The organism is Polymorphospora sp. NPDC050346 (assembly GCF_040655695.1).
GTDB classification, from domain to species: Bacteria; Actinomycetota; Actinomycetes; order Mycobacteriales; family Micromonosporaceae; genus Polymorphospora; species Polymorphospora lycopeni.
In genome coordinates this window covers 200,558-304,963 of record NZ_JBFAKM010000003.1, presented here as the reverse complement: position 1 = coordinate 304,963, position 104,406 = coordinate 200,558, and the positions used below count along the sequence as shown (strand labels likewise).

The 104,406-nt window shown below is 69.5% G+C and carries 85 protein-coding genes and 4 pseudogenes (1 of these 89 running past the window's edge); 42 read left to right on the top strand and 47 right to left on the bottom strand.

Annotated features, from left to right (window positions below; translation table 11 throughout):
- From AB0I42_RS05690 to AB0I42_RS05655, 8 genes and pseudogenes are all read left to right on the top strand, one after another.
- A pseudogene (locus AB0I42_RS05690) lies at positions 1-603 on the top strand (acyltransferase domain-containing protein); the annotation flags it as partial.
- A 117-nt stretch (positions 604-720) separates the two neighbouring features.
- Entirely contained in the window at positions 721-3,726 is a 3,006-nt protein-coding gene (locus AB0I42_RS05685; RefSeq protein ID WP_357534515.1) for an SDR family NAD(P)-dependent oxidoreductase, read from the top strand.
- Between the two features lie 236 nt (positions 3,727-3,962).
- Positions 3,963-4,139, top strand: coding sequence for a hypothetical protein (locus tag AB0I42_RS05680; RefSeq protein WP_357534506.1), 177 nt, complete (start codon positions 3,963-3,965; stop codon positions 4,137-4,139).
- A 108-nt stretch (positions 4,140-4,247) separates the two neighbouring features.
- Positions 4,248-4,475, top strand: a complete 228-nt coding sequence (locus tag AB0I42_RS05675) for a DUF5988 family protein (RefSeq protein ID WP_357534505.1) — start codon at positions 4,248-4,250, stop codon at positions 4,473-4,475.
- Complete coding sequence (locus AB0I42_RS05670; protein ID WP_357534504.1) at positions 4,475-5,632, top strand: hypothetical protein; 1,158 nt, start codon at positions 4,475-4,477, stop codon at positions 5,630-5,632. Before AB0I42_RS05675 ends, AB0I42_RS05670 begins: the two co-directional genes overlap by 1 nt.
- Positions 5,632-5,918: pseudogene (locus AB0I42_RS05665) on the top strand (2-oxoglutarate ferredoxin oxidoreductase subunit alpha); the annotation flags it as partial. The gene AB0I42_RS05670 and the pseudogene AB0I42_RS05665, both read left to right, overlap by 1 nt.
- An 11-nt stretch (positions 5,919-5,929) precedes the next feature.
- Positions 5,930-6,265, top strand: a complete 336-nt coding sequence (locus AB0I42_RS05660; RefSeq protein WP_357534502.1) for a hypothetical protein — start codon at positions 5,930-5,932, stop codon at positions 6,263-6,265.
- A 72-nt stretch (positions 6,266-6,337) separates the two neighbouring features.
- Complete coding sequence (locus AB0I42_RS05655) at positions 6,338-7,651, top strand: cation:proton antiporter (protein ID WP_357534501.1); 1,314 nt, start codon at positions 6,338-6,340, stop codon at positions 7,649-7,651.
- 297 nt (positions 7,652-7,948) lie between these two features.
- Here AB0I42_RS05655 and AB0I42_RS05650 read toward each other — a convergent pair whose 3' ends face one another.
- Genes AB0I42_RS05650 through AB0I42_RS05635 form a run of 4 tightly spaced genes read right to left on the bottom strand, consistent with a single transcriptional unit; the run spans position 7,949 to position 12,108 of the window.
- A complete protein-coding gene (locus AB0I42_RS05650) occupies positions 7,949-8,956 on the bottom strand; it encodes an LLM class flavin-dependent oxidoreductase (RefSeq protein WP_357534500.1) in 1,008 nt (335 codons plus the stop codon).
- On the bottom strand, positions 8,953-9,990 hold the full coding sequence (locus AB0I42_RS05645) for an NAD(P)H-quinone oxidoreductase (RefSeq protein ID WP_357534498.1): 1,038 nt from the start codon (positions 9,988-9,990) through the stop codon (positions 8,953-8,955). The genes AB0I42_RS05650 and AB0I42_RS05645 overlap by 4 nt, the downstream gene beginning before the upstream one ends.
- On the bottom strand, positions 9,987-11,204 hold the full coding sequence (locus AB0I42_RS05640) for an amidohydrolase family protein (protein WP_357534497.1): 1,218 nt from the start codon (positions 11,202-11,204) through the stop codon (positions 9,987-9,989). The genes AB0I42_RS05645 and AB0I42_RS05640 overlap by 4 nt, the downstream gene beginning before the upstream one ends.
- Before the next feature lies 1 nt (position 11,205).
- Positions 11,206-12,108, bottom strand: coding sequence for an ABC transporter substrate-binding protein (locus AB0I42_RS05635; RefSeq protein ID WP_357534496.1), 903 nt, complete (start codon positions 12,106-12,108; stop codon positions 11,206-11,208).
- Positions 12,109-12,316: 208 nt separating this feature from the next.
- On the opposite strand from AB0I42_RS05635, the gene AB0I42_RS05630 reads away from it, so the two are divergent.
- The 7 genes from AB0I42_RS05630 (at position 12,317) to rocD (ending at position 20,262) form a co-directional block, all read left to right on the top strand.
- Positions 12,317-13,930 carry a PucR family transcriptional regulator ligand-binding domain-containing protein gene (locus tag AB0I42_RS05630; protein WP_357534495.1) on the top strand — a complete coding sequence of 538 codons (1,614 nt, stop codon included), beginning with the start codon at positions 12,317-12,319 and terminating at the stop codon, positions 13,928-13,930.
- 89 nt (positions 13,931-14,019) lie between these two features.
- Positions 14,020-14,943 (top strand): amino acid ABC transporter permease, encoded by a 924-nt coding sequence (locus AB0I42_RS05625; RefSeq protein WP_357534494.1) that lies wholly within the window; start codon positions 14,020-14,022, stop codon positions 14,941-14,943.
- Positions 14,940-15,731 (top strand): amino acid ABC transporter ATP-binding protein, encoded by a 792-nt coding sequence (locus AB0I42_RS05620; RefSeq protein WP_357534493.1) that lies wholly within the window; start codon positions 14,940-14,942, stop codon positions 15,729-15,731. The genes AB0I42_RS05625 and AB0I42_RS05620 overlap by 4 nt, the downstream gene beginning before the upstream one ends.
- A 34-nt stretch (positions 15,732-15,765) precedes the next feature.
- The gene (locus AB0I42_RS05615; protein WP_357534491.1) at positions 15,766-16,668 is read left to right on the top strand and encodes an arginase family protein; all 903 of its coding nucleotides are present in this window, start codon (positions 15,766-15,768) and stop codon (positions 16,666-16,668) included.
- On the top strand, positions 16,665-18,191 hold the full coding sequence (gene argH, locus AB0I42_RS05610; protein WP_357534489.1) for an argininosuccinate lyase: 1,527 nt from the start codon (positions 16,665-16,667) through the stop codon (positions 18,189-18,191). The genes AB0I42_RS05615 and argH overlap by 4 nt, the downstream gene beginning before the upstream one ends.
- Positions 18,188-19,051: a dimethylargininase gene (ddaH, locus tag AB0I42_RS05605; RefSeq protein ID WP_357534487.1), complete on the top strand. Its 864-nt coding sequence runs from the start codon at positions 18,188-18,190 to the stop codon at positions 19,049-19,051. The genes argH and ddaH overlap by 4 nt, the downstream gene beginning before the upstream one ends.
- Positions 19,048-20,262 carry an ornithine--oxo-acid transaminase gene (rocD, locus tag AB0I42_RS05600; protein WP_357534485.1) on the top strand — a complete coding sequence of 405 codons (1,215 nt, stop codon included), beginning with the start codon at positions 19,048-19,050 and terminating at the stop codon, positions 20,260-20,262. Before ddaH ends, rocD begins: the two co-directional genes overlap by 4 nt.
- A 174-nt stretch (positions 20,263-20,436) precedes the next feature.
- Here the strand turns inward: rocD and AB0I42_RS05595 are convergent, their stop codons facing one another.
- Together AB0I42_RS05595 and AB0I42_RS05590 are read right to left on the bottom strand one after the other, a co-directional pair.
- Positions 20,437-22,851, bottom strand: coding sequence for a carbohydrate-binding module family 20 domain-containing protein (locus AB0I42_RS05595; protein ID WP_357534483.1), 2,415 nt, complete (start codon positions 22,849-22,851; stop codon positions 20,437-20,439).
- Positions 22,852-23,449: 598 nt separating this feature from the next.
- Positions 23,450-24,436, bottom strand: coding sequence for a LacI family DNA-binding transcriptional regulator (locus tag AB0I42_RS05590; RefSeq protein WP_357534481.1), 987 nt, complete (start codon positions 24,434-24,436; stop codon positions 23,450-23,452).
- 496 nt (positions 24,437-24,932) lie between these two features.
- On the opposite strand from AB0I42_RS05590, the gene AB0I42_RS05585 reads away from it, so the two are divergent.
- Positions 24,933-27,032 (top strand): cellulase family glycosylhydrolase, encoded by a 2,100-nt coding sequence (locus AB0I42_RS05585; RefSeq protein WP_357534479.1) that lies wholly within the window; start codon positions 24,933-24,935, stop codon positions 27,030-27,032.
- Between the two features lie 318 nt (positions 27,033-27,350).
- On the opposite strand, the gene AB0I42_RS05580 is transcribed toward AB0I42_RS05585, so the two are convergent.
- Complete coding sequence (locus AB0I42_RS05580) at positions 27,351-27,863, bottom strand: IS30 family transposase (RefSeq protein ID WP_357534478.1); 513 nt, start codon at positions 27,861-27,863, stop codon at positions 27,351-27,353.
- An 800-nt stretch (positions 27,864-28,663) separates the two neighbouring features.
- On the opposite strand from AB0I42_RS05580, the gene AB0I42_RS05575 reads away from it, so the two are divergent.
- Positions 28,664-29,008, top strand: a complete 345-nt coding sequence (locus tag AB0I42_RS05575) for a hypothetical protein (RefSeq protein ID WP_357534477.1) — start codon at positions 28,664-28,666, stop codon at positions 29,006-29,008.
- Between the two features lie 1,204 nt (positions 29,009-30,212).
- Here AB0I42_RS05575 and AB0I42_RS05570 read toward each other — a convergent pair.
- The 3 genes from AB0I42_RS05570 to AB0I42_RS05560 all read right to left on the bottom strand — a co-directional run bounded on the left by AB0I42_RS05570 (position 30,213) and on the right by AB0I42_RS05560 (position 33,037).
- A complete protein-coding gene (locus tag AB0I42_RS05570; protein WP_357534476.1) occupies positions 30,213-30,725 on the bottom strand; it encodes a hypothetical protein in 513 nt (170 codons plus the stop codon).
- 915 nt (positions 30,726-31,640) lie between these two features.
- On the bottom strand, positions 31,641-32,288 hold the full coding sequence (locus AB0I42_RS05565; protein WP_357534475.1) for a LysE family translocator: 648 nt from the start codon (positions 32,286-32,288) through the stop codon (positions 31,641-31,643).
- Between the two features lie 2 nt (positions 32,289-32,290).
- Positions 32,291-33,037, bottom strand: a complete 747-nt coding sequence (locus tag AB0I42_RS05560; RefSeq protein ID WP_357534474.1) for a metallophosphoesterase — start codon at positions 33,035-33,037, stop codon at positions 32,291-32,293.
- A 91-nt stretch (positions 33,038-33,128) separates the two neighbouring features.
- Here AB0I42_RS05560 and AB0I42_RS05555 point away from each other — a divergent pair, with 91 nt between their 5' ends.
- From AB0I42_RS05555 to AB0I42_RS05540, 4 genes are all read left to right on the top strand, one after another.
- Positions 33,129-33,764: an ABATE domain-containing protein gene (locus tag AB0I42_RS05555; protein WP_357534473.1), complete on the top strand. Its 636-nt coding sequence runs from the start codon at positions 33,129-33,131 to the stop codon at positions 33,762-33,764.
- Positions 33,765-34,126: 362 nt separating this feature from the next.
- Positions 34,127-34,279, top strand: a complete 153-nt coding sequence (locus AB0I42_RS05550) for a hypothetical protein (protein ID WP_357534472.1) — start codon at positions 34,127-34,129, stop codon at positions 34,277-34,279.
- A complete protein-coding gene (locus tag AB0I42_RS05545) occupies positions 34,276-35,151 on the top strand; it encodes an alpha/beta hydrolase (protein WP_357534470.1) in 876 nt (291 codons plus the stop codon). The genes AB0I42_RS05550 and AB0I42_RS05545 overlap by 4 nt, the downstream gene beginning before the upstream one ends.
- 347 nt (positions 35,152-35,498) lie before the next feature.
- Positions 35,499-35,840, top strand: a complete 342-nt coding sequence (locus AB0I42_RS05540) for a hypothetical protein (protein ID WP_357534468.1) — start codon at positions 35,499-35,501, stop codon at positions 35,838-35,840.
- A gap of 98 nt (positions 35,841-35,938) precedes the next feature.
- Here AB0I42_RS05540 and AB0I42_RS05535 read toward each other — a convergent pair whose 3' ends face one another.
- Together AB0I42_RS05535 and AB0I42_RS05530 are read right to left on the bottom strand one after the other, a co-directional pair.
- Positions 35,939-36,493, bottom strand: a complete 555-nt coding sequence (locus AB0I42_RS05535) for an ABATE domain-containing protein (protein ID WP_357534467.1) — start codon at positions 36,491-36,493, stop codon at positions 35,939-35,941.
- Positions 36,494-36,702: 209 nt separating this feature from the next.
- A complete protein-coding gene (locus AB0I42_RS05530; protein ID WP_357534465.1) occupies positions 36,703-37,560 on the bottom strand; it encodes an alpha/beta hydrolase in 858 nt (285 codons plus the stop codon).
- Positions 37,561-38,193: 633 nt separating this feature from the next.
- Here AB0I42_RS05530 and AB0I42_RS05525 point away from each other — a divergent pair.
- The 3 genes from AB0I42_RS05525 to AB0I42_RS05515 all read left to right on the top strand — a co-directional run bounded on the left by AB0I42_RS05525 (position 38,194) and on the right by AB0I42_RS05515 (position 42,483).
- Positions 38,194-38,526, top strand: coding sequence for a YciI family protein (locus tag AB0I42_RS05525; protein ID WP_357534463.1), 333 nt, complete (start codon positions 38,194-38,196; stop codon positions 38,524-38,526).
- Positions 38,527-39,371: 845 nt separating this feature from the next.
- The gene (locus AB0I42_RS05520; RefSeq protein ID WP_357534461.1) at positions 39,372-40,085 is read left to right on the top strand and encodes a response regulator transcription factor; all 714 of its coding nucleotides are present in this window, start codon (positions 39,372-39,374) and stop codon (positions 40,083-40,085) included.
- Between the two features lie 511 nt (positions 40,086-40,596).
- Positions 40,597-42,483 carry a CocE/NonD family hydrolase gene (locus tag AB0I42_RS05515; protein ID WP_357534459.1) on the top strand — a complete coding sequence of 629 codons (1,887 nt, stop codon included), beginning with the start codon at positions 40,597-40,599 and terminating at the stop codon, positions 42,481-42,483.
- Between the two features lie 304 nt (positions 42,484-42,787).
- On the opposite strand, the gene AB0I42_RS05510 is transcribed toward AB0I42_RS05515, so the two are convergent.
- Genes AB0I42_RS05510 through AB0I42_RS05460 form a run of 11 tightly spaced genes read right to left on the bottom strand, consistent with a single transcriptional unit; the run spans position 42,788 to position 66,431 of the window.
- Complete coding sequence (locus AB0I42_RS05510) at positions 42,788-45,118, bottom strand: lantibiotic dehydratase (protein WP_357534457.1); 2,331 nt, start codon at positions 45,116-45,118, stop codon at positions 42,788-42,790.
- Positions 45,106-46,725, bottom strand: a complete 1,620-nt coding sequence (locus AB0I42_RS05505) for a hypothetical protein (protein ID WP_357534455.1) — start codon at positions 46,723-46,725, stop codon at positions 45,106-45,108. The genes AB0I42_RS05510 and AB0I42_RS05505 overlap by 13 nt, the downstream gene beginning before the upstream one ends.
- On the bottom strand, positions 46,722-47,669 hold the full coding sequence (locus tag AB0I42_RS05500) for a thiamine pyrophosphate-dependent dehydrogenase E1 component subunit alpha (RefSeq protein ID WP_357534452.1): 948 nt from the start codon (positions 47,667-47,669) through the stop codon (positions 46,722-46,724). The genes AB0I42_RS05505 and AB0I42_RS05500 overlap by 4 nt, the downstream gene beginning before the upstream one ends.
- 49 nt (positions 47,670-47,718) lie before the next feature.
- Positions 47,719-47,952 carry an acyl carrier protein gene (locus tag AB0I42_RS05495; protein WP_357534450.1) on the bottom strand — a complete coding sequence of 78 codons (234 nt, stop codon included), beginning with the start codon at positions 47,950-47,952 and terminating at the stop codon, positions 47,719-47,721.
- A 7-nt stretch (positions 47,953-47,959) separates the two neighbouring features.
- A complete protein-coding gene (locus AB0I42_RS05490) occupies positions 47,960-54,367 on the bottom strand; it encodes a condensation domain-containing protein (protein ID WP_357534449.1) in 6,408 nt (2,135 codons plus the stop codon).
- 32 nt (positions 54,368-54,399) lie between these two features.
- Entirely contained in the window at positions 54,400-55,533 is a 1,134-nt protein-coding gene (locus tag AB0I42_RS05485) for a 2-oxo acid dehydrogenase subunit E2 (protein WP_357534447.1), read from the bottom strand.
- Positions 55,526-56,554, bottom strand: a complete 1,029-nt coding sequence (locus AB0I42_RS05480; RefSeq protein WP_357534445.1) for a transketolase C-terminal domain-containing protein — start codon at positions 56,552-56,554, stop codon at positions 55,526-55,528. The genes AB0I42_RS05485 and AB0I42_RS05480 overlap by 8 nt, the downstream gene beginning before the upstream one ends.
- Complete coding sequence (locus AB0I42_RS05475; RefSeq protein WP_357534444.1) at positions 56,551-57,966, bottom strand: MFS transporter; 1,416 nt, start codon at positions 57,964-57,966, stop codon at positions 56,551-56,553. The genes AB0I42_RS05480 and AB0I42_RS05475 overlap by 4 nt, the downstream gene beginning before the upstream one ends.
- Before the next feature lie 5 nt (positions 57,967-57,971).
- The gene (locus AB0I42_RS05470; protein WP_357534442.1) at positions 57,972-61,061 is read right to left on the bottom strand and encodes a beta-ketoacyl synthase N-terminal-like domain-containing protein; all 3,090 of its coding nucleotides are present in this window, start codon (positions 61,059-61,061) and stop codon (positions 57,972-57,974) included.
- Complete coding sequence (locus tag AB0I42_RS05465) at positions 61,051-61,281, bottom strand: MbtH family protein (RefSeq protein WP_357534440.1); 231 nt, start codon at positions 61,279-61,281, stop codon at positions 61,051-61,053. The genes AB0I42_RS05470 and AB0I42_RS05465 overlap by 11 nt, the downstream gene beginning before the upstream one ends.
- Positions 61,282-61,319: 38 nt before the next feature.
- On the bottom strand, positions 61,320-66,431 hold the full coding sequence (locus AB0I42_RS05460) for an amino acid adenylation domain-containing protein (RefSeq protein WP_357534438.1): 5,112 nt from the start codon (positions 66,429-66,431) through the stop codon (positions 61,320-61,322).
- A 669-nt stretch (positions 66,432-67,100) separates the two neighbouring features.
- Here AB0I42_RS05460 and AB0I42_RS05455 point away from each other — a divergent pair.
- A complete protein-coding gene (locus AB0I42_RS05455; RefSeq protein ID WP_357534436.1) occupies positions 67,101-68,918 on the top strand; it encodes a BTAD domain-containing putative transcriptional regulator in 1,818 nt (605 codons plus the stop codon).
- 267 nt (positions 68,919-69,185) lie between these two features.
- Here the strand turns inward: AB0I42_RS05455 and AB0I42_RS05450 are convergent, their stop codons facing one another.
- The 5 genes from AB0I42_RS05450 to AB0I42_RS05430 all read right to left on the bottom strand — a co-directional run bounded on the left by AB0I42_RS05450 (position 69,186) and on the right by AB0I42_RS05430 (position 72,970).
- Positions 69,186-69,527 carry a hypothetical protein gene (locus AB0I42_RS05450; protein ID WP_357534434.1) on the bottom strand — a complete coding sequence of 114 codons (342 nt, stop codon included), beginning with the start codon at positions 69,525-69,527 and terminating at the stop codon, positions 69,186-69,188.
- The gene (locus tag AB0I42_RS05445; RefSeq protein WP_357534432.1) at positions 69,512-69,700 is read right to left on the bottom strand and encodes a hypothetical protein; all 189 of its coding nucleotides are present in this window, start codon (positions 69,698-69,700) and stop codon (positions 69,512-69,514) included. Before AB0I42_RS05445 ends, AB0I42_RS05450 begins: the two co-directional genes overlap by 16 nt.
- A 25-nt stretch (positions 69,701-69,725) precedes the next feature.
- On the bottom strand, positions 69,726-70,022 hold the full coding sequence (locus tag AB0I42_RS05440; RefSeq protein WP_357534430.1) for a hypothetical protein: 297 nt from the start codon (positions 70,020-70,022) through the stop codon (positions 69,726-69,728).
- Between the two features lie 210 nt (positions 70,023-70,232).
- Positions 70,233-71,564 carry a helix-turn-helix transcriptional regulator gene (locus AB0I42_RS05435; RefSeq protein ID WP_357534428.1) on the bottom strand — a complete coding sequence of 444 codons (1,332 nt, stop codon included), beginning with the start codon at positions 71,562-71,564 and terminating at the stop codon, positions 70,233-70,235.
- Positions 71,561-72,970 (bottom strand): helix-turn-helix transcriptional regulator, encoded by a 1,410-nt coding sequence (locus AB0I42_RS05430; protein ID WP_357534426.1) that lies wholly within the window; start codon positions 72,968-72,970, stop codon positions 71,561-71,563. Before AB0I42_RS05430 ends, AB0I42_RS05435 begins: the two co-directional genes overlap by 4 nt.
- A gap of 237 nt (positions 72,971-73,207) precedes the next feature.
- Between AB0I42_RS05430 and AB0I42_RS05425 the strand changes: the two genes are divergently transcribed.
- From AB0I42_RS05425 to AB0I42_RS05415, 3 genes are all read left to right on the top strand, one after another.
- Positions 73,208-74,551 carry a carbohydrate-binding protein gene (locus tag AB0I42_RS05425; RefSeq protein WP_357534424.1) on the top strand — a complete coding sequence of 448 codons (1,344 nt, stop codon included), beginning with the start codon at positions 73,208-73,210 and terminating at the stop codon, positions 74,549-74,551.
- A gap of 131 nt (positions 74,552-74,682) precedes the next feature.
- Positions 74,683-75,264, top strand: coding sequence for a carboxymuconolactone decarboxylase family protein (locus tag AB0I42_RS05420; RefSeq protein WP_357534422.1), 582 nt, complete (start codon positions 74,683-74,685; stop codon positions 75,262-75,264).
- On the top strand, positions 75,261-76,133 hold the full coding sequence (locus tag AB0I42_RS05415; RefSeq protein ID WP_357534420.1) for an RNA polymerase sigma-70 factor: 873 nt from the start codon (positions 75,261-75,263) through the stop codon (positions 76,131-76,133). Before AB0I42_RS05420 ends, AB0I42_RS05415 begins: the two co-directional genes overlap by 4 nt.
- 118 nt (positions 76,134-76,251) lie before the next feature.
- On the opposite strand, the gene AB0I42_RS05410 is transcribed toward AB0I42_RS05415, so the two are convergent.
- A complete protein-coding gene (locus AB0I42_RS05410; RefSeq protein WP_357534419.1) occupies positions 76,252-77,553 on the bottom strand; it encodes a peptidoglycan DD-metalloendopeptidase family protein in 1,302 nt (433 codons plus the stop codon).
- A gap of 494 nt (positions 77,554-78,047) precedes the next feature.
- Between AB0I42_RS05410 and AB0I42_RS05405 the strand changes: the two genes are divergently transcribed.
- Positions 78,048-79,244: a peptidoglycan DD-metalloendopeptidase family protein gene (locus AB0I42_RS05405; protein ID WP_357534418.1), complete on the top strand. Its 1,197-nt coding sequence runs from the start codon at positions 78,048-78,050 to the stop codon at positions 79,242-79,244.
- An 11-nt stretch (positions 79,245-79,255) separates the two neighbouring features.
- Here the strand turns inward: AB0I42_RS05405 and AB0I42_RS05400 are convergent, their stop codons facing one another.
- Positions 79,256-79,726, bottom strand: coding sequence for an SRPBCC domain-containing protein (locus AB0I42_RS05400; protein ID WP_357534416.1), 471 nt, complete (start codon positions 79,724-79,726; stop codon positions 79,256-79,258).
- Positions 79,727-79,902: 176 nt separating this feature from the next.
- On the opposite strand from AB0I42_RS05400, the gene AB0I42_RS05395 reads away from it, so the two are divergent.
- Positions 79,903-80,154: a hypothetical protein gene (locus AB0I42_RS05395; protein WP_357534415.1), complete on the top strand. Its 252-nt coding sequence runs from the start codon at positions 79,903-79,905 to the stop codon at positions 80,152-80,154.
- On the opposite strand, the gene AB0I42_RS05390 is transcribed toward AB0I42_RS05395, so the two are convergent.
- Both AB0I42_RS05390 and AB0I42_RS05385 read right to left on the bottom strand, forming a co-directional pair.
- Positions 80,123-81,643 carry a HAMP domain-containing sensor histidine kinase gene (locus AB0I42_RS05390; protein ID WP_357534413.1) on the bottom strand — a complete coding sequence of 507 codons (1,521 nt, stop codon included), beginning with the start codon at positions 81,641-81,643 and terminating at the stop codon, positions 80,123-80,125. The genes AB0I42_RS05395 and AB0I42_RS05390 overlap by 32 nt on opposite strands.
- Positions 81,644-81,995: 352 nt before the next feature.
- A complete protein-coding gene (locus AB0I42_RS05385; RefSeq protein ID WP_357534412.1) occupies positions 81,996-82,250 on the bottom strand; it encodes a hypothetical protein in 255 nt (84 codons plus the stop codon).
- Positions 82,251-82,547: 297 nt separating this feature from the next.
- Here AB0I42_RS05385 and AB0I42_RS05380 point away from each other — a divergent pair, with 297 nt between their 5' ends.
- Complete coding sequence (locus tag AB0I42_RS05380) at positions 82,548-83,204, top strand: DUF6244 family protein (protein ID WP_357534410.1); 657 nt, start codon at positions 82,548-82,550, stop codon at positions 83,202-83,204.
- Entirely contained in the window at positions 83,201-83,614 is a 414-nt protein-coding gene (locus tag AB0I42_RS05375; protein WP_357534408.1) for an Imm1 family immunity protein, read from the top strand. The genes AB0I42_RS05380 and AB0I42_RS05375 overlap by 4 nt, the downstream gene beginning before the upstream one ends.
- Positions 83,615-83,954: 340 nt before the next feature.
- Here the strand turns inward: AB0I42_RS05375 and AB0I42_RS05370 are convergent, their stop codons facing one another.
- The 5 genes from AB0I42_RS05370 to AB0I42_RS05350 form a co-directional block, all read right to left on the bottom strand.
- Positions 83,955-84,446: an SRPBCC family protein gene (locus tag AB0I42_RS05370; RefSeq protein WP_357534406.1), complete on the bottom strand. Its 492-nt coding sequence runs from the start codon at positions 84,444-84,446 to the stop codon at positions 83,955-83,957.
- Between the two features lie 149 nt (positions 84,447-84,595).
- Positions 84,596-85,240: an SRPBCC domain-containing protein gene (locus tag AB0I42_RS05365; RefSeq protein WP_357534404.1), complete on the bottom strand. Its 645-nt coding sequence runs from the start codon at positions 85,238-85,240 to the stop codon at positions 84,596-84,598.
- Position 85,241: 1 nt separating this feature from the next.
- Positions 85,242-85,649 carry a metalloregulator ArsR/SmtB family transcription factor gene (locus tag AB0I42_RS05360; RefSeq protein ID WP_357534403.1) on the bottom strand — a complete coding sequence of 136 codons (408 nt, stop codon included), beginning with the start codon at positions 85,647-85,649 and terminating at the stop codon, positions 85,242-85,244.
- Between the two features lie 192 nt (positions 85,650-85,841).
- Complete coding sequence (locus AB0I42_RS05355; RefSeq protein ID WP_357534401.1) at positions 85,842-86,414, bottom strand: hypothetical protein; 573 nt, start codon at positions 86,412-86,414, stop codon at positions 85,842-85,844.
- A 259-nt stretch (positions 86,415-86,673) separates the two neighbouring features.
- Entirely contained in the window at positions 86,674-87,333 is a 660-nt protein-coding gene (locus tag AB0I42_RS05350) for a class I SAM-dependent methyltransferase (protein ID WP_357534399.1), read from the bottom strand.
- 220 nt (positions 87,334-87,553) lie between these two features.
- Between AB0I42_RS05350 and AB0I42_RS05345 the strand changes: the two genes are divergently transcribed.
- Both AB0I42_RS05345 and AB0I42_RS05340 read left to right on the top strand, forming a co-directional pair.
- The gene (locus tag AB0I42_RS05345) at positions 87,554-87,910 is read left to right on the top strand and encodes a VOC family protein (RefSeq protein WP_357534397.1); all 357 of its coding nucleotides are present in this window, start codon (positions 87,554-87,556) and stop codon (positions 87,908-87,910) included.
- A gap of 65 nt (positions 87,911-87,975) precedes the next feature.
- A pseudogene (locus tag AB0I42_RS05340) lies at positions 87,976-88,134 on the top strand (IS630 family transposase); the annotation flags it as partial.
- A gap of 9 nt (positions 88,135-88,143) precedes the next feature.
- Here AB0I42_RS05340 and AB0I42_RS05335 read toward each other — a convergent pair.
- Both AB0I42_RS05335 and AB0I42_RS05330 read right to left on the bottom strand, forming a co-directional pair.
- Complete coding sequence (locus AB0I42_RS05335; protein WP_357534396.1) at positions 88,144-89,094, bottom strand: 5,10-methylenetetrahydrofolate reductase; 951 nt, start codon at positions 89,092-89,094, stop codon at positions 88,144-88,146.
- 402 nt (positions 89,095-89,496) lie between these two features.
- Positions 89,497-90,231, bottom strand: a complete 735-nt coding sequence (locus tag AB0I42_RS05330; RefSeq protein WP_357534394.1) for a uridine kinase — start codon at positions 90,229-90,231, stop codon at positions 89,497-89,499.
- Between the two features lie 130 nt (positions 90,232-90,361).
- Between AB0I42_RS05330 and AB0I42_RS05325 the strand changes: the two genes are divergently transcribed.
- The 3 genes from AB0I42_RS05325 (at position 90,362) to AB0I42_RS05315 (ending at position 92,240) form a co-directional block, all read left to right on the top strand.
- Positions 90,362-90,685: a hypothetical protein gene (locus AB0I42_RS05325; protein ID WP_357534393.1), complete on the top strand. Its 324-nt coding sequence runs from the start codon at positions 90,362-90,364 to the stop codon at positions 90,683-90,685.
- Positions 90,686-90,873: 188 nt separating this feature from the next.
- On the top strand, positions 90,874-91,479 hold the full coding sequence (locus AB0I42_RS05320; RefSeq protein WP_357534391.1) for a class I SAM-dependent methyltransferase: 606 nt from the start codon (positions 90,874-90,876) through the stop codon (positions 91,477-91,479).
- 326 nt (positions 91,480-91,805) lie between these two features.
- Positions 91,806-92,240, top strand: a complete 435-nt coding sequence (locus AB0I42_RS05315) for a hypothetical protein (RefSeq protein ID WP_357534390.1) — start codon at positions 91,806-91,808, stop codon at positions 92,238-92,240.
- 318 nt (positions 92,241-92,558) lie between these two features.
- Here AB0I42_RS05315 and AB0I42_RS05310 read toward each other — a convergent pair whose 3' ends face one another.
- A complete protein-coding gene (locus AB0I42_RS05310; RefSeq protein WP_357534388.1) occupies positions 92,559-93,350 on the bottom strand; it encodes an AAC(3) family N-acetyltransferase in 792 nt (263 codons plus the stop codon).
- Between the two features lie 37 nt (positions 93,351-93,387).
- A complete protein-coding gene (locus AB0I42_RS05305; protein ID WP_357534386.1) occupies positions 93,388-93,528 on the bottom strand; it encodes a hypothetical protein in 141 nt (46 codons plus the stop codon).
- Between the two features lie 506 nt (positions 93,529-94,034).
- On the opposite strand from AB0I42_RS05305, the gene AB0I42_RS05300 reads away from it, so the two are divergent.
- Positions 94,035-94,865 carry a M23 family metallopeptidase gene (locus tag AB0I42_RS05300; RefSeq protein ID WP_357534384.1) on the top strand — a complete coding sequence of 277 codons (831 nt, stop codon included), beginning with the start codon at positions 94,035-94,037 and terminating at the stop codon, positions 94,863-94,865.
- Positions 94,862-95,173, top strand: a complete 312-nt coding sequence (locus AB0I42_RS05295) for a hypothetical protein (RefSeq protein ID WP_357534383.1) — start codon at positions 94,862-94,864, stop codon at positions 95,171-95,173. The genes AB0I42_RS05300 and AB0I42_RS05295 overlap by 4 nt, the downstream gene beginning before the upstream one ends.
- A gap of 46 nt (positions 95,174-95,219) precedes the next feature.
- On the opposite strand, the gene AB0I42_RS05290 is transcribed toward AB0I42_RS05295, so the two are convergent.
- Positions 95,220-95,804, bottom strand: a complete 585-nt coding sequence (locus AB0I42_RS05290; protein WP_357534382.1) for a TetR/AcrR family transcriptional regulator — start codon at positions 95,802-95,804, stop codon at positions 95,220-95,222.
- A 64-nt stretch (positions 95,805-95,868) separates the two neighbouring features.
- On the opposite strand from AB0I42_RS05290, the gene AB0I42_RS05285 reads away from it, so the two are divergent.
- Positions 95,869-96,810 (top strand): oxidoreductase, encoded by a 942-nt coding sequence (locus AB0I42_RS05285; protein WP_357534381.1) that lies wholly within the window; start codon positions 95,869-95,871, stop codon positions 96,808-96,810.
- A 51-nt stretch (positions 96,811-96,861) separates the two neighbouring features.
- Here the strand turns inward: AB0I42_RS05285 and AB0I42_RS05280 are convergent, their stop codons facing one another.
- Positions 96,862-97,335, bottom strand: coding sequence for a VOC family protein (locus tag AB0I42_RS05280; RefSeq protein ID WP_357534380.1), 474 nt, complete (start codon positions 97,333-97,335; stop codon positions 96,862-96,864).
- Between the two features lie 103 nt (positions 97,336-97,438).
- Between AB0I42_RS05280 and AB0I42_RS05275 the strand changes: the two genes are divergently transcribed.
- Positions 97,439-98,503, top strand: coding sequence for a WYL domain-containing protein (locus AB0I42_RS05275; protein ID WP_357534378.1), 1,065 nt, complete (start codon positions 97,439-97,441; stop codon positions 98,501-98,503).
- Between the two features lie 29 nt (positions 98,504-98,532).
- On the opposite strand, the pseudogene AB0I42_RS05270 reads toward AB0I42_RS05275, so the two are convergent.
- From AB0I42_RS05270 to AB0I42_RS05255, 4 genes and pseudogenes are all read right to left on the bottom strand, one after another.
- Positions 98,533-98,637: pseudogene (locus AB0I42_RS05270) on the bottom strand (DoxX family protein); the annotation flags it as partial.
- Between the two features lie 28 nt (positions 98,638-98,665).
- The gene (locus AB0I42_RS05265; protein WP_357534376.1) at positions 98,666-101,740 is read right to left on the bottom strand and encodes a CHAT domain-containing protein; all 3,075 of its coding nucleotides are present in this window, start codon (positions 101,738-101,740) and stop codon (positions 98,666-98,668) included.
- On the bottom strand, positions 101,737-103,125 hold the full coding sequence (locus tag AB0I42_RS05260) for a CATRA conflict system CASPASE/TPR repeat-associated protein (protein WP_357534374.1): 1,389 nt from the start codon (positions 103,123-103,125) through the stop codon (positions 101,737-101,739). The genes AB0I42_RS05265 and AB0I42_RS05260 overlap by 4 nt, the downstream gene beginning before the upstream one ends.
- Entirely contained in the window at positions 103,112-103,507 is a 396-nt protein-coding gene (locus AB0I42_RS05255) for a CATRA system-associated protein (protein ID WP_357534372.1), read from the bottom strand. Before AB0I42_RS05255 ends, AB0I42_RS05260 begins: the two co-directional genes overlap by 14 nt.
- A gap of 235 nt (positions 103,508-103,742) precedes the next feature.
- Between AB0I42_RS05255 and AB0I42_RS05250 the strand changes: the two genes are divergently transcribed.
- Positions 103,743-104,406 carry the 5' portion of a macro domain-containing protein gene (locus tag AB0I42_RS05250; protein ID WP_357534370.1) on the top strand. Its footprint extends 653 nt past the window's final position, so only the first 664 of its 1,317 coding nucleotides appear in the window; it begins with the start codon at positions 103,743-103,745; its stop codon lies beyond the right edge, outside the window.

Here is a 104,406-nt window from a genome sequence, read left to right as displayed (position 1 = left end):
CTGGAGGAGGGTGCCCGGGTGGTGGCGGTGCGGGCTGGGGTGATCGCGGAGTTGTTGTCGGGTCGGGGTGGGATGTTGTCGGTGGCGTTGCCCGCTGATGTGGTTCGGGCCCGGGTGGCTGAGATTCCGGGTGTTGGTGTGGCGGCGGTCAATGGTCCGGGTTTGTGTGTGGTGTCGGGGGACCGGGCGGTGTTGGAGTCGGTGGACTGGGGTCGGGCGCGTACCCGGTGGGTGGATGTGGATTATGCGTCGCATTCCGGCCAGGTCGAAGCCGTTGAGGCGGTTCTGAAGGAGCGGCTGGGCGTGGTGGAGTTCCGGGCTGCCGAGGTTCCCTGGTATTCGACGGTGACCGGAGAAGCGATCGATCCGGTCGGGCTGGATGCCGGCTATTGGTATACGAATCTGCGGGCTGAGGTGTGTTTCGAGGCTGCGGTGCGTTCGGCGGCGGGTGATGGGTTGCGTCGGTTTGTTGAGGTGTCGGCGCATCCGGTGTTGTTGCCGGGGATTGTGGAGACGGTTGATGACTGCGTGGTGACCGGCACGCTGAAGCGGGACGGCGGCGGGTTGTCTGATGTGCTTCGTGCTGCGGCGGTGTTGCATACGGCTGGGGTTTCGGTGGATTGGGCGCCGGTTGTGCCGGCTGTGGCTCCTGCTGATCTGCCGACGTATGCGTTTCAGCGGCAGCGGTTCTGGCTTGATCCCGCTGGTGACGGGCGTTCGGTGTTGCGGCTGGCGGACGGTGGTGTGGTGGTCACCGCGAAACTGTCCTCGGCGCTGGAGCCGTGGCTGGCTGATCACGCAGTCCATGAGACGGTGCTGGTGCCGGGGACGCAGTTCGTGGACTGGGCGATCCACGCCGGTGACCTGATCGGCGCGCCGGTACTGCGGGAGTTGACGGTGCAGGCTCCGCTGGTGTTGGACGGGGCCGTCGAGGTGCAGACCACGGTGAACGCCGAGCGGCAGGTCGCGGTCTACTCACGTACCGGCGAGGACGAGCCGTGGACCTGCCACGCCACCGGCGTCCTGGAGCAGGAGAGCCCGGTAGCGCCCGCCATCGAATGGCTGCCCGCCGACGCGGTCGCCCTCCCTACGGATGATCTTTACGACCGGCTCGCCGAGCGGGGCTACGAGTACGGCCCGATGTTCCAGGGCCTGCGGGCGGCGTGGGAGGCCGGCGACGAGCTCTACGCCGAGGTCGAGCTCCCGGCGGTGGGGCACGACAACGTCGCCGCCTTCACGATCCACCCGGCGTTGCTGGATGCCGCCCTGCACACCGCCGCCCTGCGTGACTTCTCCGACGAGGGCGCGCCGGTGTTGCTGCCGTTCGCCTGGCAGGACGTGTCCGTGCACGCGACCGGCGCGACCAGGGTACGGGTGAGGTTGCGTGCCGACGGCGACAACCTGTCACTGACCCTGACGGACATGTCCGGCGCACCGGTCGCCACGGTCGGCTCGCTGGTCCTGCGGGCACTGCCCGAGCGGCTTTCGACGAGACCGGTGCGGGATCTCTACACCGTCGACTGGGTCGAAGCCGGCGAGGTCGGCCGAGCCGAAGCCGATATGCCGGTGTGGGACTGCACCGGCGTTGGATTGTCCGACACCCTGGTCGGGGCGCAGCAGCGGTTGGCCGCCGACGAGCAGCGCTGGCTGGTCCTGATCCCCGGCAGCCAGACAGACCCGGACGCGGCCGCCGTGTGGGGTTTGCTGGCGTCGGCACAGAGCGAGCACCCGGACCGGCTCGTGCTGGTCGACGCGGCCGACCCGGCGCTGGCGCGGGCGGCGGCGGTGGTCTGTGACGAGCCGCAGCTACGAGTGGACGACGACGGCCGCATTCAGGTGCCCCGGCTCGTCCGTGCCGCCGCGGCCGAGGGCAGGACACGGATGGGCTTCAGCGCCGGCCCAGTGCTGATCACCGGTGGCACCGGTACCCTCGGCGGCCTGCTCGCCCGGCACCTGGCGCACGAGTACGGAGTGACCGACGTGGTGCTGGTCTCCCGCCGGGGCCCGCACGCGCCGGGCGCCGGCCAGCTGGGCCGGGACCTGCCGCAGGCGCAGATCGTCGCCTGCGACATCGGGGACCGCGACTGCCTGCGAGCGCTGCTCGACGAGTTCGCCCCACGAGTGATCATCCACGCGGCGGGGGTGCTCGACGACGCCACGGTCGCCACCCTCACCTCGGAGCGGCTGGAAACGGTCTTCGCCGCCAAGGCCCGGACCGCGCACCTTCTGCACGAGTTGACCCGGGACCGGGAGCTCGACGCATTCGTCATGTTCTCCTCGGCCTCCGGTGTGTTCGGATCGCCCGGTCAGGCCAACTACGCGGCCGCGAACGCCTACCTTGACGCCCTGGCCCGGCAGCGGCGGGCACAGGGCCTGCCCGCCCAGTCGCTGGCCTGGGGACTGTGGGAGACCAGGAGCACCATGACAGCGGCGGTCAGCACGGCGCGGTCGGGTGTCCTTCCGCTCACCGACCGGCACGCGCTCGCCCTGTTCGACACTGCCCTGGAAGCCGGCGATCCAGTCCTCATGCCAGTCCGCCTGCGACTCGCCGGCGCCCCGGCGACGCCGCTGCTGGACAGGCTGAACCCGGTACGCCGCAGTACGGCCGATTCCCGCCCGGCGCCGCGCACCGAGGACGACTATCTCGCCCTGGTCCGCGCCGAGGCGGCCACCGTCCTCGGCCACCGCTCGGGTGCCGACATCGACCCGGACGGCCAGTTCACCGAGCTGGGTTTCGACTCACTGGCGGCCATTCGGCTGCGGAACCAACTCGGCGCGGCGACCGGCGTACGGCTGACCGCGACCGCGGTGTTCGATCACCCGACGGCCCGGGCACTGGGACGTCACCTGTACGCGGCCACCGGTGGCACCGCGTCGCCGGCCGACCGGGAGGACACGCTGGGCGCGCTGTTCCGGGACGCCGTCGCGGCGGGCCGCCGGGACGACGGCTTCGCGTTGCTGTCCGCGGTCGCGCGGCTGCGTCCAGGGTTCCGCTCGCCAGCGGAACTGACCGACATCGCCGCGCCGTTACGGCTGGCCGAGGGACCCGCGCGGCCTCGCCTGATCTGTGTCCCGTCGCCGATGGGCCTGGGCGGAGCGCATCAGTACGCGCGGCTCGCGACGGCGTTGCGCGGCATCCGCGAGATGCACGCCCTTCCGATCCCCGGGTTCCGGCAGTCCGAGGCCCTGCCGGATTCGCCCGGCGCGGTCGTCGAGTGGCTGGCCGCCAGCCTGCTCCAGATCGCTGGCGACGAGCCGTACGCGCTGGTCGGATACTCGTCCGGCGGCCTGTTCGCACAGGGCCTGGCGGGGCTGCTCGAGGAGCGGGGCCGTCCCGCGGCCGGGCTGGCCCTGCTGGACACGTACCTGCCGGACAGCGTCGCGATGGAGCACTTCGCGACACCGATGCTCGAGGGCCTGTTCGCCCGGGAGGAGTCCTTCGGGCCCTTCACCAGTGCCCGGCTCTCCGCGATGGGCCGCTACGTGCGACTGATCGCGGAGTGCGAGGTGCCGGCGGTCACGACACCCACCCTCTTCGTCCGCCCGACCGAACTGTTCCGGGCCGACGGCGCCCGCCCCGACGCGGAACCGGAGTCGTCCTGGCGCGCGACGTGGCCCTCGGCCACCACCACGGCCGAGGTTCCCGGCAACCACTTCACGATGCTGGAGTCGGGGGCGGCCGGCACCGCTCGCGTGATCGACGACTGGCTGGTGTCGAGGTCATGAGCAGACAGGCGCGCTGCCGCTCCGGTACGCCGACGCCGCGGCTGCCGTCCTGGTGACCTTGGTCTTCGGCCTGGAAGTGCCGTCCAACGTAGACGACCGGGTGCGCATGCCCGGCCGATCGTGCGCCGCGAGAACGACGGGGCGCTCGCCGGTACGAAGCTCGGCGCCTGGCTGACGGCGCATCCATCGGTCGTCCAAGTCGGACTGGGCACCATCGCGCGGGGCAGGTCACGGGCATGCTGGCGTCGCGGGTCGGCCCCGAGCATCACGTGCGGTGGAAGCTGCCGAAGGACCAGCAACGGCTGCTGCCACCGGGTCCGGTGCGGGCCTCGCCGTCCCCTGGCGTACGGGCCGCCGCGGACATCGTGCTGGCCGAACGGGACCGTGGCCCGCAGCGCCCAGACGTCGGATAGGGGCCGCCCGCACCGGTTTAAGGGTTTGCCCGCAGAACGGCTGAGCCTACGGTCGGAAAAGAAAGGCATTGCGCCGTCGCCGACCATTCTCGTGCGTGGGAGTTAGCCATGGACAATCCTGCCGGCAGTGCTACGGGCACTTTCGACGTCATTCTCGAGGGCGGCCCCGAATTGCTGCCGGCCGACGTTCGCCGTCAGCGGGTCGACAGCCTCACCGATACCGTGAAAATCTGCCACCACGGCGGTTACGAGCATTTCGGGAGAGTGGACGGAGAATCGCCGGTGGACGGTCCGGTCCTGTTCCGCTGGATCAGGCGTACCCGGATCGCGGAATGATGACGAGCGCTCCCGATTTCGCCTATTGGATCATCGGCGCGCCCGTCTTCCGCGACGGTTGGGACATCGATCGGGCCCGGCTGGGCACGCACCTCGGCGACGGCGTGGAACTCCTGAGGAACCTGCCGCCCGAGCGGGCCCGCGATCCGCAGCACCGGCTGACCGCCCACTATGTCCACGAGGAGTCCCGGCAGGCCCGGGCCGGCTTCCTGGCCCGCCACGCGAGCGAGATCCACCGCCGGATCGCCGAGCGCCACGCCGCCCCGCGCATGGCCGATCTCCTGCGAATAGGTGAGGTGCTCTTCCCCGAACTGATCCCGGCCGGCCGGGACCGGGAGCTCGACCGTGCGCTGTTCATCGCCGCGCTGGTGCGCGATCCCGAGGCGGGCCCGATGGTCGTCGACGCCATGCGCGCGCCGACGCGGCGGGCCCGGCGGCTGCTCGACGCCTTCCGGCGCGGCGGCCGGATCGACCTGGGCCGGGCCCACATCCGCCGGGTCGGCGCGTCGGCCCACATCACCCTGGCCAATCCCGGCGCGGGCAATGCCGAGAACGATGCGTTGGTCGCCGATCTCGAGGTCGCCGTGGACCTCGCGTTGCTGCACGACGACGTCCGGGTGGCGGTGCTCCGGGGCGGCCCCGTGCCGGGCCACGGTGGCAGCAGCCGCCGGGTGTTCAGCGCCGGGGTGGAGGCGGCCGGTCTGGACCGGGGAGCGGTGACGTTCGCCGGTTTCGTGCTGCGCCGCGAGTTCGGCGTCCTCGCCAAGGTCGCCTGGGGGCTGGTGGACCCGGCCCGGGAAACGGTCGTCGGCAAGCCATGGCTGGCCGTGGTCGACACCGTCGCGGCCGGCTGTGGGGCCGACGCGCTGGCCGCGTTCGACCGGGTTCTGGTCGCCGCGGACGCGTACGCCGTATCGCCGGCGTACGAGGCACCGATCGACGCCGCCGGGATGGTGGCCCGGGGACTCGCCGACGTGGTGGCGGAGCCGGACGCGATGGACTCGGCCGTCGGCCGGGAGGTGGCGAGCCTGCGGGCCCGGGGCGGTCCGGCCGTCCTGCCGGATCTCGGCGTGCTGGCCGAACGCGTACAGGAGAGGCTGTGGTGGCTGAACCACGGGAAGCACACCCCGCGGGCCGAGCGGGCGATGGTGGACTGATGCCCGACGGCGGCCTCTCGTCCAAGCGGGTCGAGCGGCTGGATCGGGTGGTCATCCGGTTCGTAGGCGACTCGGGCGACGGCATGCAGCTGACGGGTCACCGATTCACGTCCGAGACGGCGCAGCCCGGCAACGACATGACGCCCCTGCCGAACTTCCCCGCCGAGATCCGCGCGCCGGCCGGCACCCTGCCGGGCGTGTCGAGTTTCCAGGTGCATTCGCCGACTACGACATCCGCACCCCCGGCGACGCCCCGAACGTGCTGGTCGCGATGAACCCGGCCGCGCCGTCGCCACGATGGTCGACACTTTCGTCCTGCTCGCCCTGATCGGCGCGGGCGACCAGATGCAGGGCATCAGGATGGGGGCGCTGGAGTTCGCCGACGTCGTGGTCGTCAACACGGCGGACGGCCCGTGGGCCGCGGCGGGCCGGAACATCGCGTGTGAGCTGTCGGCCGCACTGCGCCTCCTGCCGGCCGGCGCCGACCGCCCGGCCCCACCGGTGATGACGTGCAGCGCCACCGGGGGCATCGGCGTCGCCGAACTGTGGGAGCACGTCGCCGACCGGTTCCGCGGCGGCACCGCCTCCGGGGAGCGACATCGACGCAGCACGACGAACCGGGAGGAACAATGAACCGACGCACGATCCAGGCTTGGAGCGAGGTCATCGATCCTCACGTTTCCCAGCGAAAGGCCTGAGGCGTCGATGCATTCTCCGGCGAACCACTCCGAACTGCTGATCGCCACGGTGCTGCTCGACATCGCGCTGGTGCTGGTGGTCGGCACCCTGCTCGGCCGATGGGTGAGGCGGCTACGCCAACCCGCGGTGATCGGGGAGATCCTCGCGGGCATCGCGCTCGGACCGAGCCTGCTCGGGCTGCTGCCCGGCAACCCGACAGCGTGGCTCTTCCCGGCCGAGGCCCGGCCGATCCTGTCCGCCGTCGCCCAGGTCGGCCTGGCGCTGTTCATGTTCCTGATCGGCTGGGAGTTCAACCCCGCGCTGCTGCGGAGCCACCGCGGCACCGCCGCCGCCGTGTCGATCGGCTCGATCGCGGTCTCGTTCGGCCTGGGCGTCGCACTGGCGACGCTGTTGTACCACCGCCACGACACGGTCGGCGTCGACCAGGTCGGCTTCACGGAGTTCGCGCTCTTCCTCGGCGTCGCCATGTCGATCACCGCGTTCCCGGTCCTGGCGCGCATCCTGGCCGAGAGGCGCCTCACCGGAACGCGGGTGGGCAGCATCGCCCTGGTCAGCGCGGCGATCGACGACGTGCTGGCCTGGTGCCTGCTGGCGGTGGTGACGGCGATCGTCACCGCGAGCGGACCGCTCGACCTGATCCGCATGCTGATCCTGCTGGGCGTCTTCCTGGTGGTGCTGAGGACCGTCGTACGCCCGTTCCTGGTCTTCATGACGCGGCGCTACGCCACGACGTACCTGCTGGTAGTGGTGGTCGCCCTGGTGTTCCTGGCGGCGTACGCCACGACCTGGATCGGGTTGCACGCCATCTTCGGCGCGTTCTGCATCGGCCTCGTCATGCCCCGCGAACCAGCGCTGGAGCTCGGCGAACGGGTGCGCCGGCCGTTGGAACACGTGAGCGTGGTGTTGCTCCCGTTGTTCTTCATTGTCACCGGCCTCGGTGTCGACATCGGCGGACTGACCGCGGCGAACCTCCTCGAGCTGGCCGCGATCGTCCTGATCGCCTGCCTCGGCAAGCTGACCGGCGCGATCGTGCCCGCCGTGTTCCTCGGCATGTCCTGGCGCGATGCCGGAACCCTCGGCATCCTCGTCAACACGCGCGGCCTGACCGAGCTCGTGGTGCTGAGCGTCGGCCTGCAACTCGGCGTGCTCGACGGGCAGATGTTCACCATGATGGTGATCATGGCCTTGGTCACCACCGCGCTGGCCGGCCCGCTGATCCGCCCGGACCGGGCAGAGAGCACCCGGCACACCGAGCCGGACACCGCGACCGCCAAGGTGCCGGCCGACCCCGGCCCCGGGCCGAAGCCGGTTACTCGGTGAAGGGCGGACCGGCCTCCTGCACCTACGGCCCCGGATGCAGAACCTAGGGTCCCGCATCCGGGCTCGGAGCACGTCGAATTCGCATCCCGGCGCCGGACATCGACAATTCCCAGGCTGACGTGTGCCCGTCACGTGCCCGTTGGGGGAGCCGCGGGGCAACGGCGGTCAACTCCTGGACGTGGCGGCCGGCATGGCGGCGCAGATCAGGCCAACGCGGCGCACCCGGGCCGGCTTGATCGTCTGCGGCTCGGACGCCCGACACGCCGGCCCGGAACGCCTGAGCCGCAGACGATCACGTCAACTCCCGAACGTGCTCAGGAGCCTGTCGAGTTGATGCGGGGCGGCCGGGCGGACCAGTGGCATCGTGACGCCCGCCGCCCGGTAGGCGTCGACCCGGGCCCGTACGTCGTCGACGGTGCCGGTCGCGGTCAGCGAGGTGACGTACCGCTCCGGCAGCACCCGCTGCAGCGCCGCCTCGCCGCCCGACGCGTACGCCTCGGCGAACCGGGGCAGGTCGGCCGGGTCGATCGTCGGTTCACCGACCGACATCTTGGCCTTCGGGGTGGAGGCGTACTTGAACTTCGTCGCCACCTCCCAGCGGATCGCCTCGACCGCCGCGGCCCGGTCGTCCTCGATCGAGGTGTTGATCAGCTGGGCGACGGCGAGGCCTTTCGGGTCGCGGCCGGCCCGTTCGGCGCTTTCGCGCAGCAGCGTGACCGCGTTCGCCGAGTACTCCGGCGAGGTGCCGGCGTCCAGCAGCACGCCGTCGCCGATCGACGCCGCGTTGACCAGGCCCTTGCGGCTGGCGGCGGCGATCCAGATCGGGATGTTGGGGCGTACCGGTTTGAAGTTCAGCGCGACGTCGTCGAGCCGCACGACCTCGCCGTGGTAGGTGACCGGTTCGCCGGTGAGCAGGGCGCGGATCGACTCGACGTACTCGCGCAGCGTGGTCACCGGATCGGTCAGCGGCCGGCCGTTGCGGGCCGCGTGCTTGGCGGTGAAGGCGCCCAGGACCAGGACCAGCCGGCCCCCGCTGAGTTCGTCGAGGGTGGCGGCGCTCTGCGCCATCACCAGCGGGCTGCGCAACCGGACGACCTGCGTCGCCCCGAGCGCGACCCGCTGCGTGGCCAGCCCGAACGCGGCCAGGGCCGAGACCGAGTCGCGGTTGGTGAACAGCGTCTCGGAGAAGAAGGCGGTGTCGAAGCCGGCCCGTTCGGCGGCGGCGGCCGAGTCGGCCATCTGGCGTACGGTGACCGTCGGGTCGTAGCCGAGCGCCAGGCCGACGGGGGTGGGGGACGGGGTCACGCGATCTCCTCGAAGTCGGTCAGCACGATCTTGCCGAGCAGTCCGCCGCGTTCCAGATGTTCCAGGGCGGCGGCGACGCGGGCGGCGGGGTAGCGGGCGGCGACGACCGGCCGCAGGTCGACCGGGCCGGCCCACGGGGCGGCCCGGCGCAGGTCGGCGATGATGGCGGCCTTCTCGGCCGGGGGCAGGCTGCGCAGCGAGCCGCCGGTGACGACCAGGCGGCGGCGGATCACCGTACGCAGGCTCAGTGGCACCTCGTCGCCACCGAGGACGCCGACGCTGAGCCACCGGCCGCCGGTGCGCAGGCCGGCGAGGGTCAGTCCGGCGACCGCGGCGCCGACGAGGTCGAGTACGACGTCGAAGCCGTCCGGTGCCAGTCGGCGCAGTTCGTCGGCGGCGTCCGGGGCGGTGGAGTCCACGACCGGGTCGGCGCCGAGCCCGCGTACGGCGTCGGCGAGCACCTGGCCGCGTACGGTGCCGGCGACGGTGGCGCCGAGCGCCCGGGCGACCTTGACCGCGGTGGTGCCGACGCCGGAGTTCGCGGCGTGGACGAGTACCCGGTCGCCGGGGCGTACGCCGGCGACCATCCGCAGGTTCCACCAGACGGTCGCCAGCGCCTCCGGCAGCACGGCCGCGTCGGTGGTCGTCCACCCGGCGGGCACGGGCAGCAGTTGCCCCTGGGGCACGAGTGCGTGGGTGGCGTACCCGCCGCTGCCGAGCAGCGCGCAGACCCGGTCCCCGACCTGCCAGCCGGTGACGTCCGGGCCGACCGCGGCGACGGTGCCGGCGCACTCCAGCCCGGGTACGGCCGACTCGCCGGGCGGCGGGGTGTAGTCGGCGTCGCGTTGCAGCAGGTCGGCGCGGTTGAGTCCGGCCGCGCGCACCGCGACGAGCACCTGCCCGCCGGCCGGGGCCGGGACCGGTGCCTCGTGCCAGACCGGTCGCGGCGGCGCCGGCTGGCTGCCGGTCGGGCCGGTCGGTGCGTCGGCTCCGTCGGGCGTGAACAGCACCTGCCGCATCGGCTGCCCGGTCACGGCGCCGGGTCCGGCCGGTGCGGCGGGCGGAACGGGTCCGGGGCGACGGCTCGGCCGTCGCGGACCAGGTGCCCACCGTCGCGGAACACGTGTCGGACCCGCAGGTCGGGGTCGAGCACGGCGATGTCGGCGGGGCCGCCCGCCCGCAGTGTGCCGAGGCCGCCCGGCCCGGCCGGGCCGTCGCCGTCGAGGCGTAGCGCGGCGGCCGGGTTGGCGGTCACCAGGGCCAGCGCGTCGGGCAGGTCGAGCACACCGGCGGCGGTCAGCGCCCGTACGGTGGGCAGCAGTTCGACCCGGTACGCGAACGGTTCGGTGCTGCCGTCCGGCAGCGTACGCGGCACCGAGGCGTTGCCGTCGCTGCTGAGCGTGAGCCGGTCGGCGGGTACGCCCCCGGCCAGCAGCGCCGCGACGGCGTCGACCGGGGCGACCGCGCCGGCGATCCGGTCCGGGTTGATCAGCGGGTTGACGTCGACCCAGCAGCCGAGGCCGCCCAGGCGGGTGGCCAGGGCGAGGGTGCCGGCGGTGTAGTTGGCGTGGGTGACCTGGAGCCGGCGCGGATCCGCGCCGGATTCGTCGAGCGCCCGGGGGAGCAGGTCCGGGTCACCGGCGCCGGTGCCGAGGTGCACGTGCAGCAGACAGCCCTTGCCGGTCGCCCCGGCGGCCCATTCGAGTTCGCGTAGCAGCCGGGTGAGTTCGGCCGGTCCGGGGGCGGTGGCCTTGTGCTCGTACAGGGCGATCTTGACGCCGACGAGGTGCGGGAGCAGGTGCAGGTCGCGCAGCACCGACCCGGTGGCGGTCGGCGGCGGCCAGTGGAAGCCGCCGGCCATCGCCCGGGCGCGCGGGCCGGTGACCGGCAGCGCGTACGTGCGGGCGAGCAGCGCCTCGGGGTTGCGGGTGATCGGGTCGACGCCCGGCATGCCGACGCAGGTGGTGGTGCCGGCCTCGACGATCACGTCGGCGGGCAGTTCGGGGATTCGCGTGTGGTAGCCGGAGCCGCCGCCCCCGCCGAGGACGTGCAGGTGGCCGTCGACGACGCCGGGCACGACGAGCAGTCCGGCGCAGTCGACCACGGTCGCCCCGGGCAGCGGGGCCGGCCCGGAGGCCGGACCGGTCGGCCCGACCTCCAGGATGTCGCGTCCGGTGATCACGACGTCACCGGCGCCGGCCGGGCGCGGGGTCAGCACGGTTCCCCCGCGCAGGATGGTGCGGCCCACGTCAGCTCGCCGGCTGCCCGTTGATGGTCACGGCCGGCCGGAGGATGTCCGACAGACCCCACTTCTCACCGATCTGGGCGTAGGTGCCGTCGTCCATCAGGGCCTTCAGCGCCGCGGCCACGGCGTCCCGTAGCTCGTTCTGCCGCTTGCTGACCGCGATCCCGACCGGGATCTCCGCGATCGGCTTGCCGATCAGCGCGTACTTGCCCGGCTCCTGCTCGTTGGTGACGTAACGGATCGACTCGGCGCCCCGGATGCCGACATCGGCGCGGCCCTGCTGCAACTGCAGCAGTGCGTCGGCGGTGCCGTTGGTGGTCAGTTCCTGCACCGGCGGCTTACCGGCGGGTGCGCAGACCTGCTGACTGAAGGTGGTCAGCGCGTTGCGGTAGCCGGTGTCGCCGCTGTCGACGGCGACCTTCGCGCCGCACACGTCGGTCTCGGTGGGGAACCGCGCCGCGTTGGCGGCCAGCGTGAACAGCTGCGGCCCGGTGGTGTAGTAGTCGACGAAGTCGACGGTCTCCCGGCGCGACTCGAGGTCCTGCATGGCCGACTCGACCACGTCGATGCGGCCGGTGGCCAGCGACGGGATGTACTGCTCGTACTCCTGCGTCACGAAGGTCACCTTGAGGCCGAGTTTCTCGCCGATGGCCCGGGCCAGGTCGACGTCGAAGCCCTGTCGTTTCTCCTTGTCCTCGGTGCCCTCCGGCAGGTAGGACATCGGGGGATAGACCGGGCTGTTGCCCACCCGGAGTTCACCGGCGTCGCGGATCGACTTCGGCAGCATCGCGTTCAGCGGATTGTCGGACTGGTCGGTCGCCGGGGCGTCGGCGTCGCTGCCGCCGCCACATCCGGCGAGCAGTGTCGCGGCCACGACCGCGCCCACCCATATGGCTCGCTTCTTCACAGTTTCTCCTCCGGGTCGGCGGGTGGTCGTTGGCACCCACGCCGCACATCCGCCACCGGTCCCCTCGGCAACGTGGCCCCAGTTTTCAAGCAGCGACGCAAGCACCGGAAGGGGACCGCTTGTCCAGTCGCCGCTGCCCGGACTGTACTTCACGGCGATGTCACACCCGCGCAATAGTGGTCAACGGTGAAGGGGGTGGGATGTTCCCGTGACCGTGACGATTGCGCAGGTCCTGGCGTTGCCGGACCTGAACCTGCGGGTGGTTGCCGGCGACGCCGGGCTCGGCAACGAGGTGCGCTGGGTACATGTCAGCGAAACCGTCGACCCGACTCCGTGGCTGCGCGGCGGCGAACTGCTGCTCACCACCGGACTCAAGATCGAACAGCCGGAGCAGTTCGAGCCGTACGTCCACCGGCTCGCCGACGCCGGCCTGGCCGGGCTCGGCTTCGGCATCGGGCTCGGCCACGCCCAGGTGCCCGAGCCGCTGATCCGGGCCGCCGCACAACGCGGGCTGCCAGTGCTCGAAGTGCCGGTCGACGCCCCGTACGTGGCGATCTCCGAGGCCGTGTCGAACCTGCTCGCCGCGGAACGCTACGACACCATCGCCCGCGCGTTCGACGCCCAGCAGGCGCTGACCGCCGCCGCGGTGGAGTCCGGCCGGGGCGGGATCGTCGCCGCGACCGCCCGTGCCGTCGGCGGCTGGGCGGTCCTGACCGACCTGGCCGCCAACGTCGTACGGGCCTTCCCGCCGCAGGCCGCCGACCGCCTGCCGGCGCTACTGCCCGACGTGATGCGGGCCCGGGAACGGGGCATCCGCTCCAGCGGTTCGGTGGTCGGCCCGACCGAGTCGGTGGCGATCCACACGCTCGGCGCCCGCGGCCGGATGCGCGGCTTCCTGGTCGCCGGCGTACCCGGCCGGTCCAGCGACTACAGCCGGATGGTGCTGGCCGGCGCCGTGGCCCTGCTGTCGCTGGAGATGGAACGCTCGCAGGCCGCCACCCGGCAGGTCCGGCGGCTGCGCGCCGACCCGCTGGCCCAGATCCTGCGCGGCGCCGTCACCGACCAGGTGGCCGGCCAGCACGCCACCGCCTGGGAACTCGACCCGACGGCGGTGCGGGTCGCCGTCTACCTGTGTGCCGCCGACCGGGCCGGCCGGGTCTGCGACGACGTCAACGAACTGATGTCCGAGGCCGGCCTGCCCGGCGCGGTCGTCGCCCAGGACGCCGGCCGCCAGACCCGGGTGGCGGTGCTCACCGACGCCACCGACCGGGCCACCGCGGCCCTGGCCGAACTGGCCTCGGTACGCCCGATGGTGCCGCTCGGGCTCGGTGACGTGGTGCCGGTCGAGCAGGTCGGGCTGTCGTACCGGGCGGCCACCCACGCCGCCGAGGTCGGCCGGGCCGAACGGCGCGCGGTGACCCGGTTCGACGACCTGGAGGCGCTCCACATGCTCTTCCGGGCCCAGTCGCCGCAGGCGCTGGCCGGATTCGTCCGCAGGGTGCTCGGACCGCTGCAGCAACACGACCGGGGGCGCGAGGGCGCCCTGCTGGCCAGCCTGCGCTCCTTCCTGGCACACAACGGCCACTGGAACGAGACCGCCGCCGAACTCGGCATCCACCGCCACACCCTGCGCGCCCGGATCGACCGGATCGAGCAGGTCACCGGCCGCGACCTCAATTCGGCGTACGGCCGCATGGAGCTCTGGCTCGCGCTGCTGGCCGACAGCGCGGCCGACACCGACGACTTCGCCGGACCGGCACCGGACCGGCCCGCGGGGCCGGTACCGGACCGATCCGGTGGGCGGGGGCAGGACAGGAAGTAGCGCCCCCGGTCCGGTGACTGGACCCGGTGTCAGGTACCGGCGCCCCGCCGGCCCGGTGAGACTCGGCGAAAGCACAGACAGGAGACGCGATGACGAGCACTGGACGCGGTGGCACCACCACCGCCGCGCCACCACCCGGGCCGGGGCAACTGGCCGGGCTGCCCAGGGTGCCGCTGCGGCACTACGGCCGGTGGGTCTCGGCGGCGGTCGTGATCGTGTTGGTCGCGCTGCTCGTCCGGGCCTTCGCCCAGGGCAGCATCGAATGGTCGGTCGTCGGCCGCTACCTGACCGCCTCGGCGATCCTGCACGGCCTGCAGAACACGATCATCATCACGCTCTGCTCGATGACCCTGGCCATCGTCCTCGGCGTACTCGTCGCGGTGATGCGGATGTCGGCCAACCCGGTGACCCGTACGGTCGCCTTCGGCTACATCTGGCTCTTCCGCGGCATCCCGGTCCTGCTCCAGCTGCTGATCTGGTACAACCTGGCGCTGGTCTTCCCGACCGTCGGCTTCGGCCCGTTCGAGACCCGCATGATCGACGTGATGACGCCGTTCATGGCCGCCCTGCTCGGCCTCGGCATCAACATGAGCGCCTACACCGCAGAACTGGTCCGCGCCGGCATCCTCTCGGTCGACAAGGGCCAGATCGAGGCCGCCCAGGCGATCAGCCTCACCCCCAACCAGATCCGCCGCCGGATCGTGCTGCCGCAGGCGATGCGGGTCATCCTCCCGCCGCTGGGCAACGAGTTCATCAGCACGCTGAAGATGTCGTCGCTCGCCGCCGTCATCACGTACGGCGAAATGCTGGAAACGGCCGAGTTCATCTACTACTCCAACAACCGGGTGATCGAACTGCTGATCGTCGCGGCCATCTGGTACCTGGCGGTGGTCTCCGTACTCAGCGTCATCCAGCACTTCGTCGAGCGCCGGTTCGGCCGGGGCTTCCAGTCCACACCGACCCGCAAGGCCCGCTCGATCGGGCGCCGGTTGAAGGGAGCCCCGGAGCAGTGAGCCAGCCGCAGACAGAGCGGGGCGCGACGCCGGTCGTGCGCGCCATCGACCTCCACAAGTCGTTCGGTCCGGTCCACGTCCTGCGCGGCGTGTCCCTGCAGGTACGCACCGGCGAGGTGCTGTGCGTCATGGGCCCGTCGGGCTCCGGCAAGTCGACGTTCCTGCGCTGCATCAACCAGCTGGAGCGGGTCGACGGCGGTGAGCTGTGGGTGCGCGACGAACTCGTCGGCCACAAGCTGCGCGACGGCAAGCTGTACGAGCTGCGCGAACGCGAGATCGCCCGGCAGCGGCGCGGCATCGGCATGGTCTTCCAGCGGTTCAACCTCTTCCCGCACATGACCGCCGTCGGCAACGTCGTCGAGGGGCCGATGCGGGCCCTGAAACGCAACCGCTCCGACGCCCACGCCGCCGCCCGCCGGCTGCTCGACCGGGTCGGCCTGTCCGACAAGTACGACGCCTACCCCGGCCAGCTCAGCGGTGGCCAGCAGCAGCGGGTCGCCATCGCCCGGGCGCTGGCCATGGAGCCGTACCTGATGCTCTTCGACGAGCCGACCTCGGCCCTGGACCCGGAACTGGTCGGCGAGGTCCTGGACGTGATGAAGGCGCTCGCCGGCGACGGCATGACCATGATCGTCGTCACCCACGAGGTCGGCTTCGCCCGCGAGGTGGGTGACACCCTCGTCTTCATGGACGACGGCATCGTGGTCGAGTCCGGCCCGCCACGCGACGTCGTCGGCGCCCCCCAGCACCCCCGGACCAAGGAATTTCTCTCCCGCGTCCTCGGCTGAGAGCACACCCCACACCACCCGCGAGAGGTCAGCAATGCCACGTCGTCAGCAACCGCGCAAGTTCGACCTGTGGGGGGTCCCCTTCGACGGGGGCTCCACCCTGGGCTGGCCGGGCTCGCGCTACGCGCCCGGCCGGATCCGCGACGCCCTGCGCTGGATCACCCAGCGGATCGAGGACGGCGCCATCTACTCGCTGGAGACCGACTCGGTCCACGAGGTCGGCGACGACCTGCTGCGCGACCGCGGCGACGTCGACGTGGTGGGACACGACATCGACGCCACCCTCGACGCCTGCTCCACCTCCGTCGCCGAGTCGCTGCGCGCCGGCCGTACGCCGATCATGATCGGCGGCGACGACTCGGTGCTGTTCCCGGTCGCCCGGGGCGTGCACGACGCCCTGCCCGGCCGCGTGGCGGTGATCCACTTCGACGCGCACCTGGACCTGCTCGACCACAACCGTTTCCAGGGCCGGGTCAGCCAGTCCAGCGGCATGCGGCGCAGCCTCGAACTCGACCGGATCAACGCCGAGGACTGCATCCAGGTCGCCGTACGCCACTTCAACTTCCCGTCGTCGGCGGAGTTCAAGCGCAAGAGCGGCCTGACCCACATCACCGCCCGCGAGTTCCAGGCGCTCGGCCCGGTCTCCGCCGTCGAGCAGATCCTCGACCGGGTGTCCGGCGCCGACCACGTCTTCCTGTCGTTCGACATCGACGCGATCGACCCGGCCTTCGCGCCCGGCGCCGGCGCCCACGAACCCGGTGGCCTCACCTCCGGCGAGGCCCTCGAAGCGGTGCGGCTGCTCGCCCCGCACTGTGACGCGCTCGCGGTCACCGAGGTCAACCCGCTCACCGACGACAACACCTCGACCACCGCCACCCTCGCCGCGTACCTGCTCTTCCACTTCGCGGTCTTCGGCTCCGGCGCGGACCGGCGATGAGCGAATACCAGGGCTTTCGCGGCACCGGCGTACGGCTGACCGAGGAGCAACTGCCGCACCTGCAGGCGCACCGCACCGAACTGCTCGGCGACTCGCTGCCCGCGATCCACGCCTTCGACAAGGCCCACGCCGTCATGCTCACCGAGCGAGGGCTGCTCGACCCGGCCACGGGCCGGGCCATCCTCGCCGCGTTGCGCGGCATGGAGGCCGGCGGCGTCGCCGCCGCCCGCATCGAGGCCGGCGGCGGCATGCACTCCGGCGAGCAGTACCTGATCCGCACGATCGGCGCCGACCTCGGTGGGCGGCTGCACCTCGGCCGCAGCTCCGGCGACCTGATCGAGGTGGCCCGCCGGATGACGATCCGCTGGCACCTGCACTCGATGCTGCCGGCCCTGGCCGACCTGCGCGCCGTACTGCTCGACCTCGCCGACACCCACGCCGACACGGTGATGCCCGGCTACACCCACGGCCAGCACGCCCAGCCGACGACGTTCGCGCACTGGGCGACCATGTTCGAACGCGCCTTCGCCCGCGACACCGAACGGCTGCTCGGCTTCCACGGCCGGCTCAACCTGTCACCGGCCGGCGCCGCCATCCTGACCGGCAGCGACCTGCCGCTCGACCGGCACCGGGTCGCCGACCTGCTCGGCTTCGACGCCCCGCTGCCACACACGATGGACGCCATCCTCAGCCACGACCTGGAGATGGAGGCGGCGGCCCTGCTCGCCACCGTCGGCGCCACCCTGGCCCGGCTCGCCGACGACCTCTACCTGTGGTCGACCTCCGAGTTCGCGTACGTCGAACTGCCCGACCGGTTCTGCGGCACCAGCAGCATCATGCCGCAGAAGAAGAACCCCGACGCGCTGGAGGACGTCAAATCGGTGGCCACCCAGGCGCTCGCCGCCCTGGTCGGCGTGATCACCGCCGAGCGTGGCCCGACCGGTTTCCCGATTATGGAACGGCGCTACTCGCAGCAGGCGATCTGGTCGATGTGCGCCGCGATCACCGCCAAGGTCGGCGACGCCGCGCAGATCCTCGCCGACCTGCGTGTCGACACCGCACGGATGGCCGCCCAGGCCGGCGCGCACTGGGCCCAGGTCACCGACGTCGCGTCCGCCCTCGTCCGGCACACCGGCCTGGACTGGCGGCACGCACACCAGATCGTCGGCGTCTTCGTCCGGCTCGGCGTCGAACGCGGACTGGCCGCGCCCGCCGCCCCGCTCGCGGTGCTCGACGAGGCGGCGACCCAGGTGATCGGCCGGGCCAGCGGCCTGACCCCGGAACAGTTCGGCGAAGCCATGGACGCCCGCGGGTTCGTGGCCCGGCGCACCCTCTACGGCGGCCCGGCACCGGACGCCGTACGCCGCGAGAACGCCGAATTCGCCGCCCGGCTGGCCGCCGACCGGACCCGCATCGACGAACTGCGCCAGCAGACCACCGACGCCGAGACGGCCCTGGAAAAAGCTATCGACACCATCCTCGCCGACGGCGGGGCCAGCACCGATGGGACCGAGGCCGGATGAGCCTGACCGCAAAGACCCCGACCACCGCACCGAGCACGACCACCGTCCAGACGGCGCGGACCGCCACCCGGCGCGAATACCTGATGTGCCCACCGACCCACTTCGACGTCGTCTACGCGATCAACCCGTGGATGGACCCGTCCGTACCGGTCGACCGGGACCTGGCCCGCCGACAATGGGCGGACCTGCACGACACCTACCTCCGGCTCGGACACACCGTGCACCTCGTCGAACCGCAACCGGGTCTGGTCGACATGGTCTTTGCCGCCAACTGCGCCCTGGTCGCCGACTCGCAGGTCTACGGCGCCCGGTTCCGTGAACCGGTACGCGAACCCGAGGCGCCCGCCTACCGGGCCTGGTTCGCCGCCGCCGGCTTCGGCGAGGTGTACCTGCCCGGCTACGCCAACGAGGGCGAGGGCGACTTCGCCGTCGTCGCGGACCTGATCCTGGCCGGCTCCGGCTTCCGCACCGACCCGGCGGCGCACGGCGAGGCACAGGAGTTCCTCGGCCGGCCGGTCGTCTCGTTGCGGCTCACCGACCCGCGCTTCTACCACCTCGACACCGCGCTGTTCGTACTCGACGACGACAACGTCGCCTACTACCCGCCGGCGTTCTCCACCGGCAGCCGCCGGACACTGGCCCGGCTGTTCCCCGACGCGGTCCTCGCCACCGAGGCCGACGCCCTCGTCTTCGGCCTCAACTCGGTCTCCGACGGAAAGAACGTGGTCGTCGCGCAGGCCGCCACCGACCTCATCGCCCAACTCGCCGCCCGCGGCTACCAGCCGGTGCCGGTCGACCTGTCGGAACTGGCCAAGGCCGGCGGCGGCGCCAAGTGCTGCACCCAGGAGATCCGCCGATGAACCGCACCCTCGCCGCGATCAAGGTCGAAAACGACGTGCTCGCACACAACTACCACCCGCTGCCCGTCGTCATCGAAAGCGCGCGCGGCGCCTGGGTCGTCGACGTCGACGGAAAACGCTACCTGGACTGCCTCGCCGGCTACTCCGCGCTGAACTTCGGCCACGGCCACCCCACACTGCTCGCCGCCGCCCGCGAGCAACTGGACCGGGCCACCCTGACCAGCCGGGCCTTCCACAACGACCGGCTCGGCCCGTTCGCCGCCAAACTCGCCGACCTGTGCGGCATGCAGATGGTGCTGCCGATGAACACCGGCGCCGAGGCGGTCGAGACCGGCGTCAAGGTCGCCCGCCGGTGGGCGTACGAGGTCAAGGGCGTACCCGCCGACACCGCCGAGATCGTGGTCGCGGCCGGGAACTTCCACGGCCGCACCACGACCGTGGTCAGCTTCTCCACCGACGAGCAGGCCCGCGCCGGCTTCGGCCCGTTCACCCCCGGCTTCACCGTCGTGCCGTACGACGACCTCGACGCGCTCGACGCCGCGGTGGGGGAGCGCACCGCCGCCGTACTCGTCGAGCCGATCCAGGGCGAGGCCGGTGTCGTCGTGCCGTCCGCCGGCTACCTCACCGGCGTACGCCGGATCTGCGACGACCGCCGCGCCCTGTTCGTCGCCGACGAGATCCAGTCCGGGCTGGGCCGGACCGGCGCCACGTTCGCCTGCGAACTCGCCGGCGTACGCCCCGACGTCTACCTGCTCGGCAAGGCGCTCGGCGGCGGCGTGGTGCCGGTGTCCGCGGTGGTCTCCAGCCGGGAGGTGCTCGGGCTGATCGGACCGGGCGAGCACGGCAGCACCTTCGGCGGCAACCCGCTGGCCGCGGCCGTCGGCACCGCCGTCGTCGACCTGCTCGCCACCGGCGAGTACCAGGCCGCCGCCCGCCGGATCGGCGCGGTGCTGCACGACGGGCTGCGGGCACTGCTCGGCCAGGGCGTCACCGCCGTACGCGGGGTCGGCGCCTGGGCGGGTGTCGACATCGACCCGGCCGTCGGCACCGGCCGCCAGGTCTGCGAGGCGCTCGCCGAGCGGGGTGTCCTGGTCAAGGACACCCACGGCAGCACCATCCGGCTGGCCCCGCCCCTGGTCGCCACCGACGACGAGATCGGCTGGGCGCTGGCCCGGCTGCGCGAGGTGCTGGCGGCGCGGCCCGGCAACTGATCCGTGGTCACCCGATCGCCGGAAGAGTCGCGGAGCGTATGACGTCCGCGTGCTGCGGGCCGAGACTCACCGCCGTGGTATCGCCGTGCGCAACGCCCGCAGGGGCGTGGAGCGGAAAAGGCATGGTGGTTGGCCTCCGCGGTGCGGGGGCCAACCACCATGACGCTTGAGGATCTACTTCCAGGTGTCGTTGTTGGTGTGGGTGCCGGCGGGCGGGGTGGCGAGCTGACGGTTACCGCCGCTCTCCCAGGTGACCGACCCGTCGGGGTTCTTCTTGAGGTACTTGTACTCGACCGCGGTGTTGGGCGGAAGGTTCACGGTCGCCCGCCACACGGGGTAGCTGGCCGACGAGAGCGGGACGGCGTTGGCCGGGTTCCAGGAGCCGAGGGCGGCGATGCTGCCGACCACGTAGACATTCTGGCCGTACTGGGTGGTGGCGTTGGCGTTGAAGGAGACGGCGACCTCCGAGGTGACGGTGTCGCCCCGGAAGGTCTCGGTGACGGCGTGGGTGCCGCTTGCCGGGGTGGTGAGGGTCCGATTGGCTCCGGACTCCCAGGTCGCGACGCCTGCGGTGGTCTTCTTGATGAACTTGTACTCCACCGCCGTGGACTTCGGCAGGTCGACGACGCCCCGGAAGACGCTGCCGTCCTGGGGCAGCTTGACCGCGTCGGCCGGGTTCCAGGAGCCGAGGGCGGGGATGCTGCCGACCACGTAGACGTCCTGGCCACTGGCGGCGGCGACGGTGAAGGTGGTGGCGATGGCGTCGGTGACGGGGCCTGGCACGTACGTGTCGTTTCGGGTCGCGGTGCCGCTGGCCGGGGTGGTGAAGGTCCGGTCGGTTGCTTCCTGTCCGGTCACGGTCGAGCCGGTCTTGACCAGGTAGCGGTAGGAGACCGTGGTGGTGGCCGGCAGGTTGGCGGTGGCGGTCCACGTGCTGCCGTTGCCGGTCAGTGGAACGGAGTTGGCGGTGTTGCCGCCGCCGAGGGCGGCGGTGTTGCCGACCAGGTGCAGGGTCTGGCCGGCCTGCAGGGAGGCGGTGGCGGTGAACGTGGTGCTGACGGTGACGCCGGGGGCGGGCCGGGCGTTGACGTGGGCGGCGACCGCGTTGTTGGCCGGGATGGTGACGGTGGCCCGGCCGCCGGCGACGGTGATCCGGGTTCCGGTGCAGCCGGACCCGCCGGCACCGCCGGAGATGACATCGCAGTAGTCGCCGTCGGCGAGGCCGGTGACGAAGGTGTGGGTGACCGGGCTTCCGGAGTCGTTGATGCCGATCCAGGCCCGGTTGCCCCGGTGGAAGCCGATGACGTTGCTGTTGACGGTGGTGAAGTTGGAGACGGTCTTGACGGACCTGGCGGCGTTGGCCCAGCCGACCATGCCCTTGATGCCGGTGCTCTGGCTCAGGCAGTTCCAGGCGCCGCCGCAGACGGTGTCGGTGACGTATCCGCTGCCGTTGTGCGGCGGGGACTGGTTGCGGTTGTTCCAGGAGAAGCTGTCGAACACGGAGGGTTTGCCGTGCGGGTAGGCCAGCGCGAAGTAGTTGGCCAGGACGTAGTCGGTGCCGTTCTTGTAGGACAGGACGACGCCGTCGCGTTCGAGATCGTGGTTGGTGACCATGGAGAAGACGTTGGCGCCGGGCGCGTCGAGGTTCCAGTTCGGAATGTTCGCCAGGGCGGAGATGGAGCCCTGGAACGCGGACCTGATGCCCTTGGCGTAGGCGAAGTCGAGGACGTCGCCGTTGCCGATGAAGGCCCGTGCCTTGAGGGCGTCGTTGCTGGCGCCGTCGAAGATCTCTTGGGCGACGTACGGCCGCTTGCCCTCGGCGACGGTGTTGTTGAGCTTGCCCAGGATGGCGGCGAAGTCGTCCTTCCTGATGTGCTTGACCGCATCCACCCGGAACCCGTCGACGCCGAGACCGATCAGGTCGTTCAGGTAGGCGGCGATCTTGGTACGGACGCTGTCCTTCTCGGTGTAGAGGTCGGCCAGCGACAGTAGTTCGCAGCTCGTTACCTGCGCCTCGTTGTTCCAGTCGTTGATCGCGCCGTTGGTCGGGCAGTTGTTGCCCGGCCGGTGGAAGTCGTCGTTGCCGTAGGGCACCGCCGGGTAGCTGTAGCCGGAGAACTGGGTGCCGGCGTACCCACGCGTTCCGCCCGGGTTGTTCGTCCCGGCCATGTGGTTGACCACCGCGTCGACGTAGACCCGTACCCCGGCGTTGTGGCAAGCGGTGACCATGGCGGCGAACTGCTGCCGGTTACCGAACCGGCTCTCCAGCCGGTACGACACCGGCTGGTACACCTCGTACCAGGGGTGTACGCCGTCGGCGCTGTTCGGGAGGCTGACCGACTCCTGCGGCGGGGCCACCTGGACCGCGCCGTATCCGGCCGGACCGAGATGGTTGGTGCAGGCGGTCGCGACGGACGGCCAGTTCCATTGCCACAGGTTGGCCGTCACCTCGCTGTCGTTGAGTGGGACGGCGGCACCGGCGGGCGTGGCGGTGGTGGCAGCCGCGACTGTTCCACCGGTCGCGACGAGCGCGGCGGCAAGCAGTAGGCGACCGATACGGCCGCGCACCGACGACTTCGGGGCGTGCATGGATGGACCTACCTTCGGGGGAGAGGGTGGGTGCGGGGGTGGATGGCCATCCGAATGACGACGAGGATGCTCTATGCATTGCAAGATATGCAAGAGCTTGCGGCAACATTTCAGAAACGTGCTCGCAAACTGGCCCTCACCCGCCTGCGGTGGCCACGATGTGAGACGAGCGCGGTCTCACATCAAGATGGCCGCCCGCCGTGCCAGACGGATGCCACCGTGTGATCACGGCGGAGCCCTGCCCTGTGGCCGGCGCTGCTCCGAGGCGGCGCCACAGCATGCCCAGCCCGACCTGCGACAATTGCCCAACTCGCACAGCGATCGCGTCCACACCCCGCACTGACCTGGGCAGTGCGGGCCTGCCGGGCCGTCGCCCAGGGAGGTACGCGTGGCGGTGGCCGCCAGAACCTCTCCTGCGGCCCGCAAGCCCATCCAAACCTTTCACGCTCTTGCAATCCTGCGCCACCAGGGGCCGGTTTGCGCACGTCGGCGACAGCTCGGGCGCTGGATGTCATCGCCGTGCTGGCCGCGGCCTGTGCGGGGTGGAGCGGCGCAGTTGGCCGCTCCGCGCCCTGGCCCAGCACCGCCGCCTGTGGCGTCAGCCAGCGGGAGGGGCGGTGCTCTGGCGAACCGTGAGCGTGGTCGCCAGTTCGACGCCGGCCTGCCGGACCTCCCCTCCGCGGCCGAGAGCAAGCGCCAACTCGGCCGCGGCCACCGCCATCTCGGTCAGTGGCTGGTGGATGGTGGTCATCGGCGGATCGACCAAGGCGGCGATGGGCAGGTCGTCGAAGCCGACCACGCTCAGGTCCGCCGGGATACACAGCCCGATCGTGCGCGCGGCCTGATACACGCCCAGCGCCTGCAGGTCATTGCTGGCGAAGATCGCGGTCGGGCGCTCCGGGCGTCGGAGCAGGGCAAGCGCTGCCGCGTAGCCACCCTCCTGGGTCAGGGGGGCACGCACGACGAACTCGGCATCCACCCGCAGGCCCGCCGCCTCGGTGGCGGACCGGTAGCCGTCCAACCGGGCCTGGCAGCACAGAACCAGCTCGGGCCCGGCGATGATGGCGATGCGGCGATGCCCGAGGTCGATCAGGTGACGGGTGGCCGACCGGCCACCGTTCCAGTTCGTGGCGCCCACAAAGGGAACGTCGTCCGGCAGTTCGACGGTGGGGTCGAAGACCACGAACGGGATCCCCTGGGCACGTAGCTGGTTTCGCTCGTCGTCGGTGAGTTGGGCGACCGTCACGACACAGTCCGGACGGCGGGCGAGGGTGTCGTCGATCCAGTACCGGATCGCGCCGCGCTGCGGTCCGAACTCGGTGAGGACGACCCCGAGCCGATGTTCGCGCGCCACCTGCTCGACCCCGCGGATGACCTCGATCCCCCACATGTGCGTCAGCTCGTCGAAAACGAGTTCTATCATGTTGCTGCGCCGGGCCGGGCTCGACTTGCGGTAACCGTACCGGTTGAGCACCGCCTGGACGCGGAGGCGAGTGTCCGCGGCCACCCCGAAGCGACCGTTGATGACCTTGGAAACGGTCGGGACCGACACGCCGGCGGATTGCGCGATGTAGGCGATGGTCACCGGCCTGGCCTGGTCGTCGAGGACGCGGCCGTGCTCGGCGACCGGTTCGCCCGACCCGGTGTGGGACAACGTGCCGCCCCTTTCCAGGCATGTATACCGACTGCGTACGAGACACCCGAACACAATGAAGGTCGACGATATCGACCTCGCCGCCGGGACTCAAGCGGGCCGGTGCTCGACCATCGCTGCCAGCCATTGACGGACATCCAATGGATGCGTAATCTCTGGCCTCGAAACTTTCTTCGCCAGCCGAGAAAGTTTCTATCGCTGCGGGAGCCATGCAGCGCTCGCGGGGACATGGGCAGCATCCGCGAACACCGATTCGCCCCTACGCGCGATCACGCGAGGGATCCCCTCACCACCCGTGACACCGTCGCGCCGTCATCACGAACGCCATCGCCACAAGGCTGGACCTCCACGTCCTCGTTCCCGACGGCGCGAGCCCCGTGAGCAGCTCCCGACAGGACAAGATTCCACTACGGCAAGGACAGGTCTGATGATCCTGCAAAACATACGACGATCCCGGCTACGGGTGGGAATGGTCGCCGGCGCCGCGGCCACGCTGCTGGTACTCGGGATGATGGTGACCAGTAGCGCCCAGGCGGCGACAGGCTGCCGGGTGACCTACACGGTCTCGACTCAATGGCCGGGCGGATTCACCGCCAACGTGGGCGTGACGAACCTCGGCGCCCCGATCAGCGGCTGGAACCTGGCATGGACGTTCCCGTCCGGCCAGCGGGTCACCCAAGCCTGGAACGCGACGGTCACCTCGTCCGGCAGCCAGTTCACCGCCACGAACCTGAACTACAACGCGGCCATCGCCACGAACACGACGGTCTCCTTCGGTTTCAACGGGGCATGGTCGAACGACAACCCGGCACCGGCCACCTTCGCACTCAACGGCCTCCCCTGCACCGGAAGCGTCGGTGGCACGCCGACACCGACCGCCTCCCACACCCCCAGCCCCTCGCCCTCGGTATCCCCGTCGACGTCGCCGCAGCCGGACGACGCAATGGCGACGGTGGCGGCGATGGAGCCCGGCTGGAACCTGGGCAACACCTTCGACGCCATTCCCGACGAGACCGCCTGGGGCAACCCGCGCACGACCCGCGCTCTGCTGCAGCACGTACGGTCCCAGGGTTACAACAGCATCCGGATCCCGGTGACGTGGAGCAACCACCACGGCCCGGCACCCGCCTACACCATCGACGCGGCCTGGATGAACCGCATCCGCGAGGTCGTCGACTGGTCCCTCGCCGAGGGCTTCTACGTGATGATCAACCTGCATCACGATTCCTGGCAGTGGATCAACGGATACCCCGGCGACCGTACGACCGTGATGAACCGGTACACGGCACTGTGGACCCAGATCGCCGGGACATTCCGCGACCACTCCTCGAAGCTGGTGTTCGAGAGCATCAACGAGCCGCAGTTCGCCGGCACCTCCGGCGACGAGGAGAACTACGAGGTACTGCACGAACTCAACGCCGAATTCGTGCACCTCGTACGCCGGTCCGGCGCCAACAACGCCACCCGGCTACTGGTGCTGCCCACCCTGCACACCAACGCCGACCAGGGCCGGCTGGACGCCCTGGTGAGCACCCTCGACCAGCTCGATGACCCCAACCTCGCCGCGACGATCCACTTCTACGGGTTCTGGCCGTTCAGCGTCAACATCGCCGGCGGCACCCGGTACGACGCCACCGTCGAACAGGACCTGATCGGCATCTTCGACCGGGCGTACGACACATTCGTGTCCCGGGGAATCCCCGTGATCATCGGCGAGTGGGCGCTCCTCAACTACGACCACAACCGCCCGGGCGTCATCGAACGTGGCGAGTTCCTGAAGTTCCTCGAGGCCGTCGGCCACCACGCCCGCACGAGGCAACTCACCACCATGCTGTGGGACGCCGGCCAGTTTCTGAACCGCAACGAACTGCGATGGCGCGACCAAGGCGTGTACGAGATGATGAAGGCAAGCTGGACCACACGCTCCGGCACCGCCTCGTCCGACCTGGTTCACGTACGCCGCGACGGCGCGATCACCAGTAAGACCCTCGTGCTCAACCCGAACGGCACCACGTTCCGAGGCCTACGACAGGGCAGCACCGAGTTGGCCGTCGGCAGCGACTACACCGTGTCCGGCAACACGCTGACCCTCACGCCGGCAGCCGTCACACGGCTGGTGGGCAACCGGGCCTACGGAGTGAACGCCACCATCGAGGCCCACTTCTCCCACGGCGTGCCGTGGCCGATCAGCATCGTCAGCCACGACCCACCGACCCACGCTGCCGCCACTGGCACAACCGCGGCCTTCCCCATCCCGACACAGTTCCGCGGCGACCAACTCGCGACCATGGAAGCCAGGTACGCCGACGGCAGCAACGCCGGACCGGCGGACTGGACCTCGTACAAGGAGTTCTGGACCCACTTCCAGCCGGACTACGCCGGCAACACCATCATCGTCAAACCCGAGTTCTTCAGCGAGGTCGACGACGGAGTCCGCGTCACCCTCACGTTCCACTTCTGGAGCGGAGCACAGACCACCTACCATGTCACGAAGACCGGCAACACCGTAGCCGGCAGCACCGGCTGACGAGCAGACGGCTGCCGCGGCAGCCGGCCCAACCCGCAACTCCCAGGACACGGTGAAACGGACGCGCCGCGTCGACCTGAACGGGGCTGCGGGGGGTCTGTGGATTTAACGGCACCTCTCTGTGTCAAGGCGTTGGCGTCAGAGAGGTCTCCGTTCGCGAGACAGTCCCGCTGCGGGTGCCAGCATCGGCCTGGCACCAGGCCGATGCTGGCACCACCCGCACGACAACACCCTAGGCCAGGGTTCGAGTCTATTCGGGCGCACAAGATCGGAAGGTGTCTGACCTGCGGAAACGCGGGTTGGGTGCCCTTCCCGGATTCAACCCGTCGTCGCATCACCGGTGCTTTGGATGGCGAGTAGCTGTTCGTTCATGGCTTCGGCCGGTGTCTTCCAGCCGAGTGTCTTACGTGGTCGTTTGTTGAGGGTGGCGGCTATGGCGTCGAGGTCGTCGCGGTTCCAGCGGGCCAGGGCGGTGCCCTTGAGGAAGCGCTGGCGTAGCAGGCAGATGGTGTTCTCGTTGGTGCCGCGCTGCCATGGGCTGTGCGGGTCGGCGAAGTAGACCTGGACGCCGGTGTCGGCGGTCAGCTGTGCGTGCTGGGCGAGTTCCTTGCCGCGGTCCCAGTCAGTGTCCGCCGCAGTTGATCCGGCAGGCTGGTGATCGTCGCGGCGCCGTGACCGGCCAGTGCCGGGCCGTTTTTCACACGCGGCTCGACGCCGAACCCTTCCATGCGGCAGCATCGTAAAACGGGTGGTGCGCTCCACCAACGTACCGATCGCAGACCGGTCCAGCCCGATGATGAGGTCTCCCTCCCAGTGCCCCGGGGATGGCACGGTCGTCTGCCTCGGCGGGCCGTTCGCTGATCACCACCTCAGGCGTGACCATGCCGTCGCGGCGCCGCCCGGCCCGAGCACGCGGCACGCGGCACGCGCAAAGCACGACCGGTGCGCAGACAGGCGACCAGTTCGCTATGGCGCGACTGGCCAGTCGGCCACGACCACCAAGGGCACGGAGTCTGGCGACCGGTAGCCGTCCCCAGGGAGGTACTCGATGTGCTGATGGCGATTGACGGCGCGTTCGTCGACAGCCTCGGCTTGCTCGGGTACACCATCGAGTGCGTCCCAGATGATGCCAAGGTAGTCGTGACCACCTGAGAAATGCAGAGTCGCCTCGCCTCGCAGACTGACAAGCAGCGGACCGGCAGTGTGCTCTTGAGCGACGACCCCACCGGTGACCGCTACCGCAATGGGTTCGGCACTCTGGCGTAGCAGCCGACCGAGGGTGCGGAGGGCATCGGGCGGACCAGCAAGCTCCACCTCGCCGTCTATCACGGAGAGACGGCAACGCCGGTGATTATCCATCGGCGCATTGTCCCCCACATTGCCGCACCCCACGTCTTGATACCGTCCAACCGGATCTGCCGCTGACCAGGACTACGGCCTCGACGGGGACGCCTTGAGCCGACATGGTTGAGGCGGAAGCTCCGGCCACCGAGACACCGCGTCCCGCCCTGGCCTGGCCTGGCCTGAGCCCTGTTCAGAAGTCGGTCGTTCGTTTGATGAGTCGCGGATTACGCTGTGTCCGTGTCAGCGTTCGCACTTCAAGGCCGCGGTGAGCGTGATCCCGACGCGCCATGTTGCTCGAAGTGTATCCCCGGGCAACCGAGATCGTGGCCGCGATCCTGGTCGGCATGAATGAGCCTGAGCTCGCGGCGTCGTTGCTGGGTCAGCAGTTCCACGGCCGCTGTGACTGCAGGCCTGGGTGCCGGTTCGTCCTGACCGCCCCAGCCGGGTCGTCGGGCTCGCAGATGCTTTGGCTCGAGACAGCCGGCGATGTAGTGGGTGAGGTCAGCCTCGACCCGACCGGCAGGTTCGTCACGAACCTCGACATCTCCGACTGTGCAGCGGTGGGCATCCCGCCTGACTGGCTGGACGTGACGGTGTCCACGGCCGTGGCTCAGCATGTCTATGGCCGATGAACGACGAGGTCTCCGGTAGACCGTTCAACGACCAAGAAGAACTGGAACCGGAGACCTCCTGGCCACCATACCGGCGGCGATGCGGCACGACCTGACCGTCGTGCAGTGGGCGGCACTGGAACCGCTGCTGCCCAAGGGGAGGAAGCCAGGTCGCCCGCCGAAGTGGGACAATCGCCAGGCGCCTTGCCAGCGTTGGGCTGGCGGGATGGGCCGTGACCGAGAACCAAGGGCAGGCGCTGGCCGAACACTGAGCTCAGACAGGCACGTGAACGGCTGCGCTCACCGTCGGGCTCCGGTAGCCGCGTGACCCCGGATCAGCCCTGGCCTCTGCTGACGCTGGTGGTCTGCGCCACCCCACCGGATTGGTTATCCACAGCAGTTTCCACCAAAGTGGCTTCGTCGGTGGACCGGCATCGCCGTAAGTACTGACATCATCGGTCGTCACCAGGTCCCGACCGGATCGTCGTGCCGGGGCCTCGCCAACGGCCGGCAGGCTACGCCCGTCACACCGCCGCTGCAGCCTTGGCCTCCCAGGACGATGGCACCGCCCGCGGTGCCTTGCGTCGCAGCCGGTACGCCCGCTCCGGCTCAATCCGGGGCCGGTGCTGTTCCCGATCCAACCGCGACGCCGAACGGTAGGCGCCCGGCCTAAATGCCGCTCCACGTAGCCGTCGCATGGCAACGTGGGCTGTTTCTCGCCTGCAGTGGCAGCTACCGCCCCTCCTGGGAGGGTGCGCGGCGGCTTCTCAACGCCGAAGGAGCATTCCGTGCCATACGAGACACACTCACGCCACGACCGACGCCCGCTGGACGGCCGCCAACGTCCGGCCAGGACAGTGGCGACGTGAGGCACCCGGGTCGGCAGGTTTCGGTTGCGCGCCGCCCGGCTTCAACGCTGGGGATGCCCGGTGACCATCCCCACCGACCCCGCCAAGCCGAGGGCCAAGCCGCGCCCAATGTTCTGGCCCGTGGGCGCCCCCCTCGCGGACAAACCGCGCCGCGCCCTTCCATCACCGACATCGGCAAGGTGTTGCCCGGCCGGTCGTCCAGCGCCATTGGCCCCGTCTTGAACCGGCTCGCCGACCGCGGTCCACAGCGAATTCAGCGTCGTGACAACGAGTTCGCTGTGGACCCGCGCCTGTGACGCGGGCACCCCGCGGGACGCGCTTGCTGGGTGCCCTGATCGCGGGAGAAGGCGCTATTGTCAGGTGACTTTAGAGATCTTGTGCATCAGTGCAAATTCGCCACCGCTGGTCAGGCACTCCGGCGATACGTCGGGCAAGTTCTCGGCAAAGCCATTATTTGCGTTGGCGTATCCACCGCTGCCGACGATGCGGCCGCCGAGCGGAATCTTCCCTGTGTCGGGCACTTCGACCCCGGCCACCTGCCCGTCCCTGCGCCAAACCTTGGTGCCTGGCGGCCATACTGCCACCTGGCGGGCCAGGCCTTCGACTTCAGGTCCAGATTCCAGCACAAAGCAATCTAGGTCGCTGAGATAGCGGAGATAGCCGTTGATCTCGGCGGTGGTGCCGCTGCCGCGTACATCGTGGACGAATAGTGTGGGGGTTGTCGCGGCCGTCGAGATGCTGGCCGGGCCGGACGAGCAGCTCGTGCATGCGACAGTTGCTGCTACTGCAATTAAAAGCCGAGTTCCGTGATCGAGCCGTAGTCGAGGCTGTCGCGCCACCATGGTGTCGTTGTGCTTAGGATGTTGCAATCGAAGCTCCTAGCGTGCTCGGAAGGTGCGCGACTGGAGTATGTAGATCTCTCCATCCGACATTTCTCAATTTCGCGCCGCGCTGAGGTCGCCACTGTCTCCGCCCTGCGTTATGTGAGTATCCATGGCTACTTGCTCGCTGGCGTTACGCCGGCACTCGTTCACAACTGCCCACGTGGCGATGCGGCGGGAGGTTCGAGTCGTAATCGAGCGGTGGCGGACTTTTCGGCCGTCGATTAAGTATAGAAAGATCTGGAGTACGCCAATCGTGGTGCTTCGGTCGAGATGTCTGGGGCGCTGGCCTTCAAGGGGTAAATCACTATCGGCAGACCGTGACGCATGGACGGCTCGAAGAGACCGGCCTCACTCGTGAGGGGACGGCTGCGTGGAGGGCTAGTAATGAAAGGTCAACCCGGACAAGGGTTTCGGATGGCGTTAGGTTCCGGCTCTTCGTAGATCCGGACAATGCGGAACCGTACGCCTTGGTCACGGAGCCCTATGGGCGAGAAATTTCGATAGATCTCGGTCGTTGGGTAGATGTGGAATGTGTCAATAGTGACGGGACGCCCGCAGAGGTCTGGGTTCGTCCCGGTGGTCAACTCGCAATATATGGGCGCGAGGTAGTGGTCACCGACGACCAACGCCAAGAGCGTATCCACTAATCCGGACTAGTTGAGTCGGTCTGGAGTGCGGTGTCAACTTTGCCACTGGCCCCTTTCTTCAGGCCCGCTCGGCGAACCAGTTGTCCGCATTTCCGTCTGATGGACTCAAAGCCGGAGGCCTCGTGGATACCCTAGCGGCGACGGGCGGTTCGACCTGACCGTTGTGCAGTGGGCGGTGCTGGAGCCGTTGCTGCCGACGCCGAAGCGGCCCGGGGCGACCGTCGTTGTGGAGCAGGCGGCAGTTGGTCGGCCCTCAACCTGCTGCGGCGCGGATACCGAGACCGACCAGGATCGTGCCGGTCAGCCGGTCGAGCGCCCTACGCGCCCGGAGGGTACGCAGCAGCCGGGCCGCCGCGCCCGAGACAACGGTCCAGCCGGCAAGCCAGCAGGTGTGCAGCACCGCGTGCGCCGAGGCCAGCACCAGCATCGGATTCAGCACCGAGCCGTGAGAGTCAAGGAACTGCGGGGCAAGGGTCAGATACACGGCGGCAGCCTTGGGATTGAGCACATTGCCGAGCAACCCTTGGAGGTACGGGTGGTGACCGCGCCACGGCAGCCGCCGAGGCCGGCGGGTGGACAGGTCCAGCGTGGCCGAGTCGGTCGGGTGCCGGCGACGGGTCGCCGACCAGAGCAGCCACAGGCCGAGCCCGACCAGATAGCCCGCGCCGACCAGCTTCACAATCCAGAACGCCTGCGACGAGCGCAGCACCAGCGCGGCGAGGCCGACGGCTGCGAGAGTCGCGTGCACGTAGATCCCGGTGACCGTACCGAGGATCACCCACCAACCTTGCCGGTGCCCACCGGCGGCGACCCGTGATACGACCAGGGTCAGGCTGGTCCCCGGCGTCATGGTGATCGGCGCGAGGGCGACCAGGAAGCCGAGTACGGAGATCCCCTTCATCCTCAGGCCACTACCCGGTAGTGGGTGGTCAGCAGCCCCGCGTCGTCGTAGACGTGGAACGCCACCCCGGGCGGCTGTCGCAGGTCGACCAGCGGTCCGTCACCCTCCCAGGGCAGCCGGAGTGTGGAGATGACACCGGGCGCGATCCGAAGTGGTCGGCCGGCGAAGGTGCTCGCGGCGGCGGTGTGAAAGTGCCCGGTCAGCACCGCGACGACCTGCGGATGGGCGGCCAGCAGTTCGGCCAGCGGCTCGGTGGGGAACAGCCGCATCGAATCGACGACGGGGTGGTGCAGTTCGACCGGCGGGTGGTGGAAGGAGACGAAGACCGGTCTGCCGGCCGCCACCGAGCCGAGTTGATAGGCGAGCCAGTCCATGGTCTCCGCGTCGAGGTGACCGTCGTTCTCGCCGGGAATCGACGAGTCTGCGAGCAGGAAGACCGCGCCGGCGACGTCGTACCGGGTGTTGATCGGGCCGCTGCCGCCGCCCTCGTCACCGAGTAGGCCCTTGCGGTACGCGTCGCGGACATCGTGGTTACCGGGACAGACCATGACCGGCAGTGGAGACGCGAAGAGCTTCGCGGCGGTCCGGTACTCGGTCACCTCGCCGTGATCGGCGATGTCTCCGCTGATCAGGATCGCGTCAACCGGTCGTGGCAGGGCGTGCAGGTAGTCCATCACCCGGGCGGTCCGTTCGGCCGAGCGGGGATGGCTGTCGAGGTGCGTGTCACTGAGGTGCGCGATGACGAGCAAGACGTCCCCTAATGGTTGTCTCCGTCCAAAACATTAGGGAGGCTACACTCGATCAGGCCGGGCAAGTCAAGCAGGTACCAGAGGAGACCCGATGTCACAGCAGCTCGCGCTCGCCCTGGCCAGCACCATCCGGCACGACGGCAACGGCGGCGTCGCCGACGACCTCGCCGACGTCGCCGGACTGACAACCTGGCTCCGGGAGCACGCCGAACCGCTGCGGGAGTACGCCGCCGAGCCCGAGCCGTACGCCGGCACGCCCGACGGGCAACTCCGCCTTGACGTGGTCGCGGTGCGACGCGCCGTGCGTACCCTGTTCGCGCATGCGGTCCGCCCCGGGCCACCGAGCCGGGCCGACTCCGCGACACTGCTTCCCGTGCCGGACGCCATCGATCAACTCAATGAGGCCGCCGGCCGGCTGCCGGTCCGGCCCGTGCTGGGCTGGCCGGACGGGTCGACGCCGACAGTCGCCTGGCGCTGCGCGCCGGCCGATGCCCGACTGCGAGTCACTGCAGGGCTAGCCCGGGCCGCGATCGAGTTCCTCGCCAGCCCGGCCCGGACCCAACTGCTCGCCTGCCCGGCGCCACGCTGCGTGCGTTACTTCGTCAAGGAACATCCGCGCCAGGCGTGGTGCAAGCCGTCCTGCGGCAACCGCGCCCGTGTGTCCCGGCACTACCAGCGCCACGCGGCGAACCCATCAGCCGCCTCAGCCGAGCCACCTCCGCAATAATCGGATCGACCCGTTGATCATGCCCGCGTTAGGTAGCGGTACGACGTCCTGTTCGCCGTGCTCCGAAACAAGACGCCCTACCGCCCACCAACCGCAGCCCCGGCCCTCACGACCGCTTGACGAAACCCCATAGGGACACCCTCCGGTGACTGGTTGAACTCATGGTCGGCACGCCCGCGGCGGTGAGTGGACCTTGGCGAAGGGTTGGTGGAGCGTGCGGCTCCGGTCCGATCGGCAGCTCGTTCGCTCTGCGTCTGACATGGAAGAGTGCGACGGGAAGAGGTTCCCTAAACATCCCTATAGGACCTTCTGGGTTGTCTCGTAGGGATGTTTGGGTCATACTTCGGCAGGTGTTAGTGACGGTGTTCTCCCTCCCCGAGGACGTGGCCGCCTGCGTGGCCCACACCTCCGTACGGTTCGAGACCGCAACGCCGCTACAGGGGTTCGTGGCCGTCGGCAGCGCCGAGAACACGGTGGTCAGCCTTGTCAGCAGGTTCGCGGAGGTGAAGTGGTGACCTCGATCTACCGCTCCGACGACGCGCGTCGCATGGTCGAGGCGCGCTACCGGGTGTTCCTGGACGACTGGCCCGTTCCGTCGACGGAGTCGGTGCTTCCCACCCGCCAGGGCGACACGTTCGTCGTCGCCTGCGGCGACGAACACGCCCCGCCGATCGTCCTTCTGCACGGTGCCGGCTTCAACTCGGCGGCCTGGCTGGGCGATGTGGAGAGTTGGGCGCGGTCGCACCGGGTGTACTGCGTCGACGTCATCGGCGAGCCCGGCCTGAGCGCACCTTCCCGGCCGTCTCTCAACTCCGACGCCTACGCAACGTGGCTCGACGATGTGTGGGACGGGCTCGGCGTCACCCAGGCGGCGGTCGTGGGCGCGTCACTGGGCGGATGGCTGGCGCTCGACTATGCCCTGCGTCGACCGGAGCGGGTCACGAAGCTCGCACTACTCGTGCCCGCCGGCATCGGGCGCCAGAGGTACGGCGCGATCATCGCGTCGCTGTTCCTCATGCCGTTCGGCACACGCGGTCAGCGTGCGGGGATGCGGTACGTACTCGGCCCCGCCGGGGCCCCGGTCTTGGGGACCATAGCCGCCACCTTGAAGGCCCTCGACGACTACCTGTGGCTCGTCCACAAGAGCTACCGGCCCCGGCGCGACCGGCTGCCGGTCTTCAACGACGATCGGTTGCGCGGCCTGGATGTCCCGCTGCTGTTCATCGCCGGCGAAAAGGACCGGATACTGAACTCCCACCACAGCGCCCGCCGACTGCGTCATCTGGTCCCCGGGGCGGTCGTCACCCTTCTGCCCGACACGGGCCACATCCCCACCGGGTACGCCGAGACCATCCAGCGGTTCCTGACCGGCGACGCCAGGGAATGAAGCGGCCACCCGGGGGTGCCGTATCCGGCCCCGCAGACTGCCGACCCAGATCAGGCCGTCGGGCGGAAACGCTCGACGATCTGCTACGACATGCCACGAAGGTTGCATCGCTCGCCTGCCAGCGTGCCGGAGCAAACCCGCCGACGCGGCAAGAGTTCGACTGGGCAAGCCAACACGAAACCGCACGATTGGGCCTCGTTTTGGCGGCCTCCCGGCCGACTACGTGCGAGAGGGACAGCCTTGGAGGGGCAGGCGTGGGGGGAGTGGTCGGTACGAGGCCGAAGAGGTGCTGAGCGTTTCGTTGGGAGCAGGATGGGCGCAGGGGCGGCGATCGGCGCTGCCACCCCGTGGCGTTCATCGACTGGGACCTCGCGGCACCCGGAGCCCGCGTACACGACGTCGCCCACGTGTGTTGGCAGTACGCCGGTCTGGGTCCTCGGGCGAATGTCGCCGAGGCGGCCGGGCGGGTGCGGCTGATCGCCGATGCATACGGACTGCTGGACAGGGCGGCTCTGGTCGAGACGATCCTGTGGTGGCAGGACCGCTGCTGGCGGGGATTCGCGGCCGCGGCGGACGCGGGTGAGCCGGCGATGGTACGGCTGCGCGCCTCGGGTGCGGTCGACGAGGTTCGAGCGGCCCACCGTTGGACGGCCGAACACCGACCCTTCCTGCAACAGGTCCTGGCGTAGGCGCTCAAATGGGCGGAATGTGGTCAAGAGGAACCGCCCCTCGCCAGCGGATAGCCGAAACGGGCGTGGCAGTGGGTGACGGGTAAGGCACGTGCTCATCATGGATGGGTGGAGCGGTAGCGGGCGGCTTTGGCCTGGTTGCCGCAGGTCTTCATGCTGCACCAGCGGCGCCTGCGGCCGCAGGATGAGTCGATGAAGAACCAGCCGCACCGCTCGCAGGCGCGCACGCCCTGCGGCGGTGGATCGAGCGCGAGCGTGATAGTCCTCAGCGCCACAACTGCGAACGCACCGTGTGCATCGCGCGAAGTAGTTGACCCGTCAGGGTGAACGGCCAGGTCTGCGATGGAGCGGCGGGCCGTGTCCAGCAGACCTGCAAAGGCATCTGCGGGGATGGTGTGACCGTCCTTGTGCGCATCGAAGACCGTCCACAGTAGCGCTCGTAACGCGCGAGCATCCTCTAGCGCCGCGTTGGTCACGCCGGAGCCGCCGTCTGCGAGCAGCCGTGTCCGGGTGAGCCAGTTGGCCAGTGCGTCGGTGTCGGTGAACAGGTCTGGGCCCGGGTCGGGCCAGCGGCGGTAGACGGTGTTGGCGAAGTCGAGTGCGAGGTTGCCGGCGATGAAGTGGTCCTCGACCCATTCAGTGGTGGCGGTCATCGGAATCCTTCCGTGGATACTCCGGCCTTCAGGCCAGGGAGGAAACGGAACCCCTGCGGAGCAGGGCAGGGAAAGCCGATCCGCCGGCTGGGCGGACAGGCGTACGGGCCGCCCCCGGACCCGGGTTCACCAGCAACCACGAGCACCGCCCCGAGTGCCCATGACCGTCTCGAAGTCGCCCCACGTTGCGGGTCTGAGCGGCTTGACCGTCAGAGTCGGCGCGTTCCTGCGGCCGCCCCTGCGCGGTCGAGGACGTTGCGGGTGAAGGTGACGAGCAGGTCGGCGACCTCGGCGGCGTGGGTCTCTAACAGGAAGTGTCCGGCGTCGAAGATGTGCGCCTCGAACGTGGTCAACGCCTGGTGGTAGGCGAGTACCTCGGCGATGTCGAAGGTCGGGTCGTGCCGGCCCCACAGCAGCAGGCAGGGCGGCTGGTAGGTGGAGTGGTACTCGGCGATCTCGCCGAAGCGTGCCACGTGCTTGCGGTAGTCGTAGAAGAACTGGAAGTACACGTCGGTGCTGCCAGGCCGCGACAAGCGCTCCCAGTCCAGATGCCACGACTCCGGCGGATGCAGCTCTGCGACCTCCGCGGGCAAGCCGCCCAAGTAGGTGTCCCTCGTGCCCTCGAAGGTCAACCAGTCCGGCAGGGCGGCCCTGTTCTCCTCGGTCGGCTCGGCCCAGTACCGGCGACCCGAGTCCCATGCCTCACCCAAGCCGGCTTCGTGCGCGTTGCCGTTCTGCACCACCAGGCCCAGCACCCGCTCGGGGTGCCGGGTGGCCAGGAAGTAGCCCACCGGTGTGCTGTAGTCCGTCACGAACACGATGTACCGCTCCACACCATGGCCGTCGAGCAACGCCTCTATCACCTGGGACAGGCCCTCGTAGGTGTACTCGTACTCTTCGACCGGCGGGGCGTCGGAGAATCCGAAGCCTGGGATGTCAGGCGCGACCACGTAGGCATGTTCACCCAAGGTCGGGAGCACCTCGCGGAAGGAGTAGGACGAGCTCGGGGCTCCATGCAGCAGAACGACAGCAGTCGACGAATATGCCCCGGCTTCGCGGTAGCGCACCCGCAAACCCTCCACGTCCCGGTACCGATGCCTCGTCTTGGCTACGTGCTTCACAGCGGATTCCTCTCGACTTGCTGACGCGTGATCTCAACAGTAACCCCACTAGATGGCTAAAACGGTTACCAATGAATCGTGGGACCGGTTCACCCCCCGGAGATGGTGGGCTCTGCGCTGGCGTCTCTGGCGTGACTGGACGGCGACATCCCAGACCCACAACAGCAGAGCGATCTCTGCGATGGCGGCACCGATGGCGGGGATGACGGGATGGTCTTCGCCACCTTGAAGACCGAACTGGTCTACAACCCCGCCGCCGACACAGCCGACTCCGTAACGTCAGCCCCGACACCTACGAGAAGATCCACCACGAGTCCCCGACAAACATTGAGGTGCTTGGCCAGTAGGGGTGTCCCTTCAAGCGGACCGCGACGGTCGCTCAACCCTCTCGACTGACTGGTTGCCTACTGAAAGCAGACTACGTTACGTTCAGCGAACTGGTTGCAATCCGCAATCGGCTGCGTCGGCTCAGGCAAGGCCAGGCTTGGCAAGCTCTGTGGCCATGTCTCGCGACCGCTTGGCGCGGGCCGGCTGCCTGACCGTCGCGAAGAAGACGACGCACCAGAGAAGGGACCCGCTATGGCCAAGTTCGTGACCATTGGATACGGCGACCAAGACGGCTACGACCGCACCGACGCGGCAGTACGTGATGAGGCGCACGCGCATGACGCGCACTTGCGTGCGGCGGGAGTTGATATGGGGATCGCCGGCGCTGCCGTGCAGGTGCGAAACCACGACGGGGCTGGAGTGACCGTGGTGCACGAAGCCTTCATGTCCTCTGCTCTCCCGGTGGCTGGGTTCGCCGTCATCGAAGCCGCGACGATGGAGGAGGCCATCCAACTCGTGTCGAAAACGCCATGCGCGGTCGCGCAGGGTGTCGTCGAGATCTGGCCGTTGCGCGAGTCGCCGTAGGCTCGGGCCAATGCACGTGCGTCGGCATGAGCGTGCAGCTCTACGTGGTGGCGCCGGCGGCCTCTACTGTCACGCACGCTACTTTCTGCCGGCGGGATCAGGCTGTGCTGTGGCCAGTTGTAGCCATGCCAGTGGAGCCCAGTACATCCGTCATATCGCCGCGCCGCGCCAACTCGTCCTACAACGGCCTGGTGCGCAATAGCGAGGGCTGTAGCCAGCCAGGGAGGCTGAGCCCAGCACCCGGCGGTCGGCCGGCACCTGCCTTCCGCTGCCGGTGCCCACCGCGTCGGGCGTGCAGCCGTCCCTCATGCCCGGTGATCCACAACGGATACGACTCCGACCGCAGCAAATTCAGGTGATTGCCGGAGAATCCGGTAAATGCGTGATGGCTGAAGACCCGACGCGCCCAACGGACCGACGCCCACAGATCATCGACCAGGCCGGCCGGCGCCCGGCGTCCTGCTGTGCGCAAGGTCGTAAATCCGTGAAGCCCGCTGTCGCGGCGGGTGCGCAGCTCGCGCCGGACCTGGACACCGGCAGTGCGCTCCAGTATAAAGACATCGGCGTTCTAATGATCTTGACGAAGAATGAGGTGTCGACTGTGAAGCATCGTCGCCTCGGGCGTCTTCGTCGGGTACGTGTGGGAGCAGTCTCCACGCGAATGCGATCGGGGGCCGCTACTTCTCCGTGGCTACCCCGGGATGGCGAGACCGGCACAACGCCAGGGAACCGGTGTTCAACGACAGTCACGCCCCCGCATCAGCGGGACCGTTGGTGCGAGCCGCGGCGGCACCGGCGAGACGCATCCGTGCGGACGGGGTACCGCCTGTCGGTGAAGAGTTCCGATGAAGCTGTTAGTTGTTGAGGACGACAGCAGGGTGATGGGCGCCCTGCGTACCGTTCTGGCCCAGCATGGCCTGGAGGTCGCCTGCGCCCGCACCGGTGAACAGGCGTTGGAGCTCGTCGCTGACGGTCCCGACGCTGTTCTGCTCGATCTGGGCCTACCGGGCTGCGATGGTTTCAAGGTGTGCACGCAGATCCGGAAAATGTCGAATGTGCCGATCATCGTCGTCACTCCTTGGGCGGACTGGCGTTCGCGCGTGCACGGGCTGAATCTTGGTGCCGACGACTGCATCGTCAAGCCGTACAACGTTGCCGAACTGGTGGCCCGGATCCATGCGGTCACCCGGCGCGCGGGCACGGCGACGTACGCCGGTGGGGTTACCCCGGCCTCGGCAGCCGGTGCTGACCCGCGTGTGTTCGGACCGGTGAGCCTGAACACCGAGTCGCGCGTCGTCATGGTGGATGGACGAAGGATCCACTTGACCGCCAAGGAGTTCGACCTGTTGGCGTTGCTTGCCCGCCGTCCGGGCGTGGTGTTCCGCCGGGAGCAGATCATGAGTGGGGTGTGGGGCACCGCCTGGGGAGGCGCGGGACGCACACTGGAGGTACACGTCGCGTCGCTGCGGCAGAAACTTGCCGTGCCCGGCCTCATCGAGACCGTCCGCGGCGTCGGCTACCGGCTGACGCTTCCCGTCCTGCCCTCCGAGGTTGCCTGAGCCGCCTGGCGAAAGCGGCTTGGCTTGTCTCGTCTCGCTGGCGCTGCTGATGGAATGGGTCCTCGCCGTGCCGAATGCCTCCAATGCGGTCTCCGGGGGCGCCGGCGGGAGGGTGTCTGTTGACCAGGCGCGGGGTACCGGCTGTCCGCCGTCATTGCCCAGCAGGCAACCGCGTCCATCGCTCAGGACGTGCTCGCCACGCCTTCGCGCCATGCCGAAAGGTAAGGAACTAGCAGCTGACTGTCCCTGCCGGACATATGGACATATGGGCATATCGTGGTTCCGTCGACAGTCGTACGCGTCGACGGTCTCGGTAGGCCCGAGATCCTGGGCGTGATCACCCTCCGTTGTCCGGGTCGTGCGGGCCGACGCTGTGCCGGTTGCTGTGGGTAGTTGCGATCTGACGCAAAGCTCTGAACTCCCTCAAGTTTGACCGCTCGGCGGCCCGGGCCCTTGTTGACTTGCCCATAGTCAGTTAGACGGAGGTGGAGATATGAATCTTGTACGGCGAATGGTCGCCGTTGGAACGGTCATCGGGGTGACGGTCATGGGGGTGCCCGCGGTGGCAGGCGCCACGGCGGACGCACCCGGGATCGTGATCGAGAACGGTGTGACCCAACCGGTGTTCTCGTACGGCGACGCGATCCAGGAGGTCGTCTACGTTGAGGCGCCGATGGACAGTGACGGCGACGGCCGTCGGGACCTGATCGCAGTCGACGTGATCCGGCCGGCGGAGACCGAGGCTGGCCTGCGGGTGCCGACCATCATGGAGGCCAGCCCGTACTTCGGTCGCGCCTTGACGAACCCCCCGCCGGACAAGACGCGCGGCTTCGCCGGCTGGTGGGACGAGTACTTCGTCCCCCGCGGCTATGCCGTCGTCCAGGTCGAGATGCAGGGCACCTCGCGGTCGTTCGGCTGCCCGACCACCGGCGGCGTCGAGGACACGATCAGCATCAAGGCGGCGGTCGACTGGCTCAACGGCCGCGCCCCGGCCTTCTACCACGACGGAAGCCCGGCGGTCGCCGACTGGAGCACCGGCAACGTGGGCATGCAGGGTGTCTCGTACGTCGGCACGCTCCCCAACGCGGTCGCCACAGAAGGCGTCCCGGGCCTGCGGACGGTGGTGCCGATCGCCGCGATCTCCAGCTGGTACAAGTACGTGAACGACCAGGGGATCGCCTGGTCGACCTGGAGCGAGAACGTCAACCACCGGTACACCGAGTGGCTCGCGGACTACGTCTCGGTCGGCCGGGTGCTGCCGGGCGCAGTATCGGCACCGGCCTGTGAGTCGGTCATCACCGCGGTCGGTGATGCCGAGGTGGCCAGCGCCTCCGCCTTCACGCCGTTTTGGCAGGAGCGGAACTACCTGCCGGATGCAAACAAGATCAAGACGGCCAACACGTCCGTGTTCATGGTGCACGGCCTCACCGACTACAACGTCAAGACCATGCACTTCGCCGACCTGTGGCACGAGGTCGAGAAGCGCCAGATGCCGCGCAAGATCTGGATTCACCGCGGCGCACACGTCAACCCGACCAGCTTCCGGCTCACCGAGTGGCAGTCGGTCATGCACCGGTGGATGGACCACTGGCTGCACGACATTCCGAACGGGATCATGGATGAGCCGATGGCGGACATCCAGCGGCCCGACGGCACCTGGGAGACCCACTCGACCTGGCCCGACGCCAGCGCCAAGGACGTCAACCTGCGCTTCGGCCCGGCCACGGCGGACGCGGCGGGAACGCTGTCGTTCGACAACGCCGGCGGCAACCCCACGCAGAGCTTCGTCGACCAGATCGAGTCGCAGGCCGTCAAGGTCGGCAACGCCGAGCAGGCCAAGTCCGGCAGGCTCGCCTTCGTGACCCCGCCGCTCGAGAACGACCTGCGCATCTCCGGTACGCCCAAGGTGGAGGTCCGGATGTCGACGACCGGCGAGACCGCGTTGCTCTCGGCCCTACTCGTCGACTACGGCGCGGGCCCGACCGTCACCGTGGCGGGCAAGGAACCGCTGGAGGTGATCCATGAGTCCTGCGAGCCCGAGGACCTGGCCAGCCGGACCGGCTGCGCCGCGCCGATGGAGGCGAGCGTCGCGATCACGCCCGAGCGGGTCCTGGCCTGGGGCCACATCGACGCCAAGAAGTCCTCGGACCTCCGCCGGAGCGAGGCGCTGACGCCCGGCAAGAACTACAACGTACGGTGGACGACGCTCCCCTCCGAGCACGTCATCCCGGCCGGGCACCGGATCGGCCTCGTCATCACCGGCAACTACAACGCGAACCCGACGTCGAACCGGCCGGCACGTGACGCGGGCGCTGTCGGCAGCCAGATCACCGTGTACCTCAACGGCAGCACCCTGGTGCTTCCGGTGGTCGGGGGTAAGGACGCCCTGGGCTTCTGACCAGGCAACGTCTCCTGTAGACAGCAGTCGGTCCCTCACCAGGCCTATGGCCTGGTGAGGGACTCTTCTGCCGGGTGATGGACCTACCGCGACCAGCACCACGGCGCGCATCGTACGGTGGCACTTGAGAGCGGTCGTGACAGCGCTGCGACCCGGCGCTCCCGACGGAGCGGGCGTCAGAACCGTATTGGTGGTGGCCCGGCCCGCAGCACCACCGGGCGATGACATGCCGCTCGGCGCCGGTCGCTGCAGCGGTGAGGTGTGGGTGTCGTTCGACTTCCTCGAGTACAGGTTGAAGCCGCGATCAGCCGTCGGATGCCGGTGGGGCAGCGGGTGCCGACGGGTCGAGCGCGACGATCCGTAGTTCGGCCGCATAGCCGTCGCCCTCGGCGTCCCGTAACCAGTTCTGGGTCGTGTCCGGCAGCATTTCGCTGACCACGACCGCCGACGACGGGCTCTCCTCGGCGCTGCGCCGGATGGCCTTTGCGAACAGGTTGAGCAGGGGCAGGCTGGTGAAGTCCACAAAGCACGGCTTGTCCTCGACCGCCACCCGGTAGAAGGCATGTTCCGGCAGGTCATGGTCGGCCCGCCAGGCACGAGCCCGGCGGTAGCGGTCCGGCTCGCTGGTGACGTGTGCCCAGTCCAGCTCGGTGGCGGGAAAGCGCCACGTTTCGCGGGCCAGTACGAGCCGGCCGACGGTGACTCTCGGTTGGTGCGGGGCCGGGGCCATCGGTTTGAAGCCGTTGAGTACTGCCGAGGAGAGCATCTCGCCGAGGACGTGTAGCAGGTCGTACTCGCCCGCCCGTCCCCGGCACCGCACGATGAGCCCGCGTTCGGTGCGGGAGACCGACATCGCCGCCACCGGCAGTACCTCCCCGGGAGCGGGGTCGGCGTCGGGGCGCAGTGCCCAGTACGTGTACTGCGGTGAGAGCAGCGCCGACGGCGGGAAGGTACGCGAGGTGACGAAGTCCGACTCCTTGGAGGGGAGCGGATACATCCGCTGGCCACCATAGTCGGACTCGGCGGCGGCGAGCAGCTGCGCCGGGTCGGCATGCTGTTCCACGAACAGGCGGCTCTCCACGGTGTTCGTCGCCGCGTGCAACTCGCCGAGCACCCAGTGGTAGTCGCCGCGTTCCAGTGCATCCGGATCCGCGGCGAGCATGACGTCCGGGGTGTGGTGCCGCGCCGCCGGCCATGGTGGCGGTCCGCCAGGAAACTCCGCTGCCCCGGCGGCGGTGATGTCCTCGATACGTACCGCGTGCCGGCGTACCCCGGGCGGCACCCGCAGGACCCGGGCCCACCGCTGCTGCAACTCGGCCGCGGCCGCGGCGACCGGCGGCGGCGTCTCCCGCAGTGAGAAGAACAGGTTCGGGGTGGCCCGGCCGACGAGGGCACCGAGGGGCATGCCGCGGTCGCCGGTACGGCTCACGTACTGGTCGTAGATGGTGTCGAACAGGGCCCGGTAGCGCGTGGCGGCGTGGCCGACATACCAGCGGGCGCTGTCCAGCACCAGGCCGAGCGGCCCAGCGAGTTCGGCCATCGCGTCCGCGCCGAGGTCGACCCGCACGTCACGTACGGCGTCCTCGTAGACGAGGCTCCGGCCGGCGTACGTGCGACCGTGCCGCCGCTGCGCCGCCACGCCGCTCGTGTCGACGAAGATCGCGTTCATCTCGTCCATCGCCGCCGCCAACGCCGCCGCGTCGCCGGCAGCGTCCGCCACCGCGTCGCGGGCGCCGATCAGCCGGTCGACCATCCGAAGCGCACGCTCGCGTACCGCCGGGTCACCTATTCGGCTCAGCCGGTCCCGCAGGGTCGCCTCGGGACGTGCCTCGACGGGGGAACGCAGGTCGAGGTGGATCAGGCCGCGGTCGCGCAGCGAGGCGAGCGCCGTCCATGTCTCATCCGTACCGGCGTCGATCCGGGCCGCGATTTCGTGTACGGAAAGCCGCCCGTCACAGAGGTTCAGCAGATCCGCCTCTGCCGGGGTGAGCACCAACACGCCACGGTCGGGCCGGTTGACCAGCGTGCCTCGGCGATGGTTGGCGGTCACCGGGCGGGGCTCCACCCACGGACGCAGCGCGGGGTCGCACAGCAGCGCGTCGGCGACCGCGTCGACGGCCCACACCTCGAAGTAGACCCGCCGCCGGGCCAGCAGCCGCGGGCCCGGCCGGGTCGTGATCCGTTGCGGGCCGCCGCTCCATCGGGCCCAGCCGACCGGGCCGAAAAACCCGATGGTGTCGTTCTTGACGCAGTAGCGTTGCAGGTAGCCTGCGATCGCCAGTTCGTGGTTGCGCCCGCGCACGTTTCTCGGCTCGCCGCGGGCCGCCTTGTCCAGGCAGTCATTGAGTAACCGCCGGTTCTGCCAGACCACGGCCTCACGGAAGCGGGCGTCCTGGGCAATGGCCTGGATGGTGGCGGACAGGCGCCGGGCCGCGGCCGCGTACACCTGGTCGAAGTCGGCGGCGTCGCGGTCGGCCGCCGCGGCGAGCGCCGGATCTCCAAGGCGGAGTACGGCGGTGGCTGGAAAGCCCGCGCTGCGTAGTACCGATTCCCGCCAGAGCAACCAGCCGGAGTTGCCGAGCGGCACCAGGTGCGTCCCGCTACGCGGGGCTGCGTCGACGATCAGGTCAGACATGTCCCATCTCCGCACTCGTCCCCGTCGCCCAGCTCCACCGGTTCGGCCCGCACCGTCAACTCGCGGCCGGTCCGGGTGGGCCAGGCATGGCTGGTCGCCGCCGACACGAAGTCGACAAGAGGCTGGTTGCGTCCGGTCTTGCGATACCGCAACCGGACCTCGCTGTGCCCGGTGGCCGCCGCCTGTTCCACGACTTCCTGCAGTACGGCCCGTTCGACGTCCTTGCCGAGCACCGCACAGGAGATCGAGAACAGGTCGACGACGGCGTGCGGGTCCTCCTCGCGTACTCCGATCACCGCGCTCACCCCGTAGTCGCCGAGTCGGTCACTGACCCGGGCGATCAGTGTTCGCCGCCCGGATCCGGTAGCTGTCACGGCATCGCCGAGCCCGAGTGTGAAGTCCTTTGCCCGCGCGACCACCTTGCGTATGTCGTCCGACGGCGGTCCGTCGACCTCGCTCACCGCGATGTTGACCCGAAGGCTGTCGATGTACGCCTGGGCAGACCCGTGCGTGGGCCCGGACATGGACCCGTCGACAAGCCCTTCCGCCGGCTCCGGCGCCGCGGGCGGTGCGGTGCCGGCCGATCGCGGCGGAAGCCGGTCGAACAGGCCGGCGGCCATCAACTGTGCCGGCCATTCCTCGGGCCGGTCGCCGAGGCTCACCCGCGCCGGCCCTGGCCCGCCGGCTCCGATGAGCACCGTCGCGGACTCGTCGACGCCGAGCCCGGCGGCCAGGTCGCGTACCTGCGCGCCGACCGGCCGATCGTCCACGGCCCAACCATCCAGATCGGATTCGACGAGTCGGGGCAGGGCCGTGGCCAAGGCGTCCCATGTCTCGTCGGGATCGCGCCCGCCCCGCACGGCGAGTCGTACGCCGGCCGCGCGCAGATCACGCAATGGCTCGGCCAGCCAACTCGCGCCGGGTCGAGGCGCGCCGTCGGGGTCCCAGAGCAGAGTGTCCGCGTCCAGCACGACCGCGCGGCAGGCGCCCCGGTACCGCACCCGCAGCACGGCGCGGAGCTGGCAGCCGAGCGCGGCGAAGAACTCGTCGGTGTACGGCACGCGGGCGAACGCGAACAGCGACGGGTGGTGCGCCCGGACGGCGCCGACCTGCCGTATCACCTCCTCCGCGTCGGCGACGTCGACCCGGGCCAGCCCGGCCAGCCGTTCCCGCAGCAGCTCGCGGACGGTCGTGTAGCCAGCTACCGCGCCCGTCGGGCTGGCTGCCTCGCCGACGCCGTACGGTCGCCGCTCGGGAATGGGGGGCAGCACGAAGACCAGCCGGCAGCCGCGCCGCCTCGTTGCCTCCAGCCCGGCCGCAGCGCAGCGCAGCAGGTCGGCCTGTTCCGGCAGCTCCTCGAACCGCGGCGCGACCACGACCACGTCCGGGTTCAGGCGAAACATCGCGCCGTCGTCGTCCAGCAGCTGCTGCACGATCTGGTGGTACGGTCCGACCTGCAGTTGGGCGGGCAGCCCGGCGTCGTGCAGCGCCACCCCGAGGTGCGGCACCAGCGGGTCGATCGTGTAGCTGGCAAGCAGACCGACCCGCAGCGCCCCGGGGCCGGCCGCGGCCGGAAGGCCCTGCCACCGCTGCTGGATGGTGGTCACCGGTCCTCCCAGGCGACCGGCGGTCGCGTCGACACCTCGTGGACCACCTCGGCGACCAGATCACGTTGCCGCTCGTCGGCTGCGGCGAACTGCCGGGGGTACGCGGCGGCGTACGTCTCGTACCAGTCCCGCCGCCGCAGCCGGTCGAGTTCCTCCGGACTGCGGGTGTCGTCGCCCTTGCTGTGCGGACCGAGCCGGTCGGTGTGGAACTCGACCACGACCGGCCGCGGGGCGCTGCGGACGCGCTCGACGACCGGCGCCAGCCAGGCCCGGATCCCAGCGACGTCGCGCGCCTGTGTCGCGTGGTGCTCAATCCCGAACGCGGCGGCCCGCCCGGCGATCGTGCCGGCCAGCTGCGTCCGGGTCGGCGTCGACTGAGCGATGTCGTTGTGCTCGACCACGACCAGCAGCGGTACGCCCCAGAGCGCGGCGATGTTCAAAGCTTCGTACACGACGCCCTGCCCCCAGGTGCCGTCGCCGATGTGGACGGCCGCCAGCCGGCCCGGTTCGGCCGCTTTCAGATGCCGGGCGACGCCGACCGCCACCGGCAGGCTTTCGCCCTGCACCCCGGTGGAGAGGTACCGGTCGCGCAGGATGTGCTGGCTGCCGCCGAAGCCACCGCAGACCGCCCCTCGGCGTCCCATGATCTCGGCGAGCAGCCCCTCCGGGTCGTCGAAGCGGGCCAGGTAGTGGCCGTGCCCCCGATGGTTGCTGAACACGTAGTCGTCACGGCCCAGCAACGGTCGTAGCGCCACCGGGATGTACTCCTGGCCGAGACAGGTGTGGGTGGTCCCGTCGATCTCGCCGTCGGCGAACAGGCGCAGCAACGCCTGCTCGAAGTGCCGGATCAGCAGCAGCATCGCGAGATCGGCTTCGTCCAGTCGGCCCGGGGGCTCCTGCCTGTTCGGTTGCGCCGGCTGGCCCGGCCGTGGCGGTGTCGTCATCAGGTGCACGATGCTCGCTCCTTCAGTGGTCGGTGGGCCGAACGTGCGGTCAGACGGCGACGCCCTTGAGGCGCAGGGCCTCGCGGACCGCCTCGACCGTGGTGAAGGCGACGATCTCCTGATGGGAGAAGCGCACCTGGTAACTCTGTTCGAGCCGCACCACCAGCTCGACGTGTTTGAGGCTGGTCCAGCCCGACAGCGTCGTCGGGCCGGACCGGTCGTGCACGTCGGTCGGATCCACTCCTAGGACCGCGGCAACGATGTCGGTCAGCGATTCGGTCATGGCCGGCTCAGGCACTGGTACCCACCCCCATCTCGGCCGGTCGGCCTGCCAAGGCCCGCAACCGGCGACATATCCCTTCAACGAGCTGTTCGACGGTGTCCCGGCGGTAGAAATCGGTGCTGTAGACCACCTCGACCCGGAACTGGCGGCCAACCGTCGTGCCGGCGATGTCGAGGTGGTACGCCCACTCGCCGCGGCCGTCCTGGGCCCGGCCGAACGCTGGCGGGCGTACCCGGAACAGTTCTCCGCCCTCCTCGGCGTCGTCGAACCGGAAATGGCCGGTGTAGTTGATACTCACCTGCGGCCACGGAACCTGCGCCAACTGGTCCCGCACCGCCGGGTCGTCGCGCAGGAATCGCAGCAGGCCGTATCCCACACCGCCATGCGGCGTGCCGGCGAGTTGGGCGGCGAGGTCAGCGACCGCTGCCGGCTCGTCGTACGCCTGGGGTAGCCGCAGCCGCAGTGGGTAGAAGACCTGGAACCAGCCGACCGTACGGGACGTGTCGACACCGTCGAACAACGCCTCCCGCCCGTGCCCGGTCAGCGCGAACGTACGGTCGGTGTGGCCCGTCCGCTGTGCCATCGCCGCGGCCACCGCCCAGGTCAGCGCAGCCGGCAGGTGGGTGCGCAAGCGTCGGGTCGACTCGCGCAGCGCGGTCGTCTCGGGCTCCGACAGCATCGCCCGTACCGAGGTCAAGGTGGCGAACCGGGTCCGCCCGCCGGCGATGTCGGGCGGCATCGCCGCGGTGGCGCCGCCCGCCTGCGCCAGCCAGAACGGCAGTTCGGCGGTGACCTCGTCGGAATCCGCGTACCCGGCCAGCCGCCGGGCCCATGCCAAATACGGTGTCGTGCCGGCCGGCGGTCCGGGCGGCTCCCCGCGCCGCAGTCCCCGGCAGAGCGCCTGCAGGTCGGCCAGCAGAATGCCTCGGGAGACGCCGTCGGTGACCAGGTGGTGGCAGATCAGCAGCAGCCGGTCCGGTCCGTGCCGGCCGAGCCGGAAGTGTTCGGCGCGAAACAGCGGGCCGCCCAGGTCGAGGCCGCGCTGCGCCTGCGTCGCCAACTCGACAATCCGCTGCTCGTACTCGGTGTCCGCCAACGCGGAGACATCGTGGCTGGTGAACGGAACCTCCGCCGGCGGGCCGATGGTCTGCCCGCCGGCGGCGTCCCCACCGGGTAGCCGGATCCGCAGCGCACCGTGGCGGGCGGCGAGGAGCCGGATCGCCCGCTCGACCTGTTCGGGTGGCATCGGCTCGCGTAGGTCGAGGTAGTACGGGTGGTTGAAGTGCGCCGGCTCGGGCATCCTCGGTCCGACCAGGTCGAGGTACCAGCGTTGCGCACCGGTCAGCGGCGCGGCTTCGACGGCCGGCGTCGGTTCGCCGGCCTGGGCCGGCGCTGCCGCCGGGTCGGCCTGGCCCGGCCGGTCGGGGTCGCCGGTCGGGTCGACGGCGGGCCGGGCCGCGCAGAAGGCCGCGATCGTACGGTGGTCGACGAGGTCCTGCGGGGCCAACACGATTCCGGCGGTCGCAGCCCGGTAGACCGCCTGGACCGCCAGCATCGAATCCCCGCCGAGCTCGAAAAAGTCGTCGTGGATTCCGACCTGTCCGACGTGTAGCAGGTCGGCCCAGATCTCGGCGAGAGCGCCGGCGCGCGGATCCGACGACGGCCCGGCCTGCCCGACGGTGTCGCGACCGTGGATCTGCCCAGGGTCGAGCGGGCGGGCCGGCGACGAAGGCTCCGCCGGAGCAGGATTCTCGGCCGGCTCTTCGGCGCTGGCGAGAATTCCGGTGGAGGACTCGGCTATCCGGGCGGCTTGCGCGGCGGGCATGGCCGCGACCTCCACCGCGCCCGGGCCAGGCGGATCGAGCGGCCAGACGTGCCCGAGGAACTGCCACAGTTCGGCACCGCCGGCCGGGGCGGTCAGGGCGACCGTGTCGGGGAAGCGATCCAGCACGGAAGCGACCGTGACCGGGTTGGTGTCGAGCACGACGCAGTCGGCCGGCGTGCACGTGCCGGCGTCGACCAGTCGGGCCAGGGTGTCGACCGGACCACTCTCCGGCGGCCAGGCGAGTACCTGGCGGCCGTACCGGTGTTGTTCGAGTCGAATCCGTGCGACGTCGCAGCGGCGCCAGCCGGATTCCGGCAGTAGTAGCCATCCCGGTTGCCGACCGGCGGCGAGCAGACGGCGGACGATCTGCGCGCCGAGCGCGGCGAGGAACTCCTCGGTGTAGCTGTCACCGGTCGGTCGGTAGACCGTCGCCACGCCGTAACGGTGCGCCCACCGCGCCGCCGCGTCCACCTCGACGCCGGCGACCGTGGAGAGTTCGGCGGCCAGCCGCTCGTCCAGCCGACCGAATACCCCGGCCCATCCGGCCCAGGCCGGTGCGGCCGGGCAGGTCACCACGAGCAGTGGGCGTGGCGCTCGCCGCCGTACGGCAGCCACCAGATCGTCGACGAGTTCGTCCAGCATGCGTACGCCGTCGGCGAGCCGGACCTGTGACGGCTCGCCGGCCGGTTCCAGCCAGTCCGTCCAGCGCAGCAGAAACACCCGGGCCGCACCGTCCGCGGCGTCCAGCAGCGCGGTGAAGACTCGGCCGGCCGGCTGCAGGGCGATCCGGATCGGCGCCGCGCTCTGCGTGGACCAATACCCGACGGGACCGTCCAGCCCTGCCGCGTCGAAGGAGGCTGCCACCGGTGCGACGCCGGCGGTCGGATCCGTCCGTGGCTCTCCGATCGGCTCGTCCGGCGCGTCCACCGCCGCCGCCAGCACGTCCTCCAAGTCGGCGAGCCAGCCGGTGACGGTCGTCTCGGTGAACAGCGCGGTCGGGTACTCGGCGACCACCACCAGTCGTTCGTCGCGCCACTGCAGTGTGACGAACAGGTCGAAGTCGGTGCCGGTGGCCGGACTGGCGACACGCTCCACCTCCAGCCCGGGCAGCTCCAGCTCGACCGGTTTCTCGTCGATGAAGCTGACCGCGCACTGGAACAGCGGGTGGACGCCGGGCCGTCGGGGTGGCCGGACCGCCTCGACGATCCTCGCCAGCGGCACCGCCTGGCGCTGGTACGCGGCCACCGCGGTGGCCTGCACCCGGCGCAGAAGCCGCCGGTAGGTGGGGACCCCGGCCAGGTCCAGCCGGAAAGGAAGCAGGTCCGCGAAGTAGCCGATCAGGTCGGTCACCTCGGTCCGCTCGCGACCGGCGGTGACGACGCCGAGCACGATGTCGTCCTGGCCGCTCGCCCGGTGCAGGACGATGCCGAGGCCGGCCAGCAGCGCGGGGAAGAGCGGTACGCCCTCGCCACGGCTCAACTCCCGCAGGCGTACACCAAGATCAGCCGGGAGTGTCCGGGCGACCCGTGCCGACCGGTACGTCGGACGTGCCGGGCGCGGATGGTCGGTGGGTAGCTCGAGTTGGGCGGGCGCCCCGGCCAGCCGTTCGTGCCAGTACCGCACCTGCCCCGCCGCTTCGTCACCGGTCAGCCACCCCCGCTGCCAGTGCGCGTGGTCGGCGTACTGGACGGGTAGCGGTACCAGCTCCGTCGCGCGTCCGGTGACGGCGGCATCGTAGAGTTCGGCCAGCTCGGCGAAGAACCGGCCCCACGAGGCGTTGTCGCAGATCGCGTGGTGCATGCCGATCAGCAGGTGGTGCGCGGCCGGGCCGGTGCGCAGCAGCCGCAGCCGCAGCAGCGGGCCGTGGGCCAGGTCGTACACCGCCTGCCCGTGCTCGGCGATCCGTTCGCGTACGGCTGCCTCCCGCCGCACCTCAGGCAGCTCCCGCAGGTCGAGATCGGGCAGCCACGGGTCGGCGTCCGCAGCGATGGCGAGCACCGGCCGGCCGCCCCGGTTCACCAACCCGGTCCGCAGAATCTCGTGCCGATGCACGATCCCGGCCACCGCGTGCCGCAGCGCGGTCCGATCCAGCGGGCCGCTGATCCGCGCCGCGAACGTGGTGTTGTGCCTGGCGGCATCACCATCTAGTTGGGACAGCGCCCACAGGCGTAGTTGGGTGAAGGAGGCGGGCAGCTCCCGGTCCCGGGCGACGCGGACCAGCGGCGCGTCCGGTCCGGTCGGTTCCCGCGCCGTGTCGATGGCCGCGCCTAGCCACTCGATGGTGGGCTCGCGGAAGAACTCGTGCAGCGGCACCGCGCAGCCGAACCCGGACCGTACCCGCGACAGCAGTTGGGTGGCGAGCAGCGAATGCCCGCCAGCGGCGAAGAAGCTGGTCACCACGTCGAACGGGTGCGTCGGCAGCAGGCCGCGCCACAGGTCGACGAGTCGACGCTCGGTCTGCGTACGGGGCTCGACCGACCGCTGCGGGTCGTACACCGGTGGTCCGCTCACCCGTGCCCGGTCCGTGATCGCCTCGGCCGTGGCCAGGTGGGTGTGCGTGTAGGCGGCCCGCTGCGGTCCAGGGTCGACCCCCCAGCCGACGGTGAGGTGGTCCATCGCGGCGGTGCCGATCGCGGCGAAGAAGTCCGGTGTGTACGGTACGTTGCCGATTTCGTCGGCGGTCAGGTCGTGCGTCTCGGTGACCGCGTACCGCTGCGGTGACACCCAGACCAGAGTCACGTCGGGCGCGGCGGCCAGCCCACGCGCCAGTCGCTCGTCCGCACGCCGGCAGAGCGTCTCGTGCCCGGCCGGGCTGGGGCAGACCAGCATCAGCAGCGGACCGTGGCTGGCCTGGTGGACTGCGTCGACGAGATCGTCGACTACCTGGTCGAGCAGCCGTCCACCACGATCGGTGTCTACGTCCCCGTTGACCGCTGTGCCGGTGTGCCGCAGCCAGTCCGCCCAGCGGACGAGCACCACCATGTTGTCGCTGTCGGCGTCGGCCGGGTTCAGAAGGTGCTGCACCACCTGCCCGTACGGCGCCAGGCGCACGGCGACGGGCACCCGCAGGAAACCGGACCAGAACGCGATGGTCGTGCGGATCGGGTCGGCGGTGAACGACGCCGCCACCAGGATCTTCCGCCGCCGCAGGCTCGCCAACGCCGACAATCGGCGGCCAGGCCGGACGGCCAGGTCGGCGAGGACCGCGGCGAACCGGTCCAGCACCTGGTCGATGGTCTCATCGAGGTAGAGGTCGGCGTTGTAACGGAAGACACCACGTAGGACGCCGTCGGCGTGGGCGATCGTGACGAACGCGTCGAAGTCGGTGCTGGCGCCTTCGACCTGGTCGACCACGAAGTCGACGCCAGCCGCCGAGCGCTGCGGCTGGGCTCCCTCGGCGACGCTGATCATGATCTGGAACAGGGCGTTGTGCCTCGGGTCGCGGGCCGGTGCGACATCTTCGACCACTCGGGCGAACGGCGCTGCCTGATGAGCCTGGCCTGCGGCAAGCGCCCGGTGTACCTGCTGGACCAACGCGTCGCCGGTCGGATCGTCCGCCATGTCGACGCGGAGCACGATCGTGTTGGCGAAGCAACCGACCAGGTGCTCGGTGCCGGCAGCGGTCCGCCCGGCGACCGGCACTCCGAGCAGCACGTCGGGCTGGCCGGCCATTCGACTGAGCAGCGCGGCGAAGCCGGCCAGCACCACCGCGTTCAGCGTGACCCCGTGCGCGCGGGCGAGCCCGACCAGCCCTTCGGTGGTCTCGGCGGGCACGTCGAAGGCGCGGTGGCGCGCGCGATGCGTCTGTGCGGGCGGCCGGGGACGGTCCGGTGGCAGCGTGGACAGCACAGGCGCGCCGGCCAGCCGTTCCTTCCAGTAGTCCAGATGCCCGGCGAGCCCCGCCTCACCCGCTGCCCGTTCTGCATTGGCATGGTCGACGAACTGGACGGTCAGCGCTGGCAGCGCCGCCGGGACGCCGCCAGCGAACTCGCCGTAGCTGGCCACCAGGTCCGAGAGCAGCACGCCGCCGGACCAGCCGTCGAACGCGATGTGGTGCACGGTGATCAGCAGCAGGTGTTCCGCCTCGGCAAGGACCAGCAGAAGCGCCGCGATCGGTGGCCCGACGGCCAGGTCGAACGCATGATGAGCGTGCGCGATGGCCTGGCTTGCAGCGGCGGCCCGCTGCTCGTCCGGTGGCAGGCCGCGCAGGTCGACAGCACGCAGCGGCGCCGTGGTCTGGTCTCGTACCACCTGCCGCGGCTCGCCGTTCACCTCGACGAACGAGGTCCGTAGCGTGGGCTGCCGGCGCAGCACCGCGGCCAGCGCCCGGTCGAGAGCGGCGCGGTCCAGCGGCCCGGTGACGCGCAGGACGATAGGTACGTTGTATGCCGGGTCACCGGGGTTGATCCGGTCCAGGAACCAGAGCCGTTCCTGAGCGAAGGACAACGGTGCTGGATCGGTGTCGGCACCCGGTGGGGCGGCCGCGTCGGGTGGGGCTTGCGGGGACCGCCGCTGGCGTAGGCGCAGCGCCAGTCGCCGCTGCTGGGCGGGGCTGAGCCCAGCCAGTTCCTGGTGGAGTTCGTCGGGCACGGCTGGCTCCTTTCCGGCGTCCGGCTCTGGTCTCATGTCGTTAGTCGCCGTAGCCCTTCCGGTGTCTGCAGCGCATCCCGCAACGCGGCCAGGAACAGGCCGGCCTGCCGGCCGTTGAGCAGCCGGTGGTCATAGCACAGTCCGAGGTAGACGAAACTGCGGGTGGTCAGCCCGCCGTCCGGGCCGAGGCAGGGCTCCTGCTGGCGCGCCCCGAGCGAGACCATCGCGACCATCGGAGGCAGGATCATCGGCTGGGCCAGGACGATCGGGTCCTCGGCCAGGGCGACGCCGATGTTCGCACCACGCAGGTCCTCGGCGCGGAACTCGCCGCGCATCGCGGCCATCCTGGCCGCCAGGAGTTGCTCGGCGACCGCGCGCAGCGAGAGTTGGTTGGCGTCGCGGAGCACGGGTACGAACAATCCGGTGCCGACGTCGATGGTCACTCCGATACTGGGCGCATCGGCGAGCATGACGTCGCCGCCATCGGTCCAGGTGGCGAAGTGCACAGGGAACCGGCTGTGCTGTCCGGCTACCGCGCGGACGAGTAACTCCGTCAGCCCGGCGACGTACCCGTCCTGCTCGGCGGCCTGTCGAGCGGCGGCCAGGGCCGCGTCGACGATGACCTTGCAGACGGCGTACCCGGCGGGGATTTCCCGGTGTGATCGGGTGACCACGTCCGCGACCGCCTGCTGGTGCCGCGACGGAGTGTGCCAGGCGATGGTCCCGCTATCTGCCGGCGGCGTGCCGTCATCGGCCAGTAGCGGTTCGAGATCGGCACGGGAGACGACCGTCTTGCCGAGCCGGCGCACCGCGTCCATCGACAGGTTGTGCCGGGCGACCAGATCGCGGGCTGGTTCGGTGAGTACGATCTCGACGTCCTGGTCGCCGGCGCGCGCCGCCGGGGGAGCCGACAAGTAGCGCAGCCGTTCGTCCTCGTCCGTGAAAAGGTGTCCGATCACCTCGCCGGGCCGGCATTCGGTCTGCTCCTTGACCAACCGGTGCAGGATCCCGCTGTGCGGGCTGGGCAGCTCCTCGGCGGCCTTGGCCGTCTCCACGACCGCGACCGGCGTCCCCTCCGGCACGGTGTCCCCGTCGGGGAGCAGCCATTCCAGCAGTATGTAGCTGTCGTCGTTGCTGTTGAGCTTCGGCACGGTGATGTCACGCATGGATATCCTCCGCGATGGCCCGGTAGACGTCGTCCGCCTGTACCACGACCTGCTTTTCCAGGACCCTGGCGGCCGGGATCACCCCGTGGCGGGAGCTGACCACGGTCACCGGGTGGCGCAACGTGCGCCACAGCCGCTCATACACGGCTCGGGCGACGTCGGCGCCCCAGGTGGCGCCAGCCACGTCCTCCTCGACCACGCACACCCGTGCGGCACCCGCGAGGGTGGGTAGCAGCGCAGTCAGGTCCAGCGGATAGAGCTGGACCGGAACCAGGATCTGGCACCGGATCTCCCGGGTGAGGAAGAGCCGCCGCGCTGCGGACAGCACCCGCTCGCACAGCCCGCCAGGCGCGATCACCACGACATCGCCGTCGGCCGGGGCGCCGATGCTGATTCGCGCGACCCGCCCGCGTGGGTCGAGGTAGTCGTACTGGAACAGGTCGTCAACGATGCCGTCGGTGTGTACCCGGCGTCCGTACAGGAGCTTGTTCTCGAACAGCATGGCCGGCTCGTCGCCCGACAGGATCTCCTCCAGCAGCGGTCCGCACGGGTGGAACGGGGAAAGCTCGAAGAGCGTCAGGTGCGGGATGCCGAGCAGTTGCTTGTGCAGGTACTGGCTGTGGGTGGGGCCGTAGCCCCGGTCGCCGCCGACCGGGCAGCGGATCAGCACCGGCATCGGCACCCGCCGGCCGTACATCGAGACCGACTTGGTGAGGAAGTTGAGGATCTGGTCGTAGGCGAGGGTGACGAAGTCGGCGAACATGATCTCGATGATCGGCCGGTTGCCGCACAGGGCCAGCCCGCCGGCGATGCCGACGGTGGCCTGCTCGCTGATCGGCATGCCGATGACCCGATCCGGGAACCGGCTGGAGAGTCCCTTGGTGATCTTGAACGCTCCGCCGTACGGGTCGAGGATGTCTTGCCCGAGCAGGACGACCCGTTCGTCACGGGACATCGCCTCATGTAGCGCCCGGTTGAGGTCTTCGGCGACCCGGGGTGCGGGCGTCTGGTGCGCGGTCATCCCGACCGCCCTGCCTGGCCGACGGCTGGCTTGCCCGGGTCGCGTGCCGGTTCGGCCGGTCCGCCAGCAGGGTCGGCCGTCGGCCCGCCTGACTCGCCTCCCGGATCGCCGGATGTCGATGGGATGTCGTCGAGCGCGCGGAGCCGGCGGAATACGAAACCGGAGAGTCCCACCAGCACCCCGATCACCCCGGAGAGCAGCATGATGAGTGACATGCCGGCGCCGGGACCGGTGCCGACCAGGGAACCGAAGATCCCGGCCAGTGCGCCGTCCGGCATCATCGACGGCTCGAACACGTCGTCAACCAGGGGACCTGTGATCACCATCGCAACCGGCAGCGCGAGCTGTGAGATCGCCTGACGGGCGGCGAAGACCCGACCCTGCACCTCCTGCGACACCCGTTCCTGCCAGATGGACTGGCTGTACGCCTCGATCAACGGGATGCAGAGCCAGGCGCAGAACCAGCCGATCGACCACATCACCAGCGAATCGCCCAGTCCCAGCAGGATGCGCCCGAAAACGGCGAAGCCGATGATGGCCGCGAACATCACCGGGATCTTCCGCGCCGGTGGCTTTATCGCGGTCACCACGATGCCGCCCAGGATGCCGCCGATCGCGCCGACGGAGTTGACGATGCCGACCTGCACCTCGTCGTCGCCGGAACTGATCATGATCAGGGGAGTGAGCACGATCCACCCCATCGCGGCGAGTACGCCGATCGACAGCCCGGCCCCCTGCAACGCGAGCAGCCCCGGGTGCCGGCGGATGAAGCCGAAGCCGTACCCGGCGTCGCGCCAGATACTGCGCCGTTTCTTGCCGTCCCCGGCGGCCGCTGGTGCCGGCAACGTCACCAGCATCACAGCCACCAGTGCAAACCCATACGAGACGACGTCGATCAGCAGTACCGTCTCGATGTCGACCAGGGCCATCAGTGCGGCCGCCACCACGGGGGCGAAGACACCCGGCACCGAACGCGACAGGGCCATCATCGCGTTCGCCCTGGGGAAGCCCTGCTTCGGCACCAGCGCAGTGATCGTCGAGGTGTACGCGGGCCCCTGGAACGCGAGGAACGCGCCGGTCACCGCGTTCGCCAGGAACAGATGCCAGACCTCGACGGAGCCACTCCAGAACAGCAGCAGGACTCCGACCGTGACCACGAGCGAGGCCGCGTCGCTGGCGGCCAGGCTCACCCGGCGCCGCCAGCGGTCGATCAACGCACCGGCGAACGGGCTCGCCGCGACCGTCGCGCCGTATGCGAGGAACGTCATCACGGCGAGCGCGGTCGCACTGCCGGTCTGCTGCCAGACCCAGATCGAGAGCGCGAACTGGGTCATCCGGGTGCCCATGCCGGACAGCACCTGCCCCGTCCACAACGTACTGAACGCGGCCATCCCGGTCGGTCGGATCGTCAACCTCATCACTCCTTCACCCACTCACCGGCCAACTCGGCCCGGATCTGCTCGGCCGTCAGCCCATCCAGTTCGGCAGCCAGCTCGGGAACGAGCGGCTCGACCCGGTCGGTCAGCTTCTCCACCACGATCGACAGTCGGGCCACCGTCGGCGCATCGAACACCGCGTCCGGGCCCAGGTCGACGCGGAACAAGTCGCGGATCTGGGCGACCACTCGGGTGGCCAGCAGCGAATGGCCACCGAGCGCGAAGAAGTCGTCGTGCAAGTCGATCTCCGGTATCCCCAGCGCCTCCTGCCAGATCGCCCGGATCACCTGCCGCACGTCCGCGTCCAGTGCCGGCTGGCCCGCCGTACCGGCGCTGCGGTCCGCTGCCAGAACGGCTGGGTGTGCGGCCGGAACGGCGGCGGCCAACTGCCCGGTCTGCCCGACCCGGGTGGCAGCCGGTTGCTCCATCTCGGTGACGAAGTGGCGCTCCCGCGCGTACGGGTAGGTAGGCAGCGGAATCCGGCCCCGCCGTTCGCCTTCCCGGTAGCCCGACCAGTTCAGCGCCGCACCGGCCAGCCAGAGCCGGCCCAGTGTGGTGTGCGTGAACGTGGTCTCCGGCGTTCGGTCGCGGCGGTGCGGCAACGAGGTGAGCACCAGGTGGCCGCCAGCCGCGAGATCGTGACCCGCGCAGAGGGTCCGCAGCGTGTCGCCGGGACCGACCTCGAGCAGCAACTGTCGGTCCCGCTGCAGCAGCAGTTCGATACCTTCGGTGAAACGGACCCGCTGGCGCAGTTGACGCACCCAGTAGTCCACGCTGGTCGCCTCGTCGGCGCCGAGCCAGCCGCCGGTCACGTTCGAGACCACCGGCACCTGAGGCGGTCGCAGCGTGACCCGTCGGAGCGCCTCGGCGAAACCGGCGAGGGCCGGCTCCACCATCGGCGAGTGGAACGCCCGGGCGGTGCGCAGCTGCCGGCACGTCACGCCCTCGGCGCCCAGCCGGTCCCGCAGCCGTGCCACCGCCTCCGCCGGCCCGGAGACCGTGCACCAGTGGGGCGCGTTGCTCGCCGCGATCCCCAGATCCGGCTCCAGGCGCGCCTCGACGTCACCCGCGGCCAGGTTGATCGCGAGCATCCGTCCCGGCGGCGTCGCCTCCAGCAATCGCCCACGGGCGACGACCACGTCCAGCGCGTCCACCAGGCTCAGCACACCGGCCAGGCAGGCGGCCACGTACTCGCCGATGCTGTGGCCGACCAACGCGTACGGCCGAACACCCCAGGACATCCAGAGTCGGGCCAGGGCGTACTCGACCACGAACAGGCCCGGCTGGGTATACACGGTGCGGTCGAGCAGCTCCGGATCGTCCTGCCCGCCGGGGTACAGCACCCGTCGGATGTCCAGATCGTGCCGGACCGCCAGCAGGTCCGCGCACTTATCCACGGCAGACCGGAAAGCCGGCTCGGCACGGTACAGTTCGCCGCCCATCCCGGGGTACTGGGCGCCTTGTCCAGGAAACATCAGCACCACGGACCGCTCGGTCGTCTCCTCACACCCAACCCAACCGGCGCCGCCGTCGGTGAGCAGGTCGACCGCCTCGGAGGTGTCACGGCAGACAAGCGCCAGCCGGTGCGGCAAGGCGCGGCGCCCCACCTGAAGCGTGTGCGCGGCGTCCGCTAGATCGGTCTCGGTGCGGGCACGCAGATGCGCCGCCAACTCGGCCCGGGCGGCGGCGAGCGCCTCGGCGGTCCGCGCCGACAACACCAGCACCTGCTCGGGCCGGCTCGGCCCGCTGGGTGCCGGCTCAGGCGCCTGCTCCACCACGACGTGGGCGTTGGTACCGCCGAGGCCGAACGAGCTCACCCCGGCCCGTCGCGGATGCCCCGCACCCGGCCAGGGCAGCGGTTCGGCGTTGACGTAGAACGGGCTGCCGGCCAGCTCCGCGGCTGGGTTGGGGCGGACGAAATACGGGCTCGGTGGTAGCACGCCGTGCCGTACTGCCAGCACCGCCTTGATCAGACCGCCGACGCCGGCGGCCGCGTCCATATGCCCCACCAGTGCCTTCAGCGAGCCGAGCGCGCAGGTACCGGGCCGCGTAGCGGCGGCAAAAGCGCGGGTCAACGCGGTCAACTCGATGGGGTCGCCGGTCGCGGTGGCCGTGCCGTGCGCCTCGACGTACCCGATGGTTTCCGGCGGTACGCCCGCGACCTGCTGTGCCGCCCGGATGGCGGCGACCTGGCCGGCGACGCCGGGCGCGGTGAAGCCGGCCCGGGCCGAGCCGTCGTTGGTCACCGCCGATCCCTTGAGGACCGCGTGCACGGTGTCACCGTCCGCAATCGCCTCGGCCAGCCGTTTGAGCACGACCAGGCCGACGCCGTCGGCGCGTACGGTTCCACTCGCCTCGGCGTCGAACGGCCGGCAGCGGCCGTCGACGGAGAAGATGTCGCCAGCCCGGTGCAGGTAGCCACGCCGCTGCGGGAACGACACGCTGACTCCGCCCGCCAGCGCCAGGTCGCATTCGTGCCCGAGCAGGGCCTGCATCGCCAGATGCACCGCGACCAGCGACGTCGAACAGGACGTCTGCACGGTCACGCTCGGCCCGTCCAGGTCCAGGTGGTAGGCGGTACGGCTGGCCAGGTAGTCCTTGTCGTTGCCGAGCAGCATGTCGTACAGCCCGACCTGCTCGAGCAGATCCGCGCGGGGCACCAGGTAACGCAGCAGGTACGTGCTGGCACTCGCGCCGGCGTACACGCCGACCGGGCCCCGGTGCTGACGGGCGCCGTACCCGGCGTCCTCCAATGCCGCACCGGCGCACTCCAGGAACACCCGCTGCTGCGGGTCGAGCAGGCGCGCGTCGCGTGGAGAATAGCCGAAGTACGCGGCGTCGAAGACGTCCGCACCGGCCAGCACACCTGCCGCGGGCACGTAGTCCGGCCGCTCGTACACATGAGCTGGCACTCCGGCCCCGGCCAGTTCGGCGGGCGTGAAGCGGGAGATCGTCGCTACGCCCTGACGTACATTGTCCCAGAATTTGGCGATGTTGCCGGCGCCCGGTGCACGGATCGCCATGCCGACGACCGCCACATCCAGCCCGGTGGAATCGGCGTCACTCGACATGCGGTTCCGTCCCGGCCGGTGCAGCCAACCTGCGTACGCTCTTCGGGCGCAGGTCTGTCCAGACCTCGCGGATGTGCCCCAGACAGACCGTCTTCGGGCCGGCGACCCCGACGTCCACCCAGCCCGGCGGCAGATCCCGTTCCTGCGGCCAGATCGAGTACTGCTCCTCGTCGTTGCGGACCACCACGAACGTGCGGTCGTCGTCCTCGTCGTCGTACACGGCGGATCTCCTCCGGTCCGGGTTGTGGGTTGCGTTGCTCAGCCGGTGATGCGGCGGCCGCGAAGTTCCGCGAGGTGCTGCTGGCGCCGGACGGCCCGATCCCGTTGGCTGTCCCGTTCCTGGTGGCTGTCGTGATCCGCGCCGCGTGACGCGTCGTCGGAGGACAGGTACCGGGCGATGGCGTGGACGGTCGGGTGTTCGTACAGCGCGACGATCGGGACGGTGCGCTCCAGTCGGGCGCTGAGTCGGCTACGCACGCGGCCGATGAGCAGTGAGTGCCCGCCGATGTCGAAGAAGTTGTCGGTGACGCCGAAGTCGGGAAAGCCGAGCACGTCCGCCCACACCTCACTGACCAGGTGCTCCATGGACGTGGTGGGTGGTACGGCGGCCTCGGGGGTGACCGGCGGTGCCGGGTCTGGCAGCCGGGCCTTGTCGACTTTCCCGTTGGGCGTGAGCGGTAGTTCGTCGAGCACGACGTAATCGGTGGGACGCAGGTGCTCCGGCAGCAGCTGGGCCACGTACTGGCGCAGTTCCGCCACGAGTCCGGCCCGGTCCGGCTCGGGACTGGTCACGTATGCGGTTAGTTGGGGGCCGCGGTGGGGGTGGTGGTGGGTGGTGATGTGGGTGGTGGTGATGTCGGGGTGGGTTTGGAGGGTGGTTTGGGTTTCGGCGGGTTCGATGCGGTGGCCGCGGATTTTGATTTGGTGGTCGGTGCGGCCGATGTAGTGGATGGTGCCGTCGGGTGTTTGGCGGACGAGGTCGCCGGTGTGGTAGAGGCGTTGGCCGGGTTTGGTGGGGTGGGGGATGAATTTTTCGGCGGTGAGGTGGGGTTGGTTGTGGTATCCGCGGGCGAGGGCGGGTCCGCCGATGAAGAGTTCGCCGGTGGTGCCGGGTGGGGTGGGTTGCCAGTGGTGGTCGAGGATGTGGGTTTCGGTGCCGTTGAGTGGGGTGCCGATGGGGATGGGTCCGGTGATGGGTTGGTGTGGTGGGAGGGGGTGGCAGGTGGCGAAGGTGGTGGTTTCGGTGGGTCCGTAGCCGTCGATTATTTGGGTGTTGGGTAGGTGTTGGCGGGCTTTTTCGGCGTGGGTTGGTGATACGGGTTCGCCGCCGGTGAGGAGTTGTTGGATGGGGGTGAGGATGGTGGGGTCGTCGTCGATGATGAGGTGGAATAGGCCGGCGGTGAGCCAGAGGGTGTTGATGTGGTGGGTGGTGATGAGGTGGTGGAGTTCGGGGGTGGTGAGTTGGCCGGGTGGTGCGATGGTGAGTTGGCCGCCGTTGAGTAGGGGGGCCCAGATTTCGAAGGTGGAGGCGTCGAAGGTGGTGGGTGAGTGGAGTAGGTAGTTCTGGTGGGGTCCCATCGTGATGTGGGTTTGGTGGGTGACGAGTCGGGTGATGGCGCGGTGGGGTACGGCGACGGCTTTGGGTTGGCCGGTGGAGCCGGAGGTGTAGAGGATGTAGGCGAGGTTCTGTGGGGTGGCGGGGCAGGGTTGGGGTGGTTTGGTGGGTGTGGTGGGGAGGTCTTCGGTGTGGATGATGGTGGTGTGTGGGGGTAGTGGGGTGGTGTTGTCTCTGGTGGTGATGATGGTTTTGACGTTGGCGTGTTGGGTGAGCTGGTTTATGCGGGCGGGTGGGTGTGTGGGGTCGAGTGGGAGGTAGGCGGCGCCGGTTTTGGTGATGGCGAGCAGGGTGGCGATGAGTTCGATGCTGCGGGGGAGGCAGACGCCGATTGGTTCCTCTGGTTGGATGCCGTGTTCGTGGAGGGTTTCGGCGATGGCGTTGGCGCGGGTGTTGAGTTGGGTGTAGGTGAGGGTTTGGTTGTTGTAGGTGATGGCGGGTGTGTGTGGTCGGGTGGCGACTTGTCGTTCGAACAATTCCGGCAACACAAAATCAAAGGCGTCGTCTGGCACCGGCGACCGCGACGACCAACTGGCTAGCAGCCGCCGCTGCTCGTCGTCGAGCCAGTCCAGCTGTGAGATCGGCGTGGCTGCGGTGGTGACGGCAGACTCCAGCAACCGCAGGTAGCTCCGGACGGCCTGACGCATCGTGGTCTTGTCGAAGATGTCGGCGTTGTACTCCCACAGCAGCGTGATCCGGTTGTCCACGTGGCCGGTCTCGCCCAGCTGACGTTCAGCGCGGGGCACCGCGATCACGTTCAGGTCCATCTTGGCCGACCCGTTGTGTCGCTCGAAGACCGTGCCCGGCGTCCCGGCGAGGTTGATCTCGGTCAGTGGCGAGTCGTTGAAGCTGAACAACGTCCGGATGTACGGGTTGCCGGTGCTGTCACGGCTCGGATTCAGTAGCTGGACCAGCCGCACGAACGGGTACTCCTGATTCGCCGAGGCTTCCAGCGCGACGTCGCGTACCCGCAGGAGCAATTCCTGGAACGACGGGTCGCCAGCGAGCCCGACCCGGAGCACGACCGTGTTGACGAACATGCCGACCAGGTCTTCGGTTTCCCGTAGGCGACGGTTGGCGAATCCCGAACCCAGGCAGATGTCCCGTTCCCCGGTGTGCCGGTGCAGCAGCGTCACGAAGCCGGCGAGCAGCGTCATGAACAACGTCGCGCCGTTGTCGCGGGCGAACTTGCGCACCTTCGACGCGAGCGCGGCGGGCAACTCTGCCCGGAGCAGGTCGCCACGGAAGGTCTGTGTGTTCGCCCGGGGCCGATCCGGCGGCAGAGTGGCCGGTGCCGGCGGGTCGGCGAGGCGTGTGCGCCAGAAGTCCAGCTGTGCGCGCATGGCGGGCGCGTCGATCGTCTCCCGCTGCCACCGGCAGTAGTCGGCGTACTGGATGGCTGACGCGGGCAGCGGCGTGGGCTTGCCGAGTCGGAACGCCAGGTACGCCGACTCCAGGTCACGCATCAGGATGGTGAATGACCAACCGTCGTGGACCAGGTGGTGCTCGACCAGCACCAGCTCGTATTCCTGCTCATCGTGGCGGATCAGCGTCCAGTGCATGAGTGGTAGCCGGGACAGGACGAACGGCCGCTTCAGTTCGTGGGCGATCACCTCGTGTGCCCGCGCCGGTCGGTCCTGCGGCGGTATGTCGGTGAGGTCGTACCGGGTGGCCCGCACCGGTGACGGGTCCTGAACGATCTGATACGGCTGACCGTCGGTCTCCCCGAACACCGTGCGGACGATCTCGTGCCGGACCGCCACCTCGGCGAGCGCCCGGTCCAGCAGGTCGGCATCGAGCGTGCCGTGCATTCGCACCGACGCCTGTGCCCGGTACGCGCCATGCTCCTGCGCCAGGCTGGCGAGGAACCACACCTGCTCCTGCTGCCAGGAAAGGGGTTCGTGGGGTTGGCGTGAGCGCGTGGTCAGCACCGGCATCGCCGGGACGGACGGCTTCCCGCGTGCCTGCTCCACCTGGTCGGCCAGGGCCGACACCGACGGGTTGCCGAAGACCTGGGCCGGGGTCAGCGCCACCCCGAAGACCTTCCGCACCCGGCTGGCGACCTGCATCGCGAACAACGAATGGCCGCCCAGTTCGGAGAAGTCCTCGTCCACCCCAACCCGCTCCAACTGCAGGATCTCCGCGAAGATCCGGGCGATCCCGTCCTGGGTCTCGGTGGCCGGCGGGACGTACGGGCGCCGTGTGCGTAGCGCGTCCGGCGCGGGCAGGGCGTCGCTGTCGACTTTTCCGTTGGGCGTGAGCGGCAGCGCATCGAGTACGACGTACTGGGTCGGCACGAGATAGTCGGGCAGCGTCTGGCGCAGGAAGTCGCGCAGTTCGTTCGCACCGGGAATGCGTTTGAGATCGCGGGGAATCACGTATGCGGTTAGTTGGGGGCCGCGGTGGGGGTGGTGGTGGGTGGTGATGTGGGTGGTGGTGATGTCGGGGTGGGTTTGGAGGGTGGTTTGGGTTTCGGCGGGTTCGATGCGGTGGCCGCGGATTTTGATTTGGTGGTCGGTGCGGCCGATGTAGTGGATGGTGCCGTCGGGTGTTTGGCGGACGAGGTCGCCGGTGTGGTAGAGGCGTTGGCCGGGTTTGGTGGGGTGGGGGATGAATTTTTCGGCGGTGAGGTGGGGTTGGTTGTGGTATCCGCGGGCGAGGGCGGGTCCGCCGATGAAGAGTTCGCCGGTGGTGCCGGGTGGGGTGGGTTGCCAGTGGTGGTCGAGGATGTGGGTTTCGGTGCCGTTGAGTGGGGTGCCGATGGGGATGGGTCCGGTGATGGGTTGGTGTGGTGGGAGGGGGTGGCAGGTGGCGAAGGTGGTGGTTTCGGTGGGTCCGTAGCCGTCGATTATTTGGGTGTTGGGTAGGTGTTGGCGGGCTTTTTCGGCGTGGGTTGGTGATACGGGTTCGCCGCCGGTGAGGAGTTGTTGGATGGGGGTGAGGATGGTGGGGTCGTCGTCGATGATGAGGTGGAATAGGCCGGCGGTGAGCCAGAGGGTGTTGATGTGGTGGGTGGTGATGAGGTGGTGGAGTTCGGGGGTGGTGAGTTGGCCGGGTGGTGCGATGGTGAGTTGGCCGCCGTTGAGTAGGGGGGCCCAGATTTCGAAGGTGGAGGCGTCGAAGGTGGTGGGTGAGTGGAGTAGGTAGTTCTGGTGGGGTCCCATCGTGATGTGGGTTTGGTGGGTGACGAGTCGGGTGATGGCGCGGTGGGGTACGGCGACGGCTTTGGGTTGGCCGGTGGAGCCGGAGGTGTAGAGGATGTAGGCGAGGTTCTGTGGGGTGGCGGGGCAGGGTTGGGGTGGTTTGGTGGGTGTGGTGGGGAGGTCTTCGGTGTGGATGATGGTGGTGTGTGGGGGTAGTGGGGTGGTGTTGTCTCTGGTGGTGATGATGGTTTTGACGTTGGCGTGTTGGGTGAGCTGGTTTATGCGGGCGGGTGGGTGTGTGGGGTCGAGTGGGAGGTAGGCGGCGCCGGTTTTGGTGATGGCGAGCAGGGTGGCGATGAGTTCGATGCTGCGGGGGAGGCAGACGCCGATTGGTTCCTCTGGTTGGATGCCGTGTTCGTGGAGGGTTTCGGCGATGGCGTTGGCGCGGGTGTTGAGTTGGGTGTAGGTGAGGGTTTGGTTGTTGTAGGTGATGGCGGGTGTGTGTGGTCGGGTGGCGACTTGTCGTTCGAACAATTCCGGCAACACAAAATCAAAAATGGTGTCCCAATGGACGTCTTCATGGTTGTTGCTGATGTGGACGAGGTCGTTCACCGACATTGTGCTCCCCTGTCCGGAAGGTTCCGGGTGCCATGCGGACTCGCCGGCCATCGCCGCCGACTGGCCGAGGCGGGCCTGTCCGGGATGATCCAGGCGTCCGCTAGCAACTGGATAGCGGAACGCTAGCCACGCAGGTAAAGGCCCATTTCTGCCGCCGTGTCAGTGGTTTGGTGCCGATCGGCGGGGTAAGAGGGGGACTATGAGGTAGCCGGCTAGCGGAGCGATGAGCCACCCGCGTGCCTCGGTCATAAAGAGACTGCCAGAGTTGTTATGGCCTTTTATTTGACCTAATCCCTAATGCAGTATTTATCCGACCTTGTCGCCTTGCTGATTTTTCACCTCTCGCTGTCTGGGACCTGGCCCGGGTCGACGGCCGAACGCGGCGCCGGTGAACTCGATCTGATAGCTACCGCTCTATGTGGAAACGTGGCATAGTAATACTGGTGATATGACCACTGGGTGACCGAATCCCGGAATCGTCCCAGCTCAATGCTTATTTCTGCCATTGCTCGATCAGTCAACCGTCGGGCCCAGGTTCGGTCCAGATCTGTTCGGTCATCGAAAGATCTCGCTGATTTCGTTGATGACGCTTAGTCTGGTGATGGGTGGCCGCATGGCGAACCATCCAGTCCGTGCCGCACGAGAGGGGGTGATGGCAGCATATTGGACTTCGCGATTCTGGGGCCGTTGCTGGTTCGCGCAAATGGCCAGGTCATACCAATTACCGCCCCACGGCAACGGGCACTTTTGGCGGCCCTTTTGCTGCAGGCGAATCAGGTGGTGTCAGTCGAGCGGCTGATCGATCAGCTTTGGGGAAATGCCCCACCGGCTTCGGCCCGGGTCACATTGCACAATCATGTTCGTCGACTCCGCCGGGTATTGCGCGACCGTCTTGCCGAGACACGGTCGCAGCCGCCCGCCGTACAGGCGCAGCCGATCGTCACACAGACGCCGGGGTACGTGCTGCAGACCGAGCCCCAGGCGCTCGATCTCAGCCGCTTCGAGACGCTACTCGCCGCTGCGCGTAGCCGCGCATCCGAGGAACCCGAGCAGGCTCTCGACCTGTTCGATCAGGCGATCGCGCTGTGGCGTGGCGCGCCGCTGGCGGACGTACAAGCGCCCGGCCTGCGGGAGATCGTGCCCGCGCTGGAGGAGCAGCGGCTCTCGGCTATCGAGGAGCGCATCCAGGTCCGGCTCGACCTCGGCGGGTACGCCGCGGCCATCAGTGAGCTGCGGCTCCTGGTGTCCGAACACCCCTGGCGCGAGCGGTTGCGGGGCCAGCTCATGCATGCCCTTCACGCGGCCGGCCGGGTCGTCGAAGCGCAGGCGGCCTATCAGGACTTCCGCCAGCGGGTCGCGGCGGACCTCGGTATCGAGCCCAGCGCAAACCTCCAGCAGATGCACGGTCGGATCCTGACCGGCGAACCACCGGACAGCCCGCGGCGCGGCGACCGCAACCGGGCGGTGGCCCGGTCGTGCCGCCTGCCGGCACCGGCAGAGCTGCCAATGGACAGCGCAGCCTTCACCGGGCGGGCCGAGCCGGCCCGGCTGCTCGCCGCCGAACTAGGTCGGACCCACACGCAACACATCGTGCTAACGGCCATCCATGGACCAGCCGGCACGGGCAAATCGACGCTCGCCGTGCACGTGGCGCACGAACTCGCCACCCGCTTTCCCGACGGTCAGCTCTACGTCGACCTGCGCGGTACGGAGGCGAATCACGCGCCACAGCGTCCGCTCGATGTGCTCAACCGGTGGATCGGCGCGCTCGATCCGCGCCCATCAAGAATGTTCGCCGACCGGTACGAGGCCGCCGCCTACTTCCGGTCGCTCGTGGCCGGACGCCGGCTGCTGGTGGTGCTGGACAACGCGAACGACGTCGACCAGGTCCGCCCACTCATCCCGGCCCGCCCGCCTACAGCCGTTGTGATCACCAGCCGCCAATCGATGTGCACCCTGGACACTGTACGGATGCGGCTTGACCGGCTCGACGAGGGCGAGGCCATTGAGCTGCTGATTAGGCTCGTCGGCAAGGAACGTGCCGTAGGCGCGCCGAGCACCGCCGGGCGGATCGTCGCCTGCTGCGGCTACCTGCCGCTCGCCATCCGGGCGGCCGCCGCCCGCTTGGCCGCACGGCCAGACGAGTCGCTTGACGACCTGGCCGAGCAGCTTGCCGACGAACGGCACCGGCTGGACGTCCTCCATCAGGACGACCTCGACCTACGTAGCCGTCTACAGGCGAGCTACGAACAGCTGCGGAGACAGCCGGGCGGCCAGGCAGCCGCCCGGCTGTTTCGGCTGCTGGGCGCGGTAGAACCGGCGGCATTCGATCTGCGCGATGTCGCGGACTTGGCCGGGGTACCGGTTGCCCAGGCGGCGCATCTGCTCGGGTTGCTCCGCGACGCCGAACTCGTGCAGCGCCGGCCCGACGGCCGGTGCGGCCTATCAGTATTGGTGCGCCTGTTCGCCCGAGACCTCTGACTAGCCCTCGGCGGACGAGAAAAGTAGCCAGGCTCACCTCTTGGGCGGCGCAAACAGCCAGCGCAGTGCGTCCGGAAGAAGGACGCCGGCATGGTTGGGGCTGTGGCCTCCGTCGCCGAGCACCAGCCGGAAGTCGTAGCCGGCTTCGGCCAAGGCAGCGGCGACGCGCAGACTGCTGGCGAGCCAGTTTCGTTCGGGCGTTCCAGTGCAGGTCTCGGTGGCCAGCCTGCATGAAGATCCGCAGCGGCTTGCGGGGGACGCTGGGGATCAGGTCCGGGTAGGGGTTGCCGGCGGGCATCTGCACGAAGCTGGACAAGAAGCAGATCGCTCGCCGGAACTTGTCCGGGCGTTGCCACGCGGCGGTGAAGGCGCCGTTCCCGTCGCTGCTGCCACCACAGATACCCCATCGGTCGGGGCGTCGGTGATCGAATAGCGCTGCGTGACCTGCGGGATGATCTCGGTCAGCAGGAAGGTGACCAGGCGGTCGTCGAAAGCGTCGTACTCGATGTTGCGGTTCTTCGGATTCTGCGTGTCCGCGAGGACGCCGGGGTCGACGAACAGGCCGACGGTGACCGGGATGTCGCCGCTGTGGATCAGATTGTCCAGCACGACCGCGCGCGGACCTCGCCCTCCGGATCGAGGTACCACTGTCCGTCCAGGAAGACGATCAGCGACGCGGGCTGCGACCGGTCGTACTGAGCCGGCACGTGAACCCAGGACTTGCGCGACGTACCCGGGTAGACAGCGCTGCCGTCCCAGTTGAACTCTGCCGTCTGACCCACCGGCACCCCCGCCCGGCGAGAAGAGTCAGGCCCCCCCGTTCGGGTCCGCCAGTTCCAGCAGGCGCCGCGCCGCGGCGAGGATCCGCTCGTCGGTGTCCGCGCCGCTGTCAGCCAGATCGTCACCCAGGACCGCCCGCCAGCGGCCCGGCTCGACCTCGCGCGCCTCCAGAGCCTCCTGTGCCTGCGGACGTCCGACGAGGCGACCCCGCAACAGGTTCTTCAACCCGCCGTACGTGTCAGCGATCACCGTCCTGGCCACGTCCGTGGAACCTGCCGTGGCACCTGCCACGAGGGCAGCGATGATCACCTCAACACCAGTCACCATGACCACCTTCCGTGGAGAGAGACGACGATTTTGTCACCAGTGGACAACCCGCTGACGCCCGCGCCACCCAGGGGTAGTTTTCTCCTCCTCGGCAGGATGCCAAGTCAGGAGATGTCCGGTCCCAGGGGGTCACTTCAGGAGGGCCCGGGAAAGCCTGTGCTCCCAGTTCTTGGTGGCACAGCGGACAGCGGCGGTGGCCGCGGTCGGTTACCTCGCCGAGGTGGTGGTGGTGCCCGTGCCGGTCTCCGCGGCGAGTTGCTCCACCCTGGCCAGCGCGGTGCGAAGTATGTCGAGAGTCTCGTCCGCCCGACCCTGTTTCTCGAGCAGGTTGGCTAGAAGCAGGGTGGTGGCGGCGAGTTCGTGTCGTGGCCCGGTCCGGTGGTAGTGGGCCACCGCGGCCCGTAGGTGACGGTGCGCGCTGTCGGCGTCGCCGGCGTCGGCGGCGAGCATTCCGAGTACCCGGGCGGCCCGGGCTACCCGCGGGCCGTCACCGCCCGCCGTGAGTGCCGCGTCGAGTAGCGGCGTCGCCTGGTCCGGCAGGCCCACCGCCCGGTACACCTCGGCCAGTTCCACGCCGGTGTCCAGCGCTGGTTCGGTGGCGGCGGCCGAAGTCAGGATGTCGTGTGCGATGGTGAGGTCGGCGACCCCGCCCACCGGGTCGCCGGCTGTCCATCGACCCCGGCCCCGGGCTCGGTGGCAGAAGGCCAGCTCGACCCGGAGCAGTGCCTGGCGGATCGCCTGTCGGGCCTGTTCGGCGGCGATGGCGGCGGCGGTGAGCTGGCCGTCGTCCAGCAGTGTGCGAGCTACGGTCAGGTGCAGTGCGGTGACATGGTCGGGATCGGGTGACCCGGCGAGCGACAGCGCCGTCTCGGCGGCGCTCGCGGCGGCGTCCTCGTCGCCGAGTTCTCCGTGGCAGACCGCGAGTTCGGTGTGTAGGACGAGCAGTGCGATCGGATCCGGCAGTCCGGCCCGAACCAGGTCGTCCCGAGTGTTGGCAAGTAGGTACGCGGCATACCGGTGTTCGCCTCGTTGCCGCAGCGCGGCGGCCCGCCCGGCCGTGGCGTCGGCGCGTAGCCACGGCGGGGAACCCTCTGGTGGCTCGGCCCGTTCGAAGTGGCGTTCGGCGGTCTGTGGATCCCCTTGGAGCAGTGCGAGCCGGCCCAGCCCGAGCCAGCCACGTGCGACCTGTCCTGGATCGTCGGCGCCGGTCGCCGCTCGCCGGTAGACGTGTTCCGCCCCGGCCGGATCGCTTGCGGCCGTGCGGTCCGCCTCGGTCAGTGCCAGGTCTGCCCGTACGGCCTCGGCGGGAGAGCGTCCCGTGGCCAGTTCGGTGGCCGGTACGCCGAGCCGGTCGGCGAAATGGGTGAGTGCGTCACCGGAGGGCATCCGCCGTCCGCTCTCCACGGACGAGACGTAGGCCGCGGTGTAGCGCGGTTCGGCCAGCTCCCGTTGGGTGAGGCCGCGCGCGGTGCGTAACGCGTGCAGCCGCAGGCCGAGCGTGGCCGGGTCTCGGTCCGGTACGGCGACTTCCGTACTCACCGCAGCCGCTCCGCGGCGCGTAGTCCCCGCTGGAACGCTTCGCGGGCATCCTGGAGTCGACCCCACTCCAGCAGGAGTTCGCCGAGTTGCCGGCAGCAGGACACCACGTCTGCCATCAGATCCGCCTGCTCGTAGCGGTCTGCGGCCCGTCGCAGCAGCCGCTCGGCGTTGTCCCGCTCGCCCCGGACAGCGGCCACCCGACCGAGTAACCGGTCCGCCTCGGCCATTCCCTCCGCGTGACCGTTGGCCAGGCTGGTCGCGGCGGCGACGGTCGCGAGTTCGTACGCCTCGTCAAGGCTGCCCACCTGACGCAGCGCCTCGGCCATTTCCAGTGTGGCGCCGGCCTGGTCCTGCACGGCACCGACATCACCGAGGATGTCGCGGGCCCTGCGTAGTTCGGCCACTGCCTCGCCCGGCCGCCCGGCGCGGCGCAGTACGTAGCCCCGGGCCCAGTGACACAGCGCCAGCTCCCGGGTGAGGCCGAGTTCGACGTAGCGGCGGCCGGCCTCGGTCAGGTACCGCTCGACCTCATCGAGTTCGTCGCCGCTGCGGCGCAGTTGCCCGGCAACCGCGTAGAACTGGGCCACCCACTCCTGGTTGTCCACCCGGGACAGCAGCGGCAGCGCCTGCCGTTCCAACCGGCGGGCACGGTCGCGCCAGTCAAGCTCGAGGAAGGTGTACATCAGGGCATTGGCCAACCGTAGTTCGGCGTCGGGATCGGCGGCCGGGCTGTCGCGCAGCGTCCGTAGTGCCCCCTCCAGCAACGCGACGGCCCGGGTGGCGGCACCACCGATCAACAGGCAGTACGCCTGCCGGCTCACCACTGCGGCACGCAGTGCCGTGGCTCCGTCGGGCAGGTCCGTGGCGAGCTGTTCGTAATGGTGGGCGGCGGTGGTGGTCTCGCCCCGGTGCAACTGGATCTCGGCGGTGTAGTAGCCGACCCAGCCGGCCAGCTCGACCAGACCGTAGCGTTCGGCCTGATCGCGGACGCGGAGCAAGGTGGCAGCGGCGCTGTCCAGTCTCCCCCGGGACAGCGCCCGTCGGCTTTCGTTCAACTCGCCGACGAGTGCGACGGCGACACCGGGCGGCCGGCCGTAGCGCAGGTCGTCGGGATCTGTGTCGAGCCGGGCGGCGAGGTGGCGCAGTACCTCGTCGGTGGGGATGCGTACCCCCGCCTCCAGTGCCGCGAGGTAGGCGCGGCTGTAACGCGGTTCGGCCAGCTGCTGCTGGGTGAGCCCGAGCGCCCGGCGCAGCCGCCGGATCCGGGCGCCGAAACTCTCCGGCGGAGCCCCGAGATCGTCGCCGCTGCGAGCGCTTCCGTCCGGCGCCGTACTCGTGGCACCGGATCCCGGCGCGGGGGTGGCACGCGAGCGCGCGACGGCTCCTCTGTCGACTTCCGTCGCCATGCCACCTCCTTGCCCGACACCTTAGCCGGACGGCCGGTTTGGGCGCAGGTGCCGGCGGGTCAGAGCTCCGCTGCCCCTTCCCGAACCTTCGAGTGATTGACGCCGGGCTATTGACGCATCGGTAAGGTTCCCTTACTGTTCCCGCCACAAGCAACATAACAGGTGTTAAGTCCCGAGTAGCAGGCGTCGTGGTTCCGCTTCCGCGACGTCAGCGAACCCACATCCGAGGAGCTCACAATGGCCCGACGAAAGGTCGCCCTGGCGGCCGGCATCGGGGCCGCGATGATCGCGGTCCTGGGAATCACCGTGCACGCCAACGCAGGCACCGCACCCCAGTTGCGCCCCGTCGATGGCGCGGTACCCGCACCCGCGGGCGTCGCCCCGGAGATGTTCGCCGCACTCCAGCGCGACCTGCGACTCACGCCGGCACAGGCCCGCGACCGGCTCACCACAGACGAAAAGGCCAGCCGAGTCCAGGAGGTGCTGCGCACCAGCCTGGGCAACCGCTACGGCGGCACCTGGATCTCCCGTGACGGGAAAACGGTGACGGTCGGCGTCACCGATGAGGCCGATGCCGCTACCGTCCGCGCTCTCGGCGCCGTGCCCACCCGGGTACTCCGCAGCGAAGCGCAACTCGACGCACACGTGGCCCGACTCGACGCGCATAGCGCCAAGGCGCCGTCCACCGTCAAAGTCTGGTACGCGGACACGACCGAAAACACCGTCGTGGTGCTCACACACGCTGCCGGCCTGAAGGCCGCACGGGCATTCGCGCTCGCCGCCGGGGTCGACCCGGCGGCCGTACGGGTCGAGGTGACCACCGAGGACCCCAGGACCTACATCGACGTGATCGGCGGCAACGCGTACTACATGAGCGGAGGCGGCCGCTGCTCGATCGGGTTCTCGGTCAACGGCGGCTTCGTCACCGCCGGACACTGTGGTCGGACCGGGACCCGCACCACCCAGCCGTCAGGCACCTACCGAGGCTCCACCTTCCCGGGTCGTGACTACGCCTGGGTGCAGGTCGACGCAGGCAACACCCCGCGCGGCCTGGTGAACAACTACGCCGGCGGCACCGTCGCCGTGGCAGGCTCCACCGAGGCTGCGGTCGGCGCCGCCGTCTGCCGTTCGGGATCGACCACCGGTTGGCGCTGCGGCACCATCCAGCAGAAGAACACCTCGGTGACCTACCCGGAGGGCACGGTTTCCGGCGTCACCCGCTCCAACGCATGCGCCGAGCCGGGGGACTCCGGTGGCTCCTGGCTCTCCGGCAATCAGGCCCAAGGGGTCACCTCCGGCGGATCGGGCAACTGCCGCACCGGAGGGACGATGTACTTCCAGCCGGTCAACCCGATCCTCGCCGCCTACGGGCTGACCCTGGTCACCTCAGGCTCCAACCCGCCGACGACCCCGCCGCCGACCTCCAACCCGCCGGGCGGGACCACGTGGCAAGCCGGAAGCGTCTACGCCACCGGCGCCACCGTCACCTACGGAGGAGTCAGCTACCGCTGCCTGCAGGGGCACACCGCCCTCGTCGGCTGGGAACCGCCGAACGTACCGGCCCTCTGGCAGCGTCTGTAGACCGAATCGCCTTTCGGAAGCACGGGTCCGACCACGACCAGGTGGCCGGACCCGTCACGGCGTGGCGGCGTGTTGTCACAGGGCGGCGCCGGCCGGCGTCTTCATGTCACACCGGCGACAAGGAGACGACGATGACCAGTACAACCCGCGTTCCCCGCACGAAGATCACCGGCCTCTATGGCGCCCTGCTGAAGGTGGCGATGCGCAAGATGGTCGGCGGCGTGCCGGAAGGCGCCGAGGTGATGTGGCACCACCCGCGCGTCTTCAAGGACATGATGAAGTTCGGCGGCCGTACCGAGAAGTGGGACCGGATGGACCGTGGCCTGGCATCGTTGGCGACCATGGCCGCGGCAGCCGAGGTGGGCTGCAGCTTCTGCCTGGACCTCCACTACTTCAAGGCCCACAACAAGGGACTGGACGAGGCGAAGGCGCGCGAGGTCCCGAGGTGGCGGGAGTCCTCGATGTTCACGCCGGTCGAGCGTCGGGTGATGGAGTACGCCGAGGCGATGTGCCAGACCCCGGTGACGGTCACCGACGACATGACCGCCGCGCTGCTCAAGGACCTGGGCGCTGCCGGGGTGCTGGAACTGACGGCCCGGGTGGGCGTCATGAATCTCACCGCCCGCGCCAACGTCGCCCTCGGCATCCGTTCGCAGGAGTACGCCGCGACATGCGGCCTGCAGCCCCTGGCCAACAAGGTCGCACACACGTGAGCGGGGACCCGTTCCTCCGGCACCGGAGCCTGCTGTTCACCGTGGCCTACGAGATGCTCGGTTCGGCCGCCGACGCCGAGGACGTCGTACAGGAGGCCTGGCTCAAGTGGGCCGGCGTCGACCAGGCCGAGGTGCGCGACCCGCGGGCCTACCTGGTCCGGGTCGTCACGCGTAAGGCGCTCGACCGGTTACGGACCCTGATCCGGCGGCGCGAGGAGTACGTCGGTCCGTGGCTGCCGGAGCCGCTGCTGACCAGCCCCGATGTCGCCGACGACGTCGAGCTGGCCGACAGCCTGTCGACGGCGATGCTGCTGGTGCTCGAGACGCTCACCCCGACCGAGCGCGCGGTCTTCGTGCTGCGCGAGGTCTTCGATCTCGGATACGACGAACTGGCGGAGGCCGTGGGCAAGACGCCCGCCGCGGTGCGACAGATCGCGCACCGGGCCCGGACCCGCGTCGCCGAGCGGCGTCCCCGCGGCGCGGCCTCCCCGGCCGAGGCCCGGGGAGCGCTCGAGGCGTTCCAGCGGGCGATCGAGACCGGCGATCTCCAGGGCCTCGTCGACCTGCTGGCGCCCGACGTGGTCGCACTGGGTGACGGCGGCGGCGTGAAGCAGGCGATGCCGCGCCCGGTCATCGGCGCCGACAAGGTGGCTCGCCTGATGACGGCCGGCCTGGCAACCGTCGCCGACCGGTTGTCGGCGGAGTTGGTCCAGGTCAACGGCTGGTCGGCGCTGCTGCTCCGGCTGGACGGGGAGATCGACAGCGTCATGTCGGTGCGGGTCGTGGAGGGACTGGTCACCGGTATGTACACCGTCCGCAACCCCGAGAAGCTCTCGCGGATCCTGCAGGAGGTGTCGCTCAGTCGCTGAACCCGGTCCGTCGAACAAGTTCGGTTTTCCCTGCGCATAGCAGGGGCGGATGTGGCCGGGCGGGTCGGCCGGGGCACCGTGTCCGGGACCCCGCGCCGACCCGCCGAGGTTTCGGTTGTTACATGACGTGCAGGAAGCTGGACCAGCCGTGTCCGATCTTGACCGGGGTGGCGAGGCCGGCGCCGCTGTGTGGGTAGTACCAGAGGTTTCCGCTCGCGTCGACGCCGAGGATGTCGGCGGCGCCGTCGCCACTCCAATCCGAGGCCATGACGTGTCTGAAGGTTGACCAGCCGTGTCCGATCTTGACTGGAGTGGCGAGGCCGGCGCCGCTGTGTGGGTAGTACCAGAGGTTTCCGCTCGCGTCGACGCCGAGGATGTCGGCGGCGCCGTCACCGCTCCAGTCCGCGGCCATCACGTGCTTGAAGCTGGACCAGCCGTGTCCGATCTTGACCGGGGTGGCGAGGCCGGCGCCGCTGTGTGGGTAGTACCAGAGGTTTCCATTCGCGTCGACGCCGAGGATGTCGGCGGCGCCGTCACCGCTCCAGTCCGCGGCCATCACGTGTTTGAAGGTCGACCAGCCGTGCCCGATCTGTGTAGGGCCGGAGAGCTTGTAGTTGTTGTTCGGGTAGTACAACAGCTTCCCGGACGAGTCGACACCCAGGATGTCGGCGGCGCCGTCACCGCTCCAGTCGGCGGCCATCACGTGCTTGAAGGTCGACCAGCCGTGTCCGATCTTGACCGGGGTGGCGAGGCCGGCGCCGCTGTGTGGGTAGTACCAGAGATTTCCGCTCGCATCGACACCCAGGACATCGGCGGCACCGTCACCACTGAAGTCGGACACTCGTTCACCGTCGGCCCCCGGTAGGCCGGTGGACAGGCGGTTCTGGCTTACCGGTCTGGTACCGGTGGGGTAGTTGGTGCCGACCTCCACCGTATTGGGGATTTCGCGGCTGACCTGGGAGTCGCAGTAGACGACATTCCAGTGCAGATGCGGACCGGTCACGTTTCCAGTGGCGCCGGAAGTGCCGATCTGCTGCCCCTGGGCCACCCTATTCCCTTTGCTGACAGTGGTGCCGCTGAGATGGGCATACTGAGAGCAGCGATTGTTGCCGTGGTCGATTAGCGCGATGATACCGCCACCGGCGCTCCACCCCGCATAGTGGATGATGCCAGCCGCCGAGGCCACGATCGGGGTTCCTTGCGCCATGGCGAAGTCAACGGCATGCCGGTTATAGGCGTCATTGTGGGAGAAGCCGCTCCCCGGGGTCTGGGTAATGGTGTACGCGTGTCCAGCCCGGTAAGGCAGCTTGAACGGTGCGCCACTGCCGGCATGCGCAGACTGCTGAGAAGTCATGACTCCGAGCCCGGCGACAAGTGCAGCCAGGCTCGCTGCGATATGGCGACGCAAAGTGACCTCCATGTTCGTGGGTGGAGTGGAGGGTCGAACTTGTGTATGTACGCCCTTGTGGGACGGACTGTCGGGCGCGACCTGGCCAGAGAATGTCCCAACGAGACCGAGACTGTCAAGAACGCCAATGCCCTTCCGCGGATCGGTCTGCCGTTCCGACACGGCTTGCCAGCGATTGGCGGCTGTACTTCGCCGCTTTGGAGCCGGGGGAGTGCCCCGGGCTGGTTGACTCGCGGGATTGAGCGGGTTCAGGGCGCCGGGCAGGTGTTCGACCTGGAGCTGGATCGGGATGCCCTCGATGACGGGCGGGTCACCGTCGTGGTCGATCCAGCTGGTGCGGCGGCTCGGGCGGGGCGGCGTCGGCCCCGGGTTGTGGTGTCGGTGGTGGTGCGAGCGCGCGAAATATACCTTCACTGCCGATGGTCAACATGTAGACAATGTTCGTCGACCTGTCTATCGTCAGCACAACCTAGCGATGCCCTTCGATTCGAAAGAGGTCGTCAATGGTGCACATCAGACGATGGACCAGCGTCGCCGCAGCACTGCTGGCGACAGAACTCCTGGTCTCGGGCACCGCCGCGCACGCTACCGCGTCGCACCCGGTGCGGATGAGCGTCGAGGACGCCGTGACCGCCAAGCTGCGCGGGCAGGTCGAGGCCGAGGCGGCGAAGCACGCCGGCAGCTCCGCGGCAGAGCACGCCGAAAGCTCCGAGACCCGCGTGACCGTCACCCGCAAGAACAGCCAGTGGGCCTTCGGTACGGCCGTGGCCGTCACTTCCCACGAGAAGGACGTCCACCCGACCGGCGCGGTCTTCATCGCCCGTGCCGAGGCCGGGACGTGGCGGGTGAACTTCGACGGCGAAGCCGGGTTCAGTGCGCTGGCCGCCGAGTCGCCGCTGGTGAACAAGCAGGAGAAGGCGGTCTTCACGAGCACCCCGACCACCATGCAGGCAGGCGGCGACTACCGGACCGGGATGGCCCTGCCGTTCGCCGTCGGCCAGACGTGGACGCTGACCAGCGGCCCGCACGGCTGGGGCGGCTACGAGACGCCGTACAGCTCGATCGACCTGGCCGGCGGCGACCAGGTGGTCCGCGCGGCGCGGGCCGGCACGGCGTACACGATGTGCACGGGGTGGATCCGGGTGATCCACGACCGGGGCTACTCCACCGACTACTACCACCTGTGGAGCAGCATCTCGGTCAACGGCGCCGCCGTCGGCCAGGGTGCCTACCTGGGCTACACGGGCACCGATGTCACCTGCGGCGGTGCGGCGTCCGGCCGGCACGTCCACTTCGGGCTGCGGCAGAACAGCGCGTACGTGAGCATCGCCGGCCACGGCCTCGGCAAGTGGGCGTTCGAGAACGGCGCCTCCGCCTACCAGGGTGGCGCCCGGCACGGCTCGACCTGGAGAGGCGCCGGCGGTGCGGTCTACAACTACGGGGCGCTGGGCTTCAACCAGGCGGTCGTCGACGCCAACGGCGGGGGCACGGTGAACAAGCGGTCCGGACCCGGAACCGGCTATGCCGTTCGGGGAACGGTGGGCGACGGCGCCACGGTCACCGTCTCCTGCTCCGCCAACGGCACCTCGCACGCCGGCCGGTATGGCACCACCAGCCTCTGGAACCGGCTGAGTGACGGCACCTGGGTGACCGACGCCTACCTGTGGACCGGGGTGAACGGCCCGATCAACGGTTGGTGCTGACGGGCACCCCGTCAGCGTTGTATGGCAACACGCTCGAGTCGCTCGAGCAGTTGACTCGCTCCGGCGGCCGCCTGGAAGTCTTCAAGGTGCCGCTTCCGATCGGCATCCGACGCGTAGAACGAGCGCAGAGTCACGCGGGTTCGTGGCGCGGCGGCGTCCTCCGCCTCAATGATCATTGTTGAGCGCGACGGAGCCAGCCCATGCTCTTTCGAACCTTGGTGGAGGTAGGCAACCCGTTTGTCTACCTCCACCTCCTCGAAGAGGTACACGTTCTCGTATCGGGCTCCGTCCGGGCCGTGCATCACCACGTCGAATCGGCCGCCATCTCGCAGATCGAGTTCGCGTACCGTACTCGTGAAGCCATCGGGTCCCCACCAGTACGTGATCGCATCCGAGTCGGCCCAAGCTGACCAGATCTGTTGGGGCGATGCGGCCAACACCCTCGTGACTTCAAGGTCGGGCGCAATCGGATCGTTCGTCATTCGGGGATAGTACGTATCTCCGACTTCGAACTCGGGCGGTGGGGTTCTTGCCTGCTCGCCTCTGCAAGATCCAGGGCGGTTCACACGGAACGGGCCGGCCTCTACTGTGGATGAGGTGAGCGAGGATTGGAACGAGGTGTTTGGTTGACTGGTGATCATCGGGGTGGTGCTACTGGTTGAGGAAGCCCGACGAGGCGATGAAGGCGCTCGACAAGGCCGTCGTGACGGTGGACCCCGCGGGGATCGAGCCCGATGACTTTCGGCCCAAGATGGTCGGGATGGCCCTGGTCTGGTTGGAGGTCCGCCCGTGGTCGGCCAAGTCGTGGGAGGAGTCCGTAGGCCGGAAACACCCTGGGCTGACCGGCTCGCGGCGGCGCGCCAGAACCGTCGAAGCGATCATCGAGACGATTCCGCCCTTGAAACCGTGACGGCCCGAGGCGGGTCGCCGACCGAAGGCGCGAGCGGCAGCCGTACCCGGAAGGTGGCTCCTCCACCCTGCGTCTCGACCACCTCGACGCCGCCCTGATGTGCGGCGACCAGGGCGGCGACGATAGCGAGGCCCAGGCCCGCACCGGTCGCGCCGTCCGTCCGCCGGGTCCGGGCCACATCCGCGCGGTAGAACCGCTCGAAGACCCGCTCAGCCTGATCAGGCGAGAGACCTGGACCGGTGTCTGCGACCTCCACGACGGCCAGGTCACCCGTTTCCCGTCGCAGCCGGAGGGTGACGGTTGCCCCGGAGGGCGTGTGGGTGATCGCGTTGGTCATCAGGTTCCCGAGGATTTGCCGCAGCCGGGCGTCGTCGCCGTATACCACCAGCGTGCCGGCGCCCTGTGCCACTTCCAGCCCGATCGTACGTTCGGGCGCGACTGCGGCAGCGGCTTGCACCGCGTCGGCCGCCAGCATCGGCAGTTCGACCGGTGCCAGTGTCAGCGGCCGTTCCTTGTCCAAGCGGGCGAGGAGCAGCAGATCCTCGACGAGAAGACCCATCCGGGACGCTTCATCCTCGATCCGTCGGACCAGCCGGGCGGTCTCCTCCGGCGAGCCGACGGCACCCTGCCTGTACAACTCGGCGAAGCCGCGGATCGTGGTCAGCGGAGTACGCAGTTCGTGCGATGCGTCCGCCACGAACTGCCGCATTCGCTCTTCCGAGCGCCGGGCCGCGGCTTCCGAGACCGCCTGCGCGGTGAACGCGGCCTCGATCTGGGCAAGCATTGCGTTGAGTGCCTGGGACAGCCGTCCCAGCTCGCTGCGCGGCTCCGGCACGCCGGGCTCCGGGTCCGGTACCCGCTTGGTCAGATCGCCGCCGGCGATCGCTGCAGCGGTCCGCTCGATCTCCACCAGCGGCCGAAGACTGGTACCTACGATCGCTGCCCCTATCGAGGCGAGCAGCAGCAGGACCATGCAACCGACCAGTACGTCGATCAAGATCAGCTGCCGGACGGCCTGGTCGACGCCGGCCAGGCTCTGCCCCACGACGAGCAACTGCTGGTCGTTGAGCTGTCCGACGGTGACCCGCCAACGCAGGTGATTGCCGGCCGCGTGGATTGTCGAGATCTTGTTGACCCTCTGCTCGTACCAATTGAGGCTGGTTGGCCAGCTTGGGAGGTCCGTGGCGGCGAAACGCTGATCCGTGACCGTCCGCCCCACGCCTGCCTGTTTGTCGATGAGTACGGCTACGTAGTCGGTCGGCAGACCGGCGGTTTGGTTGATGGGGACCTGACCGGTCGCCTTCACCCGGTTGACGAACCCGCCCAGTCCCGCGTCAATCTGATCGACCAGATAGCGGTGCAGGAAGAAGGAGCTGCTCGCGCCGATCACCACCAGGGCGGCGGTGACCAGGGCCAGGACCGCGGCGACCAGCTTGACCCGCAGGGGAATGCCGCGGACCCGACCCTTGAGCGGCAGGTGGACGATCATGCCGCCGGCTTACGCAGGAGCAGTTCGAGGATGTTGGGACTGTCCCTATAGGCGAGCAGAACCTCGCTCCCAACACATGGGATCATTCGGTGACTATCGCAGCGGAAGCTGAATATCTTATGGTCGTCCTCTGAGAGGATGCCGAGAGGAAGAATGCATCGGCGGGAATCCGGATGCCGCGTGCGGACATGCCGGCCGTGGTCCGGGTGGCAATCGGCGATGTGGGCGGGCGGCGTCGACCTCGAGGATGAGCCGGTCTGGACGGGTATCCGTCGCGGGCATCGTCGTGCGCCGAATCCGTGGTCGGCGACCGGTGCCCGGGATCGCGGACACCGGTGCGCCCACCGCGAGGTCACCGGCGGGTGACGGTGACCTGCGGCGCGGTCGCGATCATGCTTGCCGCGAATCGGGCCGAGGCGGCCTGGCCCGCCGCCGGAACACCGATCCGGTCTCCGGCCAGCGCGGTCACGTCCACCACCCGGGAACCGCCCTGCCAGGTGCCGGCCGCGGCACCCAGACCGAAGTGCAGGGTGTGTTCCGGCTGGGCGAGCGTCAGGGTGGCCAGGTCACCGGCGAACAGGCAGAGCCGGGTGCTCGGCGACAGCATTCGGTCGCCTGGACGGAGGTACGGAGTCCACCTATCAGTCGGCCGACAGAGAAGACAAGCAGGTATCCCTCGAAAAGATGTCGGAACCGTGTCACGGGACGCTATGCAGTCGCGATGATTCGTACCCGCTGCGGTCCAGGACGGAGGGAACGTCATATCCGCATTGCGCGCCGAGGAGATCTGCGCCCCGACCAGCACACACGCTCCCTGCGACAGCGATCTCCGCCGTCGGACCGTGACACAGCCACCGAACACCAGGAGTGTCAGGTAGCTGTTCGGTCTGCATGCCTTCGCTCGATGATTCCTCCCATCGGCTTCCGTGAAAGCCAGCTCGTTGCGGATGATGGGCTGGTCGATCGGGGGGTGGGCATGTTGCTGACCGATTCCATCCATACCAGCCTGCGCGCGGCGACGGCGGCAATCCGGTATACGCAGGAGCAGACGGCGGCCGCTGACCACGCCGCGCAGGAGGTAGCCGCATACGCGGCGGGGGCAGGCTTCATCGAGATCGCCCAGCAGATGACCAGAGTCGGCGACCTGCTCGGGCAACTTCAGGCCGGGATCGGCCGCCTATCGGTGATGGTCGACCAGACCGGGACGGCGGCGGCGAACGCGTCCACACAGCCCACGGCCGGGCAGATCACCGCTGTGTTTGCCCTGCTACTGGATCGTCTGGGCACGCTTTCCGCCGAGGTCCGGCGACTCATCGGCCAGGTTGACCAGGCCAAGGCGTTGACCAGTGTGATCCTGCGGGGCGGCGATCCCGGCGTGATGATGGCCCGGCTGGACGCGGTCCAGCAGGCCTTGGTCATCGTCGGGCAGCACGGTGCCGCCACCCTGCGGAATGTAGAGGCGGTCGTGGCCGAGGCAAAAGCGCTCGGAGGCTCGGGAAAACGGCCGTGGGTGCGGTACTACGACGAGTACGAGGGAAACGGGAAAGGGATCCGGCCGTGAAGTTCGCCGTACAGTGGGGCCGCAACACCGCCGTCCGGGTCGCCACCGTCGAGGAACTCGACACCGTGCTCGACCACATCACCCACGAGCGGCGGCCACAGGTGGTAAACCTGTTCGACCCCGAGCACGACGATCCGTGGGACGAACAGAGGCTCCTCCAGATCGGGCTGGGGCACCCGGACCGGTCGTTTGCATATCTGGAGCCCGACCAGGTCTGGGCCGTCGATACCACCCTCGAATCCGTTGCCGAGCCGATCTGGTTCGACTACGGTGGCACCCCGACCGAGTACTCGACGGCCAGGACCCGTATCCACCCGGCAACCGCCCGGCAGGCAGCACGCGACTTCCTGGCCACTGGCGGACAACGCCCCGGCCACATCGACTGGCAATCAATGACGGAACAGGTCTGAGGTCAGGTCGACTGCCATCCGTCGACGCCGGGCCAGGCTTCGCGCACGTTGATACCGAGACACAGCGAGATCAGATCAGGTCCGCGGGGCGGTCCACGATCGCAGTACGGCCGCCCACGAGCAGGCCCTGCTCGCCGCCCGGAGTGACTTCCTGGCCGCGCACCAATGACCTGGCGAGACAGCGGCGACCGGGGGGCGGCGGCCGCCACCAGACACCTCGGGACAGTCCCCACGTGGGAACGGGAGTGCTCGATGATGATCACGCCCCAAGATGCCGTGACCGGGCGCTCCCGGCGGCGGCCGATCGCCGTCGGAGACTCTCGTTGCTGATCGCGGCAGGTCAGTTCCTCTCTTCGCGGACATCCCTGCCCTGTTCGGCGAACGCCTTGAAGTCCTGCATGTGCTGCTGCGACTGTTTGTGGAGGGCACCGGGCATCAGAAGCCCCACCAGCCGCATCAGCAGGCCACTGAACCGGTATTCGCTCTCGCTCTCCCAGAGCGTCGTCTCCGGATCGGCTTCGGTCAGCCGATCGCGCACGACGCTCCACATGCCCGCGCCGACGGTCTCGCGGTCGAAGTGAACGACGCTCTCTTTCGGGATCCCGTGCAGGTCTGCCGGATCCCGGCGGGTGATCGTTTCGGTGCACTCGAACTTCCGCCGCCCCGACTGCAGCACGACCCGTGACGTGGTACCGAGCTGCCCGTGTATCCCGTTCACCGGCTCGTGCAGCACCATGCCCCGCAGCCACTTCGGTAGGTGTGCCGGGTCGGCGAGCAGTTGGGCCACGCGCTCCCGCGGCAGGGCGATCTCGATCGAGTTGGTGTATTTCATCGCGCATTCTTCCTAGGTGTGGGACCACATGCTGTTGTGCTGCTCGTCCTTCTCCGCGACGCAGGGGCCTGACATCCGTCCCGCGATTGACGATTCTCGTCAGGGGTGCGAGCGCCATGGATGCCGGTCAGCCCACAGCAGCGGGGATGTCAGGTCGGGTCGGGTGCGTAGAACTTCGTGGTGGCCTCGACCGCGGCCGCGACGTGCTCCGGTTCGCCACCGGCGGCCAGGTGAGCCTCGCCCCAGGCCGCGGCGCTGCGCCGGATGAACTCGCGCCCTTCGGGCGACATCTGAACCCCGTCGTGGTCGGTGGTCTCGCCGCCGGCCAACAGTCGGGCAAGGGCGAGGAGAGCCAGGTCCCAACCAACGCCGCCGGCACCGGGGCCGTAGGTCGGGAAGAGGGGCTCCTCGACGACCGCCGCGTGGATCAGCGCGAATTCGGTGTCGCCGGTCGGGCCCGGGGCCAGGCGCACCTCCACCTCGCTCGTGCCGGGCCAAGCGTCCGCGTCCGGCCCGTAGAGCCACGACACCTTGAGCAGGCGCGGCGGCTCGCACCGGAGGATCTCGCCGTGCTCACCACCGTCCAACTCGAACTTCCCGCCAGGCCGCAGATCCCCGGTGACCGGTTTCAACCAGCGGCGCAGCCGCTCGGGGCTGGTAACGGCGTCCCAGACGTCGTCGATCTGCGCTGCGTATCGCCGCCGCACCTCGATGGTGTACGCGTCGCCCGCGGGCACGCTGCCCTTGCCCATTGCCCGCCGCGCGGCGGCCAGTTCGTCCAGTACGTCTTTCATGTCATGTTCCCCTCGCTGATGGATCTGTCTCGTCCGCATCGGTGCCGGACCCGGCCGGTCGGGCGGGCTCCCCACCAGCCGGAGCCCGAGCTGCACGCCTGCCCCGGGCCAGTTCGGTTCCCAGAGCGTCGAGGCGCTGTTCCCACAACCGGCGAAACCGGTCCAACCACGCGTCAACCTCGCTCAGTGGCGCGGGCTCGACGGCGTAGAACCGGCGAGCGCCCTCGGCCCGCACCGACGCGAACCCGCTGCCACGCAACACGCGCAGATGCTGTGAGACAGCCGGCTGGGAGAGTCCGAACTCGGCCCGGACCACGTCCGTGATCGCGCCAGAGGTCAGCTCACCGTCGGCGAGCAGCTCCAGAATGCGCCGGCGTACCGGGTCGCCGAGGATGTCGAACGCGTGCACGATCATGGATCGTACCGGTCTTCACTTATATAAGCCAGTGTTGGCATCCTGGCGGGCATGGCAGCGGATGGCGCGATCCAGGCGGCGGCGATGGTTGCTCCTCCGATCAGGATGGGGACCGGCGCTCCGTAGCGGTAGGCACGGTTTACCGCGATGCCCGCGATCACAAAGGCGAACGAGCCTGGTTCTGCGTCATGCGGATGCTTTCTCACGGGTCGGGGATCTTGTCGAGGTTCGGGCTGGGCCGTGTTCGCTCGCGTTGCGTGCGCGGCTGAGGCCGACAACGCCGACGATTACGCCGATCATGCCGACCACGCCGATCAGCGAGAGGGCGACGCCTCCTGCGGTCCACCAGGCGAGGGGGCCGAAGACCTCGGAGAGGTGAAACGGGGGAGCGGCGACGATATCCACGCTTGCCTCACACGCAATGGTGTACTCGCCGCGTGCTGTGGCGGTGACGCGGCCGAATGATTCGTAGCGTGTTCCGCTGACGAGGGTGTTGAGGGCGCTGGCCGGTTCGTAGGTGACGGTTGCCTCCACGCCGTTGCCCGTGTGCGCCCGGCATGTCTGGTGGTCGGCGTGTTCGAGGTCGGCGACCGGGGCGAGAAGGAACACGGATTCCCTCGGGTCGAGTTCGACGGTTCCGGTCGGGGCGAGGCGGGTGGTGCTGTCCGCGTAGCTGAGGGCGCTGGGGACGAGGGCGAGACTGCCCACGAGCACGCCGAGAACGGGACCGCTGATCGTCAGAATCGCGCCGAGGATCAAGGCGATGACCGCTCTGGCCCGAATCCGGTACGTCGATCCCGAACTCCGCCGTTCCAGAGAGCGTTGTCGAAGGTGACGACGGGCGATGCCTCGATACGTCCTCTCAGTCCCCCGAGAACCCCCAGAAGTAGATCTCGGACGGGCTTGCCGGCGTCGTCGTGCAGCACCGCGCACCGGCCGAACCAGCGCTGCTCCGCCAAGTCGCCGATCTGCCCGACGTGCGCCCTGGTGCATGACCACGCCGTACAGCGGTATGCGACTACGTACTCCTGGGGTCGGTCCTGCGGACCAGCATGTACCCGTATGGGGGCTCCGCTTCTTCGGCCGGGGTGCTGCCCTGGAAGACCAGGGCGAAACCGGCGGTGGCGAAGCGGTCCTCCATTTCTCGGGCGGAGAGCCAGTACCGGTCGAAGTCGATGCCAAAGCTCTCGACGCGGCTGCCTGGAGCGTTACGGTGCAAGGTGCCGTCGCCGTGCTTGAAGGCCGTCACCAGGTATCCGCCGGGCTTGACGACTCGGCCGAGCTCGGCGAACGCACGTTCCCTGGCGTCCGGCGCAAGGTAGATCAACGAGAACCAGCACACCACCCCGGCCAGCGACGCGTCCTCGAATGGCAGCTCGCGCAGGTCGGAGACCTCGTATGCGAAGCCTGGGTGCTCTCGCCGCGCTACTTCGACCATCTTGGGCGACAGATCCACCCCGCGAGGCGACAGACCCCGGCTCGCGAGGTAAGGAAGAAGCCGTCCGGTGCCGCAGCCCACGTCGGCGACCTCCGCACCCACGACCAAGGTCATCTCAGCGAACAGGGCGAGCATGGCCCGCTCGACCGGCATGCTCTCCAGCACCCCGACCAGATTCTCCGCATACCACTCCGAAAGCACGTCGTGCGCGTCCCGCAGTTCCTCGGTCCTGGCGTCCATACCCCGTTGCCTTCCCGTCGAGACCGTCGTGACGGCGAATCTATCCCTCGTCGGCCTACGGGCTCCGATCAGAGTCAGGTACTCCAAACGCCCAGGGTCAGGTTGACTGGCGGCCACGGTTACACGGCGATCAGCGATTCAGTGCCCGCTCCCGCGCTGCTCGCACATCAGCGCGGAATCCGGCCGTGCGCCAACCGTAATGGTCGATACCCTGGCCGGCATGGCCATCGCTCGCTTGCCCCTCATCGCTATCGACTGTCCCGATCCTGGTGCGCTCGCCAGGTTCTACGGCGCGATGCTCGATTGGAAGGTCGACGTCTCCGCCGACCGGGCCTCGGCCTGCCCTGAGGACGGCCAGTGCATCGCCTTCCATCGGGTTGCTGACTACACGCCGCCGACGTGGCCGACCCAGGAGCGACCCAAGCAGATGCACCTCGACATGCTCGTTGATGATCTCGATGCCGCCGAGGCAGCGGCAATCGATCTCGGTGCAACCAAACACCCGGACCAGCCCGGTACGTCCTACCGGGTCTTCCTGGACCCTGCAGGTCACCCCTTCTGCCTTTGTCTGGACTGATCCAGATCGGAGCCCTCGGCGCAGCGTTCGCGGTCATCGGCAAACCAGATCCCGACGCATGCGGACCCAAAACAGTGCGACGGTGATCGTCCGCCACGACCGTGAGGGCCGGGCCGGGCTACCCGACCGGCCCCAACCCGGCTCGCCCCGCCGTGGACCGCATCCGGACCCTGCTGACCACGCCGAAGGCCTGGGCCACCCTACGGATCTGGTGTGCCCTGGGCTCGGCCGCCTCAACTGTTTGCAGCCGGGCCCCTTCCCAGTAGTAGCGCAACGTCCGCCGCCAGTTCGACGGTTGCGTCGATCTCGGCCTTGCGAATTGACACGCTTTCCACATTGAAGCCGTAGGGCATCTTGAGATGCTGGCAGAAGTCGGCTAGGTCCTGGGCGATCGAGACGGCCTGCCGGCACGATTCCGCAAGCGGGTCACTGGCATAGCGGATGGAGTTCTCCAGCCAGCGCGGCACGTCCACGCCGAGCCACCGGACGAACTCCAAGGTCTTGAGCGAGCCGCACACCGATAGCGTGAAGATCACCGGACGCGGCGCGATCGCCCGAGCCCGGCACTCGTAGAAGTAGTCGGAGATGAGGTTCTTGGTCTCGTTCACGTGATAGACCACCTGTGAGACGAAGAATGAGCAACCGCGTTCCTGCTTGGCAAGCATGCGCAGATGCTCGTCGTGGCCGCGGGTGTGCCGCTCTCCGATGACGACTCCGCCAAGCATCAGCTCCGGCCGCACCTGCTGGTGCGCGGCGTGAGCCGACCGCAGGTTGGTCCGCACCGGCTTGTCCCTGGACGACGGACCGACGAAGACGCTGAGTACCCGCTGCGGATCGGCCTGGCTGAGCCAGTCCCGTAGTTCCTCGTTGCGGTATTTGCCGATACAGCGGTAGATGACGACCGGAAGATCGCCGGCGCTGAGGTGGTCGGCGTAGTACTGGGCAGGATCCAGTGTCGGCAGGAACGGGAACGGTCGTTCCTCTGGGCGACGATCGGATTCGTCATCGATGTCGTACAGAATCAGGCCGTCGATCGGCAGCCGGGCCAGCCGCTCTGCCGTGACCGCCGCGATCTCCTTGACCCGCTGCTCGGTCTCGTGGCGCTTGGGCGGCGTGAGACTGAACAGCAGGATGCCTGAGTCTCCTGCGGCGAGCATGTCCCGAAGCCCCGGCGATTCTGCCACTCCTGGTCCGCCACCGGCCGGCTCGCCTACGTTCAAGGGTCCAGACTCCGACATGAGCAGCACGCTACGGCCTGGCGCACCATCGAACCCGATGGGCCGTTCGTGATCCCAATCTCTGAGTTCAAGCCGGGAAACCACAAGGTAGGTCCGGACCTTCGGCTCGTCGACGTCCGGACCTACATCGCGAGTCGCCGGTCAGCGCCGGGGTCATCCGCAACCTTCAGCCGGACGCGACAGCCTCCAACGATTCCTTCGCCGGCCGCACCAAGACCTTCACCGACCCGCGGCTCTGCGAAGCCATCGTCGACCGGCTCACGATCGACGGCAACCTCATCGAAACCGGAACCGACTCCTACCGCCTGGCGCACACGTGCTCGCGCCGAGCCGCACGGCTGACACGCCTCACCCGGCACGCCGGTCGCGCAGCAGGCGCGGGTGGTCGAACAGAGTGTTGTCGACGACCACGTCGACCAGCCGCAGTGGATCCACCTCGGCCAGATACAGCCGTTCAGCCACGAGATAGCGATCCCGGTGCACCGCCTCGGCCTGTGCGCCAGCCCAGTCCTGGTCACGGTGGGTGCCCCGACGCACGGAGGTGTCCTCGTCGACATCCAGCCAGATCCGGAAATCCCAGAAGCCGTTGATCTGCGGGCGGAACGCGAAGACACCATCAACAATCAGCACCGTGTCCGCTGCCGCCACAGCGACAACGTCACGATGATCGATCTGCGTCAGCGGATCGATGCTGCACAGCACGCAGTCGCCGGACCCGTCGGGGCCCGCTGGTTGCAGCAACAGCGACACCACTGCGTCGTAGTCGAAAGCATGGCGGTAGTAGCCCTCGCCGGACTCGCGGTCATACAGATGCCGGTCACGCCACGGCCTCTTGAAGTCGTCCAGACTTGCACGCAGCACCGGCCGGCCACGCGCGCTGATCTGCTGCGCCAACTCGTGGCCGAAGCTGGTCTTGCCCGCGGCGGTCAACCCGTCGACGCCAACCCGCAACCGCCTGTCGCCACACGCCAACACGCGGTCGGCGATCTCCGCCAGCACCGCCAGACGCTGCTGCGATGCCCGGGGCGGCAGCGGCTGTTGCCACGTCGACACCGACATCTGCACCGCGGCCCGACCATCCATGACTCGGAACCTATCGCAGTCGACCGGCACAGATCATCAGCACCCAGAGACGGGCCCAGCTCAGCCCGCCCACCGCATCCCAGGTCCGGTCACTATTCACGAAATTGATCAAGGGATAGGCCCAATCACGATGCCCGAACCGACGACCATTTCGTGTCCGGTGTCGCGACCCGAGCCACTGACCGGCGGCGGGGTCTGCGGCACCGACCCCGGCCTACGCGCCGACCTGGAAGACCGCAGGATCGGCTATGTCCAGGCGCTCGGCTGCGACCGGCGCGTGGGCGTCGACGATGGCCGCACGCTGATCGGCGCCGGCGAGCTCGCCGAGCGGATCGGGACCGCCGAGTGGCAGGTGCACAGTTGCGGGCGGGGAGCGAAAGGACCCCGCGGCCACCTGTGGACGTGGGTCACCACCGTCACCCCGGCCAATCTGGGCCGTTTGAGGCGGCGATGAAGGCTGGTGGCCAGCGTGGGGCAGAGGCCCAAGTCCCGAGAGCGGCGAGCGCACCGTCACCCATGAACCGGCCGTATCCGGAGAATTCTCACGCCACGGATGGCTGGTTGGTTAGTGGGTGTTGCTGGTGGGCTGAGCCTCAGCGGCTCGATCGGCACCACCGGTGTAGGGCCGGATACGGTGACCCCATGAGCAGACCGACCCGCTGGAGCACCGATACCGGCCCCGACCACTCCCAGTGGTACGTCGACCGGTTCCGTCAACTGGCCGCCGAGGGCGCCGACCTGGGCGGCGAAGCTCGGCTGCTCGACGCCATGGTCGCTCCCGGGTCGCGGATCCTCGACGCGGGCTGTGGCACCGGGCGGGTCGGTGCCACGCTGGCCGCCCGGGGACATACCGTGCTGGGTGTGGACGCTGACCCGGTGCTGATCGATGCGGCTCGCGCCGACCATCCCGGATCGCGCTGGCTGGTCGCCGACCTGGCCACCCTGGACCTGCCGGCGTCCGGGATCACCGAACCGTTCGACGCGGTGGTGGTGGCCGGCAACGTGATGGCCTTTGTCGCGCCGGGCACCGAACGCGACGTGTTGACCAGGATCGCCGCCCACCTGCGGCCGGACGGAATCGTGGTGGTCGGCTTCGGCACCGACCGGGGATACGCGTTGGCCGCTTTCGACGCCGACATCAACGCTTCCGGGCTGTTCCGGGAACACCGCTTCGCGACCTGGGACCTGCGTCCCTGGCATCCGGGGGCGGACTTCGCGGTCACCGTTCTCCGCCGCCCGGTGGAGTGAAACAGGACACCGGGCCGCTGAGCGGCAGCCGCCAACTGTCCGAAGGCGGCAATTCCATAGACCTCTGCCGAGGCTCTGGGGAGCTAGAAGGGTGTCTCCCAGGGGGCCATGCGCATGCGGGTGGGCTGACGCCGGGAGGTCGTCCGGGACCTGGCCGGGCGGATCACGGTGTTTGCGCGGTGAGGTTTCCCCGGGTAGGTCGGGTGACCACGTTCTCCGGTGGTGACCGAACCGTCGATGGCGGCGGGGTCAACCGGGGGCCGTACTTCGACACGGCGGTCCTCGACGGCACGAACGCCGCCAACGGCGACTGGTAATCTGAGCCGATGCTGACGCGACGATCGCCTCGGCTGGCAGCCTTGCTGCTGGTCGGGGCGGTGATCGCACTGAGCGCCTGCGGCTCAGCGGCCGAGCCCGGCACCGATGACGACACCACCGCGCCCCAGGCGCCGAACGCTTCATCGAGCCCTGGGGCGTTGCCGGTCCGGAACGACCTGGTCGACCCACAGGTCGTTCCCTGGCACACCTGGCGAGCCGTCGACGACCGGACGCTCGAGGTTTCCGTGACCGCTGGACCCACCGACTGCTACGGCGCCGAGCCGGAGGTGGCGGAGAGCGAGGCGGCGGTGCGCGTCCGGGTCCGGGTGGGCCTGCTGCCACAAGCGGCCGAAAAGGAGTGCTCGGCGATCGCCCTGGAGTCCGTTGTCCTGGTGCAACTGGCCGCCCCGCTGGGAACCCGCAAGGTCGAGCACCTGACCTGACACCCGGTCTCATTCCCTGCGGGAGTGCCGCTCGTCGGAAACGACACGCGACGTTGTCCGGCTGGCCGCTTGGGCGTGCCCGGGAAGGTGGTCGAGGTTGTCGGCATGCGGCGGCTGGCCAGCGCCTAGCGTCGGGTAGGCGCGTCTGAACGGCTGCCGGATGCCGGCGTCGGGCGCTGGGCAGGCCCGTTAGACGTAGGTGGAGTCGCCGGCGGCGGTGACGACGACATCCGCACGCAGCCGAACGGCGTGAAGGACTCGGTGGAGGAGGCCGCCACGGTGCCCTCGGGGCGGCGGGATGGGCCCGGTCAGCGGCGTTCAGCGGGTTCGGTGTGCGCTGAACCACGGCGCGGCGAAGTCGACAAGGGCGCGAATCGGCAGGAGTTGGGCAGGTGCGTCACCGACGTGGCCGGTGCGGCGGAGTCCACCGCTGACGGCGAACGCATCGACGACATCGACGAATTCCTCGTCTTCGACCCACAGCTCATCCCAGCTCACCCAGGTTCGGCGGCCGTCTCTGATCAGGGCGGCACCGTTGCCGACAAGGCGCTTGCCTGGCCATTGCGCGCGATCCTCCGCCAGGTGCAGTGCGGTGATCTTCGCTGCTGTCGTGCCAAGAAGCAGCACGAACGCGTCCAGGTCGTACAGGGCTTTGAGCGGCGAGCGTTCCCCGACAGGGCTGTCGAGATCATGCGTGGCCGTGATGGCCGCCGCCTGCGGCCCGTTGGCGGATATCGAGCGATGTGGGTGCCCGGATCTCCGTGTGCCCGGCACGGTCCGAAACAGTTCGGCGACCGCACCCATGGTCCGGGTGGGTGTGACCTGCGGCGCGTACACGGGCATGTTGTCACGGATGGCCGGCCACCACGCGGCGGGCTCCAGATTGAGGTAGGCGGGGTCGCACAGCTGCCATGACTGCGTGGGCATCACCAGCGTTCCGGTCGGCCCGACGGCGTCTCGAAGGGCATCGAGCACCGTCTGCTCGCCGCCAATGACCCAGCCGAGGGACTTCAGTGACGTGTGCACCATCACGGCCGTTCCCGCGCTCAGGCCGAGTTCTTGGAGGTCGGCAGCAAGCTGCGTGCGGGTTACAGGGCGCCGTGACTGCATCGGCGTCCCTCCTTCACGATCGCGTGTCGGACGTGCATCAAGGCCGGTAGCCCGTCTTGTCGGCGTCGGTGATCTCGCCCAGCACCCGGGCCGGCGATCCGACGGCGACGACGTTCGCCGGGATGGGGCGGGTGACCACGCTGCCCGAGCCGATGATCGTGTTCGCGCCGATGGCCACACCGTGGATGATCGTAACGCCGCCGCCGATCCAGACGTGATCACGATAGTGACCGGCTTGGCGTAACAGGGTCCGGACGACCGTACGCTCCGCGCCCAGCCGGGCCAGAGCCTCATCTTGCGAAACGATCGTCTACTCGCCACCCACGTCTCGCCCCTTGACCGGGCAGGATCTTGCGACGAGTCCGTGTCTCCAACGGAGCCGAGCGCCGCGACGCGACATCCGGTTCTGCCGCGATTGCACGGCACGGAGAGCGACCACCGGCGAGCCGATGGGCGTCCGGACTTGCCGAAGAGTGGGCACGGCTCTTTCTGGCCTTCTCGGCGGATTCGCCGCAGCCCGGCAGGCACCGTGATGCGTCCTGGGAGTGGTCGATCCACGCGCAACGTGACCCACGACGACGCATGCCCTGGCCTGGCTACTTCACGGAGAGGGCTCGCGCGACTTCCCAAAGCGATCGTAGAGAAACCCTTGCCCTTCAGTGGAAGTGGCCTTAGGTTGCATCGATGATCCTCAGCGAGGAGCCTCGCCCTGACCCACCTCACAATGTAAGCCACGGCGACCTGCGGCCCGAGGATCTGGGTGGCATCGCCTATCTGCGGGGACTTTCGAGACGGGGGTTCATCACAAGCGCCGCGTTGGCGGCATCCGGGGTGTCGGCCGCCTTTGTTCTGCTGCCTGGCTCCGCTCAGGCTGCTGGCAGCTATCAGCGGCCGTGCGGAAACGTCCGGATTTCGAGTTCTTGGCAAGACCACCGGAACCGGACGCCGCCCTCGGGTGAGCCGGGCACCGACTATGCGGTCGGAACCGGTACTCCCGTCAAGGCCGCGGCGAACGGCACGATCCGTTTCGTGAAGACCGACACCTCCACCGCGACCGGACGCGTCGTGGGGATGGCCCATGATGATGGCAATTACACCCGGCACCTGCACCTGTCCAGGATCACCGTCTCAACCGGTCAACGTGTGTCGCGAGGCCAGACGATCGCGTACTCCGGCGCCTCGGCGAACGGCAGTGACTACGGTGTCGGGCCGCATGTGCATACAAGTCTCTGGCTGAATACCGGTAGTCCGACGAACTTCCGCGCGACCGTAGATTTCGAGAACTACGTCGGAGACGTCGCCCACCCGAACCCGCCCGACCAGGAGGTAGATGAAGTGTTCATCGCGAACGTGAAGGGCAACTGGTACCTCATAGTCCCCCAGGGCACCGGTAAGCCGCGGGCAGTGGTCCTCGGTGGCGACAGCAATGCCGCCGCTTCCGGTATCCCCGTCCTGAACTTCAGCTGGGACCCGTCGATCAATGCACTCAGGGCCGCGGTCGACGGCATCGGTTGAGTGGCCTGCCGCGTCACGGCGGCCGGGATCCACGCGGTGCAGGAAACGGCAGCGTTGTAGTGCGTCGCCACCCAGGTCCGTTCGGTGTCGGCGATCTCGTCGTCGACACCGAACGGGTTGAGCAGTTCCTGTCCGCCACCACGGAACTGCCCGATGACGCCGCCTTGGACGCCAGCCTGGTTCGCGACGACGGACGACACACGTGGGACTTCGGCGATCTCGAAACCCTGACCACGGCCGACGACGCCGATCCGACCTGGCTCCGCCTGCGGGCCGCGGTCAACGCATTCCGTCAGACAGGGGAGTAGCCGCTCGAGTCGGTCGTCCTTCAGCCGTCGCGGTCCGGTCGTACCTTCAGGGCCGCCGCGATCCCCGCATGAACTGGTCGACCGCGGTTTTCACGATCCCGTCGAGCAGTTCTGGTGCCACCAGGCTGCCGTTGATGAGCGTGGCGATGCCCTGCAGCGTCGCGAAGAGCACGATTCCCACGTGTTGCGGGTCGCCGGCCTGGAGGACGCCCTCTTCCTGTCCTTGGGCGATCAGGTCGTGCAGCAGCCCGAACGGTGCGGCGGCGGCCGCGACGATCCGGTCGGCTTCCTTGCGGTGCTTGCGGGTGAACATCAGTTCCAGCAGTGCGGCGTCCTCGGTGGCGAACCGCAGGTAGGCCGCCGCTGCGGCGTGCAGGCGCGACCCGAACTCGGGCCCGGTGGCGGTGAGTGTCGCGCGCAGCTCCTGGTCCAACCGGGTGAATCCGACCTCGGCGAGTGCGTCCAGCAGCGACTGACGGTCCGGGAAGTGCCGGCGTGGCGCGGCGTGGCTGACGCCGGCCTCGCGGGCCAGTTCGCGCAGCGAGAGTTGGTCCGCGCCGTGCTGGCGCAAGCTGCGCTCGGCGGCGGCGAGCAACGTCGTACGGAGGTTTCCGTGGTGGTACGGGGACACGACCCCACCCTAACCGAAGGTGTTGCCGTTGACGACATTGTTGCCACCGCATACATTGTTTGCCATGACAACATTCACGGAAGCGCAGATCCCCGCCCTGACCGGCCGCACCATCGTCGTCACCGGTGCGAACAGTGGCATCGGCCGCGCCGCCGCCGGCATGCTCGCCGCGAAGGGGGCTCACGTCGTACTCGCCGTCCGCGACCTTTCCAAGGGCCGCGCCGCCGCCGCGACGATGACCGGCGACGTCGACGTGCGGCGGCTCGACCTCGCCGATCTCGCCTCGGTCCGCGAGTTCGCCGAGAGGTCCGCCGAGCCGATCGACGTGCTCATCAACAACGCGGGTCTGATGATCCCGCCACTGGGCCGTACCGCCGATGGTTTCGAACTTCAGTTCGGCACCAACCACCTCGGGCACTTCGCGCTCACGAATCTCCTCCTGCCGAGGATCCGGGAGCGGGTGGTCACCGTCTCCTCCACCGGGCACCGGACGGGCGCGATCGACCTCGACGACCTCAACTGGAAGCGCAGGCCCTACCGGGCGTTCCCGGCGTACGCGCAGTCGAAGCTGGCGAACCTGCTGTTCACCCTGGAACTGCAGCACCGCCTGACCGAGGCGGGGTCACCGGTGATCGCGACCGCCGCCCATCCCGGCTTGGCGGCCACGAACCTCCTCGGGCACCTCGAGAACGAGCAGTCCCCGCTGCGCAGGCTCCGCACGACTCTCATCGGTCTCCTGGCGCAGAGCGAGGAGGCCGGCGCGCTCCCTGTCGTCTACGCGGCGGTGGCAGACGTCCCGGCCGGCAGTTACGCCGGCCCCGGCGGCTTCCTTCAGGGCCGTGGTGCACCGAAGCTCGTCGGCCGGTCCAGAGCCGCCCGCGACAACGCGGTCGCCCGTCGACTGTGGACGGTGTCGGAGGAGCTGGCCGGCGTCACCTTCCCGCTCACCACCGCGTCCGGTGGGCGCACGGGCAGTCCTCCCGGCCACGGTCGACAGATCCCGTGAAGGATCCGGTAGGCAGACCGGGCGGGAGGACCGACCCGTACGTCCTCGCTGTCAGGCGGCGGTGTGCTGGGCGGCGACGTCGAGGATCCAGGTGATGCCGAAGCGGTCGGTCAGCATTCCGAACGCCGGGGCCCATTGCGCTGTGGCGTAGGCCTCGACCACGGTGGCGCCGTCGACGAGCTTCTCCCAGAGGGGGCCGACCTCTTCGACGGATTCGCCGCGGATGGAGATGAAGAACGGCTGCCCGGTCAGCGTCATGCCGTTCTCCCGCCACGTGGTCGAAGCCGCCGCGCTGCCCGTCGAGGCTTCAGCCTGGCTCGGGACGTCGTAGGCCATGATGCGGAAGCCGTTGTCGGCTTCCACCTGGCCCCAGACGACCTTGTCGGCGTCGGGCAGTCCATTCGGCATGCCGAAGTCGCCGTACGTGATGACCGTCAGCCGGCCGCCGAAGACGGACTGGTAGAACTCCAGCGCCTGTCGGGCGTTGCCGCGGAAGTTGAGGTGTGCGGTAGTGCTGATGCCCATGATGAATCCTGTCGGGGTGTCGCGAATGAGAAGCGGCCGTGGCGGCTTCGCCGGACTGCTTTGACTGCCGGCCCGACCTAGATTTGCAGCAGTAGGTGCCAGGTTGTGTCACCAATGTCCGGCAGACTCGTCTCATGCGGAAAACCTCTGCGCGGCTGCTGGCTCTGCTGTCGCTGCTGCAAACCCGCAGAGACTGGCCCGGCACGGCACTTGCCGACCGCCTGACGTCAGCCTGCGCACCGTACGCCGGGACGTCGACCGGCTCCGCGAACTCGGCTATCCCATCGCCGCCGTCAAGGGGCCCGACGGCGGCTACCGGCTCGGGGCCGGCACCGAACTGCCGCCGCTGCTGTTCGACGACGAGCAGGCCGTCGCCCTCACCATCGCCCTGCAGATCGCGGCCACCACTGCCGGTAGCGGCCTCGCCGAACCCACCGCACGGGCGCTGAACACCATCCGCCAGGTCATGCCCAGCCGGCTACGCCACCGGATCGACGCGCTGCGGATCACCGCCGTCGAGCGACCCACCACCCAACCGGCCGCACCCGTCGACGGCGACGTACTGCTCGCGATCAGCGCCGCCGTCCACGCCCACGAGATCCTGCGCTTCGGCTACGGCACCGACAGCACGGACAAGCCCCCGCGTCGGGTCGAGCCGCACCACGTCATCTTCCGGGACACGCGCTGGTACCTCGTCGCCTGGGACCTCGACCGCCAGGACTGGCGGACCTTCCGCGCCGACCGGATACGTTTACGCACCCCCAACGGACCTCGCTTCAGCCCGCGCGAACTGCCCGGGGGAGACGTGGCCACCTACGTCACGAGCACCTTCCGAGGCTCCAGCGACGCCTCCGGCAACTGGCCCTGCCAAGGCACCGTCATCCTCCACCTGCCCGCGGCAACGGTCGCCCTCCACACACGCGACGGCGTCGTCGAGGAAATCAGCCCAGACCGCTGCAAACTCACCCTCGGCTCCTGGTCCTGGCCCAGCCTTGCCGCCGCCGTCGCGCGCTACGACGCCGACTTCGAAGTCGTCGGCCCCGCCGAACTCGCGCAGGCCTTCACGCAACTGGCCGACCGGTTCACCAGAAGCACAGCCGAACCCGCCCCGTCGGCGGTGTCGATGTCCGCAGATTCTCGCCGTCCGCCGTCAGAACAACAGAGATAGAGGACGACCACCGCGATCGAGGCCAACCCGAAGACAGCCGCCGGTAACACTTCGTACGCGGGGTCACCGGCGCGGAGGTGAGTGACGACCGCTCCGGCCATCATGACCGAGAAACCGATCGCTGCGGCTATCCTGGTGGCGGGGCCGCGACCCCGCCACCGATCAACGCCCCAGGTGGACGTAGGCGGTCCACGCCGTCGGGGCGTCCGGGTAGCGCGCCCGGGCCGCCAGCGCGGCCCGGTGCAGGGCGTCGGCCGCCGCGACCGGGGAGGCGTGGCCGCGCTGGTCGATCAGCGCCGCGTAGACCTCGTCGGTCGTACGGCGGGCCACCGGGTCCTTGACCGCCCACAGGGTGGCGATGACCTGGCCGAATCCGGCGGTGAGAAAGCCTGCCGCCAGGTGCACCGCCTCGTCGGCCAGGTGCGGTCCGGACATCGCCGTCTCGCAGGCCGACAGGAAGGCGAGTTCGCCGCCGTCTGCCCGTAGGCGCACCAGCCGTTCGACGGTGAGGGCGCCGTCGGTGGCCGACGAGAGCAGCAGCCGGCTGTTCGACGGGTCCGCCAGGTCGCTGCGGGCGTGGCAGGCGAAGTGCGCCCAGGCGTGGCCGGGCAGGGCCGCCGCCACCGTCGCCGCGCCCGCCTCGGCTGCGATGAGGTCGGTGTGGTCGGCGCCGAACCGTTCCCGCAGGCGTTGTGCCTCGCGGCGGGCCGCGGGCAGCCCGGAGCGGTCGTCAGTGACCGGTAGCACCAGGCACAGTCGGCGCGGCAGGCTGGTCGTCCGGGTCCGCCGGCTGTGGCCGAGGGACCGGATGGTCGGCGCGAACGACGAGACCACCAGGTCGAGTGCGCAGTGGTTCTCGTCGGTGGCGGCGTGCAGCGGCATGGCGGCGAGCATGCCGGTGGGAACCCACCACACCCGGGGCAGCCGGTCGCCGGCGGCCGGCGCGGTCACGCCGAGCCGGGCGAGCACCGGCCCGACGGTGGTCGCCCACAGCCATCGCAGGATCGCCCGTACCGTCTCCTCGTCGCCGTCGGTGGTCGCGGTGAGCAGCTGCCGGGCGCGGACGGTCACGTCGGCGTGTCGCAGGTCCGGCAGGGGTACGTGGGTGACGCCGTCGGCGCCGACCAACAGCGCGTCGCACCGGTGCCGGCTGACGTTGACGATGACGACCGGGCCTTCGGCCGCCTCGGCCCGTAGATCTGCCGGCCGGGGTGGCAGGGCGAACCGGGCCAGGCCCGGCAGCGCCCGGATGTCGTCCAGGATCTGCGTGAGGCGGTCGATCAGGTGACGCCGGCCGGTGAGAGCCGTCATCAGATCCGTCTGCGGATCAGCGGGTTCGGCCGCTTCCCGGGCGTCCGGGACGGGGTCCGGTACGGGTGGGGCCACCCCGTCCTCGTTCAATGCCGACAGCGTCGCCCGTAGCCGCTCGGCGAGCGTCGGGGCGGTGCGGGCCAGCTCGTCGAATTCGGTGTAGTACGAGGTGACGTGGTTGAGCATGACGCCGCGTCCCAGTTCGGAGAGGACGACCGCGTAGTCGGGATCGCCGGCGTACAGCGCCGCCGCCGTCGCGTCGCGGGCCAACTCCGACACCATTCCGAGCACGAACTCGTGGTCGCGGCGGTCGGCCCGCCAGGTGGCGAACACCGGCAGCAGCGTGACGGCGCGCCGGTACGCCTGGTGGGCCGCCGGCCAGGCGCCGGTGCCGGCCGCCAGGTCACCCCACTCCTGGCCGGCGACGACCCTGCGCAGCGGCGCCTCGGAGTCCAGGTCGACGAGCCGGCGGTAGTCGTCGGTCGCCTGCTCCAGATCGGCGGGGCGGCCGTCGCGGCGCCACCTGGCGACGTGTGCCCGGGCCAGGTTGAGCAGGACGGTGCCGTACCCGTCCCAGTCGGTCGGGAGTTCGGCGGCGGCCTGGGTGGCGTATCCGATCGCGTGGTCGATGTCGCCGACCGCGCTCAGCCGCGACAGGGTGGTGCGGTAGAGCCTGTTGGCGTGGCGGGCGACCCGACCGGCGACGCCGGATCCGGCGGGTGCCGTACATGCCTGTTCCGCCTGTTCGGCCGTGTACTCGGCGCGGGCGAGGTGCAACGCGGCCAGGTTCATCGCCGCGTGTCCGCGCAGCGCCGGTGCGGGGGCGGTGCCCGCCACCCGGGTCAGGATCCTTCTGGCCCGGACCAGGTCGTGGGGGTCGTCGGTCAGCCGCCAGCGGTTCTCCAGGCAGATCGCGTGGTTGAGGGCGACCGTGGCGGCCACCTGGGGCGAGTCGGCCGTTTCGCGGGCGGCCCGTTCGCACAGGGCGACCGCCCGCGTCGCGTCGGCCCGCGACGCCGACCGCCGGGAACGCAGGTCCAGTGCCAGCGCCATGTTGACGAGCAGCATCGGTCGCAGCCCCGCCGGCAGGCGGTTGGTCAGCGCGTCACCGAGTGCGGCGGCCCGGTCCAGTTCGGACAGCCGGCCGGTCCGGTGGTAGTGGCGCAGGGCGAGGGTGACCAGGTGGCTGGCGGTGATCGCGCTGTCGGCGCGGGCGGGCGTCATGGCCCGCACCGCCCGGGCGGCGAGGTCGAGTGCCCCGGCGATCGCGGTTTCGCGCTCGGCGGGGTCGGCCGACTGCAGCCGGGCCAGGCCGACGTTGGCGAGCACGGCCGCCACCTGGTCGGGGTCGGCGTCGTCGGGGAGCGTGTCCGGCATCGTGTACGGGTCGGGGACCTCGGCGGCCGGGTGGGCGGGCGCACCGGTCAGTTCGGCGCGGACCCGCAGACCCATCGCGTACGCCGACGCGGCGACGGCCCGGACCGGATCGTCGGGGTCGCCGACGCGCAGCGCCTCCTCGAGCAGCGCGAGCCCTTCGGTCAGGGTGGTCGGGTCGCCGTTCAGGGACGCCTGGACGGTCAGGGCCTGGCCGAGGTTGGCGGCTCGGGCGGCGCGGTCGTGGACCGTTTCGGCGGCGCACGTCACGGCGCGGCGCAGGTGGACGACGCCCTCCTCGAGCAGGTTCTGCCGGCCGGTGCGGTATGCCTTGGTGGCCAGCATGGAACCGAGGTTGGACAGCACCGTGCCATGGGCGGTCCCGCCGCTGCCGCCGGCGTCGACCAGCGCCTCGGCCCGGCGTACGGTCTCGATCGCGGCGTCGAGGTCGGCGTCGGACCCGGTCGCCTGGAACCGTTCGCGCAGGTCCATGCCCTCGTCGTTGAGGGCGAGGCCGTGCGTGAACGGGTCGGTGGAGTCCGGCGGGGTCATGCCGCCCCCCGACGCCGCCTGCGCCGCAGCAGGTCGGTGACCGTCGCGGCCGCCCAGACGACCGCGAAGGCCACCACGGGCGGTGTCATGGTCGCCGCGGGTCCCGCGCCGGGCGCGGCGGCGACGGTCACCGTCCAGGCGGCGCCGGCGCAGGCGGCGGCCAGCGCCACATGCGCGTAGCGGGTGATCCGGGCCCGGTGGGCCGGTACGGCGGGGCGCAACGCCAGCAGCGGCAGGTAGAGCGCGGCGGCGCCGGCGGTGATCACCAGCCCGGACTTGGCGGCGTTCGGCAGCGGTACGTCGTAGGCCACCGCCTGAGCTGTCGTCAGCAGCACGACCAGTGCCCCGACCACGGCCGCCTGGGCCAGGGAGATCCGTTCGCGCCGGTCCTGCCAGCGCTGCGCCAGGGCGTGTTCGATGAGCGGGGTGAGGGTGCTGATCCGCTCCCGGGCGGCGTCGAGGTATTCGCCGTCGTCGTCGAGCCGGTGGGTGAACCACTCGGTCAGGGCGTGGTCGTCGCGGAACGGTCCCGGCCCGGCCGGGTCCGGGGACACCTCCGGTCGGATCGCCCGGTCGCGGTTGGCGGCGGCGATCTGGACGGTCCGCCGTACCCGGCGCAGGTCGGACGCGGCAGTGACCAGGCGGGCCTCGGTGGACCGCAGGCGGGCCAGGTGCCGGGTCCAGGTGAGTACGGTCTCCTCGGTCGTGGTCACCGCCACCGGGTCGTCGTCGAGGGTGGGCGTCAACCGGTCGAGCAGCGTGTCGGCCTCGTCCCGGGCGGCCCGCAGTTCGTCCGCGTGGGACCACATCCGTAGCTGGTGGCGGATCGTCGCCATGGACATGAGGTAGCGGGTCAACGGCGCCGGCACCGGTGGGCCGCTGGTCCAGGTCCAGTCGCTGAGCCGTACGGCGTGACCGGCCGGGGCGACGGCGAACAGCCGGCGCATCTGCCGCTGGTCGTCGCGGGTGGGCTCCTCCCACACCCGGAATCCGCTGCGGGTCACCGCGGCCCGCGGTGTCGGCGGCCACTGTCCGGCGGCCAGGAACAGGCGCGCCTCGCCGATCGTCGGGGCGGCGACGGGAGCGCCGTCGACGAGGCGTTCCCAGAGGCGCTCCGACACCTCCCATCCGGTGGGTGCGTCCGGGGCGAGGACGACCGACAGGCAGAGCAGGTCGTGTTCCCGGTACAGCAGGGCCTGGTGCACTCCGGGGCCCGGGCCGGTGCACGCGGCGACGGGTCGGCTGCCGGCCGGCAGGTCCTCGAGGGCGGCCGGGGGTGCGGCGGGCAGGGCAGCCACTGCCTGGTTCATGCCCGCCATCTCGGCGCAGCGCCGCCAGACGTGGTGCACCCACGGCAGTGCCGTGTGCCGGTCAGGACCGGTCACGGGCAGAAAGACATGCACGACCAGCTCCACATCGGTCGGTTCCGGTCGGGACGCCGTTCGGGCCGGTGGACCAGCAGGGCCGCCGCGGCGCGGCACCGAAGCGGTGCGGGAACTCGAGGATCCGGTCACGGACGTCCTCCGGCGGTGGCGTGAGCTCAAGGGATCCTTCCTCACCGAGTCGGTTGGCGCGATCGGGGCCGACGAGTTCCAGCGTGGCCTCGGCCCGCTCGGCCGTCGTCCGGTCGCCGGCGCGTATGGCGTCGGCGAGCAGGTCGACGGTGTCGCCGGCCCGGTGCCAGGCGTCGGCCGGCAGCCGCCAGTCCGACATGTCGCACAGCAGACCGTCCAGTTCCGTACGGTCCGGCAGCCCCTGGTCAGTCACGCCACCCACCGGCCGGTACGGCGGGGTCGGGTTCCGGACCGTCCACGGGGGAGTGTGGCGCGGCCCGGTACCCTCCGGACGTCGAGCGGGTCCGGGGGTGCGTGACCGGGCATTTCGATAGGGGAAACACACCAGAAAGCGAACACGGAGGTCTGCTTCCGGTGAAATGGCACTCCTGCTTCCGACGTGCTTCCGATTCGCTTCTGGTGAAGGTGGCGGCCGGCCGGAGCCGAGGGTGAGCCGGGTCCGGATCGGGCTGCTGGGACCGACCGTCGTCGAGGTGGACGGGCAGGCCGTCAAGCTCACCCCGACGACGATCGCCGTACTGGCGCGACTGGTGATCGCCAACGGCGACCTGGTGACCGTCGACGAGATCTTCCGGGACGTCTGGCCGACGCAGGCCCGCACGGTGCGGCGCGAGGACCGGATCAGCGTCCAGAAGCGGATCCTCGAACTGCGCCGGGCCCTGGAACCGGACCGCGACGGCGCCGAGTCGCTGCTGATCCCCACCGACCGGGGCGCGGCCACCTCGGCGTACCGGCTCACCGTCGGGCGCGACCACGTCGACCTGCACCGGTTCGGTGACCTGCTCGCGCGGGCACAGCAGACCGACGCGGCGACGGCCGTGGAACTGCTCACCGAGGCCGTGGCGTTGTGGCGGGGCCGCCCGCTGTTCCACGTCGAGGAGTACGCGTTCGCACGGGCGACGATCGCACGGCTACGCCCCATGCACGCCGCCGCCTGCCGTGCCCTGGTCGAGGCGTACCAGCAGCTCGGACTCCTCGACGAGGCGTTGCGGGTCGGTGCGGTGCTGCACTCCGAACACCCCGACGACCCGGGCCTGGCCGCCATGCTGGTGGAGCTGCGCGGCCGGTCGCGTACGCGGGCGGGCACCCTGC

What these genes read in the sequence shown, in the direction of transcription:
- AB0I42_RS05680 (WP_357534506.1), top strand. Translation starts at nt 3,963, where the DNA reads ATGCTGGCGTCGCGGGTCGGCCCCGAGCATCACGTGCGGTGGAAGCTG.
- AB0I42_RS05675 (WP_357534505.1), top strand. Translation starts at nt 4,248, where the DNA reads ATGGACAATCCTGCCGGCAGTGCTACGGGCACTTTCGACGTCATTCTC.
- AB0I42_RS05670 (WP_357534504.1), top strand. Translation starts at nt 4,475, where the DNA reads ATGACGAGCGCTCCCGATTTCGCCTATTGGATCATCGGCGCGCCCGTC.
- AB0I42_RS05660 (WP_357534502.1), top strand. Translation starts at nt 5,930, where the DNA reads ATGGTCGACACTTTCGTCCTGCTCGCCCTGATCGGCGCGGGCGACCAG.
- AB0I42_RS05655 (WP_357534501.1), top strand. Translation starts at nt 6,338, where the DNA reads ATGCATTCTCCGGCGAACCACTCCGAACTGCTGATCGCCACGGTGCTG.
- AB0I42_RS05625 (WP_357534494.1), top strand. Translation starts at nt 14,020, where the DNA reads ATGACGAGCACTGGACGCGGTGGCACCACCACCGCCGCGCCACCACCC.
- AB0I42_RS05615 (WP_357534491.1), top strand. Translation starts at nt 15,766, where the DNA reads ATGCCACGTCGTCAGCAACCGCGCAAGTTCGACCTGTGGGGGGTCCCC.
- argH (WP_357534489.1), top strand. Translation starts at nt 16,665, where the DNA reads ATGAGCGAATACCAGGGCTTTCGCGGCACCGGCGTACGGCTGACCGAG.
- ddaH (WP_357534487.1), top strand. Translation starts at nt 18,188, where the DNA reads ATGAGCCTGACCGCAAAGACCCCGACCACCGCACCGAGCACGACCACC.
- rocD (WP_357534485.1), top strand. Translation starts at nt 19,048, where the DNA reads ATGAACCGCACCCTCGCCGCGATCAAGGTCGAAAACGACGTGCTCGCA.
- AB0I42_RS05595 (WP_357534483.1), bottom strand. Translation starts at nt 22,851, where the DNA reads ATGCACGCCCCGAAGTCGTCGGTGCGCGGCCGTATCGGTCGCCTACTG.
- AB0I42_RS05585 (WP_357534479.1), top strand. Translation starts at nt 24,933, where the DNA reads ATGATCCTGCAAAACATACGACGATCCCGGCTACGGGTGGGAATGGTC.
- AB0I42_RS05575 (WP_357534477.1), top strand. Translation starts at nt 28,664, where the DNA reads ATGTTGCTCGAAGTGTATCCCCGGGCAACCGAGATCGTGGCCGCGATC.
- AB0I42_RS05565 (WP_357534475.1), bottom strand. Translation starts at nt 32,288, where the DNA reads ATGAAGGGGATCTCCGTACTCGGCTTCCTGGTCGCCCTCGCGCCGATC.
- AB0I42_RS05555 (WP_357534473.1), top strand. Translation starts at nt 33,129, where the DNA reads ATGTCACAGCAGCTCGCGCTCGCCCTGGCCAGCACCATCCGGCACGAC.
- AB0I42_RS05535 (WP_357534467.1), bottom strand. Translation starts at nt 36,493, where the DNA reads ATGACCGCCACCACTGAATGGGTCGAGGACCACTTCATCGCCGGCAAC.
- AB0I42_RS05525 (WP_357534463.1), top strand. Translation starts at nt 38,194, where the DNA reads ATGGCCAAGTTCGTGACCATTGGATACGGCGACCAAGACGGCTACGAC.
- AB0I42_RS05520 (WP_357534461.1), top strand. Translation starts at nt 39,372, where the DNA reads ATGAAGCTGTTAGTTGTTGAGGACGACAGCAGGGTGATGGGCGCCCTG.
- AB0I42_RS05515 (WP_357534459.1), top strand. Translation starts at nt 40,597, where the DNA reads ATGGTCGCCGTTGGAACGGTCATCGGGGTGACGGTCATGGGGGTGCCC.
- AB0I42_RS05510 (WP_357534457.1), bottom strand. Translation starts at nt 45,118, where the DNA reads ATGTCTGACCTGATCGTCGACGCAGCCCCGCGTAGCGGGACGCACCTG.
- AB0I42_RS05500 (WP_357534452.1), bottom strand. Translation starts at nt 47,669, where the DNA reads ATGACGACACCGCCACGGCCGGGCCAGCCGGCGCAACCGAACAGGCAG.
- AB0I42_RS05495 (WP_357534450.1), bottom strand. Translation starts at nt 47,952, where the DNA reads ATGACCGAATCGCTGACCGACATCGTTGCCGCGGTCCTAGGAGTGGAT.
- AB0I42_RS05485 (WP_357534447.1), bottom strand. Translation starts at nt 55,533, where the DNA reads ATGCGTGACATCACCGTGCCGAAGCTCAACAGCAACGACGACAGCTAC.
- AB0I42_RS05480 (WP_357534445.1), bottom strand. Translation starts at nt 56,554, where the DNA reads ATGACCGCGCACCAGACGCCCGCACCCCGGGTCGCCGAAGACCTCAAC.
- AB0I42_RS05470 (WP_357534442.1), bottom strand. Translation starts at nt 61,061, where the DNA reads ATGTCGAGTGACGCCGATTCCACCGGGCTGGATGTGGCGGTCGTCGGC.
- AB0I42_RS05430 (WP_357534426.1), bottom strand. Translation starts at nt 72,970, where the DNA reads ATGGCGACGGAAGTCGACAGAGGAGCCGTCGCGCGCTCGCGTGCCACC.
- AB0I42_RS05425 (WP_357534424.1), top strand. Translation starts at nt 73,208, where the DNA reads ATGGCCCGACGAAAGGTCGCCCTGGCGGCCGGCATCGGGGCCGCGATG.
- AB0I42_RS05420 (WP_357534422.1), top strand. Translation starts at nt 74,683, where the DNA reads ATGACCAGTACAACCCGCGTTCCCCGCACGAAGATCACCGGCCTCTAT.
- AB0I42_RS05410 (WP_357534419.1), bottom strand. Translation starts at nt 77,553, where the DNA reads ATGGAGGTCACTTTGCGTCGCCATATCGCAGCGAGCCTGGCTGCACTT.
- AB0I42_RS05400 (WP_357534416.1), bottom strand. Translation starts at nt 79,726, where the DNA reads ATGACGAACGATCCGATTGCGCCCGACCTTGAAGTCACGAGGGTGTTG.
- AB0I42_RS05390 (WP_357534413.1), bottom strand. Translation starts at nt 81,643, where the DNA reads ATGATCGTCCACCTGCCGCTCAAGGGTCGGGTCCGCGGCATTCCCCTG.
- AB0I42_RS05385 (WP_357534412.1), bottom strand. Translation starts at nt 82,250, where the DNA reads ATGCTGTCGCCGAGCACCCGGCTCTGCCTGTTCGCCGGTGACCTGGCC.
- AB0I42_RS05380 (WP_357534410.1), top strand. Translation starts at nt 82,548, where the DNA reads ATGATTCCTCCCATCGGCTTCCGTGAAAGCCAGCTCGTTGCGGATGAT.
- AB0I42_RS05370 (WP_357534406.1), bottom strand. Translation starts at nt 84,446, where the DNA reads ATGAAATACACCAACTCGATCGAGATCGCCCTGCCGCGGGAGCGCGTG.
- AB0I42_RS05365 (WP_357534404.1), bottom strand. Translation starts at nt 85,240, where the DNA reads ATGAAAGACGTACTGGACGAACTGGCCGCCGCGCGGCGGGCAATGGGC.
- AB0I42_RS05350 (WP_357534399.1), bottom strand. Translation starts at nt 87,333, where the DNA reads ATGGACGCCAGGACCGAGGAACTGCGGGACGCGCACGACGTGCTTTCG.
- AB0I42_RS05345 (WP_357534397.1), top strand. Translation starts at nt 87,554, where the DNA reads ATGGCCATCGCTCGCTTGCCCCTCATCGCTATCGACTGTCCCGATCCT.
- AB0I42_RS05330 (WP_357534394.1), bottom strand. Translation starts at nt 90,231, where the DNA reads ATGGATGGTCGGGCCGCGGTGCAGATGTCGGTGTCGACGTGGCAACAG.
- AB0I42_RS05325 (WP_357534393.1), top strand. Translation starts at nt 90,362, where the DNA reads ATGCCCGAACCGACGACCATTTCGTGTCCGGTGTCGCGACCCGAGCCA.
- AB0I42_RS05320 (WP_357534391.1), top strand. Translation starts at nt 90,874, where the DNA reads ATGAGCAGACCGACCCGCTGGAGCACCGATACCGGCCCCGACCACTCC.
- AB0I42_RS05315 (WP_357534390.1), top strand. Translation starts at nt 91,806, where the DNA reads ATGCTGACGCGACGATCGCCTCGGCTGGCAGCCTTGCTGCTGGTCGGG.
- AB0I42_RS05310 (WP_357534388.1), bottom strand. Translation starts at nt 93,350, where the DNA reads ATGCAGTCACGGCGCCCTGTAACCCGCACGCAGCTTGCTGCCGACCTC.
- AB0I42_RS05300 (WP_357534384.1), top strand. Translation starts at nt 94,035, where the DNA reads ATGATCCTCAGCGAGGAGCCTCGCCCTGACCCACCTCACAATGTAAGC.
- AB0I42_RS05285 (WP_357534381.1), top strand. Translation starts at nt 95,869, where the DNA reads ATGACAACATTCACGGAAGCGCAGATCCCCGCCCTGACCGGCCGCACC.
- AB0I42_RS05280 (WP_357534380.1), bottom strand. Translation starts at nt 97,335, where the DNA reads ATGGGCATCAGCACTACCGCACACCTCAACTTCCGCGGCAACGCCCGA.
- AB0I42_RS05265 (WP_357534376.1), bottom strand. Translation starts at nt 101,740, where the DNA reads ATGACCCCGCCGGACTCCACCGACCCGTTCACGCACGGCCTCGCCCTC.